The 114474-nt window shown below is 67.3% G+C and carries 99 protein-coding genes (2 of these 99 running past the window's edge); 49 read left to right on the forward strand and 50 right to left on the reverse strand.

Features of this window, described 5'->3' with window-relative positions; genetic code table 11:
• The 4 genes from AM586_RS00355 to AM586_RS00370 form a co-directional block, all read right to left on the reverse strand.
• Positions 1-4013 carry the 5' portion of a PAS domain-containing protein gene (locus AM586_RS00355; protein WP_229411307.1) on the reverse strand. The gene continues 484 nt to the left of window position 1, outside the view, so 4013 of the gene's 4497 nt are visible here — the first part of the coding sequence; the start codon lies at positions 4011-4013; the stop codon falls past the left edge of the window.
• A 78-nt stretch (positions 4014-4091) separates the two neighbouring features.
• On the reverse strand, positions 4092-5309 hold the full coding sequence (locus AM586_RS00360) for an acyl-CoA dehydrogenase family protein (RefSeq protein WP_047827070.1): 1218 nt from the start codon (positions 5307-5309) through the stop codon (positions 4092-4094).
• Positions 5310-5400: 91 nt separating this feature from the next.
• Positions 5401-6459 carry a phosphotransferase gene (locus tag AM586_RS00365; protein ID WP_047827071.1) on the reverse strand — a complete coding sequence of 353 codons (1059 nt, stop codon included), beginning with the start codon at positions 6457-6459 and terminating at the stop codon, positions 5401-5403.
• Positions 6460-6556: 97 nt separating this feature from the next.
• Complete coding sequence (locus AM586_RS00370) at positions 6557-7252, reverse strand: histidine phosphatase family protein (protein ID WP_047827072.1); 696 nt, start codon at positions 7250-7252, stop codon at positions 6557-6559.
• 229 nt (positions 7253-7481) lie between these two features.
• On the opposite strand from AM586_RS00370, the gene AM586_RS00375 reads away from it, so the two are divergent.
• Genes AM586_RS00375 through AM586_RS29150 form a run of 4 tightly spaced genes read left to right on the forward strand, consistent with a single transcriptional unit; the run spans position 7482 to position 11499 of the window.
• Positions 7482-9188: a GspE/PulE family protein gene (locus AM586_RS00375; RefSeq protein ID WP_047827073.1), complete on the forward strand. Its 1707-nt coding sequence runs from the start codon at positions 7482-7484 to the stop codon at positions 9186-9188.
• 2 nt (positions 9189-9190) lie between these two features.
• Positions 9191-10441 (forward strand): type II secretion system F family protein, encoded by a 1251-nt coding sequence (locus AM586_RS00380; RefSeq protein ID WP_047827074.1) that lies wholly within the window; start codon positions 9191-9193, stop codon positions 10439-10441.
• On the forward strand, positions 10438-10929 hold the full coding sequence (locus AM586_RS00385) for a type II secretion system protein (RefSeq protein WP_047827075.1): 492 nt from the start codon (positions 10438-10440) through the stop codon (positions 10927-10929). The genes AM586_RS00380 and AM586_RS00385 overlap by 4 nt, the downstream gene beginning before the upstream one ends.
• A gap of 33 nt (positions 10930-10962) precedes the next feature.
• A complete protein-coding gene (locus tag AM586_RS29150; protein WP_047827076.1) occupies positions 10963-11499 on the forward strand; it encodes a type II secretion system protein in 537 nt (178 codons plus the stop codon).
• Positions 11500-11553: 54 nt separating this feature from the next.
• Here AM586_RS29150 and AM586_RS00395 read toward each other — a convergent pair whose 3' ends face one another.
• The 5 genes from AM586_RS00395 to AM586_RS00415 are packed head-to-tail and all read right to left on the reverse strand — an operon-like array spanning position 11554 to position 16921.
• Positions 11554-12036 carry a hypothetical protein gene (locus AM586_RS00395; protein WP_047827077.1) on the reverse strand — a complete coding sequence of 161 codons (483 nt, stop codon included), beginning with the start codon at positions 12034-12036 and terminating at the stop codon, positions 11554-11556.
• A complete protein-coding gene (locus AM586_RS00400) occupies positions 12033-12929 on the reverse strand; it encodes a prepilin-type N-terminal cleavage/methylation domain-containing protein (protein WP_052234521.1) in 897 nt (298 codons plus the stop codon). Before AM586_RS00400 ends, AM586_RS00395 begins: the two co-directional genes overlap by 4 nt.
• Positions 12926-13417 carry a prepilin-type N-terminal cleavage/methylation domain-containing protein gene (locus AM586_RS00405; protein ID WP_060566856.1) on the reverse strand — a complete coding sequence of 164 codons (492 nt, stop codon included), beginning with the start codon at positions 13415-13417 and terminating at the stop codon, positions 12926-12928. Before AM586_RS00405 ends, AM586_RS00400 begins: the two co-directional genes overlap by 4 nt.
• Positions 13407-13889: a Tfp pilus assembly protein FimT/FimU gene (locus AM586_RS00410; RefSeq protein WP_109370398.1), complete on the reverse strand. Its 483-nt coding sequence runs from the start codon at positions 13887-13889 to the stop codon at positions 13407-13409. The genes AM586_RS00405 and AM586_RS00410 overlap by 11 nt, the downstream gene beginning before the upstream one ends.
• Entirely contained in the window at positions 13886-16921 is a 3036-nt protein-coding gene (locus tag AM586_RS00415) for a DUF6701 domain-containing protein (RefSeq protein ID WP_047827078.1), read from the reverse strand. The genes AM586_RS00410 and AM586_RS00415 overlap by 4 nt, the downstream gene beginning before the upstream one ends.
• Before the next feature lie 313 nt (positions 16922-17234).
• Between AM586_RS00415 and pilM the strand changes: the two genes are divergently transcribed.
• The 7 genes from pilM to AM586_RS00450 are packed head-to-tail and all read left to right on the forward strand — an operon-like array spanning position 17235 to position 23863.
• A complete protein-coding gene (pilM, locus tag AM586_RS00420; protein ID WP_229411308.1) occupies positions 17235-18128 on the forward strand; it encodes a type IV pilus biogenesis protein PilM in 894 nt (297 codons plus the stop codon).
• Positions 18125-18772: a PilN domain-containing protein gene (locus tag AM586_RS00425; protein ID WP_047827080.1), complete on the forward strand. Its 648-nt coding sequence runs from the start codon at positions 18125-18127 to the stop codon at positions 18770-18772. Before pilM ends, AM586_RS00425 begins: the two co-directional genes overlap by 4 nt.
• Positions 18769-19488, forward strand: coding sequence for a type II secretion system protein GspM (gene gspM / locus AM586_RS00430; protein ID WP_047827081.1), 720 nt, complete (start codon positions 18769-18771; stop codon positions 19486-19488). The genes AM586_RS00425 and gspM overlap by 4 nt, the downstream gene beginning before the upstream one ends.
• An 8-nt stretch (positions 19489-19496) precedes the next feature.
• Positions 19497-19886 (forward strand): hypothetical protein, encoded by a 390-nt coding sequence (locus tag AM586_RS00435; RefSeq protein ID WP_047827152.1) that lies wholly within the window; start codon positions 19497-19499, stop codon positions 19884-19886.
• Positions 19886-21655 carry a pilus (MSHA type) biogenesis protein MshL gene (mshL, locus tag AM586_RS00440; protein WP_229411309.1) on the forward strand — a complete coding sequence of 590 codons (1770 nt, stop codon included), beginning with the start codon at positions 19886-19888 and terminating at the stop codon, positions 21653-21655. Before AM586_RS00435 ends, mshL begins: the two co-directional genes overlap by 1 nt.
• Positions 21655-22566: an ExeA family protein gene (locus AM586_RS00445; RefSeq protein ID WP_047827083.1), complete on the forward strand. Its 912-nt coding sequence runs from the start codon at positions 21655-21657 to the stop codon at positions 22564-22566. Before mshL ends, AM586_RS00445 begins: the two co-directional genes overlap by 1 nt.
• A gap of 7 nt (positions 22567-22573) precedes the next feature.
• On the forward strand, positions 22574-23863 hold the full coding sequence (locus AM586_RS00450) for a tetratricopeptide repeat protein (protein WP_047827084.1): 1290 nt from the start codon (positions 22574-22576) through the stop codon (positions 23861-23863).
• A gap of 14 nt (positions 23864-23877) precedes the next feature.
• On the opposite strand, the gene AM586_RS00455 is transcribed toward AM586_RS00450, so the two are convergent.
• Together AM586_RS00455 and AM586_RS00460 are read right to left on the reverse strand one after the other, a co-directional pair.
• A complete protein-coding gene (locus AM586_RS00455; RefSeq protein WP_047827085.1) occupies positions 23878-25035 on the reverse strand; it encodes a pyridoxal phosphate-dependent aminotransferase in 1158 nt (385 codons plus the stop codon).
• A 2-nt stretch (positions 25036-25037) separates the two neighbouring features.
• Positions 25038-25502, reverse strand: coding sequence for a putative toxin-antitoxin system toxin component, PIN family (locus AM586_RS00460; protein WP_047827086.1), 465 nt, complete (start codon positions 25500-25502; stop codon positions 25038-25040).
• 36 nt (positions 25503-25538) lie between these two features.
• Between AM586_RS00460 and yaaA the strand changes: the two genes are divergently transcribed.
• Positions 25539-26309, forward strand: coding sequence for a peroxide stress protein YaaA (gene yaaA, locus AM586_RS00465; RefSeq protein ID WP_047827087.1), 771 nt, complete (start codon positions 25539-25541; stop codon positions 26307-26309).
• Positions 26310-26348: 39 nt separating this feature from the next.
• Here the strand turns inward: yaaA and AM586_RS00470 are convergent, their stop codons facing one another.
• Positions 26349-27188 carry an outer membrane protein assembly factor BamD gene (locus tag AM586_RS00470; protein WP_047827088.1) on the reverse strand — a complete coding sequence of 280 codons (840 nt, stop codon included), beginning with the start codon at positions 27186-27188 and terminating at the stop codon, positions 26349-26351.
• Between the two features lie 99 nt (positions 27189-27287).
• On the opposite strand from AM586_RS00470, the gene AM586_RS00475 reads away from it, so the two are divergent.
• Together AM586_RS00475 and pgeF are read left to right on the forward strand one after the other, a co-directional pair.
• Entirely contained in the window at positions 27288-28304 is a 1017-nt protein-coding gene (locus AM586_RS00475) for an RluA family pseudouridine synthase (protein ID WP_047827089.1), read from the forward strand.
• Positions 28304-29092: a peptidoglycan editing factor PgeF gene (gene pgeF, locus AM586_RS00480; RefSeq protein WP_047827090.1), complete on the forward strand. Its 789-nt coding sequence runs from the start codon at positions 28304-28306 to the stop codon at positions 29090-29092. The genes AM586_RS00475 and pgeF overlap by 1 nt, the downstream gene beginning before the upstream one ends.
• Positions 29093-29098: 6 nt before the next feature.
• Here pgeF and AM586_RS00485 read toward each other — a convergent pair whose 3' ends face one another.
• Positions 29099-29305, reverse strand: a complete 207-nt coding sequence (locus AM586_RS00485) for a hypothetical protein (protein WP_047827091.1) — start codon at positions 29303-29305, stop codon at positions 29099-29101.
• A gap of 54 nt (positions 29306-29359) precedes the next feature.
• Here AM586_RS00485 and phaC point away from each other — a divergent pair, with 54 nt between their 5' ends.
• The 5 genes from phaC (at position 29360) to AM586_RS00510 (ending at position 34957) form a co-directional block, all read left to right on the forward strand.
• Entirely contained in the window at positions 29360-31117 is a 1758-nt protein-coding gene (phaC, locus tag AM586_RS00490; RefSeq protein WP_047827153.1) for a class I poly(R)-hydroxyalkanoic acid synthase, read from the forward strand.
• Positions 31118-31311: 194 nt separating this feature from the next.
• On the forward strand, positions 31312-31869 hold the full coding sequence (gene phaR / locus AM586_RS00495) for a polyhydroxyalkanoate synthesis repressor PhaR (RefSeq protein ID WP_047827092.1): 558 nt from the start codon (positions 31312-31314) through the stop codon (positions 31867-31869).
• Between the two features lie 98 nt (positions 31870-31967).
• On the forward strand, positions 31968-33428 hold the full coding sequence (rimO, locus tag AM586_RS00500; RefSeq protein WP_082439567.1) for a 30S ribosomal protein S12 methylthiotransferase RimO: 1461 nt from the start codon (positions 31968-31970) through the stop codon (positions 33426-33428).
• 110 nt (positions 33429-33538) lie between these two features.
• A complete protein-coding gene (locus AM586_RS00505; RefSeq protein WP_047827093.1) occupies positions 33539-34705 on the forward strand; it encodes a cystathionine beta-lyase in 1167 nt (388 codons plus the stop codon).
• A 42-nt stretch (positions 34706-34747) separates the two neighbouring features.
• On the forward strand, positions 34748-34957 hold the full coding sequence (locus AM586_RS00510) for a hypothetical protein (protein WP_047827094.1): 210 nt from the start codon (positions 34748-34750) through the stop codon (positions 34955-34957).
• A gap of 39 nt (positions 34958-34996) precedes the next feature.
• Here AM586_RS00510 and AM586_RS00515 read toward each other — a convergent pair whose 3' ends face one another.
• The 6 genes from AM586_RS00515 to AM586_RS00540 are packed head-to-tail and all read right to left on the reverse strand — an operon-like array spanning position 34997 to position 41486.
• Positions 34997-35941 carry an electron transfer flavoprotein subunit alpha/FixB family protein gene (locus tag AM586_RS00515; protein WP_060566858.1) on the reverse strand — a complete coding sequence of 315 codons (945 nt, stop codon included), beginning with the start codon at positions 35939-35941 and terminating at the stop codon, positions 34997-34999.
• A gap of 13 nt (positions 35942-35954) precedes the next feature.
• Positions 35955-36704, reverse strand: a complete 750-nt coding sequence (locus AM586_RS00520; protein ID WP_060567165.1) for an electron transfer flavoprotein subunit beta/FixA family protein — start codon at positions 36702-36704, stop codon at positions 35955-35957.
• Between the two features lie 31 nt (positions 36705-36735).
• Positions 36736-37959 (reverse strand): CaiB/BaiF CoA-transferase family protein, encoded by a 1224-nt coding sequence (locus AM586_RS00525; RefSeq protein WP_060566860.1) that lies wholly within the window; start codon positions 37957-37959, stop codon positions 36736-36738.
• Positions 37960-37972: 13 nt separating this feature from the next.
• Positions 37973-39175, reverse strand: a complete 1203-nt coding sequence (locus AM586_RS00530; RefSeq protein WP_047825632.1) for a 3-oxoadipyl-CoA thiolase — start codon at positions 39173-39175, stop codon at positions 37973-37975.
• 16 nt (positions 39176-39191) lie between these two features.
• Positions 39192-40712, reverse strand: coding sequence for a 3-hydroxyacyl-CoA dehydrogenase (locus tag AM586_RS00535; RefSeq protein WP_047825631.1), 1521 nt, complete (start codon positions 40710-40712; stop codon positions 39192-39194).
• Between the two features lie 3 nt (positions 40713-40715).
• Positions 40716-41486 carry an enoyl-CoA hydratase gene (locus AM586_RS00540; protein ID WP_047825630.1) on the reverse strand — a complete coding sequence of 257 codons (771 nt, stop codon included), beginning with the start codon at positions 41484-41486 and terminating at the stop codon, positions 40716-40718.
• A 255-nt stretch (positions 41487-41741) separates the two neighbouring features.
• Between AM586_RS00540 and AM586_RS00545 the strand changes: the two genes are divergently transcribed.
• From AM586_RS00545 to AM586_RS00560, 4 genes are read left to right on the forward strand one after another with little or no spacing between them, the layout of a single operon-like run.
• Positions 41742-42563, forward strand: a complete 822-nt coding sequence (locus tag AM586_RS00545; RefSeq protein WP_082439568.1) for an IclR family transcriptional regulator — start codon at positions 41742-41744, stop codon at positions 42561-42563.
• A gap of 12 nt (positions 42564-42575) precedes the next feature.
• Positions 42576-43730 carry an acyl-CoA dehydrogenase family protein gene (locus tag AM586_RS00550; RefSeq protein ID WP_047825629.1) on the forward strand — a complete coding sequence of 385 codons (1155 nt, stop codon included), beginning with the start codon at positions 42576-42578 and terminating at the stop codon, positions 43728-43730.
• 24 nt (positions 43731-43754) lie between these two features.
• Positions 43755-45020, forward strand: a complete 1266-nt coding sequence (locus AM586_RS00555) for an MFS transporter (protein ID WP_047825628.1) — start codon at positions 43755-43757, stop codon at positions 45018-45020.
• A gap of 20 nt (positions 45021-45040) precedes the next feature.
• Entirely contained in the window at positions 45041-45694 is a 654-nt protein-coding gene (locus AM586_RS00560) for a flavin reductase family protein (protein WP_047825627.1), read from the forward strand.
• Positions 45695-45713: 19 nt separating this feature from the next.
• On the opposite strand, the gene AM586_RS00565 is transcribed toward AM586_RS00560, so the two are convergent.
• Both AM586_RS00565 and trxC read right to left on the reverse strand, forming a co-directional pair.
• Complete coding sequence (locus tag AM586_RS00565; RefSeq protein ID WP_047825626.1) at positions 45714-46076, reverse strand: membrane protein; 363 nt, start codon at positions 46074-46076, stop codon at positions 45714-45716.
• 23 nt (positions 46077-46099) lie between these two features.
• Positions 46100-46543 (reverse strand): thioredoxin TrxC, encoded by a 444-nt coding sequence (gene trxC, locus AM586_RS00570; protein ID WP_047825625.1) that lies wholly within the window; start codon positions 46541-46543, stop codon positions 46100-46102.
• Between the two features lie 104 nt (positions 46544-46647).
• On the opposite strand from trxC, the gene AM586_RS00575 reads away from it, so the two are divergent.
• The 11 genes from AM586_RS00575 (at position 46648) to AM586_RS00625 (ending at position 58187) form a co-directional block, all read left to right on the forward strand.
• Positions 46648-47430: a DUF72 domain-containing protein gene (locus AM586_RS00575; RefSeq protein ID WP_047825624.1), complete on the forward strand. Its 783-nt coding sequence runs from the start codon at positions 46648-46650 to the stop codon at positions 47428-47430.
• A 6-nt stretch (positions 47431-47436) separates the two neighbouring features.
• Positions 47437-48216 (forward strand): Mut7-C RNAse domain-containing protein, encoded by a 780-nt coding sequence (locus AM586_RS00580; protein ID WP_047825623.1) that lies wholly within the window; start codon positions 47437-47439, stop codon positions 48214-48216.
• Positions 48201-48617, forward strand: a complete 417-nt coding sequence (locus AM586_RS00585) for a hypothetical protein (protein WP_047825622.1) — start codon at positions 48201-48203, stop codon at positions 48615-48617. The genes AM586_RS00580 and AM586_RS00585 overlap by 16 nt, the downstream gene beginning before the upstream one ends.
• Positions 48618-48674: 57 nt before the next feature.
• Positions 48675-49841, forward strand: a complete 1167-nt coding sequence (locus AM586_RS00590) for a glycerate kinase (protein ID WP_047825621.1) — start codon at positions 48675-48677, stop codon at positions 49839-49841.
• Between the two features lie 693 nt (positions 49842-50534).
• A complete protein-coding gene (locus tag AM586_RS00595) occupies positions 50535-51518 on the forward strand; it encodes a GDP-mannose 4,6-dehydratase (RefSeq protein ID WP_229412944.1) in 984 nt (327 codons plus the stop codon).
• On the forward strand, positions 51511-52287 hold the full coding sequence (locus AM586_RS00600; RefSeq protein ID WP_047825619.1) for a YaiO family outer membrane beta-barrel protein: 777 nt from the start codon (positions 51511-51513) through the stop codon (positions 52285-52287). The genes AM586_RS00595 and AM586_RS00600 overlap by 8 nt, the downstream gene beginning before the upstream one ends.
• The gene (locus AM586_RS00605) at positions 52284-53324 is read left to right on the forward strand and encodes a HEAT repeat domain-containing protein (RefSeq protein ID WP_047825618.1); all 1041 of its coding nucleotides are present in this window, start codon (positions 52284-52286) and stop codon (positions 53322-53324) included. The genes AM586_RS00600 and AM586_RS00605 overlap by 4 nt, the downstream gene beginning before the upstream one ends.
• Position 53325: 1 nt before the next feature.
• Positions 53326-54747, forward strand: a complete 1422-nt coding sequence (locus AM586_RS00610; RefSeq protein ID WP_047825617.1) for a glycosyltransferase family 2 protein — start codon at positions 53326-53328, stop codon at positions 54745-54747.
• Between the two features lie 20 nt (positions 54748-54767).
• Positions 54768-55712: an NAD-dependent epimerase/dehydratase family protein gene (locus AM586_RS00615; protein ID WP_047825616.1), complete on the forward strand. Its 945-nt coding sequence runs from the start codon at positions 54768-54770 to the stop codon at positions 55710-55712.
• Complete coding sequence (locus AM586_RS00620; protein WP_047825615.1) at positions 55709-57055, forward strand: nucleotide sugar dehydrogenase; 1347 nt, start codon at positions 55709-55711, stop codon at positions 57053-57055. Before AM586_RS00615 ends, AM586_RS00620 begins: the two co-directional genes overlap by 4 nt.
• Before the next feature lie 223 nt (positions 57056-57278).
• Positions 57279-58187: a hypothetical protein gene (locus AM586_RS00625; protein ID WP_047825614.1), complete on the forward strand. Its 909-nt coding sequence runs from the start codon at positions 57279-57281 to the stop codon at positions 58185-58187.
• Positions 58188-58206: 19 nt separating this feature from the next.
• Here AM586_RS00625 and AM586_RS00630 read toward each other — a convergent pair whose 3' ends face one another.
• The 6 genes from AM586_RS00630 to AM586_RS00655 all read right to left on the reverse strand — a co-directional run bounded on the left by AM586_RS00630 (position 58207) and on the right by AM586_RS00655 (position 64749).
• Entirely contained in the window at positions 58207-58935 is a 729-nt protein-coding gene (locus AM586_RS00630) for an ABC transporter ATP-binding protein (RefSeq protein WP_047825613.1), read from the reverse strand.
• A 14-nt stretch (positions 58936-58949) separates the two neighbouring features.
• Entirely contained in the window at positions 58950-60890 is a 1941-nt protein-coding gene (locus AM586_RS00635) for a branched-chain amino acid ABC transporter ATP-binding protein/permease (protein ID WP_047825612.1), read from the reverse strand.
• Positions 60891-60893: 3 nt separating this feature from the next.
• Positions 60894-61784 carry a branched-chain amino acid ABC transporter permease gene (locus tag AM586_RS00640; RefSeq protein WP_047825611.1) on the reverse strand — a complete coding sequence of 297 codons (891 nt, stop codon included), beginning with the start codon at positions 61782-61784 and terminating at the stop codon, positions 60894-60896.
• 127 nt (positions 61785-61911) lie between these two features.
• Positions 61912-63066, reverse strand: a complete 1155-nt coding sequence (locus AM586_RS00645) for an ABC transporter substrate-binding protein (RefSeq protein WP_047825610.1) — start codon at positions 63064-63066, stop codon at positions 61912-61914.
• Positions 63067-63313: 247 nt separating this feature from the next.
• The gene (locus AM586_RS00650) at positions 63314-63721 is read right to left on the reverse strand and encodes a hypothetical protein (RefSeq protein WP_047825609.1); all 408 of its coding nucleotides are present in this window, start codon (positions 63719-63721) and stop codon (positions 63314-63316) included.
• A gap of 89 nt (positions 63722-63810) precedes the next feature.
• Positions 63811-64749: a DMT family transporter gene (locus tag AM586_RS00655; protein WP_047825608.1), complete on the reverse strand. Its 939-nt coding sequence runs from the start codon at positions 64747-64749 to the stop codon at positions 63811-63813.
• Positions 64750-64913: 164 nt separating this feature from the next.
• Here AM586_RS00655 and AM586_RS00660 point away from each other — a divergent pair, with 164 nt between their 5' ends.
• Positions 64914-65381: an Lrp/AsnC family transcriptional regulator gene (locus AM586_RS00660; protein WP_047825607.1), complete on the forward strand. Its 468-nt coding sequence runs from the start codon at positions 64914-64916 to the stop codon at positions 65379-65381.
• Positions 65382-65432: 51 nt separating this feature from the next.
• Complete coding sequence (locus AM586_RS00665) at positions 65433-68738, forward strand: PAS domain-containing protein (protein WP_052234012.1); 3306 nt, start codon at positions 65433-65435, stop codon at positions 68736-68738.
• A 3-nt stretch (positions 68739-68741) separates the two neighbouring features.
• On the opposite strand, the gene AM586_RS00670 is transcribed toward AM586_RS00665, so the two are convergent.
• The 8 genes from AM586_RS00670 to AM586_RS00705 form a co-directional block, all read right to left on the reverse strand.
• Complete coding sequence (locus tag AM586_RS00670) at positions 68742-70043, reverse strand: SGNH/GDSL hydrolase family protein (protein ID WP_047825606.1); 1302 nt, start codon at positions 70041-70043, stop codon at positions 68742-68744.
• Between the two features lie 167 nt (positions 70044-70210).
• On the reverse strand, positions 70211-71230 hold the full coding sequence (locus AM586_RS00675) for an NADP-dependent oxidoreductase (protein WP_047825605.1): 1020 nt from the start codon (positions 71228-71230) through the stop codon (positions 70211-70213).
• A 23-nt stretch (positions 71231-71253) separates the two neighbouring features.
• Positions 71254-72102, reverse strand: a complete 849-nt coding sequence (serB, locus tag AM586_RS00680; protein ID WP_047825604.1) for a phosphoserine phosphatase SerB — start codon at positions 72100-72102, stop codon at positions 71254-71256.
• Positions 72103-72109: 7 nt separating this feature from the next.
• Complete coding sequence (mfd, locus tag AM586_RS00685; protein ID WP_047825603.1) at positions 72110-75568, reverse strand: transcription-repair coupling factor; 3459 nt, start codon at positions 75566-75568, stop codon at positions 72110-72112.
• Between the two features lie 15 nt (positions 75569-75583).
• Entirely contained in the window at positions 75584-76588 is a 1005-nt protein-coding gene (locus tag AM586_RS00690) for an HDOD domain-containing protein (protein WP_047825602.1), read from the reverse strand.
• An 80-nt stretch (positions 76589-76668) separates the two neighbouring features.
• Complete coding sequence (locus AM586_RS00695) at positions 76669-76935, reverse strand: hypothetical protein (protein WP_047825601.1); 267 nt, start codon at positions 76933-76935, stop codon at positions 76669-76671.
• 96 nt (positions 76936-77031) lie between these two features.
• Positions 77032-77424 carry a hypothetical protein gene (locus tag AM586_RS27920; RefSeq protein ID WP_156328229.1) on the reverse strand — a complete coding sequence of 131 codons (393 nt, stop codon included), beginning with the start codon at positions 77422-77424 and terminating at the stop codon, positions 77032-77034.
• A 204-nt stretch (positions 77425-77628) separates the two neighbouring features.
• Complete coding sequence (locus AM586_RS00705) at positions 77629-79995, reverse strand: penicillin-binding protein 1A (RefSeq protein ID WP_047825600.1); 2367 nt, start codon at positions 79993-79995, stop codon at positions 77629-77631.
• A 194-nt stretch (positions 79996-80189) separates the two neighbouring features.
• Between AM586_RS00705 and AM586_RS00710 the strand changes: the two genes are divergently transcribed.
• Positions 80190-82445, forward strand: a complete 2256-nt coding sequence (locus AM586_RS00710) for an OPT family oligopeptide transporter (protein ID WP_047825599.1) — start codon at positions 80190-80192, stop codon at positions 82443-82445.
• 13 nt (positions 82446-82458) lie between these two features.
• Here the strand turns inward: AM586_RS00710 and AM586_RS00715 are convergent, their stop codons facing one another.
• Complete coding sequence (locus AM586_RS00715; protein ID WP_047825598.1) at positions 82459-83394, reverse strand: NAD-dependent epimerase/dehydratase family protein; 936 nt, start codon at positions 83392-83394, stop codon at positions 82459-82461.
• 136 nt (positions 83395-83530) lie between these two features.
• Here AM586_RS00715 and AM586_RS00720 point away from each other — a divergent pair, with 136 nt between their 5' ends.
• Positions 83531-84433 (forward strand): LysR substrate-binding domain-containing protein, encoded by a 903-nt coding sequence (locus AM586_RS00720; protein WP_047825597.1) that lies wholly within the window; start codon positions 83531-83533, stop codon positions 84431-84433.
• A gap of 55 nt (positions 84434-84488) precedes the next feature.
• Complete coding sequence (locus AM586_RS00725) at positions 84489-85751, forward strand: SLC13 family permease (protein WP_047825596.1); 1263 nt, start codon at positions 84489-84491, stop codon at positions 85749-85751.
• A 9-nt stretch (positions 85752-85760) separates the two neighbouring features.
• Here the strand turns inward: AM586_RS00725 and AM586_RS00730 are convergent, their stop codons facing one another.
• The 4 genes from AM586_RS00730 to AM586_RS00740 form a co-directional block, all read right to left on the reverse strand.
• Positions 85761-87014 (reverse strand): family 1 glycosylhydrolase, encoded by a 1254-nt coding sequence (locus tag AM586_RS00730; RefSeq protein WP_052234010.1) that lies wholly within the window; start codon positions 87012-87014, stop codon positions 85761-85763.
• 189 nt (positions 87015-87203) lie between these two features.
• The gene (locus AM586_RS00735) at positions 87204-87596 is read right to left on the reverse strand and encodes a hypothetical protein (protein ID WP_156328228.1); all 393 of its coding nucleotides are present in this window, start codon (positions 87594-87596) and stop codon (positions 87204-87206) included.
• A 3-nt stretch (positions 87597-87599) separates the two neighbouring features.
• Positions 87600-87737 carry a hypothetical protein gene (locus tag AM586_RS27925; protein ID WP_156328227.1) on the reverse strand — a complete coding sequence of 46 codons (138 nt, stop codon included), beginning with the start codon at positions 87735-87737 and terminating at the stop codon, positions 87600-87602.
• A gap of 87 nt (positions 87738-87824) precedes the next feature.
• On the reverse strand, positions 87825-89327 hold the full coding sequence (locus AM586_RS00740) for a peptide MFS transporter (protein WP_047825594.1): 1503 nt from the start codon (positions 89325-89327) through the stop codon (positions 87825-87827).
• Positions 89328-89568: 241 nt separating this feature from the next.
• Here AM586_RS00740 and ppnN point away from each other — a divergent pair, with 241 nt between their 5' ends.
• Entirely contained in the window at positions 89569-90939 is a 1371-nt protein-coding gene (ppnN, locus tag AM586_RS00745; RefSeq protein ID WP_047825593.1) for a nucleotide 5'-monophosphate nucleosidase PpnN, read from the forward strand.
• Positions 90940-90981: 42 nt separating this feature from the next.
• Here ppnN and lysS read toward each other — a convergent pair whose 3' ends face one another.
• The 3 genes from lysS to prfB all read right to left on the reverse strand — a co-directional run bounded on the left by lysS (position 90982) and on the right by prfB (position 94330).
• A complete protein-coding gene (gene lysS / locus AM586_RS00750) occupies positions 90982-92535 on the reverse strand; it encodes a lysine--tRNA ligase (protein ID WP_060566862.1) in 1554 nt (517 codons plus the stop codon).
• Between the two features lie 24 nt (positions 92536-92559).
• Positions 92560-93222: an HAD family phosphatase gene (locus tag AM586_RS00755; RefSeq protein ID WP_060566864.1), complete on the reverse strand. Its 663-nt coding sequence runs from the start codon at positions 93220-93222 to the stop codon at positions 92560-92562.
• Between the two features lie 3 nt (positions 93223-93225).
• A protein-coding gene (gene prfB / locus AM586_RS00760) for a peptide chain release factor 2 (protein WP_109370401.1) occupies positions 93226-94330 on the reverse strand; the annotation gives its coding sequence in 2 pieces (ribosomal slippage) (positions 93226-94248 and positions 94250-94330; 1104 coding nt in all).
• A 121-nt stretch (positions 94331-94451) separates the two neighbouring features.
• Here prfB and AM586_RS00765 point away from each other — a divergent pair.
• Entirely contained in the window at positions 94452-96458 is a 2007-nt protein-coding gene (locus AM586_RS00765; protein ID WP_373995241.1) for a bifunctional 2',3'-cyclic-nucleotide 2'-phosphodiesterase/3'-nucleotidase, read from the forward strand.
• Between the two features lie 36 nt (positions 96459-96494).
• Here the strand turns inward: AM586_RS00765 and AM586_RS00770 are convergent, their stop codons facing one another.
• The 4 genes from AM586_RS00770 to AM586_RS00785 all read right to left on the reverse strand — a co-directional run bounded on the left by AM586_RS00770 (position 96495) and on the right by AM586_RS00785 (position 98889).
• Positions 96495-97205: a GAF domain-containing protein gene (locus AM586_RS00770; RefSeq protein ID WP_229411213.1), complete on the reverse strand. Its 711-nt coding sequence runs from the start codon at positions 97203-97205 to the stop codon at positions 96495-96497.
• A gap of 199 nt (positions 97206-97404) precedes the next feature.
• Positions 97405-97737 (reverse strand): DUF2288 domain-containing protein, encoded by a 333-nt coding sequence (locus AM586_RS00775; protein ID WP_047825920.1) that lies wholly within the window; start codon positions 97735-97737, stop codon positions 97405-97407.
• 18 nt (positions 97738-97755) lie between these two features.
• Positions 97756-98442 carry an RES family NAD+ phosphorylase gene (locus AM586_RS00780; protein ID WP_047825968.1) on the reverse strand — a complete coding sequence of 229 codons (687 nt, stop codon included), beginning with the start codon at positions 98440-98442 and terminating at the stop codon, positions 97756-97758.
• Positions 98443-98451: 9 nt separating this feature from the next.
• Positions 98452-98889: an antitoxin Xre/MbcA/ParS toxin-binding domain-containing protein gene (locus tag AM586_RS00785; RefSeq protein ID WP_047825921.1), complete on the reverse strand. Its 438-nt coding sequence runs from the start codon at positions 98887-98889 to the stop codon at positions 98452-98454.
• A gap of 152 nt (positions 98890-99041) precedes the next feature.
• Here AM586_RS00785 and AM586_RS00790 point away from each other — a divergent pair, with 152 nt between their 5' ends.
• Complete coding sequence (locus tag AM586_RS00790) at positions 99042-99470, forward strand: DUF4440 domain-containing protein (RefSeq protein ID WP_229411214.1); 429 nt, start codon at positions 99042-99044, stop codon at positions 99468-99470.
• 99 nt (positions 99471-99569) lie between these two features.
• Here the strand turns inward: AM586_RS00790 and arfB are convergent, their stop codons facing one another.
• Genes arfB through AM586_RS00805 form a run of 3 tightly spaced genes read right to left on the reverse strand, consistent with a single transcriptional unit; the run spans position 99570 to position 102759 of the window.
• Complete coding sequence (gene arfB / locus AM586_RS00795; protein WP_047825923.1) at positions 99570-99968, reverse strand: alternative ribosome rescue aminoacyl-tRNA hydrolase ArfB; 399 nt, start codon at positions 99966-99968, stop codon at positions 99570-99572.
• Positions 99969-99970: 2 nt separating this feature from the next.
• The gene (recJ, locus tag AM586_RS00800) at positions 99971-101674 is read right to left on the reverse strand and encodes a single-stranded-DNA-specific exonuclease RecJ (RefSeq protein WP_109370538.1); all 1704 of its coding nucleotides are present in this window, start codon (positions 101672-101674) and stop codon (positions 99971-99973) included.
• Complete coding sequence (locus AM586_RS00805) at positions 101665-102759, reverse strand: hypothetical protein (protein ID WP_229412945.1); 1095 nt, start codon at positions 102757-102759, stop codon at positions 101665-101667. The genes recJ and AM586_RS00805 overlap by 10 nt, the downstream gene beginning before the upstream one ends.
• A gap of 124 nt (positions 102760-102883) precedes the next feature.
• Between AM586_RS00805 and AM586_RS00810 the strand changes: the two genes are divergently transcribed.
• From AM586_RS00810 to AM586_RS00840, 7 genes are all read left to right on the forward strand, one after another.
• On the forward strand, positions 102884-104149 hold the full coding sequence (locus AM586_RS00810) for a lipoprotein-releasing ABC transporter permease subunit (RefSeq protein WP_060566865.1): 1266 nt from the start codon (positions 102884-102886) through the stop codon (positions 104147-104149).
• Between the two features lie 13 nt (positions 104150-104162).
• Entirely contained in the window at positions 104163-104870 is a 708-nt protein-coding gene (gene lolD, locus AM586_RS00815) for a lipoprotein-releasing ABC transporter ATP-binding protein LolD (protein WP_229411215.1), read from the forward strand.
• A 6-nt stretch (positions 104871-104876) separates the two neighbouring features.
• Positions 104877-105686, forward strand: coding sequence for a TatD family hydrolase (locus AM586_RS00820; protein ID WP_047825926.1), 810 nt, complete (start codon positions 104877-104879; stop codon positions 105684-105686).
• A 243-nt stretch (positions 105687-105929) separates the two neighbouring features.
• On the forward strand, positions 105930-108719 hold the full coding sequence (locus tag AM586_RS00825; RefSeq protein ID WP_229411216.1) for a type VI secretion system Vgr family protein: 2790 nt from the start codon (positions 105930-105932) through the stop codon (positions 108717-108719).
• Between the two features lie 30 nt (positions 108720-108749).
• Positions 108750-110417, forward strand: coding sequence for an alpha/beta fold hydrolase (locus tag AM586_RS00830; RefSeq protein WP_047825927.1), 1668 nt, complete (start codon positions 108750-108752; stop codon positions 110415-110417).
• Positions 110418-110652: 235 nt separating this feature from the next.
• On the forward strand, positions 110653-112212 hold the full coding sequence (locus AM586_RS00835) for a T6SS immunity protein Tli4 family protein (protein ID WP_047825928.1): 1560 nt from the start codon (positions 110653-110655) through the stop codon (positions 112210-112212).
• A 30-nt stretch (positions 112213-112242) separates the two neighbouring features.
• Positions 112243-114474, forward strand: partial view of a DNA internalization-related competence protein ComEC/Rec2 gene (locus AM586_RS00840; RefSeq protein WP_047825929.1) — the 5' portion only. Its footprint extends 153 nt past the window's final position; the window shows 2232 of its 2385 coding nt (coding positions 1-2232); its start codon is at positions 112243-112245; its stop codon lies off the right edge, out of view.

Here is a 114474-nt window from a genome sequence, read left to right on the forward strand (position 1 = left end):
AGGCCGCGCACCTCGTGCACCACGCCGCCCTGCGAACGCTCGAAGCGCCGGAGCACGGTGGCGAAGCCGGCGAAACTGCCGCCGAAGCGCGGCAGGGCGGCTTTCAGGTCGATCCCTGGCAAGAAGGCCGGCAGCAGTTCCGGCGCCGGCGCTTCGCCGGCCTGTTGTTCGTGGCCGGCCTCGCCGCGTCCCGTCAGGCGGCGCAGTACGCTCACCAGCTCGTCGACGTCGATCGGCTTGGCGAGGTAGCCGTCCATGCCGGCCTGCAGCGCGCGCCGGCGGTCCGCTTCCATCGCATTCGCGGTCATCGCCAGGATCGGCAGGTCGGCGTAGCCCATCGCGCGGATCGCGCCGGTGGCCTCGAAACCGTCCATCACCGGCATCTGCAGGTCCATCAGCACGGCGTCGAAGTGGCGGGTGCCGTCGGCCAGCATGCTGACCGCGAGCTGGCCATTGCCCGCGAAGTCGACGCTGGCGCCGGCATGCACCAGCACATAGTTGGCCACTTCCTGGTTCAGCAGGTTGTCTTCGACCACCAGCACGCGCAGGCCTGCGAGGCGGCCGCCGAGCGGCGCGGCGGACGGCTGCGCGGCAGGGGCCCCGCCTTCCGACAGGGCCGCCAGCGTGTCGAGCAGCGCGCCCGGCGTGAAGGGCTTGGCGAGCACCGCATCGACGCGCAGGTCGGCCGCCAGCGTATCCAGGCGCTCGCGTTCCGGATCGGCTGCCAGCAGGGCGCAGCGCGGCATCGGGATGGCCCGGTCGGCGCGCGCGAAGGCCAGCACCGAGGCGCCGTCGAGGTCGGGCATCGCGCTGTCGATGAAGGCCAGCTCGTAGCGCCGCGCGCCGCGCAGCAGGGCCAGGGCCTCGGCGCCGGTGCCGGCGCGGTCCACCTGCCAGCCCAGGCCTTCGAGCGCGCGGGCCAGGGCCTCGCGGCTGCTGGTGTTGTCGTCGGCCACCAGCACGCTGCCGTCCGCCGCCGCGTCAGGAAGTGGCGGCGGCGCGCCGGCATCCAGCCCGAACCAGGCCGAGAAGCGGAAGCAGGCGCCTTCCCCGAGCGCGCTGTCGACGCCCAGCTCGCCGCCCATCAGGGCCACCAGGCGGCGGCTGATCGCCAGGCCCAGGCCGGTGCCGCCATACTTGCGGCTGGTCGAGCTGTCGGCCTGCGAGAAGGCTTCGAACATGCGCTGCTGCTGTTCGGGCGCGATGCCGATGCCGGTGTCGCGCACCGCAAAGGCGAGCTCGACGCGATCGTCTTCCCGGCTTTTCGTCTCGATCGACAGCACCACCTCGCCGCGCTCGGTGAACTTGATCGCGTTCCCGACCAGGTTCAGCAGCACCTGCTGCAGGCGGGTCGGATCGCCCAGCAGGCGCGCCGGCACGCCGGGCGCCACCGCGAACACCGGCTCGATCCCCTTGTGCCAGGCGCCGGCGGCGCCCAGCACGCCGACGCTGGCGAGCACGTCGTCGATGCGGAACAGGGTGTGTTCGAGCGCCAGCTGGCCGGCTTCCACCTTCGAGTAGTCGAGCACGTCGTTCAGCATCGACAGCAGCGACCGGGCCGCAATCTGCATGCGCGTCACGTAGGCCCGTTCGCGCCGCTCCAGCTTTGCTTCCTCGAGCAGGCGCGCCAGGCCGATGATGGCGTTCATCGGGGTGCGGATCTCGTGGCTCATGTTTGCCAGGAACTCGCCCTTGGCGCTGCTGGCCGCCTCGGCCGCGTGCAGGGCGTCCTCGAGGCGCGACTGGGTGCGTTTCAGTTCCGTCACGTTCGAGTGCAGCATGTAGAAGCCGCGCACCCGGCCGTCGGCGTCGAAGTCGGGGATATAGCTGCCCCAGGCCTGGATCACTTCATCGCTCCCCTTGCGCTGGAGCTGGCGCTCGAAGAACTGCGGCTCGCCGGCCAGCACGCCCTCGACATGGGGCATGACCTGGGTCATCTGGCCCTCGTCCATCAGTTCCCAGGCGGTATGGCCGATTACCGCGCTCGCCGGCCGGCCCAGCCAGTCGAGGTAGGGGCGGTTCGCGAACTGGCAGCGCAGCTCGGCGTCCCAGTAGCCGACCAGGGCCGGCAGGTGGTCGGTCACGGTGCGGATCATGCGTTCGCTCTGTTCCAGGCGCTGGCTGGCGGCACGCAGGGCGGCGTCGGTCTGCACCCGCACCGTGATGTCGCGCACGGTGCCGTGCAGGATGCCCTTGCCGCCGATGTCGACGCTGTTGAGCAGGACGTCGGCATGGAACTGGCTGCCGTCGTGGCGCATGTGGATCCATTCGAACTGGCAGGTGCCGGTGTCGATGGCGCGCCGCATGTATTCGTGCGCCAGCAGGTCGGAGCGGCGTCCGTCGGGCTGGAACTCGGGCGAAACGCTGGCCGGCGACAACTGCAGCAGTTCGTCGAGGTCGGCGCAGCCGAACAGTTTGACGGCGGCCTGGTTGGCGCTGACGAAGCCGGCGCCGAGGGCGATCAGCACATGGGCGTCGGCCGCGCCCTCGAACAGGGTGCGGAACAAGGCTTCGTTGTCGCGGTTGCGCTCTTCCTGGCGCTTGCGCTCGGTGATGTCGAGCACCACGGCATTGATGCCGACCAGTTCGTGCTCCGGGCCATGCACCGGGTAGTAGCTGCAGATCCAGTGGCGGATCGTGCCCGGTTCGGCCGGCGACTCGCCGCTGTCCTCGACTTCGATCAGCGGGCGCCCGCTGGCCAGCACGCGGCGGTAGGGCTCCTCGATCGCCACGCCGCGCTCGCCCAGCAGCTCGGGCAGGGTGCGGCCGATATGGCTGGCGGCCGGGATCGCGTTCACCGCCGCCAGGTAGTCGTTGATCATGATGATGCGCAGGCCGCGGTCGAGGAAGGCCAGGCCGACCGGCGCGCTGGCGTACACCGTCGCCAGCAGGGCGCTGGAGCGCTGCAGCTCGTTGGTGCGCTCCGCCACCAGGGCTTCCAGGCGGTGACGGTATTGCAGCAGGTCGCCTTCGACCTTGCGCAGCGCCCGCCCGACCGCGGCCGCCTCCTTGATGCGCAGCGCGGGAATCATCAGCGGCTGGCCGCGCCCGAGGGCCGCGGCCGGCTCGGTCAGGGCGCGCACGTCGCGCGCGATCGAGCCGCCGATGACCCAGGCCAGCAGCACGCTGATGCCGAGCAGGGCGCCGATGCCGGCCAGGGTCGCGCCGGGGGAGCGCCCGAGCAGGTCGCGCGCGGCATAGCGCGGGAAGGCGATCGCGACGGTCCAGCCATGCATCGGGGTGCTGGCGTAGGCGGCGTTGACGGTCTCGCCGTCGGGCCGGGCAAGGGTGATCTTGCCGCTCGGGCTGCGCAGCAGCGCCGCCCGCAGCTCGGGCGGCACCGGCGAGCCGATCCCGTGCACGCGGTCGCCGCTGCGCGCCACCAGCAGGCCGTGGTTGTCGTAGACCTGGGCGACCCAGTGTTCTGGCAGCTGCTGGCCGGCGAGCAGTTCGGCGATCCGGCGCGGGCGCTGCTCGACCGACAGCGCATACGCCACCTTGCCGTCGCGCCAGACCGGCACCGCGATCGAGATCACCCAGGGCTGCGACGGGCTGCCGCGGTGCAGGCCGGAGGTGACCACGTCGCCGCTCTGGAACACGCGCCGGACGTCGGCTTCGTTGCCGCTCGAACTCAGCGGCGCGCCCCAGGCATGCCGGGTGTCGAGCAGGTCGCCGCCGTCCTCGCCGCTGAGCACGAATGCAAAGGCGGGGAATTCCGGACGCAGCAGGCCGCGCGCGGCGGCGTGGAAGGTGGCGAGGTCGCCGGCGGCCAGGCTGGGCTGGCCGGCGAGGGCGCGCGCGGCGGTTTCGCCGTTGTCGAGGTCACGGTCGACGGCCGCCGCCAGGGCGCGCGCGATCATCTGCGCATCCTGCGACACGTGCTGGGCCTCGCGGCGCTCGGCGTCGCCCGCGAACGCGAAATAGCCGAGCAGGATCGGCAGCGCGCAGGCGAACACCAGGGTGATCAGCCGCGACCGGATCGAGGGATGGAAACCTTGTTGGAACAACAGCACTGCAAGCTCCGCTTACGCGCGGAGCCCATGCGCCGCCAGCGTGATGTTACTTGAGGCGGCGTTTCAATGCCATGCGGTTCAGGCGTGCTTCGCCAGCTCCAGCTTGGCGATGGCGTTGCGGTGCACCTCGTCGGGCCCGTCGGCCAGGCGCAGGGTGCGGTTGCCGGCCCACTGGTAGGCCAGCGGGAAGTCGTCCGACACCCCGGCCGCGCCATGCGCCTGGATCGCCCAGTCCAGCACCTGCTGGGCCACGGTCGGCGCCAGCACCTTGATCATCGCGATCTCGGACTGGGCCTGCTTGTTGCCGACCGTGTCCATCAGCCATGCGGTCTTCAGGGTCAGCAGGCGCGCGGTGTCGATGCGGATGCGGCTCTCGGCGATGCGCTCGCGCCAGACGCCCTGTTCCGATATCCTGCGGCCGAAAGCGACCCGGCTGTCGAGGCGTTTGCACATCAGTTCCAGGGCCCGCTCGGCCACGCCGATCGCGCGCATGCAATGGTGGATGCGGCCCGGGCCCAGGCGGCCCTGGGCGATCTCGAAGCCGCGGCCTTCGCCCAGCAGGATGTGCGAGGCGGGGACGCGCACGTCCTCGAACAGGATCTCGCAATGGCCGTGCGGCGCGTCGTCGTAGCCGAACACGGGCAGCGGGCGCTTGATGGTGATGCCCGGCGTGCCGGCGGGGACCAGGATCATCGACTGCTGCCGGTGGCGATCGGCGTTCGGGTCGGTCTTGCCCATCACGATGAACAGCTTGCAGCGAGGATCGCCGGCGCCGGAAATCCACCATTTGTGGCCATTGATGACATATTCGTCGCCCTGGCGTTCGATCCTTGTGGCGACGTTGGTGGCGTCGGAGGAGGCGACGTCCGGCTCCGTCATCGCGAAGGCCGAGCGGATCTCTCCCCGCAGCAGCGGCTCGAGCCAGGCGCGCTTGTGCTCTTCGGCGGCGTAGCGTTCCAGCGTCTCCATATTCCCGGTGTCGGGCGCCGAGCAGTTGAACACCTCGGGCGCCCAGGCCACGCGGCCCATGATCTCGCACAGCGGCGCATAGTCGAGGTTCGAGAGGCCCTCGGGCGCGCGTGCGGAGCGTGGCAGGAACAGGTTCCACAGGCCCTGCTGGCGCGCCAGCGGCTTCAGGCGCTCGACCAGTCCGGTCGGCACCCAGCGGTTTCCCTGCTCCCCGTTGCGGTCGACTTCCTCCTTGAACGCGCGTTCGTTCGGATAGATGTGCTCGTCCATGAAAGCGAGCAGGCGGGTCTGCAGGTCCTTGCAGCGGTCGGAATACGCAAAATCCATCGATCACTCCTTGAAGTATCGGCTTCCCGGGAAACCGTAGCGAGCATCGCAGGCCGAGCCTGCAACGCGCAGCAGGTTTATCGAGAAGCCATCAGCGTTGGGTAAACTGCCAGGCCATCTCGGCCATGGGACGGGCGGCCTTGCCGTTCTCGAGCGCCTGGGCGCTCGACGCGGTGCCGTCGACATAGCGCTTCATGATGCCCTGCATGATGCCGGCCAGGCGGAACAGGTTGTAGGCGAGGTAGAAGTCGAAATCCTCGGGCCGGATCGTGCGCCCGGTGCGGCGGCTGTAGGCGGCGATGTAGGCATCCTGGTCCGGGATGCCCAGCGCCTGCAGGTCGAGCCCGGCGATGCCGCGGAATTTGCCGGGCGGGATATGCCAGCTCAGACAGTGGTAGGAGAAATCGGCGGCAGGATGGCCGAGCGTCGACAGTTCCCAGTCCAGCACCGCAAGGATGCGCGGCTCGGTCGGGTGGAAGATCATGTTGTCGAGGCGGTAGTCGCCGTGCACGATGGCGGTCTCGTCCCCGGGCGGGATGTGCCGGGGCAGCCAGTCGATCAGCTTGTCCATCGCCTCGATCGTCTCGGTTTGCGAAGCCTGGTACTGCCTGGTCCAGCGTTCGATCTGGCGCGCGAAATAATTGCCGGGCTTGCCGTAGTCGGCCAGGCCGATGGCAGCATAGTCGATCGTGTGCAGCTGCGCGATCACGCGGTTCAGTTCGTCGTAGATGGCGGCCCGTTCCTCGCGCGTCATGCCGGGCAGGGACTGGTCCCACAACACCCGGCCCTCGACGTATTCCATCACGAAGAAGGCGCGCCCGATCACGGACTCGTCCAGGCACAGCGCGTACTGGCGCGCGACCGGGAAGCCGGCCTTGTGCAGGGCATCCATCACGCGGAACTCGCGGTCGATCGCGTGGGCCGATGGCAGCAGCTTGGCGGCCGGGCCGGGCTTGGTCCTTAAAACGTAGTGGCGACCTTGAACGGACAGCCTGAAGGTCGGGTTGGATTGCCCGCCCTTGAACTGTTCCACGGCCGGTGCGCCGCCGGGGTAGCCGTCGACATGCTGCTGCAGCCAGGCGCCCAGCGCTTCGGTGTCGAAGCGCTGGCGCTCGGATACGGGCTTGGTGCCGATCATTTCTTCGAACATCCTTTGTCTCCTCCAGGAACGTCGTTCCCGCGAAGGCGGGAACCCAGGTTTTTCTTATCAGGCAATCATAGCGCATCTGCGAACGAACGTGCTTTTTTCAGCGCGACTTGCGGTACTGTTCGAACAGCAGTTCCATGGTCGTCGCCCGCGCGCCCGGCTGCAGCGGATCGGGCGGGCTGTGGTTCACGCAGCGCACGACCCAGTCGCGTTCATCGTCGCCGACGTCGAGGGCATTGATGCATCCCGGCGCCTGCGCCAGGCCGCCCAGGAACAGGCGCTGCCCGGTGAGGGCGAGCGACAGGATCGCGCAGTTGACGCCGCCGTGCAGCACCAGCAGGACCGTATCCCAGCCTGCGTTCGCGCGCAGGCGTGCGATGGCGGGATGGACGCGGTCCATCAGTTCGCCCACCGATTCCCCGCCCAGGAAGCGCTGCCCGGCCGGCACCAGGCCTTCGAAGGCGCCGGTAAAGGCGCGCCTGAGTTCCGCTGTCGGGATCGTCGACAGGCGGCCGCCGCGGATCTCTTCCAGCTCCGGCCAGGCCTCGGGCGCGATCGCCTGGCCGGTGACGGCCAGCACCCGCGCGGCGGTCTCCACGGTGCGCGGCAGGCCGGAGACGATCACGCGGTCGAAACGCACGCCGGCGGCGGCGAAGGCATGGCCGGCGGCATCGGCCTGGGCGCGACCATCCCCGTTGAGCGCGACGGTTTCGGGCAGGCTGGGTTTGCCCGCCTCATCGAAGTAGGTGACGCTGCCATGGCGCATCAAAAAAATGCGGCGGCGACTTGTTGTCATTTCGTCTCCATATGCGTTCAAACAAACCGGGGTCAGACTCCGAAAACTGGAAATGTCCCGAAGTTTGTTGCCAAAAATCGGAGTCTGACCCCGGTTTGATGTTGGTCATCTTACACGGTGGGAGGGCTTGACGTTACCAATGGGCGACAGAATGTAATTCCGTACGTAAAGTTTTTCTGTTTCTGTCTTACAATTGAAGGACTAGTCCTACAAAAGATTAAAGGGTGTCATGGCGAGGCCAGAAAAAGTCCGGCTCGGGGAAATCCTGGTGCAACAGAAGCTGCTGTCGGAAGAGCAGCTGAATGTGGCGCTGGCGGACCAGAAGCGCACCGGGCGCAAGCTTGGCCGGGTGTTCGTCGAGAGCGGCTTCGTCACCGAAGAGCAGATTTCGGGCGCGCTGGCGCGCCAGCTCGGCATCCCTTACATCAACCTCAAGTTCTACAACATCAACCAGGACGTGGTCCGGCTGCTGCCCGAGACCCAGGCGCGCCGTTTCCGCGCGCTGGTGCTGGAAGACCGCCGCGAGACCGTGCTGGTCGGCGTCTCCGACCCGAGCGACCTGTTCGCCTACGACGAGATCGCGCGCCTGCTGAAGAAGGGCGTCGAGCTGGCGGTGGTCAACGAGACCGAGGTGCTGCAGGCGATCGACCGCATCTACCGCCGCACCGGCGAGATCACCGGCCTGGCGCGCGAACTCGAGCAGGACCTGGGCGACACCACCTCGGTCGACTTCGGCGCGCTGGCCTCCAGCTCCGGACTGGAAGAAGCGCCGGTCGTGAAGCTGCTGCAGTCCGTGTTCGACGATGCCGCCCAGGTGCGCGCCTCCGACATCCACATCGAGCCGCAGGACGGACGCCTGCAGATCCGCTTCCGCATCGACGGCGTGCTGCACCTGCAGACCGAGGCCGACATCAAGATCGCGACGCCGCTGGCGCTGCGCCTGAAGCTGATGGCCGACCTCGACATCTCCGAAAAGCGCCTGCCGCAGGACGGCCGCTTCGCGGTCAAGGTGCGCAACCAGCGCATCGACGTGCGTATCTCGACCATGCCGACCCAGTACGGCGAATCGGTGGTCATGCGTCTCCTGAACCAGGCCGGCACGAACCTGCGCCTGGACGCGATCGGCATGCATCCGCGCCTGGTGGAGCGCTTCCGCGCCATCGTCCAGCGCCCGAACGGCCTGGTGCTGGTGACGGGGCCCACGGGTTCCGGCAAGACCACCACGCTGTACAGCGCGCTGGCCGAGCTCAACTCGGTCGAGAAGAAGCTGATCACGGTCGAGGACCCGGTCGAATACCGCCTGCCCGGCATCAACCAGGTGCAGGTGAACGACAAGATCGACCTGAACTTCGCGCGCGTGCTGCGCTCCGCGCTGCGCCAGGACCCGGACATTGTGCTGGTCGGCGAGATGCGCGACCAGGAAACCGCCCAGATCGGCCTGCGCGCCGCAATGACCGGCCACCTGGTGCTGTCGACGCTGCACACCAACGACGCCGCCAGCACACCGCTGCGCCTGATGGACATGGGCGTGCCGCGCTATATGGTGGGCGGTTCGCTGCAGGCGGTGCTGGCCCAGCGCCTGGTGCGGGTGATCTGCGAGAGCTGCATCCAGCCGCATGCGGCGCCGGCGCCGGAACGCGCCTGGCTGCGCGCCGAGCTGGGCGACCGCGCCGAGAGCGTGCCGCTGTTCCACGGGCGCGGCTGCTCGCACTGCAACGGCACCGGCTACCGCGGCCGCACCGGCGTCTACGAACTGCTGGAGATGACGCGCGCCGTGCACGAGGCGATCAACCACCCTGACCCCGGCCACTTCCTGAAGGCCGCCCACGCCGAGATGCGTGGCGAGACCCTGCGCCGCAGCGCGGTGCGCCTGGCGGTCCAGGGCAAGACCACGATCGCCGAAGCGATGCGGGTCAGTAACCAGCTCGAGGATTGACCGTGCCCTTCTTTGCCTACAAGGGCCGCAACGGCAGCGGCGACCTGGTGGCCGGCGTGCTCGAAGGCCTCGATGCCGATGCGGTGGCCGACCAGCTGTTCGGCGGCGGCGTGACCCCGCTCGAGATCAATCCGACCACGCGCAAGGCGACCTCGTCGGCTTCCGGCGACGCCGGCAAGGACGGCCTGTGGCAGCGCCTGACGCACAGGAAGGTCAGCTCGCTCGACGTCCAGCTGTTCAGCCGCCAGATCTACACCCTGCTGAAGTCGGGCGTGCCCATCATGCGCGGCCTGGCCGGCCTGCAGGAGTCGGCCGTTAACAAGAGTTTCGGCGTGGTCATCCGCGACCTGCGCGAGTCGCTCGACGCGGGCCGCGAACTGTCGACCGCGATGCGCCGCCACCCCGAGTGCTTCACCCCGTTCTACCTGGCGATGGTGCGGGTCGGCGAGATGACCGGCCGCCTCGAGGAAGTCTTCCTGCGCCTGTTCGACCACCTCGAATTCGACCGCGACATGCGCGAGCGCGTGAAGACGGCGCTGCGCTATCCGAGCTTCGTGATCGTCGCGATGGTGGTGGCGATGGTCGTCGTGAACGTGTTCGTGATCCCGCAGTTCGAGAAAGTGTTCAACAGCTTCCACGCCGAGCTGCCGCTGATGACGCGGATCCTGATCGGCACCTCGCGCTTCACGGTGGCCTGGTGGCCGGCCTTCCTGGCGGGTGCGATCGGCGCCGTGGCCGGTTTCCGCACCTGGACCCGCACGGCGTCAGGCAAGTTGGCCTGGGACCGCTACAAGCTGCGCCTGCCGATCGCCGGCAAGATCGTCCACAAGGCAACCATGGCGCGCTTCGCCCGCAGCTTCGCGCTGTCGATCCGCAGCGGCGTGCCGATCGTGCAGGCCCTGACCGTGGTCTCGCAGACGGCCGACAACGCCTACCTGGCGATGCGCATCGAGCAGATGCGCGACGGCGTCGAGCGCGGCGAGAGCATCCTGCGCACCGCCACCAATGCGCAGGTGTTCACGCCCATCGTGCTGCAGATGATCGCGGTGGGCGAGGAGTCGGGCTCGCTGGACGACCTGATGGACGAGATCGCGATGATGTACGAGCGCGAAGTCGATTACGAACTGAAGACCCTGTCGAGCCAGATCGAACCGATCCTGATCACCTTCCTCGGTGTGCTGGTGCTGGTGCTGGCGCTGGGTATCTTCCTGCCGATCTGGGACCTGGGCAAGGCAGCCCTGCACAACAAATGAACACGCTATCACTGAGTCAAGAGAAAACCACGACGCGACGCGGCTTCAGCCTGCTGCACTTCGCGCTGGTGGTGCTGGTGTCGAGCATCGTCAGCACGGTGGCGCTGGACCGCTTCGAGTACTACCGCGAGCAGGCCGAGATCGCGGCGGCGCGCCAGGTGGTGGCCGCGCTGCGCGCCTCGCTGGGCGCCCGCACCACCGAACTGGCGTCGCGCGGCCGCGTCGAGGAACTGCGGAAGCTGGCCGCCGACAACCCGATCAAACTGCTGCTGTGGAAGCCGGAGAACTACCTCGGCGAATACTATGCGCCGGACCCGAAACGTATCGGCCGCGCCGGCTGGGTGTTTGACCCACACGACAAATCTCTTGTGTATTTGCCCAAAAACACGGAAAGTTTTTCTTTCAGCACATCGAAATTGCTTAAATTCAAGGTAGAATTTGTAAGCAGAAGCAACAAAAGCCTCGCCCTGAACCAAGTCAGCGGATAGGCGGTCGTTAAACCACTTTATTCGGAGAATCTGATGAACAAGAATTTCAAAGTCCAGGCGCAGGGCGGTTTCACCCTGATCGAACTGATCGTCGTGATCGTCATCCTGGGCATCCTGGCGGCGACGGCGCTGCCGAAGTTTGCCAACCTCAGCGGCGATGCACGCCTGGCGAGCGTGAACGCCGTCAAGGGCGCAATGTCGTCGTCGGCAGCCATCATCCACGGCAAGATCATGGTCAATCCGGGGCAGGTGTCGACTGCCGCGACGCCGAATACGCTGCCGGTCGAAGGCGTGAATATCGAAGTGGTCAACAATTACCCGGCCGGCACCATGGGCGGCATCGTCGCGGCAGCCGGCATTTCTGCCGACGATTACACCGCGTACAGCGCCACCGAGAATGCCGGCGCCAAGTTCAAGCCGGCAACCACCGGCACCCAGATCGCCCTGGTGCCGAACAGCCTGGTCGGCAATGCCAACGCGGCGAAGTGCTTCGTGCTCTACACCCCGGCGACGACGACGACCGCCCCGACCCTTGCGATGGGTACGGCCACTGCCAGCGACTGCGAGTAATCTCCTTCCCGGGATCGGCATTCGCCGGTCCCGTTCTTCCTTCTTCCCGCTCCCTCAGTAACAGTCCGCGCCCGCCGCGGTAAAGCATACCGTCGCCACGCGCCGCCGCTCGGTGTAGTCGGCCTGGGTGCTGCCGGAGGCGTCCGGACAGGCAGCGCCGCCGCCGTTGCAGGCGATCGCCTCGACCCGGTACAGGTTCTTCACCAGCACGCTGCCATCGGCGTTCTGTCCCTCGTTATAGGCCGTGTAGCTGCAGCTGACGCTGACCACGAAGCCGCTGTCCTTCTGGAAGTCGGTGAGGCTCGCATTCGTGCAGCCGGCCGTGTTTTTCGTGCGCAGCTGGTAAAAGCTCCATTCCAGCCCGGCGCGGGCGGCCTGGCCGGCGCGCGCCGTCAGCGCGGCGCCGGTGGCGGCATTCGCCTGCGTCACGTTCAGGCGCACGATGGCGGTTGCCATGCCGGCCATCAGCATCAGCAGGATGACGGCGGCGATGTAGGCGAAACCGGCTTGCCGGTGCCGGATACGGAATGTGGTCACGGCATGTTCTCCACTTGCGAGCCGACCGTGAGCGTGACGCTCTCGCCGTGATCGGCCAGCGTCAGCTGCAGCTGGGCGAAGCCGCTCTGCTGGGTTGCGCCCTGGCTCGGGTCGTACACGAAATTGCAGGCCTTGACCTTCCTGGCGACGATCGCGCTCTGGCCGCCGGCCACGGGGCAGGCCTGGCTGGCCTTGAAATCGTAGCGGACCACGCGGGTGAGCGTGCCGGTCCCGGTGCCGCCAGCATCGACGCCGGCGCCCGAGCACATATAGGTGACCGCCTGCAGGCTGTCCGGCACGATGGCAAAGCGCCCGCCCTCATAACCGTAGGGGAACTGCTTGGCCGTCTTGAGGGTGATGCGGGACTGGCCCAGCGGGAGATTGCCGCTGCCGGTGGCGGGCGGTGCGCCGATCGCGGCGATCTGGGCGCGGCTGGTGCCGTCGTAGACGTCGGCCGTATTCTGGTTGCCGACCACCACCCAGTCGCCCGGTTTCGGCGCTGTCGTGAAGGCGGTGAGCACGTCGAAGCTCAGGGTCGGGCCGCTCAGGTCGAGCGGCTTCGAGGGAGTCGACGGATTGGCCGGGTCCCATTGCGTATCCGGCGCCGTGCGGAAGCGGCCGCCGTCGCTGGTCGGCACCATCTCCAGGCAGGCCGGGGCCGTCCCCGACGCGGGCAGCAGGCGCAGCGAGTTCGGCACGGCGGTATGGATCTCGGTCACCATGCGGCGCAGCGCGGTATCGGCCAGGTGGGTCAGGTTGGCGCGGCGGCCGACCGCAAGATAGTTTTGCAGGGCAGGGCCGTACTGCATCGCGAAGATCGACGCGATGATGCCGGTCACCACGATGACCACGACCAGTTCGACGAGCGTGAATCCGCGATCCTTTTTCATCATGGAGGTGTGCGCCATCCGGTGAGTACGAAAGCGTCTTCGGGCCTGGCGTCCATGCTGTAGCGGACGGTGACGGTGATCTTCAGGTTCGGCGTCGCGCCGCTCAGCGTGGGCGTATCCTCGCTGACGGTCACGGACACCGTGTAGGCTTCCAGGCCGGCCACCGGATTATTCCGGACGTCGCGGATGCCGGACAGGCCGGCGCCGTAGTTCTGGAAATCGCGCACGTCGTTGAAGCTGTCGCGCACGTTGGGGGTGGTGGCTGTGTCGTCGACCTGGTAGGGCTTGAGCAGGATCTCGCCCATCAGGCTTTCCGCGATCGCCGCCTTCTGCTGCAGGATCAGGGGATCGACGCTGGCGCGGTTGCCGGTGCGGAAGGCCGCCACCAGCCCGGCCAGCGACGCGCCGATGATGACCATGGCGATGATCAGTTCGACCAGGGTCACGCCGGCGCTGCGCCGGGGCAGCCTCGGGGCGGGCTTATTCGACATAGCCGGTGCTCCCTTCGAGCGTGATGGTGCGCTGGACCACGCCTTGCGCGCTGACCTTGATGCCGGCGTTGCCGAGCAGCGTCGTACCCGCCAGGTCGGTGCTGATGTCGCCGTTCGGCTGGAAATACAGGGCGCCACTCAAGCCGCTGGCGGCGACGTCCGGGTCGGTGGTTGCGAAGTCCGCGTCCGGCGCGTTCGGCAGCGGCCTGGCGCATGGCGGCGTGCCGCTCGCCGGATTGGTGTCGGCGATGCGCAGGGTGAGCGCCTTGGCGCCGAGCATGGCGCAGACCACGCGGCGGTGCGCGCGCGCCGCGGTGTCGGCCAGGCGCAGGCCGGCGACGAGCTGGTCGCCGAAGACCTGGGCGCCGCGTTCGCCGTTGCCGATCAGGCGCGGTACGGCGATGGCGGCCATGATGCCCAGCAGGACCATGATGACGATCAGCTCGACCATCGTGAAGCCGCGCGCCCTCAATTGAACACCTCGCGCGTGTGGATGATGCGCTTCGCCTCGGGCGCGGTGGCGCCGAAGGTGGCGCGTGCGACCGGGTCGGCGCTCGCCGGAGCGACGTTCGGCACCTCGGCGCTGGGGCAGATGCCGTTCGGGCCGCGCAGGTAGGGCATGCCGGCGCCTGCGCCCTTGCTGGACGGGAGCGATGACAGGCAGGAGTTGACGGCGGCGGTGTTGCCGAGATTGATCGCCACGGTGGCGGTGCCGGTCCCGCCGGTAGGACGCAGGGTCAGGCTGCCGAGGCCTTTGTCGATGGCCAGGTAGCCGTTCGGCATGCTGTTCGCCGTCGCGACGATGGGCGTCGACAGCGGCGACTTCGCCTGGATCGCCAGCGCCGAGGCCAGGATGCGGTGCAGGCCATCGCTCTCGTCGACGTTGCGGATCCAGCTGGCGCCGGTCCAGTACTGGAAGCTGACCGGCAGGGCCAGGTCGCCGGTGGCGCTGCCGAAGCGGCTGGCGATCGCCAGGCGTCCGCTGCGCGCATTGTAGACATCCTCGGCGGTCTTGTTGTAGGTGGCGGCATTCGCCGAGCTGACGGCATTGCCGGACACCACTTCCGTCGCGCGCAGGCGCACCTGCATGGGGGCGTGCGGCGCCGAGGCAAACGTGAAGACCAGCGGCGCAGCGCTGCTGGCGGACAGGCTGGCAATCCCCTGCGCGAACGCGCTGGCCGGCAGCGGGGTGGCGGCCGCGGCCCCGGCGCCGCTCAGGGCGCCGTCCGCGGCGGCGATCGCCTTGGCGCCGGCGGCGTCCCAGGCGGCGAAGACGACCGGATTGCTGTAGCCATAGCCGCTGTCGTACAGCAGCGTGCGGTTACCGAGCGCGTTCATGGCCGTGACGCTGAGGTCGAGCGGCTCGCCGGAATAGTAGAAATTCGGCAGGCCGGCCCCGACCCGGCCTTCCTTGACCTGGAACCAGGCCGGCGTCGAGGCGATCGCGCCGCAGCCGCTGGCGGCGCTGGTCTGCACCGCCAGCGGCCGAGGTTTGGCGCCGCCGAGGTAATAGCTGCTGGCCTGCTGGACCTGGATGTTCAGCGCGCCCGCTTCCGTGTAGCTGAGCTTGCCCAGGATGCCGGTATTGATGACGCTGGTCGTGGGTGGCGGGCTCAGGCTGCCGAGCACCGAAGCCGTCAGCTTGCAGCCCTGGGTGCCCAGCGCCCCCAGGCTGAACTGCACCGTCTCGGCCGCGATGGCCGGGTCGGCGGTTTCGAGGCCGAAGTTCGGGGCCGCCAGACCGGCGGCGGTGAGCGCGGTGGCGATCACATTGAAGGGCACGCCAGCGGTCGTCGTGGCGGGAAAGCTGCTGATCTTGAAGCCGTTGGGCGCGACGATGAACTTGCCGCTGGTGCCGAAGCTCTTGCCATTGTCCGTGACCGAGGCGTCGATGCGCAGCTGGCCGACGTCGGCATAGTTCATCGACAGGGTCGCGGCGCTGCCGTTGGCGGGGAAGCTGACGTTGAAGCTGCGGGCGCTGCCGTCGCACAGTCCGGTGCTGGCGTTGTTCGCGTTCAGGGCACTGAAGCCGGCGCCGTCGCTGCTGACGGTGAGCGGCTGGCTGCCCCTGGCCGGATTGGCGTAGGCGCAGCTCAGCTGGACCGGCTGGGTCTTGCCCGGGTAGGCCGGCTTGCAGGACTTGCCGTTCGGGTCCAGCACCGACGCCGCCAGGGAAAAACCGGTGGTGACGGCCGCATACTGGTCCGGGACCGACAGGCTGAGGCCGATGCTGTTATTGAAATTCATGCCGCAGTACGCACTGCCGGCCCCGGCGCTGTCGGTGGTGTTGTCGCACTGGACGGGATTGGCGACCGCCACGCTGCTGGCGCTGACGTTCAGGATGACGTTGCCGGTGCTCGACTGGCTGACCGTGGCGTCGGTGCTGACGCCGCTCGCCCCGATGGCGAAGCTGCCGCCGCCCGGCTGCAGGGTGAGGTTCACGCCGCCCTTGTAATAGCTCGCACAGGCGGCGTCGGCGCAGGCCTTGACGGTAACCGGCTCCGGCGTGCAGGCGCTGGCGGTGCCGTCGTGAAGGATCAGGAAGTGGTCGATGGGGAAGGCCGGCGGAACGGCGGCGCAGTGCGGACCGGAAACGCTGTTGACGGGATAGCCGCTGTTGTTGGTGACGCAGTCGCACTGGCCGCTGGTGGTGCCGCCGGTGCAGTAGATGGTCTTGACCACGCGGCCGGCCCAGTTCAGTGTTGCCTTGTCGACCGTGGCGTTACCGTAAATAATTGCGTCGGCACTGTCGAGGGTCAAGTTGCCAGTGCTGACGTCGCCGTTCACGCTGACCGAATCGCCAAGGCGTAGCGAGGTCTTGGCGCTGATGTTGCCGCCCACAATGCTGTTCGAAGGGAGCAGGCTAACAGTCGGCGCGACGATGTTGCCGGACACCTTGCTGCCGGAAGCCAGGGTAAACGAGACCGTGGCATTGACGTCGCCATCGATGGTGGACGGGGAGTTGGTATTGACAGTGGCGCCGCTGACCGAACCGGTAACGGTGCAATGGGAGCCGATGGTGATGGTGCCGGACGCGTTGACGTTGCCCGTGATGCTGGTCTGCTTGCCCGTGCCGAGGGTCATCGTGGCCGCGCTGACGTTCGCCGTGATCGTCTGCGCCTGGTTCCCGACCGCGAACGTTCCGCTGCTGATCAGGTTGCCCCCCTTGATCGACAAGTTGGGAGGATTGATGTCGGCGATATTGAGGTTGCCGGTCACGTTGAGCGTGGCCGTTCCGCTCATTGCCAGGCCCTGGTTGTAGTCGAAGCTGACGCTGGTCTTGATCAGGACCGTGTAGCCGCTGGCGATCGCCATCGTGTCGGTCGAGGCCGGCAAAGGGAAGCTGCTGCACGTGTAGGTGTTCGACGACAGCGTGCAGCCATTGATATCGCCGCCATTGAAGTTGAACACGGCCGCACACGCATTCGCGCCCGCCAGGCTGGCGAACAGCAGGCAAGCCCAGACGCACAGGCGCATCAGGAAATGGTCGGCGGATCGGGTCAACTTTGGTGTAAACATTGATATGTTGAAACAGTACAGGCGCGAGTGTGCATGAGTTGGCGCGTAAGCACCAGAGCATTTTTGATAAAGCCACCAGTCGACGAATTGCCCGCCCGGCATGAGGTGTACTTACAACAGGAAATGAATAGTTCCATACCGAAAGTCCAGAATATTTTTCCGTGGTGAAAAAATGGTATCGGCTTTCTACTACAGTTGAATATAATCAAGCACTATCCCAAGGATTCGAGAGCCACTACCCATCATTGCCCGCATGCGTCTTTTTAGAAGAACAAGGAAACACGCCAACTGGCTGGCAATGGTGTTGCAACGCGACGGGATCAGTGCCGCCAGCGTGCTCCGCGGCGATGGCAAGCCGGCGGTGACCCTGGCCAGCCATTTCCCCGGCCAGGCCGATGCGGTTGCGCTCGAAAAAGCCGGCAAGGATCTGCACGCGTCGAACTATCGCTGCACCACCGTGCTGGGCGGCGGCGATTACCAGATCATGTCGGTCGAGGCGCCGAATGTGCCGCGCGATGAGGTCAGGGCGGCGATGCGCTTCCGCCTCAAGGATGTCCTCGATTTCCCGGTTGCCGAAGCGACCTTCGACGTGATCGAGATTCCCCTCGATCCGAACGCCGCCGTGCGGCCGCAGCAGAGCGTGTTCGCGGTGGCGGCGCGCAACGGCGTGATCAAGGCGCGCCAGCAGCTGTTCCAGAAAGCCAGAATCGAGCTCGGCACCATCGACATCCCCGAAATGGCCCAACGTAACATCTCGGGCATGCTGGAGGCCGACGGCCGCGGCGTGGCCATGCTGTCCTTCGGCGAGGACGGCGGCCTGCTGACCGTGAGCTGGCGCGGCGAGCTGTATCTGTCGCGCCGCATCGAGGTCACCCTTGCGCAGCTGCTCGACGGCGACGTGGAGCGCAAGCACCAGGCCTTCGACAAGATCACGCTCGAACTCCAGCGCTCGCTCGACCACTTCGAACGCCAGTTTTCCTTCATCGGCCTGGCCAAGCTGGTGCTGGCGCCGAGCGGCGCCGCCGGGCTGGAGGAATACCTGTCGGGCAACCTGTACACCCGCATCGAAACCCTCGACCTGGGCCGGCTGTTCGACCTCGCACATGTTCCCGAGCTGCTGGGCGCGGCGGCCCAGCAGCGCTTCTTCGTGGCGATCGGCGCCGCGCTGCGCGAGGAAGGGACAGTGGCATGACGCGGCAGATCAACCTGTTCAATCCGGCATTCGAGAAACAGACGACGCTGTTCTCGGCGCGCTCGATGGCGGTCTCCTGCGGCGTGCTGGTGCTCGGCCTGGCCGGCCTGGCCGGCTGGTCCCAGCTGCGGCTGGCGCAGCTGCAGGGCGAGGCCGGCGCGGATGCGCACCGGCTCGAGGTGGCGCAGAAGCGGCTGGCCGCCGTGAGCGCGGAATTCGCGCCGCGCCGCAACGACCCTGCGCTCGCCGCCCAGCTGGCCGAGGCCGAGCAAGAGCAGGCGGCGCTGCAGCACGTGTCGCAGGTGATCGAGCGCGGCGACCTGGGCAACACCCATGGCTATGCCGAATACTTCCGCGCGCTGGCGCGCCAGAGCGCCGACGGCCTGTGGCTGACGGCCGTCAGCGTCGGCGGCGCCGGACGCGAGATCGGGGTGCAGGGCAGGGCGGTCGACCCGGCCATGGTGCCGGGCTTCCTCAAGCGCCTGCGCAACGAGCCTGTCCTGCAGGGCACGGCCGTCGGCAGCCTGCAGATCGGCGAGGCGTCGGCGCTCAAACAGACCAGCGCCGACGGCAAGGAAAGCAGCGTGCCGGCGCCCTACGTCGAATTCAGCCTGCAGTCGACGCCGGCGGGAGCGAAGCCATGAAGCAGCGCCTGCTGCAGCTTGCCGCCCGCATCGATGCGCTCAGCCAGCGCGAGCGCGTGCTGGTGTTCGCCGCCGTGCTGGCGCTGCTGGCCTTCGTCGGCCAGTCCGTTCTGCTCGGCCCCGTGCAGCGCAAGCAGGACCTCCTGAAGAGCCGGATCGAACAGCAGCGCGCCAGCCTGGCCGAGACCGAAGCGGCGATCGCGCGCAAGGTCGCCGAGGCCGAAGTGGACCCGGACCAGTCGGTACGCGGCCGTTTGTCCGCGGTGCGCGCCGACACCGCGCGCATGAGCGAGCGGATGCGCGAAATGCAGAGCGGCCTGGTGCCGCCCGAGCGCATCGCGCCGCTGCTCGAAGCGATCCTGCGTGCGAACGGCCGCCTGAAGCTGGTGTCGATGCAGACCCTGCCGGTCGGCTCGCTGAACGAGCTGGGAGCGGATGCGGACAGGACGCGCGACGGCGCGGCCGCCGCGCCCGAGGCCGCCCGGCCGGCGGCCGTGCAGCCCGCCAGGCAGCCGGACCTGCTGTTCCGTCACGGCGTCGAACTGACGGTGCGCGGCAGTTACCTCGACATGGTCGATTACATGGGTGCGCTCGAAGCGCTGCCGACCCAGCTGTTCTGGGGCAAGGCCCAACTGCAGGTCGAGCAGTACCCGACCGTGCGCCTGACCCTGACCCTGTACACCCTGAGCCTGGACCCGAAATGGATGAAGCTGTGAAGACGAGCATGAAGCGGGGCTTGCCCTTGATCGCGGCGCTGATCCTGGCGGCCGGCGCGGCCAGTGCCGCCAGCCCGCTGCCGGATCCGACCCGGCCGCCGGCCGCCGCCATGCCGGCCTCCGCGCCGCTCGATGCCGCCAAACCGGAAGCGGCCCCGCAACTGCAGTCGGTGCTGCTCGGCGCCGCCGGCGTCCGTGGGCGCATCGCCGTGATCGATGGCCAGAGCGTGCGCGTGGGCGAGAATTTCCGCGGCGCGCGCGTGGTCCGCATCGCCGACAGCGAGGTCGAGCTGCAGCGCGGCCGCGCACGCCAGGTGCTGCGCCTGTATGCGCCGGAAAGCGTCGGCGGCATGACCCGTGTTTCCGCCACCGTCCCACGCCGTGGGGGAGAAGAATAATGATGCGCACCTTGAACAAGCCCTTCGCGGCCTCGCTGGCGGCGCTGCTGGCGCTGGGCGGTTGCCAGAGCCCGCCGCCCAGCACCTACGAGGCGATCCGCGCCGAAGTCGCGCGCGACGCCGCCAGGCGTCCTGCCGCGCCGGCGGTCGAGGCCGCGGTCGCCGACGCGCTGCTGCCGCCCGCCGCCAGCCTGGCCACCCAGTTGCCGAAGGCGCGCCCGGCGCTGGAGGAGCGTTTCAACGTCTCCTTCAACAATGTCCCGGCCCAGCAGTTCTTCCGTTCGATCGTCGCCGGCACCCGCTACAACATCCTGGTGCATCCGGACGTCAGCGGCACCATCACCGCCAACCTGAAGGACGTGACCCTGCAGGAGACCCTGGACGCGGTGCGCGAGATGTACGGCTACGACTACAAGATCGAGGGCACGCGCATCTCGATCAAGCCGCTGACCATGCAGACCAAGATGTTCCGCGTGAACTACCTGGTGGGCAAACGCCGCGGCGTGTCGAACCTGCGTGTCTCGTCGACCTCGGTGTCGAACGCGGTCAACAACCAGAACGGCAGCCAGAACAACCAGAACGGCCAGGGCAACCAGAACCAGAACAACCAGAACAATCCCAACGGCCAGACCCAGAACCAGATCGAGAGCACCGACGTCAGCACTACCTCGAGCAACGACTTCTGGGCCGACCTGAAGGCGGCCATCGAAGCCATCGTCGGTTCGAAGGAGGGCGGGCGCAGCATCGTGGTGAGCCCGCAGTCGGGCGTGGTCGTGATCCGCGCCATGCCGGACGAACTGCGCAACGTCGATGCCTACCTGAAGGCGACCCAGCTCGCGGTCGACCGCCAGGTGATCCTGGAAGCGAAGATCCTCGAGGTCGAGCTGAACGACAGCTTCCAGAGCGGCGTGAACTGGGCGTCCTTCGCATCTCTCAGGAGCAGCCACGACAACCGCGTCTCCGGCGGCCTGCTCGCGCCGGGCGCCACCCTGACCCCGCTGCCCTTCGGCGGCGGCCAGCCGGGCGTCATCAGCGATCCGAGCACCGGCCTGGCGGCCAGCACCGGCTTTTCGCTGTCCAACGCGGCGGGCGCGGCCGGCTCGATGTTCGGCCTTGCGGTCCAGACCAGTAACTTCGCGGCCCTGATCTCCTTCCTCGAGACCCAGGGCACCGTGCACGTGCTGTCGAGCCCGCGCGTGGCGGCGGTCAACAACCAGAAGGCGGTGCTGAAGATCGGCACCGACGAATTCTTCGTCACCGGCGTCACCACCAACACCAACTCGACCGCGGCCGGCACCACGACCACGCCGAGCGTCACCCTGCAGGCCTTCTTCTCGGGCGTGGTGCTGGACGTGACCCCGCAGATCGACGACAAGGGCAATATCCTGCTGCACGTGCACCCGTCGGTGAGCCAGGTCTCGACCGTGAACAAGTCGGTCAGCCTGGGCACGGCCGGGAACCTGAACCTGCCGCTGGCGGCATCGGCTACCTCGGAACTGGACAGCATCGTGCGCGGTTCGAACGGCCAGGTGGTGGCGATCGGCGGCCTGATGCGCCAGTCCTCGACCGCCGACAATTCGCAGGTGCCGGTCGCCGGCAGCGTGCCGGTGCTGGGCAACCTGTTCGGCGCGAAGAAGCGCGTGAACCAGAAGCGCGAGCTGGTGGTGCTGATCAAGCCGACCATCGTCGAAGGCGCCAACAACTGGAACGAAGACCTGCTCGACGCCGGCCGCCGCATCGACCAGCTCGCGCCGCGGGGGATGCGGTAATGTACACCGCCCACTTCGGCCTGCGCGAGGCGCCGTTCGGCATCACGCCTGACACCAGCTTCTTCTTCGGCAGCCCGGGTTCGCAGGAAGCCCTGAACACGCTGCTGGTGGCGGCAAGAAACGGCGAAGGCTTCATCAAGATCACCGGCGAAGTCGGCACCGGCAAGACCCTGTTGTGCCGCAAGTTCATGGCGACCCTCGGCGCGGGCTTCGTCACCGCCTATATCCCGAACCCCTACCTGGAGCCGCGCACCCTGATGCTGGCCCTGGCCGACGAGCTCGAGATCCGTCTCGACCGGGACGTCGACCAGCACCGCCTGCTGAAGTCGATCATGGACCGCCTGCTGGCATTGGCCGGCCAGGGCAAGCGCGTGCTGCTGTGCCTGGACGAGGCCCAGGCCATCCCGGTCGAGAGCCTGGAAGCGCTGCGCCTGCTGACCAACCTGGAAACGGAAAAGCGCAAGCTGCTGCAGATCGTGCTGTTCGGCCAGCCGGAACTGAACCGCAATCTCGCACTGGAATCGATCCGCCAGCTGGCCCAGCGCATCACCTTCCACTATCACCTCGGGCCGCTGAGCCGCGACGACCTCGACTTCTATGTCGCGCACCGCCTGCGCGTGGCGGGCTTCACGGGCGCGCGCCTGTTCGCCAGCGGCGCGATCGCGCGGCTGTACGCGGCCAGCGGCGGCGTGCCGCGCCTGGTCAACGTACTGGCGCACAAGGCGCTGATGCTGTGCTATGGCGAAGGCGGCCACCAGGTCACGCGCGCGCACGTGATCGCGGCCGCGAAGGACACCCTGGCAACCAGCGGCCGGCGTAAAGTCGGCCGCCGCATTCTGCCGTGGGCTGCGATCGGCGCCGTGCTGGCCGGCGCCGCCGCCAGCGTCGGCTGGGCAATCACACGATCGTGAGCCTGCGATGAGCCTGATTAACAAGATGCTCCAGGACCTGGACGCGCGCGGCACCCCCGGCGCGGAGTCCTTCCCGTCCCAGACCCGTCCGGTCGCGCGCGAGCGCGCCGGCGTGGCGGGCCGCATCGGGCTGCGCCGCATCGCGGCGGCATCGGGCGGGGCCGCGGCCGCCGTGGCGCTGAGCTGGTTCGGCTGGACGAACTATCAGCAGGCGCGTGCCGTCGCCAGGCCCGCGGCGCCGGCAGCGGCGCCGCTCAAGCCGGCCGCGATCAAGCCGGCAGCGGCGCCGGTCGTCGGCACGCTGCCCGCCATCCCGGCCACTGAAGTACCTGTGCCTGCGTCGGCGCCGGCGCCGATCGGCCAGCCCGCGGACGCCTTCGACGCGCCCGTCGCGGCACCGAAGCAGCCGGCGGCGTCCGTGCCGAAGAGCGTGGCCGGCTACGAACCCGACAGCGCAGAGGCGCGCACCGCGCGCCAGGCCATCATGGCGGAACTGCAGGCGCGAATCGGCGCCGGCATCCTCGGGCCGGCCGCGCGCCTGCGCGCAGCGAAACCCGAGACGCCGGGCGAAGCGCGGCACGCGCCGAACAGCAGGCCGAAGGCGGAAGAGGGCCGCGAGCACAGGATTGCGGCGCGCGCGGCGCCTGCTGCCGATGCCGACATGGCCGCACCCGCGTCCCGCAACAGGCGCGGCGGCGCCCAGGGCCTGCAGGAATCCGCACCGCAGCGCGCCGAGGGCGAGTACCGCCGCGCGCTTGCCAGCCTGCAGGATGGCCGCATGGAGGACACCATCGCGGCACTGGAGCAGGCCCTGAAGCTCGACCCCGCCCACGACGCCGCGCGCCAGACCCTGGTCGGCCTGCTGATCGAAGCGAAGCGCAGCGACGAGGCGATCCGCCACCTGCAGGCCGGCCTGGCCCTGGATGCGCGCCAGCCGGCCCTGGCGATGCTGCTGGCGCGCCTGCAGATCGAGCGCGGCGGCTCCGGCATCGAGACGCTCACCCGCACGCTGCCCTACGCCGGCAATGGCACGGGCAGCAGCGCCGATTACCACGCCTTCCTGGCCGGCGCCCTGCAGCGCGAGCAGCGCTACCGCGAGGCGGCCGTCGAGTACCAGGCCGCGCTGCGCGTTTCGCCCGGCAATGGCGTGTGGTGGATGGGATTGGGGATGTCGCTGCAGGCCGGCAAGCGCAACGCCGAAGCCCGCGAGGCCTTCCAGCGCGCGCATGCGAGCGGGACGCTGGCGCCGGAGCTGCAGGCCTTCGTGGAGAGCCGCCTGCAGCAGCTGGGCCGCTGAAGCGGAAGCGGCTCCTAGACCTTCGCCAGGCGCTCCAGCGCCAGCTTCAGGGTCTGGTCCTGCTTCGCAAAGCAGAAGCGAACGATCCCCGATTCCTTGCCCTGGCTGTAGAAGGCCGAGACCGGAATCGCCGCCACCTTGATCTCGCGCGTCAGCCACTGCGCGAACGCGGATTCGCCCAGGTCCGAAATCCCATCGTACTTCACGCACTGGAAGTAGGTGCCGTCCGCCGGCAGCAGGGTGAAGCGGGTGCGCGCCAGGCCTTCCCGGAACAGGTCGCGCTTCTTCTGGTAGAACGCGGGCAGGTCGAGGTAGGGCGCCGGATCCTGCATGTAGCCGGCCAGGCCGTGCTGCATCGGCGTGTTCACGGTGAACACATTGTACTGGTGGACCTTGCGGAATTCGGCCATCAAACTCGCCGGGGCCGCCACGTAGCCGACCTTCCAGCCGGTCACGTGATAGGTCTTGCCGAAGCTCGAAACGACGAAGGCGCGTTCGGCCAGCCTCGGATCGCGGCTGACCGACTCATGCCGCTGGCCGTCGTAGACCATGTGCTCGTAGACCTCGTCTGACAGGATCAGGATGTCGGTCCCTTCGACGATCCCGGCCAGCGTATCGAGGTCGGCGCGGCGCAGGATCGAACCGGTCGGGTTGTGCGGGCTGTTAATCACGATCATGCGGGTGCGCGGTCCGACCGCCGCGGCGATCTCGTCCCAGGGCACGCTGTAGCCGTGTTCGTCGACCCGCATCGAGACCGTTACCGGCACGCCGCCGGCCAGCTGCACGGCCGGCAGGTAGCTGTCGTAGGCCGGTTCGACGACGATGACTTCATCGCCCGGGTGCACCGCGCACAGGATCGCCGTGGTCAGGGCCTGGGTGGCGCCGGCGGTCACCGTGATCTCGGTAGCGGCATCGTAGGCGTGGCCGTACAGGGCCTGGATCTTGGCGGCGATGGACTCGCGCAGCTGCGCCACGCCGGACATCGGCGGATACTGGTTCAGGCCGGCGCGCATGGCCTCGTCGACCAGGCCGAGCAGGCGCGGGTCGCAGCCGAAGTCGGGGAAGCCCTGGCCGAGGTTGACCGCGCCGTGCTCGCTGGCGAGGGCGGACATGAGCGTGAATACGGTGGTGCCGACGGCCGGCAGGCGCGATTGGAGAACGGGGGTAGGCATGTTCAGTCTCGGAGGTTGGCTTCCAGTTTGACCCAGGCTTCGGGCTGCATGATCCGGAACAGCCCCTCGCGCATCGTCTTCCTGGCCAGCTTGAGCAGGGCCTTGTCCTTGGTGACGAGGATGGCGGCGCCGGCGTCGCGCGCGATTTCCAGGAATTTCTGGTCGTCGCGGTCGGTGCAGACCGGCAGGCGGATCGCGCGGCTGTCGGGCGCCACCACCCGGATCAGGGCGTCGAAGCGCGCCGCGGCATCCGGACGCGACGCCTCGTCGAGCGGCAGGTGAGGGTAGTGCAGGACGTGCAGGTATTCGTCGCGGCAGTCGGCCCGGGTCACCGCCGCGACCGCGCCGCTCTCGAGCGCGGCCAGCAGGCTGGCCCAGCGCGGGTCGCGGAACACGAACAGGTCGAGGCAAACATTGGTGTCGATGACGATGGGATTCTGCGAGGTGGGAATCAAAGCGGGTATCATGTCGGCAATTCTACCGGTTGTACCCGTTCTTTACCTATGCTGATCGTTCTCTCGCCTGCCAAGTCGCTCGACCTCGACACCCCGCCCACCACTGACCGCAGCACCACCCCGCAATTCATCGACCGCGCCGCGGAGCTGATCCGCGTGCTGAAGCCGTACTCGCCGGCCCAGGTATCCGCGCTGATGAGCATCTCGGATCCGCTGGCGGTGCTGAACGTGACCCGCTACGCCAGCTGGCACCCCGACCATGGCGACGCGCGCCAGGCCGTGATGTCCTTCGACGGCGACGTCTACACGGGCCTGGATGCGCGCAGCCTCGACGCGAAGGCGCTGGACTATGTGCAGGACCATGTGCGCATCCTGTCCGGCCTGTATGGCCTGCTGCGCCCGCTGGACCGGATGCATCCCTACCGCCTCGAGATGGGCACCAGGCTGGCGAACCCGCGCGGCAAGGACCTGTATGCCTTCTGGGGCGAGTCGGTGACGGGCGCGCTGAACGAGGCGTTGGCCGCGAACGGCGCGACGGCGCTGGTGAACCTGGCCTCGGAAGAGTACTTCAAGTCGGTCAAGCCCAAGCTGCTGACCGCGCCGGTGATCAATCCGGTGTTCGAGGACTGGAAGAACGGCAAGTACAAGATCATTTCCTTCTTCGCCAAGCGCGCCCGCGGCATGATGGCGCGTTACGCGGCCGAGCACGGCATCACGGATCCGCACGAGCTGAAGGACTTCGATGTCGATGGCTATGCGTTCGAGGAGAGCGTGTCGACCGAGCGGGCGTGGGTGTTCAGGCGGCGGGTGGAAAGCTGATCAATGAAAAACGCCTGCATCGAGCAGGCGTTTTTTTATTTACTGCACCACATCCTTCGGCGCCGGCTGCGGCCCCGACTTCGACCAGAACTTCCACCACGGCGCATCGCCGCTGCCGGTACCGCCCAGGAAGCGGCTGTTCGGGTAGTTCTTCTGGAAGATGCGCTGGGTATCGTCGCGCAGGTCGAACATGCCCAGCTTGTCGTAGCTGCGGATCATGATGAACAGCGCTTCCTCGCGCGCCGGCGAGGTGGCGAAGTTGGTCACGGCGTCCTGGGCGCGGTTCAGCGAGGCCAGGTAGGCGCCGCGGCGGTAGTAGTAGTTCGCCACGTGGACTTCATAGGAAGCCATCGCGTTGATCAGGTAGTTCATGCGCTGGATCGAGTCCGGCGCATATTTGCTGTTCGGGAACTTGTCGACCAGTTCCTTGAAGGCGGCGAAGGCTTCGCGGGTTGCCTTCGGATCGCGTTCGGTCGGGTCCTGGGCGTAGATGAAGCTCATGAAACCGATCTGGTCGTTGAAATTGATCAGGCCGCGCAGGTAATACATGTAGTCGACCTGCGGGTGATTCGGGTGCAGCTTGATGAAGCGCTCCACCGCCGCCAGCGCCTCGGCCTGGTCCTGGGCCTTGTAGTGGGCGTAAGCAATCTCCATCTGCGCCTGTGTGGCGTAGGTGCCAAACGGGTAGTTGGTTTCCAGCTTTTCGAACAGCTTGATGGCGGCTTCGTAGTGGGCGCCGTCCATTTCTTCACGCGCGTCAGCGTATAATTTCGATGCTGACACGTTCTTGCTTTCGTCGGAACCTTTCGGTAACAAACCGCAAGCTGACAAACTGAGCAGGGCAGACGTCACGACCAATACAGACAATTTTTTTTGCATGAGCTTTTTGCAAGAAAGTTTTTACCGAGATTCAACGAACGGCTGATTATAGCCGATGGGAACAACGTGATATTAAATGCTGCGCCGAATTCGGCGGAAATGCCTTTTGACCCCGATTTGGACGACGATCTGGAGACCGAGTTCGCGCCCGAACCCGGTCTGTCCCCGAGCGGGACCGACTTCTCGCCGATTACCCTGAGCCTGGACCCGTCGCACTGCGGCCAGCGCCTCGACAAGGTCGTGGCCAGCCTGGTGCCGCAGTTCTCGCGCAGCCGGCTGCAGCAGTGGTTCGAAGAGGGCCATATTACCGTCGACGGCAAGCCGGCGAAAGGCAAGGGCACGGCCTACGGCGACGAGACCGTCCTGGTTGTGCCCCAACCGGCTCCCGAAGACACGGCCTTCACGCCGGAAGCGATGGCGCTGAACATCGTCTACGAAGACGCGTCCATCCTCGTGATCAACAAGCCGGCCGGCCTGGTCGTGCACCCGGGTTCGGGCAACTGGTCCGGCACGCTGCTGAACGGCCTGCTGCACTACTGTCCGCAACTGGTCTCGGTGCCGCGCGCCGGCATCGTGCATCGCCTCGACAAGGACACCAGCGGCCTGATGGTGGTCGGCAAGACTCTGGAAGCCCAGACCGACCTCGTGCGCCAGCTGGCGGCCCGCACCGTCAAGCGCGAATACTTCGCCCTGGTATGGGGCACGCCGCGCCTGTCCGGCACCGTCGATTCGCCGATCAGCCGCCACCCGACCGAGCGCACCAAGATGGCCGTGTCGAACGCGCCGATGGCCAAGCCGGCGATCACGCACTACGAACTGCTGGCAAAGGGCGAGCTGGACCGCCGTCCGGTGAGCCTGGTGCAGTGCCGCCTCGAAACCGGCCGCACCCACCAGATCCGCGTGCACATGCAGTCGCTGGGCTACAGCCTGGTCGGCGACACGGTGTACGGCAAGACGCACCTGCTGTCCTTCTTCCACCGCCAGGCCCTGCAGGCGCGCCGCCTCGGCCTGACCCACCCTGCCACCGGCGAACACATGGAGTGGGTGGTCCCGCTGGCGCAGGACTTCGCGGAACTGCTCGAACGCGCCGGCATCGAAGAGCCGGAAGCGGCCTGATGGCCGGACTCCAGCCCGCCCAGCTGGTCCTGCCCGCCTGGCCTGACCTGCCCGCCAACGTCAAGGCGCTGGCCACCACCCGCCTCGGCGGCGTCAGTGCCGCGCCCTTCGACGACGGCAAGGGCGGCGGCGGCCTGAATCTCGGCCTGCACGTGAAGGACGACCCGGAGGCCGTGCACGCCAACCGTGCGCGCCTCCAGGCCCTGCTGCCTGGACGTCCGGCCTGGATCTCGCAGGTCCACGGCACCGGCGTGGTCGACGCCAGCCTGGTCTGGGCGGACGCGCCGGTGCAGGTGGGCGACGCCAGCACCGCGCTGCAGCCGGGCGTCGTGTGCGCCATCCTGACCGCCGATTGCCTGCCGGTGCTGTTCGCGGACATCGACGGCAAGGTGGTCGGCGCCGCCCATGCGGGCTGGCGCGGACTGGCGGCCGGCGTACTGGCGAACACCGTCGCGGCGATGCGCGCGCAGGGAGCAGGGGAGATCACGGCCTGGCTCGGGCCGGCGATCGGTCCGCAAGCCTTCGAGGTCGGGACGGACGTGCTGGAAGCGTTCCGCCGCGCGCTGCCCGAAGGCGAGGCCGAGGCAGGCTTTCGGCCTTTTCCTGGACGCGAAGGCAAATTTCTGGCCGACATGAACTGGCTGGCGCGCCGGCTGCTGGCGAACGACGGCATCACCCGCGTGCACGGCGGCGACCGCTGCACCTTCACCGAGCGCGAGCGTTTCTATTCGTATCGCCGGGACGGCGCGGGTAGCGGTCGCCAGGCCAGCTTGATTTGGCGGGTTTGAGCTCGATCAAACCGTAGGGGTGTCGCCACGTTTAGAGTGCTCAGCTTCCCGCTTGCGCGCTCGCCCGCGCCGCCATGCACCCGTCAGGTAGAAAACGAGTGATAATGGCAAGATGCCGTAAAACAGGAAAGTCATGATGCCGGCAATCACGGACGGTTCGGTTGCTGCCATCAGGGTCACGACGTACATCCATCCGATGGCGACGATCCACATGGTTTTCCTTTGCTTGCGTGTTTGACCACCCGATTCTAAACAATGGACGCCGATATGAATACGCCCGAAGCTACCGTGCAGCCTGGCGCTGCCTGGATGTCGCAGTTTTCCGATCCCTCCGTTTGGCAGTCCTTGATGAAATTCCCGGATCCGTCGGCCTTCGGAGGCGGCATGGCCCAGCAGGCGGCGCCGGTGATGCGCATGCTGGGCGATTTCGGGGCCGGCCTGCCGCAGGCCAGACTGGAAGCGCTGCGCAACGACTACCTGCAGAAGGCGATGCGCCTGTGGCAGGACCTGATGAGCGGCAAGACCCCCGACATCAAGGACCGGCGCTTCTCGGCGCCCGAGTGGACGGCGAATCCGATGTCGGCCTTCAGCGCCGCATCCTACCTGCTGAACGCCGAATTCCTGATGGCGATGGCGGAAGCCGTCGAGGCGCCGACCCGCGACAAGCACAAGATCCGCTTCGCCGTGCAGCAGATCGTCGACGCGCTGTCGCCGGCCAACTTCCTGGCGACGAATCCGGAAGCCCAGCAAAAGATGATCGAGACCAAGGGCGAGAGCCTGACCAAGGGTCTGCAGAACATGCTGGCCGACATGCAGAAGGGCCGCATCTCGCAATCCGACGAGTCGGCCTTCGAGGTCGGCCGCAACGTCGGCGTGACGCCGGGCACGGTCGTGTTCGAGAACGAACTGTTCCAGCTGATCCAGTACACCCCGACGACCCCGACCGTGCACGAGGTGCCGCTGTTGATGGTGCCGCCGTGCATCAACAAGTTCTACATCCTCGACCTGCAGCCGGAAAACTCGCTGGTCCGTTACCTGGTAGACCAGGGCAATACGGTCTTCATGATGTCCTGGCGTAATCCGGACCAGTCGATGGGCGGCAAGACCTGGGACGACTTCGTCGAGCAGGGCGCGATCCAGGCCCTGAACGTGGCCCGCGACATTTCCGGCAAGGACAAGGTGAATGTGTTCGGCTTCTGCGTCGGCGGCACCATCGCCGCCACCGCGCTGGCGGTGGAAGCGGGACGCGGCCGCCAGCCGGCGGCCAGCCTGTCGCTGTTCACGACCCTGCTCGACTTTTCCGACAATGGCGTGCTCGACGTCTTCGTCGACGAAACCCAGGTCGCGCATCGCGAGCAGGCGCTGGCGAAGGGCGGCCTGATGCCTGGACGCGACCTGGCGACGACCTTCTCCTCGCTGCGGCCGAACGACCTGGTGTGGAATTATGTCCAGCAGAACTACCTGAAAGGCAAGAATCCGCCGGCCTTCGACCTGCTGTACTGGAATGCCGACAGCACCAACCTGCCGGGGCCGATGTTCTGCTGGTACCTGCGCAACACCTATCTGGAAAACAAGCTGAAGGTGCCGGGTGCGCTGACGGTGGCCGGCGTGCCCGTCGACCTCGGCAAGATCGACTGCCCGGTCTTCCTCTACGGCTCGAAGGAAGACCATATCGTGCCGTGGGAAGCGGCGTTCGCCTCGATGAACCTGCTGAATCCGAAGAAGGCGAAGCAGAACCGCTACGTGCTGGGCGCCTCGGGCCACATCGCCGGCGTGATCAATCCGGCCTCGAAGGGCAAGCGCAGCTACTGGGTCAACCAGGCGAATGGCCGCACCCGCGCGAAGACGCCGGAAGAATGGTTCGCGGGCGCGAGCGAGGTCAAGGGCAGCTGGTGGCCGGAATGGGCAAAATTCCTGGTCGAGAATGGCGGCGAGGAAGTGGCGCCGCCGGCCCAGCCGGGCAACGAGCGCTACCGCGCGATCGAGCCGGCGCCGGGCCGCTACGTCAAGGCGCGCGCCGACTGAACACCCGGCTAATTCTTGATGGACAGGCAACTTGCTAGAAAAATACGTGAGTTGCCTGTTGAATAATTGCTGCGCCTGCGTTCGCAACGTGGTATTTTAAAGAATATCCTCTTGGAATGGAGACGCCGCGGCGCTACCAGCCTGTCCGCGGACCGCATAACAACAGCGCTGCGGCGCAATATTTGGAACCTGAGATGAGCAGTGGAAAAAAGAGTAGCGAACGCCTGATCAAGAAGTACCCGAACCGCCGGCTGTACGACACCCAGACCAGCTCCTACATCACCCTTTCCGACGTCAAGCAGCTCGTGCTGGACGCCGACGAGTTCACGGTGGTCGACGCCAAGACCAACGAAGACCTGACCCGCAGCATCCTCCTGCAGATCATCCTGGAAGAAGAGGCGCACGGCGCGCCGATGTTCTCCAGCGCAGTGTTGTCACAGATCATCCGCTACTATGGCCATGCGATGCAGGGCATGATGGGCTCCTACCTGGAAAAGAACGTCCAGGCCTTCACCGACATCCAGAACAAGTTCGTCGGCTCCGCTACCGGCGCCCTGGAGGGCAAGCCATTCTCGACCGAGATGTGGACCCAGTTCATGAACATCCAGGGTCCGATGATGCAGGGCATGATGAACAACTACATCGACCAGAGCAAGAACCTGTTCCTGCAGATGCAGGAGCAGATGCAAAGCCAGAGCAAGGCGATGTTCGGGACCTTCCCGTTCGGGGTCGTGCCGACCGACAAGAAGTAATATGTCCACAGCCGGGGGCCATTTTTGGCCCCCGGTTCTCCTGATTCCCCGCTTCCTGTACAATCGCGGATTGCCCAGAATTTTCCGTCGCAATCCACATGCCTGAACTCCGCCGTCATCCGCTTCCTGCCTCCCAAGATTCCGCTGTCGCCGTCGCCGATGCGCCGGCCCAGAACGAGGTCGTGATTCCGCCCGCCCCGGTAACGGCCGGCGCCGCGCCCAAGGTCGGCTTCGTCTCGCTCGGCTGCCCGAAGGCGCTGGTCGACTCCGAACAGATCCTGACCCAGCTGCGCGCCGAAGGTTACGAGACCGCCAATTCCTACGCCGGCGCCGACCTCGTGATCGTCAACACCTGCGGCTTCATCGACGCCGCCGTGCAGGAATCGCTGGACGCGATCGGCGAAGCGCTGGCCGAGAACGGCAAGGTCATCGTGACCGGCTGCCTCGGCGCCAAGAAGGATGCGGCGGGCGACGACATCATCACCAAGGTGCACCCGAAGGTGCTGGCCGTGACCGGTCCGCACGCCGTCACCGAAGTCATGGAGTCGGTCCACCTGCACCTGCCGAAGCCGCACGACCCCTTCATCGACCTGGTGCCGGACCACGGCGTCAAGCTGACCCCGAAGCACTACGCCTACCTGAAGATCTCGGAAGGCTGCAACCACCGCTGCAGCTTCTGCATCATTCCGTCGATGCGCGGCGACCTGGTCTCGCGCCCGATCCACGAGGTGCTGCAGGAAGCCGAGAACCTGTTCAAGGCCGGCGTGAAGGAACTGCTGGTGATTTCGCAGGACACCAGCGCCTACGGCGTGGATGTCAAGTTCCGCACCGGCTTCTGGAACGGCCGTCCGATCAAGACCCACATGACCCAGCTGGCCGAGGCCCTGGGCGAGATGGCGAAGCAGTACGGCGCCTGGGTGCGCATGCACTACGTCTACCCATATCCGCACGTCGACCAGGTGATCCCGCTGATGGGCGAAAACCTCGTGCCTTACCTCGACATCCCGCTGCAGCACGCGCACCCGGACGTCCTGAAGCGCATGAAGCGGCCGGCCAGCGGCGAGAAGAACCTCGACCGCATCCTGGCTTGGCGCAAGATGAACCCGGACCTCGTGATCCGCTCGACCTTCATCGCCGGCTTCCCCGGCGAGACCGAAGAGGAATTCGAATACCTGCTGGACTTCCTGCGCGAGGCGCAGATCGACCGCCTGGGCTGCTTCGCCTACTCGCCGGTCGAAGGCGCGACGGCGAACGAGCTGGCCGACCCGGTGCCGGAAGCCGTGCGCGAGGAACGCCGCGCGCGCGTGATGCTGCTGCAGGAAGAGATCTCGCTGAAGCGCATGCAGGCCAAGGTCGGGAAACGGATCCGCGTGCTGGTCGACGAGGTCGGACCGCGCGAAGCGATCGGTCGCTCGGCCGCGGATGCGCCGGAGATCGACGGCGTGGTCCACATCAAGCGCGCGCTCCAGCCGGGCAAGGCCAAGCCGGCGGTGGGCGAGTTCATCGAGGTGATCGTCACCAAGGCGGATGCGCACGACCTGTGGGCGACCGTGGCTTGATCGCCCGGCGTCGTTCCCGCGCAGGCGGGAACACAAGTTCGTAGAGCAGTCGAAACGCATGTAAGCGTGGGTCCCCGCCTGCGCGGGGACGACGCAAATAGGTGTAGAAGATGACAAAAAAATCCCTCCAGACCACCCTGATCCACAGCGACTACACCGCCCCCCAGGGCTTCGAGGCCTTCCCCAGCGCCATCCACCATGCCTCGACGGTCCTGTTCAAGGACGTCGCCAGCATGCGCAGCGGCGACTGGAAGGACAAGAACGCCTACACCTACGGCCTGCACGGCACCCCGACCACCTTCACGCTCGAAGCCCGCCTGGCCGAGATCGAGGGCGGCAGGCACTGCCTGCTGGCGCCCTCCGGCCTGGCCGCGATCTCGATGGTCGACCTGGCCCTGCTGAAGTCCGGCGACGACGTCCTGCTGCCGGATAACGTCTACAACCCGAACCGCGAACTGGGGCGCTGGCTGTCCGCCGACTTCGGCATCACCGCGCGCTTCTACGACCCGCTGATCGGCGCCGGCATCCGCGAGCTGATCCAGCCGAACACGAAGCTGATCTGGACCGAGGCGCCGGGATCGGTGTCGATGGAAGTGCCGGACCTGCGCGCGATCTGCGCGGCGGCGAAGGAGAAGGGCGTGCTGGTCGCGCTCGACAACACCTGGGCGGCCGGCATCGCCCTGCGCGGTTTCGAGCTCGGCGTCGACATCGTCATGCAGGCCCTGACCAAGTACCAGTCGGGCGGCTCGGACGTGCTGATGGGCGCCGTGATCACCCGCGACAAGGCCCTCAATGACCGCATCGCGCTGTCCCACATGCGCCTGGGACTCGGCGTCAGCGCCGATGACGCCTACCTGGTGATGCGTGGGCTGCCGACCATGAAGCTGCGCTTCGAGTCCCACGACGCAGCCGCACGCAGGGTCGCGGCCTGGCTGAAGCAGCGCCCGGAAATCACGAAAGTGCTGCACCCGGCATTCGAGGATTGCCCCGGCCACGAATACTTCAAGCGCGACTTCAGCGGCGCCGGCGGCCTGTTCTCGGTGCTGTTCGACGCCCGCTATACCGAGCAGCAGACCGATCGCTTTGTCGATGCCCTGAAGCTGTTCGGCATCGGCTACAGCTGGGGCGGCGCGAACAGCCTGGTGATGCCGTACCGGATCCAGGGCATGCGCCGCAACTGGCCCGACGCCGGCGTGCTGGTGCGCCTGAACATCGGCCTCGAAGACCCGGCCGACCTCATCGCCGACCTGGAGCAGGCCCTCGCAAGCCTGGGTTGACGCAGGCCGGGATCATGTTGCGGAACGGAAAGCCACCCTCGGGTGGCTTTTTTGTTTCTTGCAACGGTGTTGTCTATCGCGCGCGACGCCCTCGACCGCGTGGGCCTGGTCAAAGGCAAGGTGTTAGGCGACGACACCGGCGCCGACCTTGGGAATGTGCCGAGCGTGGCGTCGCCAGAACAGTTGACCGACCAGGATACGCCGCTTGTCGGCGTGCACAGCCAGTTCGCGTTCGACCTCATGAGCCTTTGATGATGAGCTGATCGAGGCGGCATGAAGCTCATGCCCGCCTCAGCCCAGCTCTTTCACCAGCGCCGGCACGACGTCGAACAGGTCGCCGACCAGGCCGTAGTCGGCCACCGAGAAGATCGGCGCTTCCGGATCCTTGTTGATGGCGACGATGGTCTTCGAGTCCTTCATGCCGGCCAGGTGCTGGATCGCGCCCGAGATGCCGACCGCGATGTACAGGGTCGGGGCGACGATCTTGCCGGTCTGGCCGACCTGCCAATCGTTCGGCACGTAGCCGGCGTCGACTGCCGCGCGCGAGGCGCCCATGGCGGCGCCCAGCTTGTCGGCCAGCGGCTCCAGGATCTTGAAGTTGTCGCCCGAGCCCATGCCGCGGCCGCCGGAGACGACGATCCTGGCGCCGGTCAGTTCCGGACGGTCCGACTTGGCCAGCTCGCGGCCCACGAAGCTCGACTTGCCCGAATCGGCGACGGCCGCCACGCTCTCGACCGCAGCGGAACCGCCTTCGGCAGCCGCGGCATCGAAACCGGTGCCGCGCACGGTGATGACCTTGACCTTGTCGCCCGACTGCACGGTGGCGATGGCGTTACCCGCGTAGATCGGACGCTCGAAGGTGTCCGGCGCATCGACCCTGGTGATTTCCGAGATCTGGGCCACGTCCAGCTTGGCGGCCACGCGCGGCAGCACGTTCTTGCCGAAGGCCGAAGCCGGGGCCAGGATGTGCGAGTACGGGGCGGCGACCGCCAGGATCTGCTCGGCGACGTTCTCGGCCAGGCCATCGGCGAACTGCGGCGCGTCGGCGACCAGCACTTTCGAGACGCCCGCGACCTTGGCGGCCGCTTCCGCGACGGCGCCGCAGCCGGCGCCGGCGACCAGGATGTGGACTTCGCCACCGGATACCGCACCGCATTGCGAAGCGGCGGTGACGGTGTTCAGGGTGACGGCCTTCAGCGAGGCGTTGTCGTGTTCAGCAATAACGAGTGCGACCATGATAATCCTTTAATTAGATGACTTTGGCCTCAAGGCGCAGCTTCGACACCAGGGTCGCCACGTCCGGCACGATGATGCCGGCCGAACGCTTGGCCGGTTCCGACACTTCCAGCGTCTTCAGGCGCGGGGTCACGTCCACACCCAGCTCTTCCGGCTTGATGGTCTCGAGCGGCTTCTTCTTGGCCTTCATGATGTTCGGCAGCGTCACGTAGCGCGGCTCGTTCAGGCGCAGGTCGGTGGTGACGATGGCCGGCAGGCTCAGGGCCACGGTTTCCAGGCCGCCGTCCACTTCGCGGGTCACGGTGACCTTGCCGTCTTCCAGCACGACCTTCGAGGCGAAGGTCGCCTGCGGCCAGCCCAGCAGGGCAGCCAGCATCTGGCCGGTCTGGTTCGAATCGTCGTCGATCGCCTGCTTGCCCAGGATGATCAGCTGCGGCTGCTCCTTGTCGGCCAGGGCCTTCAGTACCTTGGCCACACCCAGCGGCTCGATTTCGGCGCCGGTCTCGACCAGGATGCCGCGGTCGGCGCCGATCGCCATGCCGGTACGCAGGGTTTCCTGGGCCTGGGTCACGCCGCAGGTCACGGCCACGATCTCGGTAACCTTGCCGGCTTCCTTCAGGCGGGTGGCCTCTTCCAGCGCGATCTCATCGAACGGGTTCATCGACATTTTGACGTTGGCGATATCGACGCCGCTGCCATCTAGCTTGACGCGGACCTTGACGTTGTAGTCGACCACGCGTTTGACGGGTACCAGGACTTTCATGCTCATCTCCATTTCATGTATCTGGTCGGGTTCAGGCGATGCCCTTGTCCTTCAGCGCCGCGATCTCGGCGTCGGACAGGCCACCCAGGGTGGACAGGATGTCCTGCGTGTGCTGGCCCAGCAGCGGCGGGGCGCTCTTGTACTCGATGGGTGTCTCCGAAAACTTGATCGGGTTCGCCACCGAGGGCACCGTGCCGGCCAGCGGATGCGGCAGGTCCAGCTTCATCTTGCGATGCCTGACCTGCGGATGCTCGAAGGTCTGGGCGATGTCGTTGATCGGACCGGCCGGCACCCCGGCGGCTTCCAGCGGTGCGACCCAGTCGGTGGTGGAGCGGCCCAGCAGTACTTCCTGCAGCATCGGCACCAGGATCTCGCGGTTGCGCACCCGGTTGTTGTTGGTGGCGAAGCGCTCGTCGGTGGCCAGTTGCGGGCAGCGTGCAATCGCGCAGAACTTCGCGAACTGGCGATCATTGCCGACCGCCAGCACCATGTGACCGTCGGCGGTGCGGAACACCTGGTAGGGCACGATGTTGGCGTGCGCGTTGCCCTGCCGCTTCGGCACTTTTCCGGACACCAGGTAGTTCATGTTCATGTTGGCCATCGCAGCCACCTGCACGTCCAGCAGGGCCATGTCGATGTACTGGCCCTGGCCGGTCTGGCGCCGGTGTTCGAGCGCCGCGAGGATGGCGACGCTGGAGTACATGCCGGTCATCAGGTCGGAAAACGCGACGCCCAGCTTCTGCGGGCCGCCGCCGGGCAGGTCGTCGCGTTCGCCGGTGATGCTCATCAGGCCGCCCATGCCCTGGATGATGAAGTCGTAGCCGGCAAAGCCCGACATCGGGCCGTCCTGGCCGAAGCCGGTGACCGAGCAGTAGATCAGGCCCGGGTTCAGCGCCTTCAGGTCGTCGTAGGACAGGCCGTAGCGCGCCATGTCGCCGACCTTGTAGTTTTCGATGAAGACATCGCTTTCCATGGCCAGCTTGCGCACGATCGCCTGTCCTTCCGGCGTCGAGATGTCGAGGGTGACCGACTTCTTGCCGCGGTTGGTGGAGAGGAAGTAGGCGGACTCCCGGGTGTCCTGGCCTTCCTGGTCCTTCAGGTAGGGCGGGCCCCAGGCGCGGGTGTCGTCGCCGCTGCCGGGGCGTTCGATCTTGATCACCTCGGCGCCGAGGTCGGCCAGCATCTGGCAGGCCCAGGGGCCGGCGAGGACGCGCGTCAGGTCCAGGACGCGGATGTGTGACAGTGCTCCAGACATGCTGATCTCCCGGTCAGGTGCGTTCGATGACGACGGCCAGGCCCTGGCCGACGCCGATGCACAGGCTGATGACGGCGTAGCGGCCATTGCGGCGTTCCAGTTCGCGGGCGGCGCTCAGGGCCAGGCGGGCCCCGGATGCGCCGAGCGGGTGGCCTACGGCGATCGCGCCGCCGTTCGGATTCACACGCGGGTCGTCGAAGGCTACATCCAGCAGTTTCAGGCAGCCGAGCACCTGGGCTGCGAAGGCTTCGTTGATCTCGATGAGGTCCATGTCGGCCAGGCTCAGGCCGGCGCGCGCCAAAGCCTTCGGGATCGCGTACGCCGGGCCAAGGCCCATCACGCGCGGCTCGACGCCGACGGCGGCCCCGGCCAGGATGCGGGCCATCGGCCTGACCCCGGCCCGCTCGCCGGCCGCGCGGCTGCCGATGAGGAGTGCGGCAGCGCCGTCGTTCAGGCTGGAGGAGTTGCCGGCCGTGACCACGCCGCCTTCCTGCAGTGCCTTCAGCCTGGCCAGCGTGTCGACCGTCGATTCCGGACGCGGCTGCTCGTCCTCGGACACGAGGCGCGGCGGCGTCTTCTTCCCGGTCGGGACCTCGACCGGCATGATCTCGCCGGCGAAGAAGCCATCCGCCAGGGCGGCGGCGTAGCGTGCCTGCGAGAGGGCGGCGAAGCGGTCGCTGTCTTCCCGGCCGAGGCCGAGGTCGCGCGCCACGTTGTCCGCCGTTTCCGGCATGGTATCGCCGCCGAACTCCCGGGTGATGCGCGGGTTCGGGAAGCGCGCGCCGAGGGCGGAGTCGAACACCTTGAACTCGCGGCCGAAAGCGGATTCGCTCTTGGCCACCACGAAGGGTGCGCGGCTCATGCTCTCGACGCCGCCGGCGACATACAGCTCGCCTTCGCCGCTGCTGATGGCGCGGGCGGCGTCGAGCACCGCGGCCAGGCCGCTGGAGCAGAGGCGGTTGACGGTCTGGCCGGGAACCGTGTGCGGCAGGCCGGACAGCAGCACGGCATGGCGCGCGATGTTGCGGCTGTCCTCGCCGGCCTGGCCGGCGCAGCCGAGGATCACGTCCTCGACCTGGGCGGCGTCGAAGGACGAGTCGGCAAGCAGCTTGCGGATGACGGAGGCCACCAGGTCGTCCGGGCGGGCCGGGGCGAGGGCGCCGGCAAGGCGGCCGAAGGGCGTGCGCAGGCCGGCGTAGATGTAAGCGTCGAGCATGTTGTTCCTTGGTTGATCAGTTTTCCGGGGTGAGCAGCGATACGCCCAGCAGCGCGCGGCGCTTGAGCCACGGACTCGGGCGATAGCGGGGATCGCGATAGAAGTCGAACAGCGCGTCCAGGATGCGCAGCACGGTCGCGGCGCCGAGCGCATCGCCGAGCGCCAGCGGCCCTTTCGGGTAGCCGAGGCCAAGCGTCACCGCCTTGTCGATGTCTTCCGGGCTGGCGATGCCCTGCTGGGCGATGTCGGCGCCGATGTTGACGATGGTGGCGAGCACGCGCTGGCAGACCAGGCCGGCGCTGTCGCGGATCACGGACACCGGGGTGCCGTCGGCGGCGAACAGCGCGTGGGCGGCATCGCGGAAGGCGGCATCGGTCAGCGGCGTGGTCATCAGGGTGCGGCGGCCGGAAATGAAGAGCGGGTCGAGCGCCACCGTGCGGGCCGGATCCAGGCCCGCTGCCACGGCCAGGGTGGTCGCATCCTGGCCAAGCGGCAGCACCAGGCACAGCGAACTTTCCGCCGGCCGCTCGCCGCGGTCGCGCGCCGCGCCCAGCGCGTCCAGCAGCCGGTCGACCGCTGGCCAGGCGTGCGCATCGGCGGCACCCAGCCAGACCGGCGCGTCGCTGCGCTGCGGCACCGGAGCAGGCGCAGCGTCCTGCCGCTGGCCGTCCTGGTAAACATAGAAGCCGCGACCGCTCTTGCGGCCCAGCAGTCCGGCCGCCAGGCGCTGGCGCGCGATCGGCGAGGGCCGGAAGCGCGGTTCCTGGTAGTACTGGCCGTAGATCGATTCCATCACGGGCTGGGAGACGTCCAGGCCGGTCAGGTCCAGCAGCTCGAAGGGACCCATGCGGAAGCCCGCGGCCTCGCGCAGGATGCGGTCCAGTTCCGGATGCGCGGCGATGTTCTCGCCGAGAATGCGCAGCGATTCGGTCAGGTAGCCGCGGCCCGCATGGTTGACGATGAAGCCGGGCGTATCGCTGGCGCGCACCGGCGCATGGCCCATGCGGCGGGCGATGGCGGACAGGCGCTCGGGCACGCCGGCATCGGTCAGCGGTCCGGCGATCACCTCGACGATCTTCATCAGCGGCACGGGGCTGAAGAAGTGGAAGCCGGCGACCCGGCCCGGGGCCTGGCACACGGCGGCGATCGACGTCACCGACAGCGAGGAGGTATTGGTGGCGAGGATGCAGCCGGCGGAGACGACCGCTTCGAGCTGGCGGAACAGCGCCTGCTTGGCGTCCAGCTGTTCAACGATGGCTTCGACCACGGCGGTGCAGGATGCGAGCTCGTCGAGCGATGCGGCCGCCGACAGCCGGGCGCCGGCATCGAGCGCGTCCTGCGCGGAGATCTTGCCCTTGTCGGCCAGCTTCTGCAGGGTGGCCGCGATGGCGTCGCGGGCTTCTTCGGCAGCGCCCGGACGGGCGTCGTGCAGGATGACGGGCATGCCGCCCTGGGCGGCGATCTGGGCGATGCCCCGGCCCATCAGGCCGCAGCCGACGATGCCGATCACCTCGAGGGTCTGTTCAGTCGTGCTCATTCTTTATTGTCCGATATAGGCGGGTTTGCGTTTTTCGAAGAAGGCGCGCATGCCTTCCTTCTGGTCCTGGCTGGCGAACAGGAGGTGGAAAGCCTTCCGCTCCAGCATCAGTGCGGCCTCGAGCGAGGCATCCTGGCCCGCCAGCAGCACTTCCTTGATCTGGCTGGCGGCCAGCGGCGGCATCGCAGCGATCGTGCGCGCCAGTTCCAGCGCGCGTTCCTGCACTTTCGCATCCTCGACCACTTCACTGGCCAGGCCAGAGGCGAAGGCTTCGCGGCCCGAGATCGGTGCCCCGGTCAACAGCATCTTCATCGCCTGGAACTTGCCGATGGCGCGGGTCAGGCGCTGGGTGCCGCCGGCGCCCGGCATGATCCCGACCTTGATCTCCGGCTGGGCGAAGGAGGCGTTCTCGCCCGCCACGATGATGTCCGCATGCATGGCCAGCTCGCAGCCGCCGCCCCAGGCATAGCCGTTGACGGCGGCAATCACCGGTTTCGGGCAAGCGGCGATGGCCTGCCACAGACGCTGGACCTGGCGCAGGTGCATGTCGATCGCCGTGGCCTCGGCGATGTCGCGCAGGTCGGCGCCCGCCGCGAACACCTGGTCGCCGCCGGTCAGGACGATGCAGCGAATGGCCGGGTCCTGGCCGAGGGCGTTGAAGTGTTCGGCCAGCTGCCTGCGTACGCCCTGGTTGAGCGCATTGCGGACCTCGGGACGGTGGATCCGCAGGCAGGCAATGCCCGGTTCGGGGTGGGAAAGGATGAGCTCGTTCATCGTGGTCTCGTTTGTTGCCATCGGTCCGCACAGCGAACCGATGGTTCGAAAAAATAGGATGCGGGCCAGAATATGGAAAAATTCTCAGCTTGTAAAGCCCGGCGAGGGCGTCTTATCAGAAAAATCTATTGCACTTATGTGCGGTTCGCATAGCGGACCGCTGGTTTGAAAATGCTTGACATCACAAGAATTGATATGACAGGATGAATTAAGACATGGCGCTGGAAGCCGGCAAAACGACAAGGGACACAGGACATGAACACGGTGGATGAAGGCAAGGACATCGAACAGTTCGACGACAAGGAAGAGGGCAAGGACCGGCAGTTCGTCACGGCCCTGGCCCGCGGCCTGGAACTGCTGCGCTGCTTCGGCGCCAGCGAGCGCGAGCTGGGCCTGACCGAGCTTGCACGCCGCGCGGCGATCCCGAAACCTACCGTGGCGCGCCTGGCCGGCACCCTCGCCAAGCTCGGCTACCTGGAACACATGGAAGCCGAGGGCCGCTACCGGCTCGGCGCCGGCGTGCTGGCGCTGGGCTACAGCATGCTGGCGCGGCTCGACGTGCGCGACGTCGCCCGGCCACTGATGCGCGAACTGGCCGAGCGCGCGCAGTGTTCGGTATCGATCGCCGTGCGCGACCGGCTGTCGATGGTGTACGTCGAGTCGATCCGCAGCAGCGCCTCGATCACCGTGCAGCGCGGGATCGGCACCCGCTTGTCGCTGACCGCCAGCGCCCTCGGGCGCAGTTACCTGGTCGGATTGCCGGCGTCCGAGCGCGCCGCGCTGCTCGAGCAGCTGCGCGTGCGCGCCGGCGACGACTGGCCGCGCCAGCAGGCCGGGGTCGAACAGGCGCTGCGCGACTATGCGGAGTACGGCTTCTGCATGTCGCTCGGCGAGTGGGACAAGGATGTGTATGGCGTCGGCGTGCCGTTCCGGGCTCCGGACGGCACCATGATGGCCTTCAATTGCGGCAAGCCCGCCTTCAAGTGCAGCCGCGAATACCTGCAGCACGAGCTCGGACCGGCCCTGGCCGAGCTGGTGCGCAAGGTCGGCGGCACGATGGGACGAACTACGAACTGATTTGGAAAGAAAATGATACGCGACCAGGAAACCATGACTGTGCTGCTCGACACCCTGTCCCGCTTCGTGCGGGAGCGGCTGGTGCCGGCAGAGAATGAAGTAGCGGAGACCGACCAGATTCCGCCCGATGTCGTCGACGACATGCGCGAACTGGGCCTGTTCGGCCTTTGCATACCCGAGGAATACGGCGGGCTCGGCCTGACGATGGAAGAGGAAGTGCTGGCCGCCTTCGAGATCGCGAAGACCTCGCCGTCCTTCCGCTCCCTGGTCGGCACCAATAACGGCATCGGCTCCCAGGGCCTGATCGTCGACGGCACCGAAGAGCAGAAGCGCGCCTACCTGCCGCGCCTGGCCTCGGGCGAACTGATCGCCTCGTTCGCGCTGACCGAACCGGGTTCCGGCTCGGACGCCGCCTCGCTGCGCACGACCGCCGTCCGCGACGGCGACTTCTATGTCATCAACGGCACCAAGCGCTTCATCACGAATGCGCCCGAAGCAGGCATCTTCACGGTGATGGCGCGCACCAATCCGGAGATCAAGGGGGCGGGCGGCATCTCGGCCTTCATCGTCGAGAAGGGCACGCCGGGCATCTTCATCGGCAAGACGGACAAGAAGATGGGCCAGAAGGGCGCGCACACCGCCGACGTCATCTTCGAGAACTGCCGCGTCCCGGCCGCGAACCTGATCGGCGGCAAGGAGGGCGTGGGCTTCAAGACCGCCATGAAGGTGCTGGACAAGGGCCGCCTGCACATCGCCGCGATCTGCGTCGGCGCGGCCGAGCGCATGCTCGACGACGCGCTGCGCTATGCGGTGGAGCGCCAGCAGTTCGGCAAGCCGATCGCCGACTTCCAGCTGATCCAGGCCATGCTGGCCGACAGCAAGGCCGAGATCTACGCGGCCCGTTCGATGGTGCTGGATGCCGCGCGCCGCCGCGACAACAAGGAAGATATTTCGACCGAAGCCGCCTGCTGCAAGATGTTCGCGTCCGAGATGTGCGGCCGGGTGGCCGACCGTGCGGTGCAGATCCACGGCGGCGCCGGCTATGTGTCGGAGTACGCGATCGAGCGCTTCTACCGCGACGTGCGCCTGTTCCGCATCTACGAGGGCACGACCCAGATCCAGCAGCTCGTCATCGCGCGCAACATGATCCGCGCCGTGCAGGCATAAGCAAACAAGAAACTTGGAGGAGACATGGAAGTAGCAGCAAACCGCGCGGTCATTGCCGCGGCAAACAAAAATACATGGAAGATCGTTTTCGCCTTCGCCTTCCTGGCGCTGATGATCGACGGCGCCGACCTGATGTTCCTGTCCTATAGCCTGGGCAGCCTGACCAAGGAGTTCGGCCTGACCAAGGTGCAGGCGGGTACGCTCGGCACCGTCACCCTGGCCGGCATGGCCTTCGGCGGCATCTTCGGCGGCTGGGCCTCGGACCGTTACGGCCGGGTGCGCACGGTCGTGTGCACCATCATCCTGTTCTCGGTGGGTACCGCGCTGCTCGGCGCCACCCACAGCTTCGAACAGTTCGCCCTGTTCCGTGCGATTGCCTCGATCGGCCTGGGCGCCGTCTACGTGGTGTCGAACACCCTGATGGCCGAATACGTGCCCACCGAACGCCGCACCACGGTGCTCGGCAGCCTGCAGGCCGGCTGGTCGGTCGGCTATGTGGTGGCGACCCTGCTGGCCGGCTGGATCCTGCCCACCTATGGCTGGCGCTGGCTTTTCTACATCGCCATCATTCCCGTGATCCTGGCCGTGCTGATGCAGCGCGTGGTGCCGGAACCGGCCGCCTGGGTCGCCTCGCGCCAGAAACTGGCCGCCGACAAGGCCGCCGGCGTGCGCAGTGCCGGCAAGAAGACCGGCGCCATGAAGCTGATCTTCTCCAACCCCGCCCACCGCCGCATGTTCATGCTATGGTCGCTGGCCGCCGGCTTCCTGCAGTTCGGCTACTACGGCGTCAACAACTGGATGCCGACCTATCTGGAAAAAGAGCTGCACATGAACTTCAAGGCGATGACCGGCTATATGGTCGGCACCTACGTCGCCATGATCCTCGGGAAGATCGTCGCCGGCTGGCTGGCCGACCGCTTCGGCCGCCGCGCCATCTTCGCCTTCGGCGCGCTCGGCACCGCCGTGTTCCTGCCGCTGATCGTGTTCTACCATACGCCGGACAACATCGTCTATCTGCTCACGACCTTCGGTTTCCTGTACGGGATCCCGTACGGCGTGAACGCGACCTACATGACCGAGAGCTTCGAGACCACGATCCGCGGCTCGGCCGTCGGCGGCGCCTACAACGTCGGCCGCGTCGGCGCGGCGATCGCACCGGCCTGCATCGGCTATCTCGCGACCAACGGCTCGATCGGCCTCGGCTTCCTGGTGATGGGCGTGGCCTACTTCCTGTGCGGGATCGTGCCGGCCCTGTTCATCAAGGAAAAGCTCTACGACCCGCAGCAGTAATCACCAACCGATAATTCATCATGACCATTTCGCTTTCCGCCGCCGACTTCCAGCCGACCGAGATGTACTTCCTGTTGCGCGACTCCGTCGTGCCGCGCCCCATCGCCTGGGTGTCGACGGTGTCGGCCGAGGGGGCGTCCAACATCGCGCCATTCAGCTTCTTCAACGTGATGTCGCCGTCGCCGCCGATGCTGGGCTTCAGCTGCGGCCCGCGCGGCGACAACCACGCCGGCGAATGGATCCCGAAAGACACCTACGCGAACATCGTGGCCACCCGCGAGTTCGTGGTCAACATCGTGCCCGAACACCTGATGGACGAGATGGTGAAGACCGCGGCCGATCTCGCGCCCGGCGACAGCGAATTCCGCTACGCCGGGCTGGCGGAGGCGCCGAGCAGCATCGTCAGGCCGCCGCGCGTGGCCCGCGCGCCGGTCGCCTACGAGTGCCGGCTGCACGACATCCTCGACATGGGGGCCAACAAGTGGATCATGGGGAGCGTGCAGCACGTACATATCGACGAGGCGGTGTACACCGGCCGCAAGGGCGAGCAGGACCACCGCATCGATCTGCTGGAACAGATGGGGACACGGCCCGTCGGACGCCTGGGCCGCGCCAATTACGTGCGCCTGCGCGAGGTGGAGGCCCGCCTGCGCAGGGACGGACCGAACAACTGAGCGCGTCCGCGGCCGGCGATCAGACCGGCATCGCCCGGTTGTTGTTCAGGTCGAGGAAGCCGCGGATGATGCGATAGGCCATCCAGATCCAGGCCAGGCCGCCGACCACCCAGGCCAGCGGGATCCCGATGATGGTGATGGTGAGGATGACTGCCACCGCCATCCACACCACGTACCACCAGAACGATCGGATCATCCAGGTGTGGTGCGAATACACCATGGTCCCGGCGGTGTCGGGGCGCCGGATGTAATTGACGATCAGGACCAGGAAGTTCAACAGCCCGAGCGAAAAGAAGAAAGTGGCCGCGTGGGCGATGTACAGGATGCGGGCGAACTGCTTCGCATCCTCGATGCCGCGTTCATAGACGAGTTCCTGGGACATGCCGTTCTCCTTGGATGAGTTGCTTAATTGGCGCGGGCGCGCGATTGGACCCACGAAACGATACTGCCGGCATCCATGGCGCCGGCCTGGCGCGCGATTTCCTGGCCACCCTGGAACAGGGCGATGGTCGGGATGCTGCGGATGCCGAACAGCCCGGCGATATCCTGCGACGCCTCGGTGTCCAGCTTGAGCAGGCGCACCTGCGGCTCGAGGCGGCCGGCGGCCTGCGCATAGGCCGGCGCCATCATGCGGCAGGGACCGCACCAGGCGGCCCAGAAATCGACCAGCACCGGGATGTCGTTGCGGCTGATGTGGCGGCTGAAGCGCGCGCTGTCGACGTCCAGCGGCTTGCCTTCGAAGAGCTCGCGCGTGCATTTGCCGCAGACGGGTTTGTCCGCGAGACGTTCGCCGGCGACGCGGTTGACGGCGTCGCAGTGGGGACAGACGATGTGCAGGGAATCGGCCATGGCTTGCTCCGGTAAATAGGGATTGTTCATATTGTAAGGCACTCGGCCTGGTGGGCGGGCGCGCCCGTGCGACGCGCACCGCGCTCCCGGCATAGAATCTGCCCATGAGCGAAAGCAAGCCAGCCCCCATCCCCGCCGGCGGCGCGCGCCTGATCGGCTGCGCCGGCTGGAGCCTGCACAAGGACGTGGCCGCCGACTTCCCGGAAGAAGGCAGCCACCTCGAACGCTACGCGGCCGTGTTCCCGGCCGTCGAGATCAATTCTTCCTTCTACCGCCCGCACCAGCCGCAGACCTATGCGCGCTGGGCCGCCAGCGTGCCGGGCGATTTCCGCTTTTCGGTCAAGCTGCCGAAAGCGATTTCGCATGAGGCGCGCCTGCGCGACGCCGACGACTTGCTCGACCGTTTCGCCGGCGAGGTGAACCACCTCGGCGCAAAGCTCGGCTGTGTGCTGGTGCAGCTGCCGCCCAAGGGCGTGTTCGACGAAGACGCGGTGCGCGACTTCCTGCCGCGCCTGCGGCAGCGCGTCGGCTGCATGCTGGCGCTGGAAGGACGCCACCCGAGCTGGTTCTCGGCGGCCGCCACCGAGGTCCTGCGCGAGCATGGCGTGACGCGCGTGATCGCCGATCCGCCGGCCGGCCAGCCCGGCCCGCACGTGCCGACCACGGCCGCCAGCTACATCCGCCTGCACGGCACGCCCAAGGTGTATTACTCGAACTACCCGCCGGAATTCCTGCGCGAGGTCGAGCGGCGCATCGAGGCCCTGGGCGCGGGCGGCGCCGACTGCTGGTGCATCTTCGATAACACGGCGGCCTTCGCCGCGGTGCCGAATGCGCTCGAGGTGCTGCGTGCGCTGCAAGCCGCGCCGCAGCCGGCCGCCCCGGCCTGAGCCGCCATGGTGTGCGCCACCTTCCGCTTCTACGGCGAGCTGAACGACTTCCTGCCGCGCGAGCGCCGCGGCCGCGAGCTCAGGACGCCGTGCGCGCGCATGGCCACCACCAAGCACATGATCGAGGCGCTCGGCGTGCCGCACACCGAGGTCGAGCTGGTGCTGGTGAACGGCGAAGGCGCCGGCCTCGACCTGCTGCTGGAAGAGGGCGACCGGGTCGCGGTCTACCCGCGCTTCACCCGCTTCGACGTGAGCGCGCTGGCGCCCGCGCCCACGCTGCCGCCCGGCCGCCTGCGCTTCGTCGCCGACGCCCACCTCGGCGGGCTGGCGCGGCTCTTGCGAATGGCCGGGTTCGACACCATCTACGACAACAGCCTGCGCGACGACCAGGTCGAGGCGCTGGCGGTCGAGGAAGACCGCATCGTGCTGACGCGCGATCGCGAACTCCTCAAGCGCCGCAGCATCGACTACGGCTGCTACGTGCGCGCCCTGAAGGCCCAGGCCCAGCTGCGCGAAGTGTTCGAGCGGCTGGGGCTGGCCGGGCGTGCGCGCCCGTTCACGCGCTGCCTGCACGACAATGCGCCGCTGCGCGACGTACCCAAGGCCGTGGTGCTGGACCGGCTGCCGCCGCGGGTCGCCGCGACCCAGGAAGAATTCAGTACCTGCGCGCTTTGCGGGCGGGTTTACTGGAAGGGCTCGCACTGGCAGCGCATGAGCCAGGTGCTTCGTGATGTACACTATGACGATCCTTTGCCGGACAGCGTGAGAGCATGTTGCAACAGGTAAGCTTCCCCCTTCGCACCGAATGTCCGCCAGGCGCCTGCGTCTGCGAGCGCGAGCGCCTGCTGGGCGAGCCCGATGCCGACCTGCGCCCCCTGCGCCTGACGCGCATGGAGGAGCAGAAGCTGATCGAGCGCATCGAGAGCATCGCCAGCTATGAGGAACTGACGCGCATCCAGGACCGGATCCGCGCCAACCTCGGCGTCGAACTGAAGATCGCGCCCGGCCCGAACGAAGTACGCACCCTGCGCGGCATCGTGATCCTGCTGGAAGACCGCCCCGGCCTGTGCAAGAAGGTGAGGCAATCCATCCCGGCCGCGGTGCGCAAGGTGCTCGACCGGCATCCGGAGATTACCTGGAGGATTCTCGATGCCCACGACCTGTTCGGGATCGGTGGCGGGGGTTAGCGGGCATGGATCGGCGCCTGAACCGCGAGGATCGAGTCGATATTCTTGGGAGAGTGGATGAAAGTCGTAATCGCGCCGGATTCGTTCAAGGAAAGCCTGTCGGCACTGCAGGTGGCCGAGGCCATCGAGGCCGGCGTTCGTGAGGTGTTCCCCGATGCGCACATCGTCAAGCTGCCGGTCGCCGACGGCGGCGAAGGCACCGTGCAGGCGATGATCGACGCCACCGGCGGACGCCGCGTCGAACTGCGCGTCACTGGGCCGCTCGGCGAGCCGGCGGCCGCCTTCTACGGCCTGGCTGCGGCGCCGGACGGCGGCGGCCAGGGGCCGATGGCCGTGATCGAGATGGCCGCCGCCAGCGGCCTCGAAATGGTGCCGCCCGAGCGCCGCAACCCCTTGAGCGCGACCAGCCGCGGCACCGGCGAGCTGATCCTGCACGCGCTGGACGCCGGCGTGCGCCGCTTCGTGCTCGGCGTCGGCGGCAGCGCCACCAACGACGGCGGCGCCGGCATGTTGCAGGCCCTCGGCGTGCGCCTGCTGGACGAGGCCGGCCAGGAACTGGCAGCGGGCGGCGCGGCGCTGGCGCGCCTGCGCCGCATCGACGTATCGCAGCTCGACCCGCGCGTGAAGGACAGCGAGTTCAATATCGCCTGCGACGTCAGCAACCCGCTGGTCGGGCCGAACGGCGCCTCCGCCATCTTCGGGCCGCAGAAGGGCGCGACACCCGACATGGTCGCGCAACTCGACGCCTGCCTGGCGCACTACGGCCGGCTGATCGCGCGCGACCTGGGACAGGACGTGGCCGACATGCCGGGCGCCGGCGCCGGCGGCGGCATCGCGGCGGCGATGGTGGTGTTCCTGGGCGGACGCCTGCGGCCGGGCATCGAGATCATCGCGGAAGCGGTCGGGCTGGACCAGGCCGTGCGGGATGCCGACCTCGTGATCACGGGAGAAGGGCGGATCGACGGCCAGAGCGTCAACGGCAAGACCCCGGTCGGGGTCGCCCGCGTCGCCAAGCGCCACGGCAAGCCGGTCATCGCCATCGGCGGCGGCCTGGCGGTCGATGCCGGGGCGGTGTACGCGCACGGCATCGACGCGGTGTTCGCCGCGGTATGCCGGCCGTGCACGGTCGCCGAAGCGCTGGCGCAGGCGCACGAGAACCTGCGTTCGGCCGCCCGCAACATGGCGCAGGCGCTGAGGCTGGGGGCCGCACTCGGCGCCCGCTGACCTGCAGGGCCTGGCGACGCCGGGTCCTGCTCGCTCGCGTCCTGCTCGCTCGCGTCCTGCACCGGGCATCGCCAGCCTGCTCCCGCGTCCCACTTCGCTCCACCTCCCTTCACCTCCCTTCATCTCCTTCCATCTCCCAGACCCGGGCCCTTTGTTCCGTATGCTCCGGTGAACGTTCAGTAGCTTTTTTTGCAGTTGCAAATCCACATTATTGTTAAATGTGCTTTTCATAAAGATACGGTATCGCCGTGCTCGCTTAGCTTTCCTCGAGTTAATTCATTTAAATCTCCCTCGGGAAGCATCCTTATTATCCGGCTTTTTAAAAAGGAGAAAGATTTTGCATTTCCTGCCGAGTGAATAAAAGGCGAGACAAACAGTCGTCGACGCCGTGTAAATATGGGTTGATATTCGAGATCGCTTGTGTAGAATCGTATCCACCAACTACCAAACAACAGGGATGTAGCCGTATAACACGGATGGTATCCATTCCCTTGTAATACAGACGCCAAAGCCGCGCAGACGGCAATATGGCGCGCTCCTGGGAATGGCCAATCCGTGCCGATTGCGGCATGACGAATATTTCTTCTTCACGCAGCACTGTTAATTCTTTTTTTATTCCAGAAAACGACATGGCATTCGTCCAGGTACATGGACGGTGAGGGATTCTGTTCGCTTGGCGATGCGCATTTACCTATGAAAGAGCCAAACATGAGTACATATCTGATCACGGGCGGTGCCGGCTTCATCGGCTCCCATCTGGCCGAATCGTTGCTGGCCGACGGGCATAAAGTGATTGTCCTGGACGATTTGTCGACCGGCTCCGCCGATAATATTGAGCATTATCGCCATGATCCGAACTACGAATTGGTAATCGATACGATCATGAATGCCGATTTGATGTCCGAGTTAATGGATCGCTGTGATTACGTATTCCATATGGCCGCAGTGGTCGGTGTGCGAAGGGTATTGGAGAGTCCGATCCGGACGATCCAGAGCATTGTCCAGGGCACCGATATCGTGCTGGAACTGGCAGCCAAAAAAGATAAAACCGTATTCATCGCATCGACTTCCGAAATCTACGGCAAGTCGACCGCGCTGCCATTCAGCGAAGAAGGGGATGTCGTGCTTGGCGGTACCTGCAGGGGCCGCTGGTCCTACGCCTGCGCCAAGGCGATCGACGAATTCCTGGCGCTTGCCTATCACCGCGAATGCAATCTGAAAGTCGTGGTCGGCCGGCACTTCAATACCGTCGGGCCACGCCAGTCGGCGCGCTACGGCATGGTGCTGCCGCAGTTCATTTCCCAGGCGGTCGCCGGCGAGCCGGTGACGGTCTACGGCGACGGCCGGCAGCAGCGCTGCTTCTGCCACGTGAACGACGTGGTCTGGGCCATCAAGCGCCTGATCGTCAATCCGCAGAGCTACGGCAAGGTGTTCAACATCGGTTCGCGCGAGGAGATCTCGATCCTCGACCTGGCCCTGCTGGTCAAGGAGCGGACGCACAGCGATTCGGAAATCGTGTTCGTGCCCTACGACGCCGCCTACGACGACAATTTCGAGGACATGCGCCGGCGCATCCCCGATCTCCACCGCCTGCACGACCTGGTCGGCGAGAAGCCGCTGGTGCCGCTCAGGCAGATCATCGACCAGATGGCCGAGCACCACCTGTCCCATGCCTGACCATGTTCGCGCGCGCCGCCTGCTGGCCTGGGCGGCATGCCTGTGTGCGCTCGCGGATGCGGCCGCGCAGGAGAAGGCGCCGTATTCGGTCGACATCGGCGCCGATTATTCCCGCCTGCACTGGCCGGCGCACGATCCCGACTGGTGGACCGCAAGGGCGCAGCTGAACGCGCCGCGCGGGGACGGCGGCTGGTGGACCGCCGTCGAAAGCCAGCGCCGCGACCGCAGCACCGAGACCGAACTGGGCGCCGGCCTGTACGGACGCGCCGGCAGCTGGGTCTGGTCGGGCCAGGCCACGGTCTCGCCGGGCGCCGACTTCCTGGCGCGCTATTCGCTGCAGCCGCGGCTGGGCTGGCGCTTCGGCAACAACGTGCTCGAGGGCGGATTCATCTACAAGTCCTTCGCGGCATCGCACCTGCGCCTGGGAACGCTGGGCCTGACGAGCTACGTGGGCGACAGCGAATTCGAGATCCGGCTGACGAACGGCCACTCGGAGCCGCTGCACCGGCGCGTACAGGTGGCGACCCTGCGGGCCGCGATCGACCACGGCGGACGCTGGACCTATGGAGCCTCGGTCAGCGCCGGGCGCGGACTCTACGACATCCTGAATATTCCCGGGGTGGACGGCAACCGCGGCTGGAGCGCCGATGTGAATGCCAGATACCGGATCGACGCCACGACCAGTCTGCGGATCGGGGTCGGGCTCGGCCACGAACAGCCGGATTTCCGCGAACGGCGGATCGGCATCTCGCTCAGGAAATCATTTTGACCATCTTCACGATCTGCCTGCTGGCGCTGCTGCTGGCGCTGTCGGCCTGGCTCCTGCTCGCCGGCTGGGTCCTGTTCGACCGGCTGCGCTACGAGCGCCTGCTGGCCCGACTGGTCCGCTCTGCGGGCGCCGCTGGCTTGCCCGGCGAGCCATCCGCGCGCCTGCCGCGCGGCGCCAGCCGCGGCGCGCTGCACCGGCTGCTGCTCGATCCCGACATGCCGGCCGCGCTGCGCGACCATATTGCGCAAGGCCTGCTGGCGGCGGACGGCTTGCCGAAACTGCTGCGCGACGCCGGCGCGGGCGGCGGCGGGCGCCGCCGATGGCGCCGGATCGCGGCATGGGAAGTGCTGCGCCGCACCGGCTATGGCGGCCTGCACGGGATCCTGGGGGCCGCGCTCGCGCAGGGCGACCCGGCCGTGCAGCTGGCCGCCGTCGGCATGCTGGGCGCCCTGGCCGACCAGCGCGCGGCGGCGATGCTGGTCGAGGCCCTGCGCGAGGGCCGCGGCGCCGCCCACTGCATCGTCATGCAGCTGGACCGCTTCGAGAGCGAAGCCGTGGTTGGCTTGCTGACGCCCCTGCTCGACGACGAGCGCGCCGTGCTGCGGGTGCATGCGATCGCGGTGCTGGGCCGCCACCGGCTGCCCGGGATGGACCAGCGGCTCGGCGCCTTTGGCGGCGACGCCAACCCGGCCGTACGCAAGGCGGTGGCGCAGGCGATGGGGGATCTCGGCGGGCCGCACGCCCTGATCGTCGCGTCGGAGCTGTTGCGCGACCGGCAGGGCTATGTGAGGGCGCACGCGGTGCGCGCCCTGCACAATATTTCGCTGACGCGTCCGATCCGGCTGGATTACCTGCTGGCGCCCTTGCAGTCCGACGACGACTGGTGGGTGCGGCTGGCGGTGCGCGACGCCATGCTGCGCGCGCTGGATGGCCCATCGGGCAAGGCCCCGCAGCTCGGCGCGGGCGTGGAATGGGGGCAGGACGGCGCCGGCGACGGCCGCGCCGTGCCCGAAGTGGCCGGCGGCGGCAGGAGCTGACATGGAAACGATCGACTCGCAGATCTCGGAATTCGCCCACGGCGCGCTGGCGCTCGGCGTGGGCTATACCGCGGTGTTCTTCCTGCTGGTGGCCGGCATGCTGGCGCTGTCGTCGGCGCGGCACCGCGCTGGCGCACTGCAGCGGCGCACCGCGGACCTCGGCCTGATGGCGAAGTCGCCGTTCTCGCTGCCGGTCAGCGTGGTGGTCTCGGCCTACAACGAGGAGGCGATGATCCTGGCCTCGGTCCGTTCGCTGCTGGGGCAGACCTATTCGGAGTTCGAGGTCATCGTGGTCGACGACGGCTCGACCGACAGCACGCTGGAACTGCTGATGCAGGCCTACTCGCTGAAGCCGGACACCACGCGCTTCCCGCACGTCCTGCCGCACAAGGCGCTGCAGCGGGTCTATCTCAGCACGGTCGACACGCGCCTGATCGTGGTGTCCAAGGAGAACGGCGGCAACAAGGCCGACGCCATGAACTGCGGCGCCAACCTGACGCGCTATCCCTACCTGGTGTCGGTGGACGGCGACACCGTCTATTATCCGGACGCGCTGCTGCAGACGATGGCGCCGGTGAACCAGGACCCGGAACACATCGTCGGCATCACCAGCTTCTTCGGCAACAGCCGGGTGCCCGAAGCGCCGTCGCACGACGCCAGCGGCAAGCGCACCGTCGACATCCACCTGCTGAGCAACTTCCAGCACCTGGATCTGATGCGTTCCTTCATCGGCGCGCGCCTGGCCTGGACCCGCCTCAACTGCATGATGTGCAACCCGGGCGGCTTCGCGATCTGGCGGCGCGCCGAATTCATGGCGGTCGGCGGCTTTTCGAACAGCTTCAGCTGCGAGGACATCGAACTCACCTTCCGCATGCACGAGTGGTGCCGGCGCCGCGGCCAGCCCTACCGCCTGGTGTCCTTGCCCGGCATCGTGGCCTGCACCGAAGGTCCGGAGCGGGCGGACAGCCTGATCCGCCAACGGGCGCGCTGGCAGAAGGTGGTGCTGGAAGTGGTCTGGCATTACCGCCGCATGCTGCTGCGGCCCCGCTACGGCACGGTCGGCATGCTGGCCTTTCCCTACTTCCTCCTGTACGAAGCGATCGCGCCCACGGTGCAGCTGCTGTCGCTGCTGTCCCTGGTGCTGGCGGCCTGGCTCGGCATCATCGAATGGCCGGCCTACCTGTGCATGCTGGGGGCGGTGGCCTTCTGCGGCGCGCTCGCCGCCGCCGGCAGCGTAGCCCTGCACGACCAGAGCTACCGCGATTACCGCTTCGCGCACCTGGCCCGGCTGCTGCTGATAGGTCCGCTCGACCTGTTCTATTTCCGGCCGCTGATCATGATCGCCGGCGTGCGCGGCACCTGGCAGTTCCTGAAGGGCGACCGCGGCTGGGACAAATTCGAGCGCAACGTACGCGCTGCCTGAAGGACCTAAAGGAGAATGGCATGCATGTCCTGATTACCGGAGGGGCGGGCTTCATCGGCTCGCATACGGCCGAGAGGCTGCTGGAAGTCGGCGCCCGGGTCCGCGTCCTCGACAACTTGTCCAGCGGCAAGCTGGAGAATCTGCCGCCCGACGCGCCCAACCTGGCGTTCGTGCGCGGCGACGTGCGCGACGCGCTGGCGGTCGACGCCGCGCTGGAGGGGATCTCGCACGTTCTGCACCTCGCGGCCCAGGTCTCGGTCGCGGCCTCGGTCGAGGACCCGGTCGGCTCGGGCGCGACCAATGTCGGCGGCTTCCTGCAGGTGCTGGACAGCGCGCGCCGGCGCGGGGTACGGCGCTTCGTGTACGCCTCCAGTTCGGCGGTCTACGGACCGGTCGAAGGTGGGATGGCCTTCGAAGCCACGCCGGCGAACCCGATGTCGCCGTACGGGCTGGAAAAGAAGATCGACGACCTGTATGCGGGCCTGTACGGGCAGCTGTACGGCGTCTCCTGCGCCGGCCTGCGCTACTTCAACGTGTTCGGTCCGCGCCAGGACGCCTCCTCGCCGTATTCGGGCGTGATCAGCCTGTTCATGCGCTCGCTGCGCAGCGGCGAGCCGCTCGGCATCTACGGCGACGGCCGGCAGACCCGCGATTTCATCAACGTACGCGATGTCGCGCGGGCCAATGCCAGGGCCCTCGACGCGTCCTTCGAGGGCGTCTGCAACGTCTGCACCGGTATCCGCACCAGCCTGCTGGACCTGACCCGTATCCTCGGTGAGGTCAGTGGGCGGCCGGTGACCGTCCGCGCACTGGGCGAACGCGCGGGCGACATCCGCCATTCGTGCGGCGACAACACGCGTCTCCGCACGGAACTGGGCATTTCCACTTTCACCAGCATCGAGACCGGCTTGCGCCGGCTGTGGAACGAGACTGGTACCTACACCAAAGCCAAGGAGCCATCATGAGAGAACAGGAAGCACTTCCCAGCGGTGAGCGCATCAGCTTGTGCGAGCGGCTCGTCGACCGGATCGAAACCCGCGAGGCCGTCATCGGCATCGTCGGCCTCGGTTATGTGGGAACGCCCCTGGCGCTGCGCTATACCGAAGCAGGCTTCAGGGTCATCGGCTTCGACAAGGATCCGGACAAGATCCAAGCCCTGAACATGGGCAACAGCTACATCGAGCACATCAGTGCGGCGGCAATCGCCAGCGCGCGCGCGCGCGGGCTCGAAGCGACCACCGACATGGCGCGGGCGGCGGAAGCGGACTGCCTGATCATCTGCGTGCCGACGCCGCTGAACGCGTCGCGCGAACCGGACCTCAGCTACGTGATCGAGACCGTGGAAGCGCTGGTGCCGCACCTGCGCGAGGGCCAGATCCTGTCGCTGGAAAGCACCACCTACCCGGGCACGACGGCGGAAGAACTGAAGCCGCGCGTGGAGGGCAGGGGGCTGTCGATCGGCCAGGATTTCTTCCTGGTGTTTTCGCCCGAACGCGAGGATCCGGGCAATGCGCACTTCAGCACCCGCGACATCCCGAAGGTGTGCGGCGGCGACACGCCGGCCTGCCAGCGCGCCGGGATGGCGCTGTACGGCGCCGCGGTGGACAACGTGGTGCCGGTCAGCTCGACCCGCTCGGCGGAACTCACCAAGCTGCTGGAGAACATCTACCGTTCGGTGAACATCGGCCTGATCAACGAGATGAAGATGATCGCGGACAGCATGGACATCGACATCCACGAGGTCATCCGCGCCGCCGCCACCAAGCCCTTCGGCTTCACCGTGCACTACCCCGGTCCGGGGCTGGGCGGACACTGCATTCCGATCGACCCCTTCTACCTGACTTGGAAGGCGCGGCAGTACGGCGTCGCGACCCGCTTCATCGAACTGGCCGGCGAGATCAACGACCACATGCCGCGCTGGGTGATCGACAAGGTGGCGACGGCCCTGAACCGGGAAGGCAGGCCGATCAAGGATGCGCGCATCCTGATCCTCGGCCTGTCTTACAAGAAAGACGTGGACGACCTGCGCGAATCGCCATCGATAAAGATCATGAACATGCTCAGCGACCGCGGCGCGACGGTGGCGTATTCGGATCCGCATATCCCGTCCTACACGGGCCGCGGCAAGCACGCGCAAGCGCTCGAGAGCGTCGCGCTGACCGCGGAATCGATCGCGTCCTTCGACGTGCTGGTGCTGGCGACCAACCATGCGGACTTCGACTACCAGCTCATCCTCGACAATGCCCGGCTGATTGTCGATACGCGAGGGGTGTACAGCAGGACGCATGCGAATGTCGTGATGTCCTGAAGAATTCCGACGAATGTCCTGAAAGAAACGGCCGCCCCGGCGAAGTACGCCGGGGCGGCCGTTTTCTTGCCAAGTTCGGTATGTCTGAGGGAACAATTGGTTTTCTTTGCAATGTTTTCTTCAACGTTCCGTATGTCTGAAGGAACTATTTCCTGATTTCACATTTGTTTCCGCGCGTCATTCGGTTATGCTGGCTTTCCTTAGCACAACTAGTGGTCATGACATGCGGATTACCAAGATTTTCTCCTCGCTGGCAGTCGCCGGCCTGATCGGTTTCACTGCCTTCGGTTCGGCCAACGCCGCTACCACCACGGACGTCCTTGCGGCAACCAATACCCGCGCCATGTGGTCCTGGTACGACACTGACGTCGCCACCGTGACCAAGCAGAACACCATGCTCGACTTCGCCGTCGCACGCAAGGTGAACCGCATCTACCTGCAAAGCGAGACCCTGCTCGGCAAGCCGGCGCTGCTGGCCGCCTTCCTGGACCGCGCCGCGGCGCGCGGCATCAAGGTCGAGCTGCTGTTCGGCGCGGCCAACTGGGTGCTCCCGGTCAACCACGCTTACGTGGTCAACCTGGTCAAGCGCACCAATACCTTCGTCGCAAGCCTGAAGGGCGCACGCCCGGTCGGCATGCACTTCGATATCGAGCCGCATGGCCTGCCGGCCTGGAACACCGATCCGGTGACCCTGGGTAACCAGCTGGTCGACCTGTACGGCAAGCTGATGGCGGCCAAGGCGCCCGGCCTGACCGTCAACGCCGACATCGCGATGGGCTACGAATACGTCTCGCTGACGCGCAGCGGCGTCACCAAGACCATGTCGCAGTGGATGGTCGACGCCACCGACAGCACGACCCTGATGGACTACCGCGACTACGGCCTCGGCGTGGACAGCATCGAATCGCACGGCATGCACCCGATCTCCTACGCCCTGTCGCGCGGCAAGCACAGCACGCTGGGCGTGGAAACCACCTGCAACCAGGAGCTGGAAAAGATCACCTTCTGCGAAGAAGGCCGCGCTCGCATGGAAACCGAGCTGTCCATGGTCCGTTCCTACTTTCAGGGCAACGCCGGCTTCGGCGGCTTCGCGATCCACGACTACGCGAACTACCGCAAGCTCGCCAACTGAAGCGAGGCGCGGGGCCAGCTCAGTGCGAGTGGCCTCCGCCCAGATAGGCGGCCACCACCTTGGGATCGGTCTTCAGGCTGGCCGCCGGACCGTGCACCGCGATGCTGCCATTCTCGAGCACATAGCCATAGTCGGCCACGTTCAGGGCCGCCTGGGCGAACTGCTCGACCAGCAGCATCGTGACGCCCTCGGTCTTCAGGCGCGCGATGATGCGGAAGACTTCGTCGACCAGGATCGGCGCCAGGCCCATCGACGGTTCGTCGAGCAGCACCACTTCCGGGTTCAGCATCACCGCGCGCGCCATCGCCAGCATCTGTTGCTCGCCGCCGGACAGGGTGCCGGCCAGCTGGGTGCGGCGTTCCTTCAGGCGCGGGAACAGTTCCAGCGCGCGTTCGAGATCGTGCTGGATATCTCCTTTTGGGCGCGCCCGCGTGAAGCGCGGGAAGGCGCCCAGCAGCAGGTTGTCGGTCACGCTCATGGTGGCGAATACGCGTCGTCCCTCGGGCGAGTGGGCCAGCCCCGCGCGCGCGATGCGGTGCGAGTCGAGACCCGTGATGTCGCGGCCGTCGAGCTGGACGCTGCCGCTCTTCGGCTTGATCATGCCCGAGATGGCGCGCATGGTGGTGGTCTTGCCGGCGCCGTTGCTGCCGATGAGGGTGACCAGTTTGCCCTTCGGGACTTCCAGCGAGATCCCGTGCAGGACCTCGACCTTGCCGTAGGCGGCGTGCAGGTTCTGGATCGTTAGCATGCTTCCTCCACCTTTCAATGAGCCGCTTGCGGCGTCGCGTCGCTGGCGCCGCCCAGGTAGGCGTCGATCACCTTCGGATCCGACTGCACGCTGGCCGGGTTGCCCTCGGAGATCTTCTGGCCGAAGTCCAGCACCGTGACGGTGTCGCAGATCGACATCACGACGTCCATGTGGTGCTCGATCAGCACGATGGTGATGCCGTGGTCGCGGATCTTGCGGATGATCGCCATCAGCTCGCGGATGTCGGGCGCGGTCAGGCCGGCGGCCGGCTCGTCCAGCAACAGCAGGCGCGGGTCGAGCGCCAGCGCGCGGCCGATCTCGAGGAGGCGCTGCTTGCCGTAGGGGAGGTTGCGCGCTTCTTCCATCGCCAGGTCGGCCAGGCCGATGAATTCCAGGATCGCCGCCGCACGCTCGCGCGCCGCCGCTTCCTCGCGCTTGTAGCGCGGGGTGTGCAGCATGGCGTCGAACACGGTCGAGCGGAAGCTGTGGTGCAGGCCGACCAGCACGTTCTCGGTGGCGGTCATCTCGCCGAACAGCTGCACGTTCTGGAAGGTGCGGGCGATGCCCCCCAGCGCGATCTGCGAAGGCGTGCGGCCGGCGATGGCGTGGCCGGCGAACACGACGCCGCCGGCGGTCGGCTTGTAGATGCCGGTCAGGACGTTCATCATCGTGCTCTTGCCCGAGCCGTTCGGTCCGATCAGGCCGTGCACCGTACCGCGCGCCACGCTCAGGTCGACCAGGTTCAGCGCCTTCAGGCCGCCGAACTGCATCAGCACCTGTTCCACGCGCAGCAGTTCGCCGCCGGCGTCGGCTTGCGCGCGCATGCCGGCGAACGGGTCGGCCTGGCCGGCCCGCGCCGCCGCCACATGCAGGCGTCCGCGCCCGAACATGCTCTTGAAGAAGCCGACGATGCCGTCCTGCAGGTAGTACACGACGAACAGGGTCATCAGGCCGAAGATGCTCAGGCGCCAGTCGACCATGTTCTGCAGCTTGAAGGAGACCAGCGCCATCGCCAGCGTGCCGACCACCGGCACCGCGACCTTGGCCAGGGTGCTGCGGCCGCGCGCCAGCGCGAAGCCGGCGCCCAGCACCGCCAGCACGGCGGCGGCGACGGCGATCTTGCGGAACAGGTCGATGTCCGACAGGAGGCTGGGCAGCATCACGACGATCGCCGCGCCGATCAGCGAACCGAGGCGGCTCTTGCGCCCGCCCATGATCACCGCCAGCAGGAACAGGATGGTCAGCTCGAAGTTGTAGGTGTTGGGCGAGATGTACTGCTCCGAGTAGGCGTACAGGCCGCCCGCCAGGCCGGCGAAGCCGGCGCTGATCACGAAGGCGTACACCTTGTAGCGGTACACCGAGACGCCCATGCAGTCGGAGGCGATCGGGCTGTCGCGCAGGGCCTCGAAGGCGCGCCCGATGTGGGAGCGCAGCAGGCGGTGCACCAGCAGCAGCGACAGGAACATCAGGGCCGCCACCATGTAGTAGTACTGGACCTCGTTCAGCTCGAGGCCGGCCAGCTTCGGCTTGGTCAGCATGATCCCCATCGGACCGTCGGTGAGGAAGGTCATCTCGTTGATCAGGATCTGCACGATGGTGCCGAAGGCCAGCGTCACCATGGCCAGGTAGGGGCCGGTCACGCGCAGCGCCGGCAGCGCCAGGACCACGCCGAACAGGGCCGAGCCGAGCACGCTGGCCGGCAGCGTCAGGTACCAGGGCATGCCCAGCTTCAGCACCAGCACGCCGGTGATGTAGGAACCGATCCCGAACAGGCCGGCGTGGCCCAGCGAGACCTGGCCGGTATAGCCGACCACGATGTCCAGGCCGTACAGCAGGATGGCGTAGATCAGGATGGTCTCGGCCAGGTGCACGTAGTAGGGATTCGTGAACAGCAGCGGATAGGCCGCGACCAGGATGATGCCGAGGGCGACGGCGCTTGCAGTCTTTTTATTCATGCCTTATACCTTCTTGATCGCGGCCTTGCCGAACAGGCCGGACGGCTTCACCGCCAGCACCAGCAGCAGCAGCACCAGGCCCGGGACTTCCTTGTAGCCGGTCGACAGGTAGAAGCCGGTGGCGGTTTCGGCGATGCCGAGGATGATGCCGCCGACGATCGCGCCCATGCCCGAGGTCAGGCCGCCGATGATCGCCACCGCGAAGGCCTTCAGGCCGAGCGAGGCGCCCATGGTGGCGGAGGTCAGCGTGAGCGGCGCGATCAGGGCGCCGGCGAAGGCCGCGGTGGCCGACGACAGCGCGTACGAGAAGGTGATCACCATGCGCGTGTTGATGCCCATGAGGCCGGCGGCGTCGCGGTCGTTCGAGGTGGCGACCACCGCCTTGCCGTAGATCGACTTGCGGTTGAAGATCTCGACCGCCAGCATGATGGCCAGCGCGCCGATGATCACCAGTACCTGCATCGGCTGGACGTTCGCGCCCATCACCGTGAAGGGTTCGGACGACAGCGGGGAGGGGAAGGGCAGCACGTCCTTGCCCCAGATGTTCTCGGCCACGTTCTTGAAGATGATGGCCAGTGCGATGGTGGACATGATCCAGCCGAATTCGGACTTGATGCGGATCGCCGGGCGCACCCCGATCCACTCGACGAACATGCCCTGCAGCGCGCCGAACACGACCACGATGGGGATCATCGCCCAGTAGCCGAGATAGGGGCCGCCGTGGATGGTCCCGACCAGCGAGAGGCCGACCAGCGCGCCCAGCATCAGGGCCTCGCCCTGGCCGAAGTTCAGGGTGCCGGAGGTGGCGAAAGTGAGTTGATACCCGAAGGCGATGACGGCATAGATCATGCCGAGCGCGATGCCGGAAAAGACCAGCTGCAGAAGGATTTCCATTGTTTACCCTGTTTGACGTGCGCATGCCGTCGCTCCCGCGCAGGCGGGAGCCCAAGTTTGTCGGCGTGACGACAACCCATGCAAAACCTGGACCCCCGCCTTCGCGGGGGCGACGGTCGATCGAACTTTACTTCGCGTGTACCACGCGACCGTCCTTGACTTCGCCGAACTTGGTGTTGTCGAAGTTGATGGCCTCGTGGTCGGTCTTGCTGTAGGGCTTGTTGTAGGTCGTGACGACGCCTTCGACCGGGGTCTTCAGGTTCTCGAGGGCGGCGGCGATCTTCGGACCTTCGGTGCTGCCGGCCTGCTGGATCGCGGCGGCCAGCAGGTAGACCGAGTCGTAGCCCTGGGCGGCCGACACCGCCGACGGCATGCGGCCGCCCGGCGGGTTGTAGGCTTTCACGTAGGCGTCGATGAAGGCCTTGCGCTTCGGCGTGTCCGGATCCTGGATGAAGGTCTGCGGCATGCGTGCGCCGTCGCCGTTCTTGCCGGCGTTGTCGACGAAGTTGGCCATCGCCAGGGTCCAGCTGCCGATGATCGGCACCTTCCAGCCCAGCTTCTGCATGCCGTTGGCGATCTGCGCCAGTTCGGGACCGATGCCGTAGGTGAGCACCACGTCGGCGCCGGCCTGCTTGGCGCGCAGCAGCTGCGCGGTCATGTCGACGTCGCCGATGTTGTACTTCTCGACCACCGCCGGCTTCAGGTTCTTCTTGGCGAGCACCTTCTCGAGGTCTTCGCGGCCGAGCTGGCCGTAGTTGGTCGAGTCGGCCAGGATCGCCGGTTTCTTGAAGCCGCGGCGGGTGACTTCGTCGCCGATCATCGCCGACTGGATGGTGTCGTTGGCCGAATTGCGGAAGATGTAGTTTTCCGGCTGGCTGGCGAACTGCTTGGTGACGATCGAACCGGTGGCGACGTTGTTCATGACCGGGATCTTCGCCTGCTGGTAGAAGCGCTGCGAGGCCAGGGCCACACCGGTGTTGATGTAGCCGACCGTGGCGACCACGTGCTCCTTGTTGATCAGTTCCTGCGCCACCTGCACGCCGCGCTCGTTCTTGGCTTCGTCGTCGCGCTCGACCAGTTCGATCTTGCGGCCCAGCACGCCACCCTTGGCGTTGATCTCACTCGCGGCGAGGCGCACGCCGTCGCGCATCGACACGCCCATCGGCGCCGAACCGCCGGTGAACGGACCGGACACGCCGATCTTGATCGGATCGGCCGCCATGGCGGTCATCGAAAAACCCAGTGCTACTCCTGCAACCAATGCCTTCAGTTTGAAATCCATTGCTGTCTCCGTAGTTGATTTTTTCCAGCACGCTGGGACGCCGAGATCGACGCCGGGTCCATCGTCGGGCCATTCTAGGATAGCAATTGGGCAACAGCAAACGATTCATGTGACGCATTGCAACATGCGTCATTCATGCAAATGCGTAAGAAAAACGTAAGGAAGAGGGTGTATGAGGGCAAAAAAAGAGGCCACGCCGTAGCGTGACCTCCCCATTTTAGTGCATTTGCGCTGCTTGTCGAGTGGATCAGCGATGCCCGCGCCAGCCGTGGCCGCCGTGCCGGTAGCCGCCGCCGCTCCAGTGGTTCCAGCTGAAGCCGAGGCCGATCGTCACCGGCGGATACCAGAACGGATCGTAGACCGGCGCCGGTGCGTAGATCGGGGCCGGTGCATAGACCGGCGCCGGCGCATACACGGGCTGGGCCGGGGCCGGGCTGTAGGTCACGACATCCGAGGTCGTGACACGGCCGGCCTGACCCGAGGCCGCAGCCTGGGCCGCGGTGCCGTTCGGGACCGGCGTGACCGAAACGACCTGCCAGCCGTTCGCGTCCGGCGCCTGTGCATAGGCACGGCTGCCGTAGTTGGCGGGACCCGGATACTGGGTCGCGCAGCCGCTCAGGGCGGCAACTGCAAGAATAATGGCGAGTTTTTTCATGGCGGTTCTCCTCACCTGCATATCATATCGATTCCGGCGGCGGCCGGCTCGGCATTTACAGGCTGTTACACCTGTTCACTTTCCGAAACTCAGGCGAGGCGGCGCCGGCTGGACAGCGCCACGGCCACCAGGATCATGCCGAAACCGGTCACGTGGTACAGGTGCGGCGCCTCGCCCAGCAGGGGCCAGGCCGCCAGCGTCGCGAAGAGCGGGATCAGGTACACCGCCATGCTGGCGCGCGCCGGGCCGGCCACCGCCACCAGGCGGTCGAAGCAGAAATAGGCGCCCAGGCTGGGAACGACGGCGAGGAAGGCGAGCGCCAGGTACAGGCGGCCGTCGCCGAAGTTCGGCACGTCGCCGCTGAGGGCTTCGACCGCCGCGAACGGCGCCAGCACCAGCGCGCCGCCGCCGATCAGGGCGGCCAGCTTGACCGTGCCCGGCAGGGGCGGCAGCGGCACGCGCTTGTTGAACACCGTGTACAGCGACCAGCCGATCGCCGCCAGCACCACCCACAGGTCGCCGCGGCCGAATTCCAGCTGGCCGAGCGCGGCGAGCTTCCCCTTCGACAGCACCACCAGCACGCCGGCGATGGCGACCGACAGGCCCGCGGCCTGGCGGCGGCCCAGCGGCGCCTTCCATACCAGGCGCTCGACCAGGGTGACCAGGGCCGGGCAGGCGGCCAGGATGATGGCGACGTTGGCGGCGCCGGTGTGGCGCGCGCCGATGTATTGCGGTGCAACAGCCATGCCCATGCCGAGCGTGGCCAGCAGCAGGATGCGAGGCCAGCTGGCGAGCAGTGTGCCGCGCAGCGCCCACATGCGCGGACCCACCGAGGGCATCAGGATCATGAAGGCCAGGGCCCAGCGGCCGAAGGCGAGGAATACGGGGGGAATCGCCGCGCCCTGCGCCCAGCGTGCGACCACAAGGTTGGCGGCGAACAGCGCGGGGGTCACCAGCATGAGGGGCAATTCGGCATTGAAGGCGGCGCCCTGGACGCCAAGTCCACCGCGGGATACTGCTTCCGACACAACAAGACTCCTGAAGAAAACGCCCGGAAATCATACTGCAGCGCACAAAAAATGTGCTTCTGTTCCGTCCGCCAAAATGCCGGTATATGGAAGATTCTTTTGTGGTTCGGCTAAAATGCGAAAGAACTATCTTTCACTTTGCCCGTATTGACAAGGAAACACATATGAAGGACGGCCAGCTCGACGATATCGACCGCCACATCCTGCGCACCCTGAGCCGCGACGGCCGCATCAGCAACCAGAAACTGGCCGACACCGTCAACCTGTCGCCGACGCCCTGCTGGCACCGCGTCAAGGCGCTCGAAGACGCCGGTTTCATCACCGGCTACGCGGCGGTGTTCGACCAGCGCCGCATGGGCGTGCCGGACACCGTGATCATCGAAGTCACGGTCGACCGCCACGACGACGAGATCCTGCAGGCCTTCTCGGCCGCCCTGGCCGAGCTGCCGGAAGTGATCGAAGCCTACCTGCTGTCGGGCGAGTACGATTACCTGATCAAGGTGGCGGTGGCCGGCACCGAGGGTTACGAGAGCTTCCTGCGCCAGAAGCTGTACAAGCTGCCCGGCGTGCGCCACACCCGGTCGACCTTTGCGCTGCGCTGCCTGAAGCGCTCGCCTTCCGTGAATCCTTGAGGCCGCACGGCAACAAATCGCAGCCCAACAGGGAATCGGTAGAATGAGCGCATGCCGCTCTCCGACGACGACCACCGGCGCCTGTTCGACGCCTCGCCGAATCCCTACCTCGTCCTCGACCGCCAGCTGAACATCGTGTCCGCCAACCAGGCCTACCTGGCGTCGACGCAGCGCGAGCTCGACGACATCGTGGGGCGCTGGATCTGGGATGCCTTTCCCACCGATCCCGAAACCCAGCGCCAGCAGATGGCCTCCTTCGAACGCGTGCTGTGCAGCGGCCGGCCGGACACCATGGCGCTGCTGCGCTACGACATTCCACGCCCGGCGGCCCGCGGCGGCGGCTTCGAGACGCGCTACTGGACCATCACCCACGTCCCCGTGCCCGGCGCCGACGGCGAAGTCGAGCTGGTGCTGCAGCATCCGATCGACGTCACCGAGATCGAAGGCATGGGCCACGGCGTGCCCGAATCGCCGGACCCGCCGTCGGCGGCGCTGGCGGCCGGGCAGAGCGGCCTGATCGACCGGGCGCGCCAGGTGGGCCAGGCCAACCTGCACCTGCAGGCCGACCTCGACCGCCTGACAGCCCTGTTCCAGAAGGCGCCCGGCTTCATGGCCGTGCTGCGCGGCCCGCGTCACGTCTGCGAGTTCGCCAACGAGGCCCTGCACGCGCTGCTGGGGCGCCGCGACTACCTCGGCAAGCCGCTGCCGGATGCGCTGCCCGAGCTGGCCGCGCAAGGCGTGTTCGAACGCCTGGACCGGGTCTACGCCAGCGGCCTGGAGTTCGTCGGCTACGGACTGCCGGTGCTGCTGCGGCGCCCCGGCGCGCAAGAGCCCGAACGGCGCTTCATCAACCTGATCTACCAGCCGATCGTCGAGAAGGGCGCGGTCGCCGGCATCTTCGTCGAAGGCTCCGACGTCACCGAGCAGCACCTGGCGCGCGCCCTGGTCGAGGAACAGGTGGAGGAACTGCGGCGCGCAGAGCGCAGGCTCGGCTTCCAGCTCGAGCTGGCCGACCGCCTGCGGCCGCTGGCGTCGAGCGTCGAGGTGATCGAGGCCGCCAGCGCGCTGCTCGGGCAGCACCTGCGGCTGGCGCGGGTGGTGTTCGCGGAAGTCGATCCCGATTCGATGGCGGTGACGATCCGGCGCGACTGGTGCCGGCGCGGCATGGCCAGCGTGGCCGGCATCGAGACCACGCTGGACGACTTCGGGCCCGGCATGGCCGACGAGCTGCGCGACAACCGCAACGTGCTGGTCTGCGATACGCGCAGCGACCCGCGCACCGCCGGCCATGCCGCGGCCTACGAAGCGGTGGGCGTGCGCGCCCACCTGAGCATTCCGCTGACCAAGGGCGGCAGGATGCGCGGGGTGCTGAGCCTGCACGACTCGGCGCCGCGCGACTGGCCGCTGGACGAATTGCGGATGGCCCAGGATATGGCGGAACGGACCTGGGCCGCGGTCGAGGCGGCGGGCGCCCAGGCCGAGCTGCGCGCCGAGCGCGACCAGTCGCAGTACATCTTCGACACCATGAACGAAGGCTTCGCCCTGATCGATCGCGACTGGACCATCGTGCGCATGAACGCATCCGGGCTGCAGCTGGTCCAGCATACCGCGGACGAGGTGATCGGGCAGAATCACTGGAAGGTGTTCCCGGAGGCCGCCGGCACGGCCGTGGAAAGGATCTGCCGCACCGTCAAGGCCGGCGGCAGCGCCGACAGCGTCGAATACCCCTATCCCTTGCCCGAAGGTGGGATGCGCTGGATGGAAGTCAGGGTGTTCCCGGCCCTGCACGGCGGGCTGGCGACCTTTTTCCGCGACGTGACCCTGCGGCGCAACGCCCAGGACGCCTTGCGCCGCACCGCCGAGAACCTGCGCTTCACCCTCGACGCCGCCCGCCTCGGCGACTGGGACCTGGACCTGCGCACCGGCGAGTCGCGCTGCTCGCTGCGCCACGACGAGTGCTTCGGCTACCGCGAACCGGTGCCGGCCTGGAGTCCGGCGGCCTTCTTCGCGCACCTTCATCCGGACGACCGCGCGCGCGTCGAGCGCGAGTTCCGCGAGGCCATGGGAGCGGACCGGATCTGGCGCACCGAGACCCGCGTGATCTGGCCGGACGGCAGCGTGCACTGGCTGGCCGTGCAGGGTACGGTCTACGTCGAGAACGGCGAGCCGCAGCGCATGGCCGGCATCGTGTTCGATATCAGCGAGCGCAAGAACGCCGAAGAGCAGCTGCGCCTCGAGGCCCACCGCAAGGACGAATTCCTGGCAATGCTGGCGCACGAGCTGCGCAATCCGCTGGCGCCGATCGGCGCCGCCGCCGACCTGCTGGTGATGGGCGGCCTGGAGCCGGCCCGGATGCGCCGCACCAGCGCCATCATCACGCGCCAGGTCGGCCACATGACCAGCCTGATCGACGACCTGCTGGACGTCTCGCGCGTGACGCGCGGGCTGGTGACGCTGGAGAAGGAACCGGTGGACGTGAAGGCGGCCGTGGCCGACGCGGTGGAGCAGGTGCGGCCGTTGATCGAGGCGCGCCGCCACCGGCTCGAAGTCCACCTGGCGCCCGAGCACGCGCTGGTCGAGGGCGACCGCAAGCGCCTGGTGCAGGTGCTGGCCAACCTGCTCGGCAACGCCGCCAAGTACACCCCCGAGGGCGGCCGCATCGTGCTGGAGACGGAAGCGGAGTCGGTGCCGGCTTCCGGACGCGTGGTCCTGTGCGTGAGCGACAACGGGATCGGCATGACGGCCGAGGTGCAGCGCGCCGCCTTCGATTTGTTCACCCAGGCCGAGCGCACGCCGGACCGTTCGCAGGGCGGGCTGGGCATCGGCCTGGCCCTCGTGAAGAGCCTGGCCGAGCTGCACGGCGGCACGGTGCACGCCCACAGCGACGGACCGGGCAAGGGCAGCCGCTTCACGGTCCGCCTGCCGCGCATGCCGGAGCGGCGCAGCGGATCGCCCGCCGGGCGGACCGCGCTGGCCGTGCGCGAGGCGCTGCCGGCGCCCGAGCGCAAGCGCCTGGTGCTGGTGGTGGACGACAACGTCGACGCCGCCCAGCTGCTGGCGATGGTGCTGGAAAACCTCGGCTGCCAGGTGCTCGTCGAGCACGACCCGCACCGCGCGCTGGAACTCGCCGCGGCGCGCAGGCCCGAGGTCTGCATCCTCGACATCGGCCTGCCCGACATGGACGGCAACGAGCTGGCGCGGCGCCTTCGGGCCCAGCCGGCGACCCGGGATGCGCTGCTGATCGCCGTGACGGGCTACGGCCGCCCGCAGGACCGCGAGCAGGCGCTGGCGGCCGGCTTCGACCACCACCTGGTCAAGCCGGTCGACGTGCATCGCCTGCTGGAACTCCTCGCCTGAGCGCTAGCCTGCGGTAAACAGGCTCAGCGGTACCGCCTGCGCGATCGCCGCGTAGCCGGCGTCGTTCGGATGCAGGTGGTCACCGCTGTCGTAGGCCGGCCGCAGGCGCGTCGGGCGGGCCGGGTCGCGCAGGGCGAGGTCGGTATCGACCACCGCATCGTAGACGCCGCTGCCGCGCATCCAGTCGTTGAAACGCTTGCGCACCGATTCGCGCGCCGTGTTGTAGTAGGACAGGCCCTCGAAGGGCGTGAGGGTCGCGCCGATCGCCAGCAGGCCCGCGGCATGCGCGCGCGCCACCAGCTGCTGGTGGCCGGCGACCAGGTTCTCGACCGGGATCGGACGCGCGGCGGCGCTGAACAGGATGTCATTGATCCCGATGAGTACGAACAGCCAGCGCGCGCCGGCGGTCGCCAGCACGTCGCGGTCGAAGCGCTCGAGGGCGCGCCGGCCGGACAGCGGGGTGGTCGCGAATTCCGTCAGCAGGCAGTTGCCGGCGATGCCGCGGTTGGCCACGCCGATGTTCCCGGCCGTGCCGAGCTCCAGCTGCAGGCGGCGCGCCAATGCGTCCGGCCAGCGCCGGTTGGCGTTCTCGGTACTGGCCTGGCCGTCGGTGAGCGAGTCGCCGAGCGCGACCACGGCGGCGGACGCCGACAGGCCGGAATAGGCGCCGCTGACCTCGACCCCGGTGAGGAAGGGCCAGCTCGGGATGGTGCGCTGGACCGGAAAAACGCCGTTGGCGCTGCGGTCGCCCGCGGTCGAGACATAGCTGGTCTGGCGCGCCAGGCTGTGCAGCGTGGTCACGCGCGCGGCGCCCGGCAGGTAGAGGCTGACGGCGAGGTCGGCGAAGGGCGGCAGGTTGAAGCTGGCCGGATCCGACAGCACGGCGGCGCCCGCCGCAATCGTCACCGCGGCGCGCCCGCCGAACAGCAGCTGGCGGTCGGTGCCGGCCACGGTGCCGGAGGCGCCGGCGCGCAGGGCGATGCGGGCCGCGCCGATGCTCAATGGCGCGCTGCCCATCTCGTTCGAAATGCGGATGCGCGCCCGGCTGCCGCCGACGCTGGCGTGCACGATCAGGCGCAGCGTCTGGCTCGACAGGCTCATCGCCGAGCCGGACAGCGGCGGGCCGGCCGGGGCCGCGCCCCAGGTGGCGACCCAGCGCTCGGCGGCCTGCGCGAGCGACCCCGCCGAGGGCAGGGCGAGCGCGGCGGCGAGCGCCGGACCGCCGAGGAGGAAGTCCCGCCGCGGCAGGCTGGCGGGGGCATCCGGACGGGCAAGCCCCTTGCGGGGAAGTCGAGTCGCATTCATGGTCGGCTCCTGAGAATCGATGAGCGGTGGTCCGTGCATCGATTCTATGCGGGCCGGATGAATGAGCGACGCTGGGCGTAGAGGGTGGTTTGCGGCAGCTCTAGGATCGTGCGATTAAAGCGAGCTGTTCCACAACCTTGCGGTTCGAGCGGAGGTGTTACCCGGCCTCATACGCGCACCAGCAGCTTGCCCAGGTTTCGCCCATCGAACAGGCTGGCCAGTGCCGCCGGCAACTGCTCGAAACCGTCGACGATGGTCTCCTGCGAGACGATCTCGCCGCGCTTGACCCAGGGCGAGACCACCTCGAGCATTTCGCCCATCCGCGCGGTGAAGTCGCGCGCCAGGATGCCCTGGATGGTCGCGCGCTTGAAGAGCATGTGCTGCAGGAAGCGCGGCGCCAGGTCCGGCGTGTCGAGGCCGCCGTCGTATTGCGCGATGGCGCCGCAAATGACGATGCGGGCGCGGAGCTTGATCAGCGGGATGACGGCGTCGGTCACCATGCCGCCGACATTGTCGAAATAGATGTCGACGCCGCCGGTAAGCGCCTCGATCGCGGCGCGCAAGCTCTCCGCCGTCGTATGCGCGCGGTAGTCGACCGCGGCGTCGAGGCCCAGGGTGTCGGTGAGAAATGCGCATTTCGCGGGACCGCCGGCGATACCGACGACGCGGCAGCCGGCTCGCTTGCCGAATTGCGCGACCAGGGAGCCGACCGCGCCGGCGGCGCCGGAGACCACCAGCGTGTCGCCCGGCCGTGGCTTGCCGGCCTCCATCAGCCCGAACCAGGCGGTGCGGCCCGGCATCCCGAGCACGCCCAGCGCCGACGTCACCGGAGCCGTCTCGGGATCCAGCCTGGTCAGTTCGCTTTGGTGGCACTTGGCGTACAGCTGCCAGCCGCTGTAGGTCGACACCCAGTCGCCTTCCGCGAAGCCGGCGGCGTTCGAAGCGACGACCTGGCCGACCACGCCGGCACGCTGGACGATGCCGAGCGGATGCGGAAGGTCGTAGGTGTTGCGCTCCGCCTGCTGGATGCGCATGTACGGGTCCACGCTGATATAGCGGGCACGCACCAGCACCTCGTTGATCGCCAGCTCGTCGCTTATTTCGCTTTCATTCAGGACGTAATGTTCGTTGCCGACGCGGCCGTCCGGCCGCTTGGCGTAGATCCATTGGCGGTTTTGATGAATCATGGGAATTTTCCGAAAAATTTAGATTACTGCAGGATGGCCAGCAAGCCATCCAGCCCGGTGAAATTCAGCGCGACATCGGCCTGCGCCCGCACCACCGGCTTGGCGCGGAAGGCCAGCGACAGCCCGGCGATGCCCATCATCCTGAGGTCGTTGGCGCCGTCGCCCATCACGATGGCCTGGCGCGGCTCGATGTCCATTCCGGCGCACACGCGCTGCACGGTGCGCATCTTTTCCTCGGCATCGACGATGCCGCCGACCACGCGCCCGGTCAGCACGCCGCCTTCCGCTTCCAGCACGTTGGCGTGCACATGGTCGAGCTTCAGGCGGGTCTTGAGGCGCTCGGTGAAGAAGGTGAAGCCGCCCGACACCAGCAGGGTCTTCAGGCCGGCCGCCTGCACCGTTTCCAGCATCGCCTCGCCGCCCGGCGAGATGCGCAGGCGCTCTTCGTAGACGCGCTCCAGGGCGTCGACCGGCAGGCCCTCCAGCAGGGCCACGCGGCGCTTCAGGCTTTCCGAGAAATCCAGCTCGCCGCGCATCGCGGCTTCGGTGATCGCCGACACCTGCGGCTTCAGGCCCTGCATGTCGGCGATCTCGTCGATGCACTCGATGGTGATCAGGGTCGAGTCCATGTCCATCGCCACCAGCCTGAAATCGGCCAGGGTCCGGTCGGCGTCGATGAAGGTGGCGTCGACGCCGGCCGCGTGGGCGGCGGCGTCCACCTGCGCCCTCAGCGCCGGCGTGAATGCGAAGCCGTCGCAGCGCAGCGCGTGCGCGTGGATGGGGGTGGTCGATTGCGGGTTCGCCAGCGCAGCGATGTGCGCGAGCGCGGCCTGGCCGGCCGCCGGGCTCTGGAGTATCAGTTTCGTGGACATGGCGGGATTACGCTAATAGTTGTTTGATGGTTTGCTTGACCTGGTTCACGCGTGCCGGCAGGTCCGGCATCGCGGCCGTGATGCGCAGCTTGTCCTGGCCGGCCAGCTTGATGTGGCGGTTCTTCTGGATCAGCGTGATGATCCTGATCGGGTCGATCGGCGGCTTCTCCATGAACTGCAGGCTGGCGCTCTCCGCATGTGCATCGATCTTGACGATGCCGACCTGTTTCGCGGTGATGCGCAGGCGGTGGGTCTCGATCAGGGCCTTCACCGCGTCCGGCAGCTTGCCGAAACGGTCGATCAGCTCTTCCTGCATGTCGTCGATGCGGTCCTGGGTCTCGCAGTTCGCCAGGCGCTTGTAGATCGACAGGCGTTCGTGGACGTCGCCGCAGAAGTCGGCCGGCAGCAGGGCCGGCACGTGCAGGTTGATCTCGGTGGTCGAGGACAGCGGCGCGGCCAGGTCCGGCTCGCGGCCGGCCTTCAGCGCCTTCACCGCCTCGTTCAGCATGTCGGAGTAGAGCTGGAACCCGATCTCCAGCATTTCGCCGGACTGGTTCTCGCCCAGCACCTCGCCGGCGCCGCGGATCTCGAGGTCGTGCATGGCCAGGTAGAAGCCGCTGCCCAGCTCTTCCATCGCCTGGATCGCGTCGAGGCGGCGCTGCGCCTGCTTGGTCATGTTCAGGGCGTCGTTCACCAGCAGGTAGGCATAGGCCTGGTGGTGCGAACGGCCGACCCGGCCGCGCAGCTGGTGCAGCTGGGCCAAGCCGAATTTATCGGCGCGGTGCATGATGATGGTGTTCGCGGTCGGCACGTCGATGCCGGTCTCGATGATGGTCGTGCACAGCAGGATGTTGAAGCGCTGCGCCACGAAATCGCGCATTACCGACTCCAGCTCGCGCTCGTGCATCTGGCCGTGGGCCACGCCGATGCGCGCCTCCGGCAGCAGTTCGCGCAGCATGGCCAGGCGGTTCTCGATGGTCTCGACCTCGTTGTGCAGGAAGTAGACCTGGCCGCCGCGCTTCAGTTCGCGCAGCACCGCCTCGCGGATGATCGAACCGTCCTCGGAACGCACGAAGGTCTTGATCGCCAGGCGCTTCTGCGGCGCGGTGGCGATCACGGAGAAGTCGCGCAGGCCCTCCAGCGCCATGCCCAGGGTACGCGGGATCGGCGTCGCCGTCAGGGTCAGCACGTCCACCTCGGCGCGCAGGGCCTTCAGCGCCTCTTTCTGGCGCACGCCGAAGCGGTGCTCCTCGTCGATAATCACTAGTCCCAGGCGCGTGAACTTCACGTCCGGCGACAGCAGCTTATGGGTGCCGATCACGATGTCGACGGTGCCGTCGGCCATGCCCTTGATCGCGTTGTTGATCTCCTTGCCGGTGCGGAAGCGGGACAGCTCGGCGATCTTGACCGGCCAGTCGGCGAAGCGGTTGGCGAAGGTCTGCGCGTGCTGCTCGGCCAGCAGGGTGGTCGGGGCCAGGATCGCCACCTGCTTGCCGCCCATGACGGCGATGAAGGCGGCGCGCAGCGCGACCTCGGTCTTGCCGAAACCGACGTCGCCGCACACCAGGCGGTCCATCGGGCGGCCCGAGGTCATGTCCTTGATGACGTTGGCGATCGCCTCGGCCTGGTCCGGCGTCTCGTCGAAGCCGAAGCTCTGGGCGAAGTTCTCGTAGTCGAGGCTCGAATACTCGAAGCTGTGGCCCTGGCGCGCGGCGCGGCGGGCGTACAGGTTCAGCAGCTCGGCGGCGGTGTCGCGCACCTGTTCGGCGGCTTTTTTCTTGGCCTTGTCCCACTGGCCGGAGCCGAGCGTGTGCAGCGGTGCGTCTTCCGGCGAGGCCCCGGAGTAGCGCGAGATCACATGCAGCTGCGACACCGGCACATACAGCTTGGTCTCCTTGGCGTATTCCAGGTGCAGGAACTCGGTATCGCCTTCGCCCAGGTCCATGCTGATCAGGCCCATGTAGCGGCCGATGCCGTGATTGATGTGCACGACCGGGTCGCCGATCTTCAGCTCCGACAGGTCGCGCACCATCGACTCGACCTGCGAGCTGGCTTCCTGCTTCTTCTTGCCGGCGCGGCGGCCGGTGCCGGCATACAGCTCGGTCTCGGTGATGAAGACCAGGCGGCCGCTCGCGGCTTCCAGCAACTCGAAGCCCGCCTGCAGCGGGGCGACGCCCAGCGTTATCCTGGCGCCGCTCGCGCGCAGGCCTTCGAAGCCCTCGATCGGGGCCAGGTCCAGCTTGTATTCGTTGAAGTACTGCTGCAGGGTCTCGCGGCGGCCGTTCGACTCCGCGCAGATCATCACCCGCAGGTCGTCGCCCTGGGTCACCCGCATCAGGTAAGAGCGCAGGTTGGCCAGCGGGTCCTCGAGGCGGCGGTTGACGGCGATGTCGGGGACCGGCGCCGACAGTTCGGAGGCCGCCGTGCCCGCGTCGCGGGCGATGACCCAGCGACCGTGCGGCTTGGCGCAGACGAAGAAATCCTCGGCGCCGAGGAAGATCTCCTTCGGCTCCAGGATCGGACGCTCGCGGTCGGCCTTCAGGAATTTGTAGCGCGATTCGGTGTCGGCCCAGAAGCGCTGGATCGCGGCTTCGATGTCGCCGACCAGGGCCAGCGGCGATTCGTGCGGCAGGTAGTCGAACAGGGTCGCGGTCTCGTCGAAGAACAGCGGCAGGTAGTATTCGATGCCGGCCGAGGCGATGCCGCTGCCGATGTCCTTGTAGACGGGCGAGCGGCTCGGATCGCCCTCGAAGCGTTCGCGCCAGCGGCCGCGGAAGGCGGTGCGGGCCGCCTCGTCCATCGGGAATTCGCGGCCCGGCAGCAGGCGCACTTCCTTGACCGGGTACAGCGAGCGCTGGGTGTCGGCGTCGAAGGTGCGGATGGTCTCGATCTCGTCGCCGAACAGGTCGAGGCGGTAGGGCAGCGCGGAGCCCATCGGGAACAGGTCGATCAGGCCGCCGCGCACCGAGTACTCGCCGGGCGACATGACCTGGGTCACGTGGCTGTAGCCGGCCAGGGTCAGCTGGGCCTTCAGCTTCGCCTCGTCGAGGTTTTCGCCCTGGCGGAAGAAGAAGGTATAGGCCGCCAGGAAGGAAGGCGGAGCCAGGCGCACCAGCGCGGTGGTGGCCGGCACAACCAGCACGTCGCACTGGCCGTTGCGGATCTCGTGCAGGGTCGCCAGGCGTTCCGATACCAGGTCCTGGTGCGGCGAGAACGCGTCGTAGGGCAGGGTTTCCCAGTCGGGCAGCAGGTGGCAGGCCAGTTTGCCGTCCGCAAACCAGGGAATCTCGTCGAGCAGGCGCTGGCCGTCGCTGGCGTTCGCCACGATCACGGTCAGCATCTGTTTGTTCGCCTTCAGCTCGAGCGCGGCGCGCGCCAGCGCGTAGGCGTCGGAGGAGCCGTGGAGCTGCGGCAGGGCAAAACGTTGTCCGGGTTTGGGGAGGTGTTTTTTCAGGTCGAAAGGCATGGGGAGAATTATATGTCAGCTCATGCGCTCAGCCGGCGCAAGCCGTTCGAACGCGCGCGCGGCCTCGGCGCCCAGGCCTGCCAGCGCCGGATCGTCGTGCGCCAGCATGCCCGCGTCCAGCAACAGGCGCAGCACCGCGACCCGTTCCGCGGCGCCCAGCGCACGCGCCAGCGGCTGGGCGGCCGAGGGCCCGTCGCCCTGCGCGCCCAGGATCGCCGCGGCGATCGGCGGCGGCAACTCCCACTGCAGGGCAATGCGCGCCGACAGCGTGCGCGTGCGCGCCAGCAGGGCGGCGACGAAAGCCGGATCCTGGGGCAGGGCGTCGGCCTCCAGCACGCCGTCGAACAGGCGCAGCGCGACGATCACGCCGAGATCGTCCATCAGGCCCGCAAGGTAGGCTTCGAAGGGATCGGCGTTCAGGCCCGGCGCGAGCAGGCTGGCGGCCAGCGCGCATTGTTCGGTATGGCTCCAGATGCGCGGCGCGGCCTGCCGCGCATGGCGGCCGCCCTGCATGCCGATCAGCGGCCGGAAGGCGGCGCGGGCCAGCAGCATGCGCAGGCCGTTCCGGCCCAGCACCAGCAGCGCGGCGTCGATGGTGCGCACCTGGCTGGAGGAGCGGTAGAAGGGGCTGTTGGCTTCGCGGATCAGTTCCGCCACCAGGGCCGGGTCACGCGCCACCTGGCGCGCCAGGTCGGCGCTCGAGGCCGCTTCGTCGCGCAGGCTGCGCAGCAGTTGGGGAATGACTTCGGGGACGCGCGGGACCAGTCCGGCGGCGTCATGTGGATTGTCGATCAGGCGATCGAGTTCGTCCAGGACCAGCTGGGCATGCGCCCTGGCCGGCGCCGTGGGGGTGGCGGCGGCGCCGGCGGTGAGCCAGCGCCAGAAATCGGGGCCGGTTCCGGGCGCCTGCGTTGCGGCAGGCTCCGCGATGGACGCCGCCGGGACGGCTTCGGGCGCGGCCGACGCCGCGGGCGCCACGGCCTCGCCGCCGCCGAACAGCCGCGCAATCCAGTTTCTCATCGCCGAGCGCCCCTTTCATTCTCCAGGCGCCATTCTACCCGAGGGGCAGCCGCGAACCGGACCGGCGGCAGGTTTTGCGCTTACTGGCCGTTGGTGGTGGCCGGGCGCGGCGGCGTCGTGTCGTCGATCGCGCCGCTGCTGGCGCCGTTGCCGATGCCGCCGCCCGGCTGGCCGGTGCCGTTGGCATTCGAGTTGCCCTTGGCCGCCGCCGAGCCGGAGGCGGTCGTCGTGCCCATCGAGGAGCTGCCGGTCGCGCTGTCGCTGGAAGAGGAGGGGTTGGTCGAGCTGCAGGCGGCCAGGCTGCAGGCCAGCATGGCGCCGAAAAGTACGCTGTAGGTCGTCTTCATAGTTGATTCCTTATAGTAAACAATGGAAAGCGGCAAGCGGGCGCTGATGCCGGCCTGCCGCACATCGAAACGGTTCGAATCTTGCAAGGCTGCGGATCAGCGGGTGCCGGTGCCGGAGGTGCCGGTGGTCGTGGTGCCGGTGCCCGAGCTACCCGAGCTGCCGCTGCCGGTGGTGCCGGTGCCGGAGGTGCCCGAGCCCGAGGTGCCACTGCCGGTGCCCCAGTCGCCGCTGCCCGAGGTGCCGGTGGTGCCGCTGCTGCCCGAGCTGGAAGTGCCCGAGGCGCCATTGCCCGAGGTGCCCATGGTGCCCGAGCCGGAGGTGCCGGTCGCGCTGCTGCCGCTCGAGCCGCCTTCCATCGTGCCGCTCGAGGTCGCGCTCGAGGACGAGCCGCCGCTCATGTCGCCGCGCGACGAGCTGCCGGTCGAGCTGCAGGCTGCGAGGCTCATGGCCATCAGCGCAGCGACCAGAACGCCTTGATATGTTTTCATGATTCCCTCCTTATGTGGTGGATGACGTCATCATGGGGTTGGGCTCGGGTATCCAAAATAGGATGAGTACGTCCTGCTGCGTAGGACAAGGACGACGATCTTCTTCCAATTTTTCGCTAAAAGAAGTGCATTTGTCGCTATGTGTTCGGAAAAAGAAAAGGCCCCGCACATGGCGGGGCCTCTTTGGATCCTGGGCGGGCTGCCTCAGAACAGGCTGTTCTGGAGCTGGTTCGCCTGCTGTTGCTGCTGCTGGGGCGGCGGCGCGTTCGGGTCCGGCGGCGCGTTCGGATCGGCGGCCGGCTGCTGGTCGAGATCGATGCCGGTGAAGGTCGGGCTCTCGGCAAACTCGGTGTAGACCCAGTCGTCGTTCTCGCGCACCAGGCCTTCCGGCTGCGCACGTTCTTCCGGCGGACGCTTGGCCAGGGCCACGCGCATGTAGTCGATCCAGATCGGCAGGGCCAGGGTCGCGCCGAACTCGCGGCCGCCCAGCGACTTCGGATCGTCGTAGCCCATCCAGGCCACCGCCACCACATTCCCGCCGTAGCCCGAGAACCAGCCGTCGACCGCGTCGCTGGTGGTGCCGGTCTTGCCGGCGATATCGGTGCGGCCCAGGGCCTTGGCGGCGGCGGCGCCGGTGCCGTAGCGGGTCACGTCGCGCAGCATGCTGTCGGTGACGAAGGCATTGCGAGGGTCGAGCACGCGCTGCTCTTCCTGCGGCGCGGTGGGCGCCTTCGTTTCGGCGATCAGCTTGCCGTCGGCATCCTCGACCCGTGCGATCAGGTAGGGCTGGATCCGGTAGCCGCCGTTCGCGAACATGGCGTAGGCGCCGGCCATCTGCAGCGGCGTGACGGCGCCGGTACCGAGCGCCATCGTGTAGTTGGCCGGCTGGCGCGCGGCGTCGAAGCCGAACTTGCCGATGAAGTCATGCGCATAGGGCACGGAGATGGCGCGCAGCAGGCGCACCGAGACCACGTTCTTCGATTCCGCCAGCGCGCGGCGCATGGTGATCGGGCCGTCCCACTTGAAGTCGTCGTTCTGCGGCGACCAGGTCTTGCCGGCGTCCTCGCCCGGCATGTCGAGCGGAGCGTCGAGGATCCGGGTGGCCGGCGAATAGCCTTTCTCCAGCGAGGCCGAGTAGATGAAGGGCTTGAAGCCGGAACCCGGCTGGCGCCAGGCCTGGGTCACGTGGTTGAACTTCTGCAGGTTGAAGTCGAAGCCGCCGACCAGCGCGTGATAGGCCCCGGTGTTGCTGTCGATCGCGACGAAGGCCGCCGCCACCTGCGGCACCTGGGTGATGGCCCAGCCGCCCTTGGCGTCCTGCGCCACGCGGATGATCGCGCCGCGGGAAATGCGGCGCTCGTCCTTGGCGTTCGAGGCCAGCGCGCCCGCCGCGAACTTCAGGCCGGCGCCGCTGACGGTGACGTCGTCGCCGTCGACGGTCTCGACCCGCACCGATTTCGGCGAGGCCGACAGCACGACTGCCGGGATCAGGCCGTCGCTCGACGGGCGCTTGCCGAGCGCCTCGGCGATCGCATCCTCGCGGTCCTGCGGATCGTCCGGCAGCTCGATGCGGCCTTCCGGACCGCGGTAGCCGTGGCGCTGGTCATAGGCCAGCACGTTGCGGCGCACCGAGTTGTAGGCGGCTTCCTGCTCGGCCTTCAGGATCGTCGTGTAGACCCGGATGCCCTTGGTGTAGGCTTCGTCCTTGAACTGGTTGTAGACCGCCTGGCGCGCCGCTTCGGCCACGTACTCGGCGTGGGTGTCGAATTCCTGGCCGCGGGTGTTCACGCGCAGCGGCTCGTTCAGGGCTTTCTGGTACTGGTCTTCGCTGATGTAGGCCAGCTCGCGCATGCGCTTCAGCACCGCGTGCTGGCGCTCGCGCGCGCGCTTCGGATTCGCCACCGGATTGTGGCGCGAGGGGTTCTGCGGCAGGCCGGCCAGCATCGCCATCTCGGCCACGCTGAGCTTGTCGAGCGGCTTGTTGAAATAGGTGCGCGCGGCGCTGGAGAAGCCATAGGCGCGCTGGCCGAGGTAGATCTGGTTCATGTACAGCTCGAGGATTTCGTCCTTCGACAGGGCGGCCTCGATCTTGTAGGCCAGCGCGATCTCGTTGACCTTGCGCGTCAGGTGCTTTTCGCGCGACAGGAAGAAATTACGCGCGACCTGCATCGTGATGGTCGAGCCGCCGCCGGCGCCGAAGCCGTGGCGCAGGTTCGAATAGACGGCGCCGAGGCCGCGCTGGAAGTCGATCGCGCCGTGCTCGTAGAAGCGCGCGTCCTCGATCGCCAGCAGCGACTTCTTCATCAGGTCGGGGATCTTCTGGATCGGGACGAAGTCGCGGTGTTCCTCGCCGAACTCGCCGATCAGGACCTTGTCGGCCGTGTAGATGCGCAGCGGGATCTTGGGCCGGTAGTCGGTGACGGCGTCCAGCGCGGGGACGTTCGGCAGGACGCGGAACACGACATAGCCGACCACGCCGGCGACGCACAGCAGGATGAAGGCCAGGGCCAGGATGATAAAACCCTTGAGCGGGCTGATGCGGCGAGGGGTTTGCGGACTGGTAGTTGCCAAAACTTGAACTCTCTGATGACGGTCAGATGACCGGAAGGTCGCCGTGCCGACAGGGCGTAAACACGGTCTACCCCAAAATTATAATCCGCTTTTCTTCCACTACGGCATGTGCCATAGTTCCAGTTTAAGGGACCGCTAAGTGGGCCCTGCCGTCCAGCAACACGATACCCGCGCTTATTTGTATTAGGAACCACATGCCGTACGACCCGAATCCGCCCACCGTCAAGCCGTATATCCCGGCCTCCGCGCAACTGCCCGAGTTCACCCTGCGCGCCCTGATCATGGGGACGGTGCTCGGCATGGTCTTCGGCGCTTCCTCGCTCTACCTGGTGCTGAAGGTCGGCCTGACGGTCAGCGCCTCGATCCCGGTGGCGGTGATCGCGATCACCCTGTTCGGCATGGCGAAGAAGGCCGGCGGCCGCGAATCGACCATCCTCGAGAACTCGATCACCCAGACCGCCGGCTCGGCCGGCGAATCGCTGGCCTTCGGCCTGGGCGTGACCATGCCCGCCATCATGATCCTCGGCTTCGACCTCGAGATCTCGCGCGTCATGCTGGTCGGTATCCTCGGCGGCCTGCTGGGCATCCTGATGATGATCCCGATGCGCCGCACCATGATCGTCGACCAGCACCGCGAACTGAAATACCCGGAAGGCACCGCCTGCGCCGAGGTGCTGAAGGCGGCCGCCACGCCGTCCTCGCGCGAAGCGGCCGGCGAAATCCGCGCAGAAGGCTCGGACGAGGCCAGGGCCGCCCGCCAGCGCGCCTTCATCATCTTCGGCGGTTTCGGCCTCGGCCTGCTGTACAAGGTGCTGAACATCTCGCTCAAGCTGTGGAAGGATACCGTCAACTTCGTGTTCGGCGCGCCGCTGAAGGCCGGCTCGATCGGCGCCGAGATCTCGCCCGAGCTGCTGGGCGTGGGCTACATCATCGGCCCGCGCATCGCGATGACGATGGCGGCCGGCGGCGTGCTGTCCTATCTGCTGCTGATCCCGATGATCAAGTTCTTCGGCGAGCTCCTGAGCGTGCCGCTGGCGCCGGCCACGACGCTGATCAAGGACATGGGCCCGGACGACATCCGCAGCGCCTACGTGCTCTACATCGGCGCCGGCGCGGTCGCGGCCGGCGGCCTGATCAGCCTGGTGCGCTCGCTGCCGACCATCTGGAACGGATTGAAGGGCGGCCTGGCGGGCATCAAGTCGGGTTCGACCGGCGATGCGTCGCTGCGCACCGACCAGGACATCCCGCTGAAGTGGGTGCTGATCGGCTGCCTGGGCATCATCGCCGTGATCACCTTCGCCACGCCGCTGCACATGAACCTGCTGGGCGCGCTGCTGATCCTGGTGTTCGGTTTCCTGTTCTCGACCGTGTCCTCGCGCCTGACCGGCGAAGTCGGCTCGTCCTCGAACCCGATCTCCGGCATGGCCGTCGCCACGCTGCTGTTCACCTGCCTGATCTTCCTGGTGATGGGCTGGACCGGCGGGCGCTACTACGTGACCGCGCTGTCGGTCGGCGCCATCGTCTGCATCGCCGCCAGCAATGCCGGCACCACCTCGCAAGACCTGAAGACCGGCTTCCTGGTCGGCTCGACCCCGCGCCTGCAGCAGTATGCGATCCTGGCCGGCGCCTTCGCCTCGGCGCTGGTGCTGGGCCCGATCCTGCTGAAGCTGAACGACGCGGGCACCGTGTACGTGCCGGCCGCCCAGGTGGCGCCGCACGTCACCACCGACGCCTCGAAGCTGACCCAGAGCGCGCAGCTGCAGGGGCCGCAGGCCTCAAGTGACCACGCCACCTACAAAGTCTGGCAGAAGCCCGACACCGCGGGCGGCCCGGCCGGCAAGTACCTGGTGCGCGAGGACGGCTCGCTGGCCTACCTGGTCGACCCGGGCATCAACGGCCAGTTCCATACCCGTCCGGACGGCTCCGAAGTCAAGAAATACGACGCGCCCAAGGCCGTCCTGATGTCCTACATCATCAAGGGCATCCTCGACCAGCAGCTGCCCTGGACCCTGGTGCTGTTCGGCGTGATGATCGCCGTGGTGCTGGAAATGGCCGGGATCCAGTCGCTGGCGTTCTCGGTGGGCGTCTACCTGCCGCTGGTATCGACGCTGCCGATCGCGATCGGCGGCCTGGTTCGCTGGATGGTCGACCGCCGCAACAACACGCTGCCGCAGTACGCCGGCCTGAACGAAGAGGAATTGCAGGCCGCGGGCGACCGCAGCTCGGGCACGCTGCTGGCGTCCGGCTACATCGCCGGCGGCGCGCTGGCCGGCATCATCATCGCCATCACGGCGGGCGTGCTGACCGACTTCGACAACACGATGAACAAGTGGGCCGAAGCGGCGAACCCCTTCTTCGCGGGCGCGAGCGCGGATGCGCTGTCGATCCTGCCGTATGCGGCGCTGGTCGTGCTGCTGTACTGGATCGGGCGGGAGAAGGCGGCGAAATGATTGCCGGGCCGGGTTAGACGAAGGCCAGGTCGTGCTGGCGAATGGTGTGATCCAGCCACTCGTCCGTATGTCCGAAGCGGTAGCCCAGCGCCTTCGCGCGCGAGGTATCCAGCACCATCTTCCCGGGCATGTCGAATGGCGACAGCTGTCCCGGCTGCGCCGCCGGCGCCACGCGCCGCATGCGCACCGGTGACTCCAGCGCCTCGCCGACGCGCTGGTACAGCCGGGCGGCGGACAGCGCGCCGTCGCAGGCCGCATTCACCGGCCCGACGAAGTCCTGCATCCCGGTCCAGAACAGGAAGTCGGCCGCGGCATGCGCGGTCATGAAGGACACGTCCGCATCCTCGTTCGAATACTGCAGCGTCGCGCCGGCGCGCGCCAGCTCGACGTAGTGGGCCAGGCGCGCCGTGAAGTCTTCCGGTCCGCCCAGCACGTGGGCCAGGCGCGGCGTCACCAGCGGCAGCGAGCCGTCGCGCACCAGGTAGGCCTCGGCCTGCACCTTGCCCGCCACATAGCATTCGACCGCGCGGCGCGGGTCGTGCCAGGGATAGGCGGTGTCGATCGCCTGGGCGTCGACCGCAAGGTCGCCCTCGGCCAGCGCGGCGCCCGTCGGCCGGGCCTCGAAGCCGAGCACGCGATAGGCGTCGATGGTCGAGGTCATCACATAGCGCCCGACCTGGCCGGCGAAGGTGCGCACGGCGATCGCCGCGTCGAGCGGGCTGTAGCACATCTGGTCGTAGACGATATCGAAAGGACCGGCCTTGGCCAGGCCGCGCATCGCCAGTTCGTTGCGGCGGTCGGTGCGGATGCGCTGGATGCGGTCGCCGAAAGGATCGGGGGCATAGCCGCGGGTGGCGATGGTGAGGCGGTGGCCGGCGCGCAGGAGCCGCTGTACGAGCAGCCTGCCGATGAAACGGGTACCGCCGATCACCAGGATGTTCTTGGACATGGTTTTCCTTACGCTGCGCGCCAGAAGGGCTGGCGGTGTCGTGGTGAATCCGCTATATTTTGTATGCAGTGCAGCAATTGTTCAAACAAGAAAAAAACGGTGCGATGAATAAGAAAAACTTACGCATGGCGGTCCGATGAAACCTCTGCGCAGCCTCTCCGGGCTGATCGATTTCGAATGCGCCGCACGCTGGGGCAGTTTCAAGCTGGCGGCCCAGGAGCTGCACAAGACCCCGGCCGCGGTCAGCATGCAGGTCAAGCAGCTCGAAGAGGCGGTCGGCTTTCCGCTGTTCGTACGGCATCCGCGCCATATCGCCCTGACGGCGAAAGGCCAGGAGCTGGCGATCGCGGTCGGACGCACGCTCGGCGACCTGCGCGCGAAGGTTGCTGCCCTGCAGCGCGGCGACGAGGAAGCGATCCTGCGCATCTCGACCACGTACTCCTTCGCGATCAAGTGGCTGGTGCCGCGCATGCCGCGCTTTACCAAGCTGCATCCCGAACTCGACATCCGCATCGACTCGAACGACACCCCGGTCGACATGCTGGACGACGGCGTCGACGTCGCCATCCGCTTCGGCCCGGTCAAGGACGGCGACCCGGCCCTGCTGTTCCGCGAGCGCCTGGTGCCGGTCTACAGCCCCGAGCTCCTGGCCGGGAGCGAGGGCGAACTGCTGCTCGCCGACCTGGCGCGCTTCCCGCTGCTGTGCGAGCGCACGCCGGAGGCCTGGCTGCAGCTCCTGAACGAAAACCGCGCGCTGAAGGGCAAATATGACTTTTCGCGCACCTTCAGCCACTGGGGCGTGCTGGCCCAGGCCGCGGTGGCCGGGCAGGGCGTCGGCCTGGTGCCCTACGGGATCGCGTTCGAGGACATCGCCTCGGGCGCGCTGCGGGTGCTGCACTGCCGCAGCGCGCCATACGGGAGCGGCTACCGCTTCCTGGTGAATCCGCACAAGGAGGCGATGGCCAAGGTGCAGCAGTTCCGCGCCTGGATCGTCGCCGAGATGGAGGCGATGCGCAGGACGCTGGACGGGGACGCCTGAGGCGCGTCCTTGCGGATTTGCAGGTAGAATACGCAGCCGTCTTTCCAGGCTCCCGATGTTGCAACTTGCCCTTTCTCCGGCCGTGATCTGGCCTGTCGCCGCGCTCTCGACCGCCGGCATACTCGCGCGCCCGTTCAAGGTGGCGGAAGCCTGGTGGGCGGTGCTGGGCGCCGCCCTGCTGCTGCTGATGGGGCAACTCACGCTGGCCGAGGTCGGCCACGCGGTCGGGCAGGGCACGGACGTCTACCTGTTCCTGATCGGCATGATGCTGGTCGCCGAACTGGCGCGCGCGACCGGCTTGTTCGACTGGGTCGCGGCGCTGGCGGTGCGGCGCGCGAAGGGCTCGTCGGCCCGGCTGTTCTGCATCGTCTACCTGGTCGGCATCGTGGTGACGACCTTCATGTCGAACGACGCCACCGTGGTGGTGCTGACGCCCGCGGTGCTGGCGGCGGCCAGGGCGGCCAGGCTGGAGCGGCCGCTGCCCCACCTGTTCGCCTGCGCCCTGATCGCCAACGCGGCGAGCTTCGTCCTGCCGGTCTCGAATCCGGCCAACCTGGTCGTGTTCGCCGGACGGATGCCGACCCTGCTGGAATGGTTCAGGCTGTTCCTGCTGCCGTCGGCGATCGCGATCGCGGTCACCTTCGCCGCGCTGTACTGGAACCAGCGCGCCGACCTGAAACAGGCGATCGACACCGACACGCCGGCGCCGCCCTTGACGGCCGATGCGAAGATCGTCGCCGCCGGCATTGCGCTGATGGGCGCGGCGCTGTTGACGGCGTCCTTCCAGGGCGTCGACCTCGGCTGGCCGACCTGCGCCGTCGGCGTGGCGGTGTTTGCCGTGGTGGCCTGGCGCGCGCGCGCGCTGGCGCTCTGCGCGGCGCGCGACCTGTCGTGGTCGGTGCTGCCGCTGGTCGCAGGCCTGTTCGTGCTGGTCGAGGCCCTGTCGAAGATCGGCGTCGCCGGTGACCTGGCGATGCTGCTGAAGCAGCTGCACGCCGCGGCGCCGCAGTGGAGCGTGTGGGCGGCCGGCACGACGACTGCCCTGGTCGCGAACGTGGCGAACAACCTCCCCGCCGGCCTGCTGGCCGGCGCCACCATGGCCAGCAGCCAGCCGCCGGCGAACGTGGTGGCCGCGACCCTGATCGGCATCGACCTCGGCCCGAACCTGTCGATCACCGGTTCGCTGGCGACGGTCCTGTGGCTGACGGTGCTGCGGCGGGAAGGGATCGAGGTCGGCTTCTTCCAGTTCCTGAAGGTGGGGCTGGTCGCGATGCCGGTGGCGCTGGTGCTGTGCCTGCTGGCCGTGCTGGCGGCCTGAGGGAAGGCGTCAGCACCAGTTCTTGTCCGGCTGCATATTCAGCCGGTGCGCCGCATCGATCACGTCCTGCAGCTCCACCGGATCGCTGTACGGGTCCTCGTCCAGTTCGGTAACCCGGTTCAGCTCCTTCTGCCAGCGCCGCAGTTCGTCGACATACGGCCGGTCCGGCACCCGCTTCAGGTCGCCGTCGTCCTGCTCGACCAGGTCGCAGATGCCGTTGTGCAGCCATGCGCCCGTATGCCAGTCCGGCATGTCGACCGCCGGGAACAGGCAGATCCCCTGCAGGTCCATGCCGCGGTGCACCGCCGCCAGCGATTCGCACATCACATCGTGGAGCCAGTCGGCGCGGCCACCGCCCATGCCGCTGGTCTCGCCGATGATCATCGGCCGGCGATAGCGTTCCCACACCGTCTGCAACATGTCGCACAGCGGTGCGATACGGTCGTCGCCGGGCGCCAGCGGGGCGTGCGGCCCATGCTCGCGGTATTCCATCTGCCCGAAGGAGTAATTGTTGGCGCCGACGATGTCCAGGATCTCGGGCGAGCCGCCGAATTCCGGATGCTCGCGCCCGCAGATGATGTCCCAGGCCATGAAGGTATCGACCTCGGTCTCGTGGCGTGCGGCTTCGACCTGGTCGGGACGGTCGCGCGGCGCCACCACCCGCACCAGCGGGTCGATGTGGATCATGCGCGCTTCCGGATCGACCTCGCGGATCGCCTTCACGCCGGCGATCGCGGCCTTGCACAGCGCCAGCCGCAGGCGCATCCGGTCTTCCCGGCTGCAGCGGTAGGGGGCGGCCCAGCCCCATTCGCCGGCGCAGAAGGAGAAGAAGGTAATCTCGTTGATCGGCGTGAAGAAGTGTGGGCCATGGACCTTCGGGATCACATACGCGGCGGCGGCGCGGCAGTAGCGCGCGAAGCGGTCCACGAAGGCGTCGGAGAAGGGATCGAGCCCGTCCGGATAACCGTAATGGCAGAGGTCCCAGATGGGGACGATTTTTGACGCGTTCATGGCGTCGATGAACGGGTCGACGCTTGAGAAGTCGTAGTTGCCGTCCCGGTCCACGGTCGGCCAGGGGATGCCTTCGCGGGCGACGGCGATGCCGAGCGTGTTCAGGATGCGGTAATCCTCGGCGGCATGGCGGTCGTGCTGGGTTTCCGCGATCAGGTTGCGCCGGATGCCGGGCCGCTCACCCCACAGGAAATTCGAGCACTCGAAACCGGACAGAAAGAATGTGGGGAAAATCCCTGGGCGCTTCGCCATGCGTTTCTCCTTTTCGGGCTTGCCAGTCGAGGCCGTAGCATGCCACGAGTGGGCGATCGCGGTCGAAATGAAGCGTGCGTCAGTTGCCTGGCGGCAGCTCAGGGCGCGGCGATTGTCCAGAGGCGGACCGGCTAAGCCGCAGTTGTTATTGAGGCAAGGAAAAATGGAGATGCATGCGCGAAGGCGCGCTCATACGATCAGGGAAGGACTGGCGTTGACGTGATAAGGCGCGTCCATCAACTCGACGGTGTCCGGAACGGCCTGGCTGTTCGCGCAGCAGTCGATCTCGACATAGGCCAGGTTGCCGGCCTGGTCCGCGAACAGGACGATCTCGATGGTTTTATCCTCGTCGGCCGTCCTGAAATCCGCTTCGAAGACCGACCCGTAGCCGCCGGGCGCGGCGATCGGCGGCGGCTTGGCGCCGGCGCGCGTGCGCAGCTTGAAGCTGTTGCACCCGCAGTCGCAGAACTCGACGAAGTTGGAGGCTTCGAACTGCGCCCGCAGCGTCCGCGGTGCAGGGAAGGGGCAGCGCGTCAGGATGAATTCCACCCAGTAGCGCGCCCGCTCTAGACCGTTCGCCATGGGTCAGGCGCGGCAACCGCGTGGCGCCGCGATCATCCCCGATGCGGCCAGGACATTGGCCCTGCCGTTCCACCTGGCCTTGCAGGTATCGCGGTGCCTGGCGTTCGGTATGTTCATGTTCCCGGTCTCGATCGTGCTCATGAGGAAGACGCCCCATCGCGCTCCCTTGGAGATCATAAACAAAAACGGCGGCCCGCGGGCCGCCGTTTTTCAGCGAAGCGAGCAGACTTACTTCACGCCGTGCATCAGCTTCTGGATCAGCGGTGCGATCAGGAACAGCAGTACGCCCGAACCGATCAGGGCGTAGAAGCCGAAGGTGTAGCCGCCCAGCGCCGATTCCACGGTCATGCCTTTTTCGCCGGAGACGAAGCTGGCGAAGATGCCGGACAGGTTGTTGCCGATGCCGGTCGACAGGAACCAGCCGCCCATGCCCAGGCCGACCAGGCGGGTCGGGGCCAGCTTGGTGACCATCGACAGGCCGATCGGCGACAGGCACAGCTCACCGACCGACTGGATCACGTAGACCATGAACAGGGTCCAGAACGGGATCTTGCTGTCGGCGCCGACCAGGTGCTGCAGCGAGAACATCAGCAGCAGGAAGGCCAGGCCGTTGAAGATCAGGCCGAGGCCGAACTTGCGCGGGATCGACGGATTGGCGCGGCCCAGTGCGACCCAGATGGCCGCCACGATCGGCGCGCAGACGATGATCGCGATCGAGTTCACCGACTGGAACCAGCCGGTCGGGAAGATCCAGCCGCCGAAGTCGCGGCGCACGATGTTATCGGCCAGGAAGGTGAAGGAGCTGCCGGCCTGCTCGAAGAAGCACCAGAACATCACGTTGAAGAAGAAGATCAGCAGCATGGCGATGGTCTTGTCGCGTGCGACCTTGCCGTTGCGGATGCCTTCGACCATCAGCATGATCGCCAGCACGATGAACAGCACCGACAGGATGCCCTGGATGGTGTCGGCGCCGAGCTTGAGCAGGAAGTAGACGACCGGGATCACGACCAGCGAGCCGATCACCACGCCGGCCAGGCGCGCAGGGCTGGCCAGCTCGCCGACCGGCGCGCCGATGCCCTTCAGGCCCTTGCGGCCGAACTGGAACCAGACCAGCGACAGCAGCATGCCGATGCCGGCGGCGAAGAACACGACCTTGTAGGCCGGCACGCCGGTGCTGCCGGCCATGCTCTGGGCCAGCCAGCCGGTCACGATCGGGGCGAAGAAGGCGCCGGTATTGATGCCCATGTAGAAGATGGTGAAGCCGGAATCGCGGCGCTGGTCATGGATGCCGTACAGCTGGCCGACCATGGTCGAGATGTTCGGCTTGAACATGCCGTTGCCGACGATGATGGTGGCCAGGCCCAGCTTGAACACGTTCGGATCGGGCACCGTGATGGCGAACAGGCCGGCCGCCATGAAGGCCGCGCCGACCAGGATCGAACGCTGGTAGCCGATCACGCGGTCGGCGATGTAGCCGCCGAAGACCGCGCCGGCATACACCAGCGCCAGGTAGGAACCGTAGGTCAGGTTGGCGTCGGCCTGGCCGACGCCGCTGCCGCCGTAGAACTGGGCGACGATGTAGAGCACCAGGGCCCAACGGATGCCGTAGAAAGCAAAGCGTTCCCAGAATTCGGTCATGAACAGCATCCACAGCGGCGCCGGGTGCCCCATGATCTGCTTGAATTCCGGGATCGTCTTTGGTTCGACGGTAGAAGTAGCTGCACCGCTCATGCGGTTCCTCCCCAAATACGTTTTATAAGAATAGGAATGGTTGGACCACATGCCTGCATTGTGTACGGGCGCAAATCCAATAGCGTCGCATTTTAGTGGAAATTCTGCTCGTTAAGGCAACTTTTTCCAGCTCAACAGTATTGACGTCGAAAGCCTGTGCAAGCGTGGGAGCAAACTGGGGTAACTTGTCGTATATTGGCGTTAAGCTACATGGAAACACCGAAAAGAAAGGGAGTGGAATATGACGAACGACGTTGTCGATACATTGATTTCCCCGGAAGGGCGTCTCGAAGTGCTGTCCAAGGCGGAGGTGGCGAAACTGCTCGACACCAGCCAGGGCGGCCTGTATCAAGTCTTCCGCAAATGCGCGCTGGCGGTGCTGAACTCCGGCAGTTCGATCGACGACGGCAAGGAGCTGCTCGAACGCTACAAGGACTTCGACATCAGGATCATCCAGCGCGAACGCGGCATCAAGCTCGACATCCGCAGTGCGCCGGCCCACGCCTTCGTGGACGGCAAAATGATCAAGGGTATCCACGAGCACCTGTTCTCGGTGCTGCGCGATATCGTGTATGTGAACTTCGAGGTGACGGACAACCCGCGCTTCGACCTGAACCGGCCGGAAGGCATCACCGACGCCGTGTTCCACATCCTGCGCAACGCCAACGTGATCCAGCCGCAGCGCAATCCGAACCTGGTGGTGTGCTGGGGCGGCCACTCGATCAACCGCGTCGAATACAACTACTCGAAGCATGTCGGCTACCAGCTTGGCCTGCGCGAACTGGATATCTGCACCGGCTGCGGCCCGGGCGCGATGAAGGGCCCGATGAAGGGCGCCACCATCGGCCACGCCAAGCAGCGCCTGCAGGGCGGCCGCTATCTGGGCATCTCGGAGCCGGGCATCATCGCCGCCGAAAGCCCGAACCCGATCGTGAACGACCTCGTCATCATGCCGGACATCGAGAAGCGCCTGGAGGCTTTCGTGCGCACCGGCCATGGCATCGTGGTGTTCCCGGGCGGCGCCGGCACCGCCGAGGAGATCCTGTACATCCTCGGCATCCTGCTGCACCCGGATAACGCCGAGATGCCGTTCCCGCTGGTGTTCACCGGGCCGTCGACGGCCAGGGAATACTTCGAGCAGATCGACCAGTTCATCGGCCTGACCCTGGGCGAGCGCGCGCAGAAGCGCTACAAGATCATCGTCGACGATCCGGAAGCGGTGGCGCAGGAAATGCACACCGGGATCCGCCAGGTGCGTGAATTCCGCAAGTCGCGCAGCGACGCCTACTACTTCAACTGGGGCCTGCGGATCGACCCGGAATTCCAGCATCCGTTCCGCCCGACCCACGAGAACATGCGCAGCCTGTCGCTGCACAAGAACCAGGAAACGCACCTGCTGGCCGCCAACCTGCGGCGCGCCTTCTCGGGCGTGGTGGCCGGGAACGTGAAGGAGGACGGCATCCGCGCGATCGAGAAGTACGGCAAGTTCGAGATCCATGGCGAGGACGACATCATGGCGCCGATGGACAAGCTGCTGCAGTCTTTCGTGGAGCAGAGCCGGATGAAGTTGCCGGGCAAGGAATACATTCCCTGCTACCGGGTAGTCAGGTAAGGCTGTCGGGTGGGCACCCCGTGCCCACCCGACAGGACGCGATCAGTCTTCCTTGCGCAGGTGCGGGAACAGCAGCACGTCGCGGATGTTCGGCGAGTCCGTCAGGATCATGATCAGGCGGTCGATGCCGATGCCGCAGCCGCCGGTCGGGGGCAGGCCGTATTCCAGCGCGCGGATGTAGTCGGCGTCGTAGAACATCGCCTCTTCATCGCCGGCGTCCTTGGCGGCCACCTGGGCCTGGAAGCGGGCCGCCTGGTCTTCCGGATCGTTCAGCTCCGAGAAGCCGTTGGCGATCTCGCGGCCCACCATGAACAGCTCGAAGCGCTCGGTGATGCCGGGGCGGGTGTCGGAAGCGCGCGCCAGCGGCGAGACTTCGACCGGGTAGTCGATGATGAAGGTCGGCTCCCACAGCTGGGCTTCGGCGGTCTCTTCGAACAGCGCCAGCTGCAGCGCGCCGAGGCCCGAAATGATGTGCGGCTTGACGCCGAACTTCTCCAGCAGTTCCTTCTTCAGGAAGTCGGCGTCGTTCAGCTGCTCGCTGGTGTAGTGCGGCGCGTACTTGTTGATCGCTTCGACAATCGTGAGCCTGTGGAACGGCTTGCCCAGGTCCAGCGGGCGGCCGCCGTAGGTGACGTCGGCGGTGCCGTGGGCGTCGATCGCGGCCTGGCGGATCACGGCCTCGGTGTAGTCCATCAGCCACTTGTAGTCGGTGTAGGCGGCGTAGAACTCCATCATCGTGAATTCCGGATTGTGGCGGATCGAGACGCCCTCGTTGCGGAAGTTGCGGTTGATTTCGAACACGCGCTCGAAGCCGCCGACCACCAGGCGCTTCAGGTACAGTTCCGGCGCGATACGCAGGTACATCTGCATGTCGAGCGCATTGTGGTGGGTGATGAAAGGCTTGGCCGCGGCGCCGCCCGGGATCGGGTGCAGCATCGGGGTCTCGACTTCCATGAACTGGTTGTCCTGCATGAAGCGGCGGATCGACGCGATCGCGGCGGTACGTGCCTTGAAGGTGCGGCGCGTCTCCTCGTTCATGATCAGGTCGACGTAGCGCTGGCGGTACTTGGTCTCCTGGTCGGCCAGGCCGTGGAACTTGTCCGGCAGCGGGCGCAGGGCTTTCGCCAGCAGGCGCAGCTTGGTCACCTTGACGGTCAGCTCGTCGACCTTGGTCTTGAACAGCGTGCCTTCCACGCCCAGGATGTCGCCCAGGTCGTAGTGGCGGAAGGCTTCCATGGCATCGATGCCGGTGTTGTCCAGGGTGACGTAGATCTGGATGCGGCCGTCGGCGCGCAGGCCCGAGGCATCCTGCAGGGTCGCGAAGGCCGCCTTCTTGCCGGCTTCGCGGCGCAGCATCATGCGGCCGGCCAGCACCACCTGCTGCGGCTCGGCTTCGAGCTGCTCGCGGGTCCAGCCGCCGTAGGTCTCGGCCAGGTCGGCGGTCTTGTGCTGCGGGACGAAGTCGTTCGGGAAGGCCACGCCTTTTTCACGGATCGCGGCCAGCTTCTGGCGGCGTTCGGCGATGATCTTGTTGTCGTCGGCCTGCAGGGGCGATTGCTGTTCCTGGCCGGTTTGTTCTTGGTTTTCGGTGCTCATATCAGGTAGGTATCTAGTAATGGTTCACAGGCGCGCCAGCAGGGCGTCGAGGTCCAGTTCGTCGTAGTCGCCGACGATGGCGACCACGTTGTCGAATTCCGCGAACGCCTCGGCGGGCAGGGTGGAGGTGATCACCACCGCGCGCATGCCGGCGCGGCGGGCCGCTTCCACGCCCAGCGGCGCGTCTTCGAACACGATGCAATCGGCGGGTTCGGCGTCCAGTTGCGCGGCCGCCTTCAGGAACACGTCCGGATGCGGCTTGCCCTGCTTGACGTCGGCCGCGCCGACCACGGCCGCGAAGTGGCGGCGCAGGTCGAGCTCGTCGAGCGTGAACACGATGTTCTTCGGCGGCGCCGAGGTCGCCACGGCAAGCGCCACGCCGCGCTCGTCGGCGCGCGTCACGAAGGCGTCGAAACCCCGGATCGCGGCGCGGTGCGGACCGTACATCTCGCGGTACAGCGCATCCTTCTCGGCGGCCAGCTCGGCGATCTCGGCGTCGGTGACGTCCTCGCCGAGGCGTGCACGCAGGATCTCGCGGCCCTGGGCGCCCGCGGTCTCGCGGAAGAAGGCTTCGGCCTCGTATTCCTTGCCGCGGCGCGCGAAGAACTCGAGCCAGGACCTGGTGTGGAAGGCCATGTTGTCGACGATGGTGCCGTCCATGTCGAAGATGAAGGCGGGCTTGGTCATCGCTTACACGCCCTGCTTCAGCGAAGCCGAGATGAAGTCGTCGAGGTCGCCGTCCAGCACGTTCTTGGTGTTGCCGGTCTCGAAGCCGGTACGCAGGTCCTTGATGCGGGACTGGTCGAGCACGTAGGAACGGATCTGGTGGCCCCAGCCGACGTCGGTCTTCGAGTCTTCCAGCTTCTGCTGCTCGGCCATGCGCTTGCGCAGTTCGAGTTCGAACAGCTTGGCGCGCAGCATGTCGAAGGCCTCGGCCTTGTTGCGGTGCTGCGAGCGGTCGTTCTGGCACTGCACCACGATGCCCGACGGGGCGTGCGTCAGGCGCACCGCGGAGTCGGTCTTGTTGATGTGCTGGCCGCCGGCGCCGGATGCGCGGTAGGTATCGATGCGCACGTCCGCCGGGTTGATCTCGATTTCGAAGGACTCGTCGACTTCCGGATACACGAACAGCGAGGTGAACGAGGTATGGCGGCCGTTGGCAGAGTCGAACGGCGACTTGCGCACCAGGCGGTGCACGCCGGTCTCGGTGCGCAGGTGGCCGTAGGCGTATTCGCCCTCGACCTTGATGGTGGCGGTCTTGATGCCCGCGACCTCGCCCTCGGAGATTTCCATCACCTCGGCCTTGAAGCCCTTGCGCTCGCAATAGCGCAGGTACTGGCGCAGCAGCATCGAGGCCCAGTCCTGGGCTTCGGTGCCGCCGGCGCCGGCCTGGATGTCGATGAAGCAGTTCGCATGGTCCATCGGATTGCTGAACATGCGGCGGAATTCCATCGTCTCGATGACCTTCCTGATCTCTTCGGCATCGGCTTCGACGGACTGGATGGTGTCGTCATCGCCTTCTTCGCGTCCCATCTCGAACAGGTCGCGCGAGTCGTCGATGTCGGCTTTGGCTTTTTCCAGCGTCAGGACGACGCCTTCGAGCGCCTTCTTTTCCTTGCCGAGTTCCAGGGCCCGCTTCTGGTCGTTCCAGACGGTCGGGTCTTCCAGCTCCTGGTTGACCTGTTCTAGTTTCTCTGACTTGCGATCGAAGTCAAAGATACCTCCGAAGTTCGGCTTCACGGCTGCTCAGGTCGTTCAGCAGGGCGGAAAGGGCATTGATGCGTTCAGCTTCCATGGTCGGTAATGGTATTTTAGTAGGTTGAATCGAACCGGAGATTATACCGCAGCCGGCGCGCCGGGCAGGGTTTGGCATGGTTTCCTTGCCCCTCGGCAGGCGGCTGCCGTATCATCGCCCCATGAAATCCCGCCAACACCGCCCCGCCTGCCTCGTCCTTTCCGTCTTCATCGCCGCCGCTCCCGCCTTCGCCGCGCAGCCGAAAGCCGGCGCCAGCGCCGAGCTGGCGGTGCTGGAAACCACCGACCTGCACTCGGCGGTGGTCGGCTACGACTACTTCAAGCTGGCCGACGACCCCTCGATGGGGCTGGATCGCACCGCGTCGCTGATCGCGCAGGCGCGCCGCGACTTCCCGAACACGCTGCTGTTCGATAACGGCGACACCATCCAGGGCAATGCGCTGGGCGACTACCAGGCCACGGTCGATCCGCTGCCCTGCGGCCAGCTGCTCGGCATCTACAAGGCGATGCGCAAGATCGGCTACGACGGCATCGGCATCGGCAACCACGATTTCAATTTCGGGCTTGCCTACCTGGCCCAGGTGACCGGCCAGCGCCTCGACGTGGCGGGCGTGCAGAAGAAGCAATGCGCCGGCCCGGGCTTCCCGGTGGTGCTGGCCAACGTCTACAGCACCAGGACGCACAAGCCGCTGTTCGAGCCCTACCGCATCCTCAGCAAGCGCATCAGGGCCGTCGATGCGCATGGCCGGCCCTTCGAGGCGAGCGTCAGGGTCGGCATCATCGGCTTCACGCCGCCGGCCATCCTGAACTGGGACCGCCGCTGGCTGGAAGGGAAGATCTATACCGAAGGCCTGGTCGAGACCGCGAAACGCTACCTGCCCGAGATGCGCGCAAAAGGCGCCGACCTCGTCGTGGCGATCTCGCACGGCGGCCTGGACGCCAGTCCCTATGCGCCGACGATGGAGAACGGTAACTACTATCTGGCCCAGGTGCCGGGTATCGACGCGCTGCTGCTCGGCCATTCGCACCAGGCCTTCCCGAATCCGTCCAGCACCGTCGCGCAATTCAACCTGCCGCAGGTCGACAAGGCCAGGGGCAGGGTATTCGGCGTGCCGACCGTGATGGCCAACCTGTGGGGCAAGAACCTCGGCGTGGTGCGCCTGCAGCTGCGCTACGACGGCAAGCGCTGGCATGCGGACCGCGACGCCGCCATCGTCGAGAACCGCACGACCCAGCAGCCGGACAAGCAGTACGTGGCCGCCGATCCGGCCGTGATGGACCTGGTGCGCAGCGAGCACGAAGCCACGATCCGCTACGTGAAGACCCCGATCGGCAGCGCGGACTTCCGCATGTCGACCTATTTCGCCGACCTTGGCGACGTCTCGGCGATCCAGGTCGTCAACCAGGCCCAGGCCGCGTATGTGCAGCAGTACGTGGCCGCCAACCTGCCGCAGTACGCGAAGCTGCCGGTGCTGTCGGTGTCGGCGCCGTTCAAGAGCGGCTCGGCCGGCGTGGCCGACTATACCGACGTCGCGGCCGGCGACCTGGCGCTCAACAATGCGGCCGACCTCTACCTGTATCCGAACGCGCTGGCGGTGGTGAAGATCGACGGCGCCGGCCTGAAAGCATGGCTGGAGAAGGCGGCGACGCGCTTCAACACCATCGACCCGGACCGGACCGCGCCGCAGGAACTGGTCAACACGGGCTTCGCCGGCTATAACTTCGACAGTGTGACCTCGCCGGAGATCGGCTACGAGATCGACCTGACCCAGCCGCCGGGCCAGCGCATCAGGAAGCTGCAACTGCGCGGCGCGCCGCTCGAGCCGGGCCAGGAATTCCTGGTCGCGACGAACAACTACCGCGCCAGCGGCGGCGGCAACTTCCCCGGCCTGGACGGCAGCAGGACCGTGTTCACGTCGCCGGACGCCAGCCGCGACGTGCTGATCGGGTACATCAAGGAGCGCAAGCGCCTGAACCACGCGGCCGACGGCGCCCAGCGCAGCTGGCGCTTCACGAAAGTGCAGACGAAGGGGCCGGTGGTGTTCCACTCGGCGCCGGGCAAGCTGGCGCTGGCGCGCGCGGCGGGGCTGGAAAATGTGACGCAGGTGGCTGCGGACGACGGGCAGGGGAAGGGGTTTGCCTTGTACGCGGTGGATCTGGCGAAGTAAGGCCCCGCGCTCTTGCGCGGGGACGACGGGATACGCTTAGAAGCGGATCGGCCGGCTGGCCTGGATTTCGCTCGACGCGATCTCCGCCAGGTCGAGCAGACCCTGGACCTCGGCGGCGCGCAGGCGGCGCGGTTCGCGGTCGATCACGCACAGGGTGCCGAGCGGGTGGCCGGAACGGTCGCGCAGCGGGACGCCGGCGTAGAAGCGGATGTGCGGATCCTGCAGCACCAGCGGATTGTCGCGGAAGCGTTCGTCGCCGAGGGCGTCCTCGACCACGAACAGCTCGTCCTGCATCACTGCATGCGAGCAGAAGGCCCAGTCGCGCGGGGTTTCGCGCGGCTCCAGGCCGACCCTGGCCTTGAACCACTGGCGGGTCGAGGTCAGCAGCGAGATCAGTGCGATCGGAGAGCCGGTCACCATGCTGGCCAGGCGGACGATGCGGTCGAAGCGCGCCTCCTCGTCGGTATCGACCAGGCCGCTGGCGCCGACGGCAGCCAGGCGTGCGCGTTCGTCGGCCGGGGCCGGATAGGCCGGGTCCGACGCGGGCAGGAATTCCTTGTCGTTGCTGGCCGCAGGACGCAGTTGGGCGTTATCGTCCTTACCCTGCAGCAGGCCCTGGACCAGGCTCAGGCGGGTACGGCGGTGCCCGCCCGGCGTTTTCCAGGATTCGATCGCGCCGCTTTCCATCCAGATCTGCACGGTGCTGGTGGCAACGCCCAACAGGCGTGCGACCTCGCTCGTGGTCATGACCGGATCGTCTGTTTTTATATTGCTCTGCATAAACTTCCTCTTGTCCCGTCAGTATAGCGGATAACTTTGCACAAATCTTTTCTTCTTCATGCGTCAAGTCCGCGCACTGTTGCTGTATTGTAATACTTTGTGCGGACAAGCGTAAGCATGATGACTGTGGCGCAGAGACGAAGATGCGAGCGCGCGTCTGGATCGACTAGTGCAGGGTTTCCTTCGAGGCCGCCTTGTCCGGCTGGACCAGCACGAAGGGATTCACGACCGAGGCCCACAAACGGGCGTCGCTGGCCTGCCACTCGAGGGCCTGGGCGTCCGACACCTTCGCGAGCTTGCCTTCGTTCATCCAGCCTGCGATCGCTTCCTTGTCGTCGTGGGCAATGCGCAGGGCCACCTCGACCAGGTCGAGTTCGAGGCTGACGAAAATCACGGCGCCGTGGGCGAAATGGCGCTCCAGCTCGGACCAGTTGATGCGGGCGGTCTCGCGGTTGATCTTGTCGTGCAGTTCGGTGTCTTTCAATGGATCGGTTTTCATGTTCATGCTGTCAAATCGTCAGATGGCGTCGACGGTGGGCGTCGGCGAGCCCGCCCATGTTAACCGATACGCCTGGCCCTTGCGGACATTCCCGACCAGCGCGGGGCGGAAGCAGGCCAGGTTGTTGCCGTCCGGTCGGCGTACGCTGGGGTAGATGATGCCCATCGAGCCCGCGTCCAGCAGTTCGGCCGCCAGGCGCTGCGAGGCGATGTAGCTGTCGGGGTCGAGGCAGGCGGTCCACGCGTCATTGCCGCGCAAATCGTGGAAGCTGGCGGTGAAGTCGGCCAGCAGCGCCTGGTAGCTGACGCTGTCGTCGAAGCAGCCGATTTCCTGGTACTCGACGGTCTTGTGGAAGCTGACCTCGGCCAGCGCGGTCTCGAGTTCGAAGGCGCAGTACCAGGCGCCGCGCTCGGCGTCGTTGAAGCGGCTGCCTTCCGGGCGCGCATAGGTGTAGGCGGCATTGATCATGCGGAAATTCGGTACGCCGAACACCAGTTCGTCCATGCCGATGCCGGGCAGCAGGCCGGACTCGCCGCGCAGGCGGTCATTGGTGGCGTTGTCGAGGTCGAACAGGTCGCGCAGCACGGCATCGTTTTCCGCCAGCGGCGCCAGCACCGAGTCTTCGGCATCGGCGAAGCGGGACGGAATCAGGCGCACGGTGTCGAACTGGCGCAGCGCCGTCAGCCGGGGCTGCACCCTGGCCATGGCTTTCACTCACAGCCCTCCGCGGCGGGCGTCGAGCAGGCGGCGCACGGTCTGCATGGCGAGCAGGCCGCCGGCCAGCATGAAGGCGAGCGGCGAGCGGCCATTGAAGACCGGGTTGCTGTTCGGCAGATGCACCCATTCGTCGGCCAGCTTGTCGCCGTACAGGATGTGCAAGGCCTTGTAGATGCCGAGCAGGTAGGAGATGCGCGTGATGCGGTCGACTTCCAGTACCCGGTCCGGGTTCTTCTTCCACTCGTAGAAGGCGGACGAGGAAACCCCGCCGAGCAGCTCGCGCGCATCGTCGTCGCGCACCTGCCAGGCGCCGGCGAGCTGGAAGAAGCCCAGCAGCGCCGAGCGCGACAGGCGTTCGCGCTCGGCCCTGTCGTTCAGGTCGACCAGCACGGCAGGCTCGAAACGGCTTTTGGGGTAGGCGTAGGCGAGACTCATAGGAATACTCCGGTTATGGACTGTTTATACTCCGCTTCCGGACTCGCTGCAAGTATCTTGTGCAAACGGTATTGCCGTGACAAAATTTTAAGCTCAACACGGGAGGACGCATGCGTCTGCTGTCGATTGGGGTTTTGTGCATCAGTATGTTCATGCTGGCCTTCGCCAGCGCGGCGCGGCCCACGAATGCCGAGCTGAAGAAGCAGGTGGCCGCGGTCGAGCGCGCCTTTGCGGCGACCATGAAGGCGCGCGACCATGCCGCCTTCACCGGCTTCCTGTCCGATGAGGCGGTGTTCTTTTCCGGCCCCGGCAGCGTCCTGCGCGGACGCGAGGCGGTGGCGGATGCGTGGCGTAAATACTACGACGGCGCGCAGGCCCCATTCTCGTGGGAGCCGGAAGAGGTCGAGGTCGTCGAGTCCGGCACCCTGGCCTACAGCGGCGGCCCGGTCTACGACGCCGCCGGCCGCCGCATCGGCCGTTTCAATTCGATCTGGCGCCTGGAAGCGCCGGGCAGGTGGCGTATCGTCTTCGACCGCGGCGAGCAGCCCTGCAATTGCAAGCCCAACATCGACACACCCTGACCCAAACAAAACCGGGGTCAGACTCCGGTTTTTGGCAAAAAACTTTGGGAAATTGCCAGAATCGGGAGTCTGACCCCGGTTTGATGGTGCGTAAGCCTGTTAATCGTTGACCTTGCCCCGCAGCGCCTTGATCTGCCCGCTGCGGCTCTTGGCGTCCAGGCGTCGCCGCTGCGAGCCGCGGGTCGGTCTGGTCGGCCGGCGCACCAGCGGCACCACGGCCGCCTTGTCGATCAGTTCCTGCAGACGCCGCAGCGCGTCTTCCTTGTTGGCTTCCAGGCTGCGCGACTGCTGGGCCTTCAGCACGATCACGCCATCCTCGGTGATGCGGCTGTCGCGCATGGCCAGCAGGCGCTCCTTGATCGCGGCCGGCAGCGAGGAGGCCGCGATGTCGAAGCGCGCGTGCACGGCGCAGGAGACCTTGTTGACGTTCTGCCCGCCCGGTCCCTGGGCGCGGATCGCGCTGAACTCGACTTCCTGCGGATCGATCATGGCGGGCATGGTCAGGCCGGTTCGGCGTGTTCGACCAGCAGCTGGACCTTGGTCACGCCGTTGTACTCGTTGGCGTCGAGCCGGAAGGCCACGCGGGCGCGCTCGCCGAGGGCGGCGGTATTGCCGAACCAGATGGCGTCGTAGCGCCGGCCGTTCCGCTCCAGCAGCAGCTTCAGGTGCTTTTCCTTCAGGATGCGCTGGCTGACCACACGGAACTCGTCGCAGAACACCGGCGGCGCGAAACCCTGGCCCCAGACCTGGCCGTCCAGCAGCTCGATGAACTGCACCGTATAGAAATCGTCTTCCAGCGGACCGTCGGTCTCGACCACGCGCTCGAGCTGGGCCTCGCTCAGCCAGGCGCGGCCGACCGCTTCGAAGGCCTCGCGGAAGGTGTCGAAGTGTTCGAGCCGGAGCGACAGGCCGGCCGCCATCGCGTGGCCGCCGAACTTGTCGATCAGGCCGGGCACGCGCTTGGACACCAGGTCGAGCGCGTCGCGCAGGTGGAAGCCCGGGATCGAACGCCCCGAACCCTTGATCCAGCCCTCGCCGCTCGGGGCGAAGGTGATGGTCGGCCGGTAGAACTTCTCTTTCAGGCGCGAGGCGACGATGCCGATCACGCCCTGGTGCCAGCCGTCGTCGAACACGGCGATGGTGCTGGCGTCCGCCGGGCTGAAGTCGTCCAGGTGCAGCAGGGCGGTGTCCTGCATCTCGGCTTCGATCTCGCGCCGCTTCAGGTTGATCTCGTTGAGCTGCTGGGCGATCTCCCAGGCGCGGCCTTCGTCGTCGGTGACCAGGCACTCGATCCCGAGCGACATGTCTTTCAGGCGGCCGGCGGCGTTCAGGCGCGGGCCCAGCGCGAAGCCGAGGTCGAAGGGCGAGGCGCAGCGCGCTTCGCGGCCCGATACCCGGAACAGCGCGGCGATCCCGGCATGCATGCGGCCCGCGCGCATGCGCTTCAGGCCCTGGGCGACGAGGATGCGGTTGTTGGTGTCGAGCTTGACGACGTCGGCCACGGTGCCGAGCGCCACCAGGTCGAGCAGCGAATCCAGCTTCGGCTGCGAGGCGGCGTCGAACACGCCGCGCTTGCGCAGTTCGGCGCGCAGGGCCAGCAGCACGTAGAATACGACCCCGACCCCGGCCAGGTGCTTGCTGGGGAAGCCGCATTCGGGCTGGTTCGGGTTCACGATCACGCGCGCGTCCGGCAGGGCGTCGCCCGGCAGGTGGTGGTCGGTCACCACCACTTCGATGCCGCGCGCGCGGGCCGCCTCGACCCCGTCGATGCTGGCGATGCCGTTGTCGACCGTGATGATGATGTCGGGCGACTTTTCACGCGCGGTCAGCTCGACGATTTCCGGGGTCAGGCCGTAGCCGTATTCGAAACGGTTCGGCACGATGTAGTCGACCCGCGCGCCCATCGCGCGCAGGCCGCGCAGGGCGGTCGCGCAGGCGGTGGCGCCGTCGCAGTCGTAGTCGGCGACGATCGTCATCTTCTTGCCGGCCGCGATCGCGTCGGCCAGGTAGCCTGCCGCGGCGTCGATCTGCATCAGGGCGGCGGGCGGAAGCAGGGCCTGCAGTTCGCTGGCCAGCTCGCGCGGGTCGGTCAGGCCGCGCGCGGCGTACACGCGGGCCAGTACCGGGTGGATCCCGCCCTGGGCGAGCTGCTCGGATTGGCGGCCGGGGCAGGGACGGATGGCAATACGGGTTTTCACTTCAATGCTTCCAAAGTCGGACGGCGCCAGAACTTGCGCTGGGCCATCGGGGTCGTCGTGGTGTCGAGATGGGCGTCGCGGTGGCTCAGCACCAGGCGCAGCGACTTGATGCGGCCCGCCTTCAGGGCCGCGAGCAGGGGCGCGAACAGGACCTGCTCGAGGGCGTGCATTTCCTGCAGCCAGGCGTGCCAGTCTGCCGCGAGGGCGGCGGCAGTCACATTCCCGCAGACCAGCAGGCGGCCGTTCGCCGCGGCGCCGGCCGCAAGCAGCTTGTCGGCGATGCCGGACAGGCCGTCGAGGCGCTGGTCGGCCAGCGCCGTCAGCCAGCCCGGCGTGGCGTAGGTGCTGAGCGCCGGCGCCGGCCCCAGCTTGCCGGCGGCGCGCGCCACCAGCTTCTGCGCATGCTCGGCGGCGACGCTGGCGGCGCCCCATGGCCAGATCGCGTTGACCGGCGCCTGGCCGCGGCTTTCGCGCGCGGCGTTCACCGGATGGGTGTACCAGCTCACCTGGACCTCGTTCTGCAGCTTGCGGAAGGCGCGCGCCTGGGGGCCGGTCGGGACCCAGTCGGTCAGGTTCATGCCGATCGCGGCATCGGGGCTGGCGGTGTGGATGCCGTCCCAGTCGTCGGCGCGCAGGAACCAGGTGTCCGGGGCGCCGTACAGCAGCGCATGGCCGGCCTCCTCGCAGCAGGCGCGGGCGCTGTCGAACAGCTGCCGGCCTTCGTCCTCGCGCAGGTCGAGCTGGCGCGGGTCGCCCATCATCAGGTGGCTGTGGGCGATCTGGATGTGCGCCGGGTTGACGACGAACCAGGTGCCGTCGCCGGGATCGAGGCCGTAGCCGCGCATGCAGCTGGCGGCCAGGCCGGGCGCCACGCCGTTCGCCAGCCCGAGCGTGCGGGCGATCCACAGCTCGTGCGGCAGCACGCGCGCGGTCGGCGCCAGCGGATGCCGCGCCGCGCTCGATGTCCGCGACAACAGCGCCGCCAGCGCCGGCGCCTCGAGGGCGCGGATCAGGTCGGAGGCGAATTCGGGAGCGGGAAGGGCGAACGGCAGGACGAGCGAAATATGGGCCATGCCCGTATTGTAGGCCAAATGGCGGCTCCAGGAGAACCGCTGCTTCCGCACTGGCAATTTGAATGTCAATCGTGACAACCCCTCACATTGATGAGCGTTGTATGGCACACTGCGGGCCTAAGCAGCATTTACCCCGGAGCCCATGAGCATCATCCACAAATTGCCGTACGAATGGCTGGTCGGCCTGCGCTACACGCGTGCCGGCAAGCGCAGCAGCCGCAACAGTTTTATCTCCTTCATCTCGCTGATTTCGCTGTCCGGTATCGCGCTCGGGGTGGCGGCGCTGATCGTCGTGCTGTCTGTCATGAACGGCTTCCAGAAGGAGGTGACGGACCGGATGCTGTCGGTGCTGGCCCACGTCGAGGTGTTCGACGCCAGCGGCTCGATGCCGAACTGGCGCCAGGCCGAGCAGGAAGCCTTCCGCAACCCGGCCGTGCGCGGCGCCGCGCCCTTCGTCGAGACCCAGGGCCTGCTGGTGCGCGACGACGTCATGAAGCCCGCGGTCATCCGCGGCATCCTGCCGGAGGAAGAACACAAGGTCTCGGACGTCGGCCGCCAGGTGCGCCAGGGCAGCCTGCAGAACCTGCGCCCGGGCGAGTTCAACATCGTGCTCGGCTACGTGCTGGCGCGCTCGCTCGGGGTCGGCATCGGCGACAAGGTCACCATGATGCTGGCCCAGGCCCAGACCACCCCGGCCGGCATGGTGCCGCGCACCCGCAGCTTCAACGTGGTCGGCATCTTCGAGGCCGGCCATTACGAATTCGATTCGAGCATGGCCTTCGTCCACCTGCAGGACGCCGAGCGCATGGAGCGCCTCGACGCGCCAGGCGGACTGCGGCTGCGCATCGCCGACATGCACCAGGCGCCGCTGGTGGCGGCCGAGCTGAAGAAATCGATGTCGGGCGACCTGGTGGTGCGCGACTGGTCCAAGCTGAACGCCAACTGGTTTGCCGCCGTCCAGACCGAAAAGCGGATGATGTTCATCATCCTGACCCTGATCATCGCCGTGGCCGCGTTCAACCTGGTGTCGTCGCTGGTGATGACGGTGACCGACAAGCAGCCCGACATCGCGATCCTGCGCACCCTGGGGTCCTCGCCGCGCTCGATCATGAAGATCTTCATGATCCAGGGCGCCGTGGTAGGCATCCTCGGCACGCTGGCGGGCGTCGGCCTGGGCGTGCTGGTGGCCCTGAACATCGACGTGATCGTGCCTTTCATCGAGCACCTGTTCGGGATCCAGTTCCTGTCGAAGGATATTTACCTGATCAGCGAAATCCCGTCGGATATGCGCTGGCCGGACGTTTTCAAGATCGGCGGCGTGTCCGTGCTGCTGGCATTTGCGGCGACGCTCTACCCGAGCTGGTCGGCCTCGCGCGTGAAACCCGCGGAAGCCCTCCGGTATGAATGACATGCAGACTACCATGACGAATACCATGAACACGACGGCGCTGGCGCCGGTCCTGTCCTGCCGCGGCGTCGGCAAGACCTTCCGCGAAGGCGACTACGCGGTGCAGGTGCTGGACAATATCGATTTTTCCATCAGCCGCGGCGAACGCGTGGCCATCGTCGGCGCTTCCGGTTCCGGCAAGTCGACCCTGCTGCACATCCTCGGCGGCCTCGACACCCCGAGCGGCGGCGCCGTGGTCCTGCAGGGCGAGGATTTCGCCGCGCTGTCGGAAAGCCGGCGCGGCGAGCTGCGCAACGCGTCGCTCGGCTTCGTCTACCAGTTCCATCACCTGCTGCCGGAATTCTCGGCGCTGGACAACGTCGCCATGCCGCTGATGATCCGGCGCATGAAGCGCGAGGACGCGGTGGCGCGCGCCGAGGCCATGCTGGCGCGCGTCGGCCTGGCCAAGCGCGCCATCCACCGTCCCGGCGAACTGTCGGGCGGCGAGCGTCAGCGCGTGGCCCTCGCGCGCGCGCTGGTGACGGAGCCGGCCTGCGTGCTGGCCGACGAACCGACCGGCAACCTCGACCACACCACTGCCGAGACCATCTTCGACCTGATGCTGGAGCTGTCGCGCACCCTCGGTACCGCCTTCGTGATCGTCACCCACGATCCGGAACTGGCGCGCCGCTGCGACCGCGTGCTGCGCCTGACCGAGCACGGACTGCAGCCGGAGAACTGAAGGGCCATGTGGATCGACACCCACTGCCACCTCGACGCCCACGAATTCGGCGCGCTGCCGGACTCGCTGGCGGTGGCCGCGCGCGCGGGCCAGGGCGGGGTGTCGATGATCGTGATCCCGGCCGTCGCGAGCGGCAACTTCGGCGTGGTCAGGGAGCTCGCGCACGCGGCGCCGAATGCCTGCTATGCGCTCGGCATCCACCCCATCTACGTGCCCCGGGCGCAGGAAGCAGACCTGGCGCTGCTGCGCCGCCTGGCCACGGAGGCGATGATCGACCCGCGCTTCGTCGGCATCGGCGAGATCGGGCTGGACTTCTTCATCCCGATGCTGTGCGAGCCGGCCATGCGCGACAAGCAGGAGCATTTTCTCCGCGAGCAGCTGCGCATCGCGCGTGACCTCGGGCTGCCGGTGCTGACCCACGTGCGCCGCTCGCAGGACCAGGTATTGAAACACGTACGGCAGATCCGGCCGGCGGGCGGCATCGCGCACGCCTTCAACGGCAGCTTCCAGCAGGCCAGCAACTTCATCGACCTGGGCTTTCGCCTCGGCTTCGGCGGCGCCATGACCTTTACCCGCGCGCTGCAGATCCGGCGCCTGGCGCTGGAGCTGCCGCTCGACGCCATCGTGCTGGAAACCGATGCGCCGGACATCGCCCCGAGCTGGCTCCATCCGGGCCGCAACAGCCCCGAAGAGCTGCCGGCGATCGGCCGCATGCTGGCCGAGCTGCGCGGCATGCCGGAAGAGGCGGTCCGCGCCGCCACCGGACAAAGCGCGTTGGCCGCGATCCCGCGCCTGAAAAACCTGCTCGCATCTTGAACCCCGTCTAATGCCGCACGCATGCGGCCACCCGGCGCGCATGGTGTCGCCGCGCGCGCCTGGCGGGAGCGCGGGGTGCGCCCCGGGCCCCGATGCGCTCCGGATCCAGGCGCACGCGACCATTCTCGCCGGCTGAAGTTCCGCCTTGATGCGCCCTAAACCCTATGATTCTCGGCAACGGATTGCCGGACCAGGCGTGGAAGAATGGGTGCTCCTGCCGCAGTGCGGCATGCCTGAGGAGACATGGTGGAGAGCGCGAGCGAGTTCCTGCGGGGCCTGCAGATCGAACAGTCCCTGAGCACGGCCCATCGGCCCCTGCGCCTGCGCCTCGCGCACGCCGGCCAGCTCGCCGACAACATCCTGCTGCCCCAGCGGGTGGTCGGCAGCGAAGCGGTCTGCGGCGGCATCGAGTACCGCATCGCCTGCCTGGCCGGCAGTCCGCACCTGCCGCTCAAGGAACTGATCGCGCTGCCGGCCGAGCTCCAGTTCGTCACCGACCGCGGCCAGGTGCGCAGCGTGTGCGGCCTGGTGACCGAGGCGCGCGCCGGCGATTCCGACGGCGCCCTGACGGCCTACGAGCTGGTGCTGCGGGACGTGTTCGCGGTCATGGAAAAGCGCAGCAACAGCCGCGTGTTCCGCGACCAGAACGAAATCGGCATCGTGCAGCTGCTGTGCGACGAGTGGCGCCATTCCAGCACCGTGCTGGCGAACGCCTTCGAACTCGAGATCGACCCGCTGCTCGACCCACGCCAGTACCCGCCGCGCGAGCAGACCATGCAGTACAACGAATCCGACGCGGCCTTCCTGCGCCGCCTGCTGAAGCGGCGCGGCATCGCCTGGGTATTCCGGCCGGGGCGCAGCCGCAACAGCGCGGTCGACCCGGCGCACGACAGTACCCCGGCGCACACGCTGCTGCTGTTCGGCGACGCCGGCAGCCTGCCGCGCAACGCCGCCGGCAGCGTGCGCTACCACCGCGACGGCGTCGCGGGGGGCCGCGACACCGTCACCTCCTGGACCGCGGCGCGGCGCCTGCAGCCGGGCGTGACCACCCGTCACAGCTGGGACTACAAGAACCCGGGCGGCCCGCAATTCATGACCGCGAGCAGCCGCAGCATGGCCGACCAGGGCCCGAGCGGCAACCAGCTCGCCGCCACCCTCGACGACTACCTGATCGAGATGCCGCATGCCGGCAACGACGTCGAAGACCACTGGCGCCTGGGCCATGTGCGAATGAGCCGCCACGAATTCGAATCGAAGTGCTTCCACGGCGAGGGCAGCGTGCGTGACTTCTGCCCCGGCCAGTATTTTGCGCTCGAAGACCATCCCGAGATCGACACCCATCCCGCCCCGGAACGCGAGTTCGTGATCACCGAACTGCGCGTGGTGGCCGACAACAACCTGCCGCGCGACCTGGCGGCGCCGGTGTCGAAACTGCTGGGCGTGGACGGCGTGGGGCCGACGCCGGACGCCGGCGGGCGGGTGCGGGTCGCCTTCACGGCGGTACGGCGCGGCATCGCCATCGTGCCTGCCTTCGATCCGCGCACCGACCTGCCGCACCCGCAGCTGCAGAGCGCGATCGTGGTCGGCCCGGCCAACGAGGACGTGCATTGCGACGCCCTGGGCCGGGTCAAGATCCGCTTCCCCGGCATGCGCGCCGCCGACCACGAACATGCGCACGGCGCCGGCGCCTCCGGCAGCCCGGCCGATTCGGCCTGGGTGCGGGTGGCCTTGAACTGGGCCGGCAACGGCAGCGGCAGCCAGCACCAGTCCGGCGCGCTGGGCCTGCCGCGCGTCGGCACCGAGGTGCTGGTGGCCTTCCTGGGCGGCGACCCGGACCGCCCCATCATCCTGGCCCAGCTGTACAACCAGCGCGCCAACCCGCCGGCCTTCAAGGGCGCGGGCAGCCTGCCCGGCAACCGCTACCTGTCCGGCACCCGCACCCGCGAGATCGGCGGCGGCCGCGGCAACCAGCTGCGCTTCGACGATACGCGCGGCCAGATCAGCGCCCAGCTGGGCAGCGACCACGGCGCCTCGGAACTCAACCTGGGTTACCTGACCGAGCCGCGCGACCATGGCGCCGGCCGCCCGCGCGGCGAGGGCGCCGAGCTGCGCAGCGAGCTGTCGGTGGCGGTGCGCGGCGCCCAGGGCGTGCTGATCAGCGCGGAACCGGGCGAGGGCGGCGCCGGCAGCCTGCTCGGACGCGGCCAGCTGGTCGGCCTGGCCGACGTCATGCAGGGCATCCTCGACGAAGTCGGCAAGCTGGCGGCCGTGCACAATGAAGACGAGCCCTCGCAGCAGCGCCTGGCCGCCCTGGTGGACAAGCTGAAACGCTGGCACGAGGGCGGCAACGTGGCGGACGGCGCCGAAGGCGGCGCGCCCATCGTCGCCGCCAGCGCCCCGGCCGGCGCGATCGTCGCCAGCAGCGACAACCTGGCGCTGGGCGCCGCCAGCAAGATCGACGTGGTCAGCGCCGGCGACGCCGAGATCTCGACCGGCCGCAACATCTTCCTGCGTGCGGCGCGCGGCCTCAGCATGTTCGCCCACGAGCTGGGCATGAAGCTCGGCGCCGGACGCGGCGACATCGTGCTGCAGACCCACCTCGGCAACATCCAGATCAAGTCCTCCGGCCGCATCAGCCTGATCGCCGCCGAGCGCATCGAACTCGAAGCGCCGGCGGTGAAGATCATCGCCCCCGGCGCCACCACCGACTGGGCCGACGGCAAGATCACCCACCAGAGCAGCAGCCAGCAGATCCACAAGGGTTCCGACTTCATGTACTTCGGCCCCGGCGGCGCCAGCCCGAAGGACGTGCGCATGCCGAGCTCGCACCTGCACACCGACGAGTACGTGGTGCTGCGCCACCTGCAGACCGGTGCCCCGATCCCGAACCAGCGCTACCGCGCCACTTTCGAGGACGGCCGCACGATCACCGGACGCACCGACGACCAGGGCCGGACCTCGCTGCTGATCGGCGAAATGATCGGCGGCGTCGACATGGCCTACCTGCCGGAAGAAGACGATCCGGCCGCCTGAGCCGGACGATACCCATAACAAGGAGTACGCATGCCTGATCCGACCCGCCCATTGCCGAACCTCGTGCCCCAGCCGGACGGCAGCTGGACCGGCCGCACGGTGCTGACGCCGACGGCGCTCAAGACCCGTGGACTGTTCACGATGCCGCCGTCGAAGGTGGTGCCGGTGATCGTGGTGCCGGGGATCATGGGGAGCAATCTGCGGGCCACGAAGGATCCGGGCAGGCCGCAGAACATGGCGCTCAGGCGCGCCGAAGCGGCCTGGCGGCCGCCGAACGGCAGCGCCGAGGGCATCCTGGCTTATTACACCTGGAAGGCTCGCGATGCATCGGCCAGGCAAAAGATTTTTGATGGCGAAGCGCTCGAAGTGGATGACCAGGGCGACATCCACCTTCCGGTCGACGCGCGCAATTACGGCACGACCGAAGGGGAGGTGCGCAAACGCCATTGGGGCGAAGTGCATTGGGAGTCGTATGGCAGGCTGATGCACGCACTGGAAATCGGGCTGAACCATACATTCGAGATGGATGCGCTGGATAAGGTACGGGTCGTATGTCGCCACTGGAGGCAGGTCATGGCCTGCGATCCCGCCCGATGGGGTGTGCGCAGCGTGGAAAAGATCACGGAAAAAGAGTTGGAGAAGCACGCCGGCTACTATTTCCCGGTGTACGCCTGCGGCTATAACTGGCTGGCGTCCTGCGAAGATTCGGCCAGGCGCCTGCGCGCGCGCATCGAAAGCATCATCGCATTCTGGACCGGGCGTAAGCGCGAGTGCAAACAGGTCATCCTCGTGACGCATTCGATGGGCGGCCTCGTCGCGCGCGCCTGCGCAAAGCAAATCCCCGATCAAATCCTCGGTGTGATCCATGGCGTCATGCCGGCATTCGGCGCGCCCGCCTGTTATCGCCGCATCGCTTGTGGAACCGAAGGATGGAGTCCCAGCAATGGCCCTGCCGCTAACCTTGAAGCTGGCGTGCTCGCGGATATCCTCGGCGCGCGTCCGGAATTGACGATGCCGGTCATGGCGACAGCGCCGGGTCCGCTGCAACTCTTGCCGAACCATCTGTATCCGCGGCCATGGCTGCATGTATGCCTGTTTAGCCGCGTGAATAATAAAGACGTTCCGCGCGATGTGGTGCATATGCCGAGCGGAAATCCATACGATCTTTATCGTGATACCGAATCGTGGTACAGGCTGATCGATCCGGGTTTGGCTGACCCGGCCGGCAAATATAAGGGCGAATTTGGCGTCAAGGAGAGAATTCGCAAAGCACTGAACAGCGCTGAGCGGTTTCATCGTGAATTGCTCGATACTTATTACCATCCGAGAACCTATGCCTTTTACGGGGCCGATCCGGCGTACCTGGCGTTTGGCGCGGTGCGTTGGGTTGCACGGGATCCGGCGAATGGCGCGGTGTTCACCGAAGCGAACCTGCGCAAGGCGGTGTTCACAAGTTATCGGGAAACGGTGGGGCGACGGGTCAAGGTCGAGGGCAAGACGTCATTGGAGTTCGTACCGGCTCGCCAGGATGCGAGTGGCGATGGCACGGTGCCGCAGCAGTCCGGCGCCGGGCCACAAGGGAAGATTAAACAATTATTCGAGATTCGCGGATTAGACCACCAAAAAACCTTCAATGATGAAGCAGTCCTGCTGCTGACCCAGCACCTCGTCGCAAAGTTGGTACAGGAGTTGCCATGACATCGGCATGTGGCCGTGAATGGCGTCAAGCTGTCGTGCTGCCAGCAAGCATTGTCTGTGCTGGCAGGCCGGGCGGCCATCCTCTCATCGTCAAGCCATTGCAGAATTTGCTATGACGCCAATGAGGAAATGCGGGTGGCGAGAACTCATTGTTCTCTTGGCAGCCCTTGCCTGCGCGGGAAGTTGGGCAGCCAGCCAGGTCCGGAGTATGAGGGACAGATCCGAGGTGGCAAAAATGACGGAGAACATGAAAACCGTATGCGTCGGCCGCTACCTGGTCGATGTGCCCGGTGAGGCGGAAGTCGGTTTTTCGGGCAGCATGCTGGACGGATTCGATATCGTCACCAGGGAAGAGGACGAAGCTGCATTCCGTCAGCGGATTGCAGGCCGGGAGGCCGAGATCAGGTCGCAGGCAGCCGATGGCGGCATGGAATCGGCGCGCGACCTGCATGTCCCGGGCCTGGTTGGACGAAGCCTGGTGTATGGACGCAGCCGCGGCTATCTGATGGAAGGGGAACGTCGGGTTTACCTCGAGTCGGTATCGGTCGAGGTGCACGCGCACATCCGGGGCCTCAGTCTTTCGCTGACGGCGAAGTCGACCGCGGAGTCCAGTGCAAGGGAAGCCGAAGCACTGCTCGCCCGTCTACAGGTCCGCAAGGACGACGAAATTCCAAGCGTTCCAGGATTTTGCGTGCCGCGGGCAGTGTTCGTGGACCCGCTTCCCGCGCATACCAACGAGCACATCGTCATGCATCTCGGGCTGCCCGAGCATCCCGATCTCAGCCTTACTCTCGCGAGCCTTGCAGGAACGCGGCCCGGCCCGAGCCTGCTTGCCCGCATCGCCGACGTGGACGCGTCCACCAGCGCGGATATCCTGTCACGCATGTCGAAGCTGCGTGAAGGGAAGCGCAACATCAACGGGGTCGACGGCGAAGAAGTGCTGCTGCGGGCGCGCGAGTTCAACTTCACGACAAGCTACGGGTTCAACTGGGAGGCGCGTGGCGCGACCGATGATCCGGTGCAGCCACTGCTTTCGCTGGAACTGCGGACAGGGATCAGTGAACGTGCGGGTGGCAAGCCTGTCGACACCAGTCTCCACGAAGACGCCTTGCTGGCACTGTGGAACAGCATCGCGTCGAGCATTCGTTTGCGTAAGAACGGTCCGCCGCCGCCGGGATCCGGTCCGCTACCGGAACCGGAGAGCCCGCAACCGGGTGCAATGGCCAGGGCCGGCGACGTCTGTCCCCAGTCCGGCTGGTGGCGCTGCGCCGAGGGCGGTGACGGTGTGGACGTGCACGGCGGCCAGGTGCAGTACCTCCGTCAGGGAGAGCGCATGCCGCAGGCACTCCTGCTGCCGCGCCAGTCACTGTGGCAAAAGCTCAAGCGGATCCAGCCCAGCGTGGAAAGTACGCAGCCGACCGCCTGGACCCTGGTGGACAAGCGCTTGCGCCCACGCACCCCGGCGGCGGTCGCCCTGGCGCCTGCCGGGGCGTCGACCGGCAGCGCGTCGATTGCCGATGCCACGGCGCCGCCGGCTGCTCCCGGAACCCGTGCCCGTACCGGCGAAGCCTGTCCTGCCAGCGGCTGGTGGCGCTGCGAGGAATCGAACGCGCTCGACGGCACGCGCTGGTTCGCGCGCGGGGCTTTGCTGCCGGCCGCCACCTTCCAGGTGCCGGCCGGCGTCTTTGCGAAGTCTGCCGGACCGGAGCTGATCCGGCGCCGCAGCGGCTGGCAGTTGATGCGCCACGCCGACGCAGCGGCGTTGCGCCTCGACGGGCCGCCCGCCCTGGTCTGAGCTGCCGGCAAGGGACCCTGACCCGACACCATGCGCAGCGCCATCCTTGGCTTCACGGCCGGCGTGCTGGCGCTGCAATCCTCCGCCGCCTTGCCGTCCGCCGCCCTCATGCTCGCCTGCGCGGCCGGCGCCGTGCCGTGCATCCTTCTCGCCCGCTACGCCGAACGGACCCGGGGCACGGCATGCCTCGCCGCCTGCGCCGGCGTCTTGCTCGGCTACGCCTGGGCAGCATGGCTGGCCCACCAGGCCCTCGCGCCGGCACTGGGCGCCGCCGACGAAGGCCGCGACCTGAGCGTTGTCGGCGTGATCGACAGCCTTCCTTACCGCTTCGAGCAGGGCCTGCGCTTCAACCTGCTGGTCGAACGCAGCGACACGCCCGGCGCCACGGTCCCGCCGCGGATCGCGCTGTCCTGGTACGCCGACCGGCGCGGCGAGGCGGGCCTGCCCGAGCGCTTGATGCCCGGCGAACGCTGGCGCCTGACGGTGCGCCTGCAGCGCCCGCACGGCAACGCCAATCCCGGCGGCTTCGACTACGAGGCCTGGCTGCTGGAGCAGGGTGTGCGCGCCACCGGCTACGTGCGCCCGGCGCCGGGCAACGCGAAGCTGGATCCGTTCGTGCCGCGTTTCGGCACATTCGTCGAACGCAGCCGCGCCGTGCTGCGCGAGCGCATCCTGCGCGCGCTCGACGGGCGGCAGTACGCGGGCGTGATCGTCGCGCTGGTGATCGGCGACCAGCGCGGCATCGACCAGTCGGACTGGCAGGTCTTCAACCGCACCGGCATCGGCCACCTGATCTCGATCTCGGGCCTGCATATCACGATGGTCGCCGGGCTCGCCGCGCTGGGGGTGTCGAGCCTGTGGCGGCGTTCCTTCTTCACCGGCCTCCAATTGCCGCTGCGACTGCCCGCGCAGAAGGTGGCGGCGCTGGCCGGGGCGCTGGCCGCGCTGCTGTACGTGCTGCTGGCCGGCTTCGGCGTGCCGGCCCAGCGCACGCTCTACATGCTGGCGGTGATCGCGCTGGCGCTGTGGCTGGGCCGGCTCTCGAGCGTGTCGCACGTGCTGTGCGCGGCGCTCGGCGCGGTGCTGTTGCTCGATCCGTGGGCCGTGCTGTGGCCGGGCTTCTGGCTGTCCTTCGGCGCGGTGGCGGTCATCCTGTTCGGCGGCCACGGCAGGATCGCCGCGCGCGCGCCGGGCTGGCGCGAGAAGCTGCGCGCGGCCGGCCGCACCCAGTGGTCGGTGACGCTGGGGCTGGTGCCGCTGTCGATGCTGCTTTTCGGCCAGGTGTCGCTGGTCAGCCCGCTGGCGAATGCGGTCGCGATCCCGCTGGTGAGCTTCGTGGTGACGCCGCTGGCGCTGCTGGGCAGCCTCTTGCCGGAACCCCTGTGCGGCTGGCTGCTGCTGCCGGCGCATGCCGTCGTCGCCGGGCTGGCGGGCGCCCTCGGCTGGCTGGCCGCGCTGCCGGCCGCGGTATGGCGCGCGCCCGCGCCGCAAGCCTGGCTGTTCCTGCTGGCGCTGGGCGGCACGCTGTGGATGCTGATGCCGCGCGGCTGGCCGCATCGCTGGGCCGGCGCCACGGCTTGGCTGCCCTTGCTGTTGCAGGTGCCGGCGTATCCCGAGCATGGCGCCTTCCGCGTCACCGCCTTCGACGTCGGCCAGGGCATGGCGCTGCTGGTCGAAACCGCCGGCCACCGCCTGCTCTACGACACCGGCCCCGGCTACGCACCGGGCGCCGACGCCGGCAGCCGGGTGCTGCTGCCTTACCTGCGCATGCGCGGCATCGGCGCGCTCGACGGCATGGTCGTCAGCCACGGCGACACCGACCACACCGGCGGCGCGCTGGCGCTGCTGGCCGAGCAGCGAATCGGCTGGGTGGCGTCCTCGCTGGATGCCGGCCATCCGATCGCGCGCGCGGCGCGGCGCCACCTGCATTGCGCGGCCGGCCAGCGGTGGGAATGGGATGGCGTGCGCTTCGAGATGCTGCATCCGGCCGCGTCGGTCTACGCCGATGCCGGTCCGAAGGCGAACGCGCGCAGCTGCACGCTGCGGATCGGGAACGGGCGCACGGCGATCCTGCTGGCAGGCGACATCGAAGCGGCCCAGGAAGCGGCGCTGGTGAGGACGGCCCCGGAAAGCCTGCGCGCCGACGTGCTGCTGGCCCCGCACCACGGCAGCGGCACCTCGTCGACCGAGGCCTTCCTGCAGGCGGTGCACCCGGCCGTCGGCGTGTTCCAGGTCGGCTACCGCAACCGTTACAAGCATCCG

It is taken from the genome of Massilia sp. WG5, from assembly GCF_001412595.2.
Taxonomy (GTDB): Bacteria; Pseudomonadota; Gammaproteobacteria; order Burkholderiales; family Burkholderiaceae_D; genus Telluria.

Excerpts from the sequence above, each read along its gene's own strand:
- AM586_RS00590 (WP_047825621.1), top strand. The coding sequence starts at position 48,675 with ATGAAAGTCGTAATCGCGCCGGATTCGTTCAAGGAAAGCCTGTCGGCA.
- AM586_RS00650 (WP_047825609.1), bottom strand. The coding sequence starts at position 63,721 with ATGAAAAAACTCGCCATTATTCTTGCAGTTGCCGCCCTGAGCGGCTGC.
- mfd (WP_047825603.1), bottom strand. The coding sequence starts at position 75,568 with ATGCCTTTCGACCTGAAAAAACACCTCCCCAAACCCGGACAACGTTTT.
- AM586_RS00610 (WP_047825617.1), top strand. The coding sequence starts at position 53,326 with ATGGAAACGATCGACTCGCAGATCTCGGAATTCGCCCACGGCGCGCTG.
- AM586_RS00515 (WP_060566858.1), bottom strand. The coding sequence starts at position 35,941 with ATGGTCGCACTCGTTATTGCTGAACACGACAACGCCTCGCTGAAGGCC.
- AM586_RS00540 (WP_047825630.1), bottom strand. The coding sequence starts at position 41,486 with ATGAACGAGCTCATCCTTTCCCACCCCGAACCGGGCATTGCCTGCCTG.
- AM586_RS27920 (WP_156328229.1), bottom strand. The coding sequence starts at position 77,424 with ATGAAAACATATCAAGGCGTTCTGGTCGCTGCGCTGATGGCCATGAGC.
- AM586_RS00535 (WP_047825631.1), bottom strand. The coding sequence starts at position 40,712 with ATGAGCACGACTGAACAGACCCTCGAGGTGATCGGCATCGTCGGCTGC.
- ppnN (WP_047825593.1), top strand. The coding sequence starts at position 89,569 with ATGACGAACGACGTTGTCGATACATTGATTTCCCCGGAAGGGCGTCTC.
- arfB (WP_047825923.1), bottom strand. The coding sequence starts at position 99,968 with ATGCCCGCCATGATCGATCCGCAGGAAGTCGAGTTCAGCGCGATCCGC.
- AM586_RS00790 (WP_229411214.1), top strand. The coding sequence starts at position 99,042 with ATGCTGGCCTTCGCCAGCGCGGCGCGGCCCACGAATGCCGAGCTGAAG.
- AM586_RS00720 (WP_047825597.1), top strand. The coding sequence starts at position 83,531 with ATGAAACCTCTGCGCAGCCTCTCCGGGCTGATCGATTTCGAATGCGCC.
- AM586_RS00580 (WP_047825623.1), top strand. The coding sequence starts at position 47,437 with ATGGTGTGCGCCACCTTCCGCTTCTACGGCGAGCTGAACGACTTCCTG.
- AM586_RS00645 (WP_047825610.1), bottom strand. The coding sequence starts at position 63,066 with ATGGATTTCAAACTGAAGGCATTGGTTGCAGGAGTAGCACTGGGTTTT.
- AM586_RS00520 (WP_060567165.1), bottom strand. The coding sequence starts at position 36,704 with ATGAAAGTCCTGGTACCCGTCAAACGCGTGGTCGACTACAACGTCAAG.
- AM586_RS00730 (WP_052234010.1), bottom strand. The coding sequence starts at position 87,014 with ATGGCGAAGCGCCCAGGGATTTTCCCCACATTCTTTCTGTCCGGTTTC.
- AM586_RS00505 (WP_047827093.1), top strand. The coding sequence starts at position 33,539 with ATGACAAAAAAATCCCTCCAGACCACCCTGATCCACAGCGACTACACC.
- AM586_RS00835 (WP_047825928.1), top strand. The coding sequence starts at position 110,653 with ATGACGGAGAACATGAAAACCGTATGCGTCGGCCGCTACCTGGTCGAT.
- AM586_RS00725 (WP_047825596.1), top strand. The coding sequence starts at position 84,489 with ATGTTGCAACTTGCCCTTTCTCCGGCCGTGATCTGGCCTGTCGCCGCG.
- AM586_RS00780 (WP_047825968.1), bottom strand. The coding sequence starts at position 98,442 with ATGGCCAGGGTGCAGCCCCGGCTGACGGCGCTGCGCCAGTTCGACACC.
- rimO (WP_082439567.1), top strand. The coding sequence starts at position 31,968 with ATGCCTGAACTCCGCCGTCATCCGCTTCCTGCCTCCCAAGATTCCGCT.
- AM586_RS00635 (WP_047825612.1), bottom strand. The coding sequence starts at position 60,890 with ATGAATAAAAAGACTGCAAGCGCCGTCGCCCTCGGCATCATCCTGGTC.
- AM586_RS00560 (WP_047825627.1), top strand. The coding sequence starts at position 45,041 with ATGACCATTTCGCTTTCCGCCGCCGACTTCCAGCCGACCGAGATGTAC.
- AM586_RS00820 (WP_047825926.1), top strand. The coding sequence starts at position 104,877 with ATGTGGATCGACACCCACTGCCACCTCGACGCCCACGAATTCGGCGCG.
- AM586_RS00375 (WP_047827073.1), top strand. The coding sequence starts at position 7,482 with ATGGCGAGGCCAGAAAAAGTCCGGCTCGGGGAAATCCTGGTGCAACAG.
- AM586_RS00575 (WP_047825624.1), top strand. The coding sequence starts at position 46,648 with ATGAGCGAAAGCAAGCCAGCCCCCATCCCCGCCGGCGGCGCGCGCCTG.
- AM586_RS00545 (WP_082439568.1), top strand. The coding sequence starts at position 41,742 with ATGAACACGGTGGATGAAGGCAAGGACATCGAACAGTTCGACGACAAG.
- AM586_RS00435 (WP_047827152.1), top strand. The coding sequence starts at position 19,497 with ATGAAGCGGGGCTTGCCCTTGATCGCGGCGCTGATCCTGGCGGCCGGC.
- AM586_RS00710 (WP_047825599.1), top strand. The coding sequence starts at position 80,190 with ATGCCGTACGACCCGAATCCGCCCACCGTCAAGCCGTATATCCCGGCC.
- gspM (WP_047827081.1), top strand. The coding sequence starts at position 18,769 with ATGAAGCAGCGCCTGCTGCAGCTTGCCGCCCGCATCGATGCGCTCAGC.
- AM586_RS00425 (WP_047827080.1), top strand. The coding sequence starts at position 18,125 with ATGACGCGGCAGATCAACCTGTTCAATCCGGCATTCGAGAAACAGACG.
- lolD (WP_229411215.1), top strand. The coding sequence starts at position 104,163 with ATGACGAATACCATGAACACGACGGCGCTGGCGCCGGTCCTGTCCTGC.
- AM586_RS00565 (WP_047825626.1), bottom strand. The coding sequence starts at position 46,076 with ATGTCCCAGGAACTCGTCTATGAACGCGGCATCGAGGATGCGAAGCAG.
- AM586_RS00670 (WP_047825606.1), bottom strand. The coding sequence starts at position 70,043 with ATGAATGCGACTCGACTTCCCCGCAAGGGGCTTGCCCGTCCGGATGCC.
- AM586_RS00765 (WP_373995241.1), top strand. The coding sequence starts at position 94,452 with ATGAAATCCCGCCAACACCGCCCCGCCTGCCTCGTCCTTTCCGTCTTC.
- AM586_RS00665 (WP_052234012.1), top strand. The coding sequence starts at position 65,433 with ATGCCGCTCTCCGACGACGACCACCGGCGCCTGTTCGACGCCTCGCCG.
- AM586_RS00775 (WP_047825920.1), bottom strand. The coding sequence starts at position 97,737 with ATGAAAACCGATCCATTGAAAGACACCGAACTGCACGACAAGATCAAC.
- AM586_RS00585 (WP_047825622.1), top strand. The coding sequence starts at position 48,201 with ATGTTGCAACAGGTAAGCTTCCCCCTTCGCACCGAATGTCCGCCAGGC.
- AM586_RS00455 (WP_047827085.1), bottom strand. The coding sequence starts at position 25,035 with ATGCCTACCCCCGTTCTCCAATCGCGCCTGCCGGCCGTCGGCACCACC.
- AM586_RS00600 (WP_047825619.1), top strand. The coding sequence starts at position 51,511 with ATGCCTGACCATGTTCGCGCGCGCCGCCTGCTGGCCTGGGCGGCATGC.
- AM586_RS29150 (WP_047827076.1), top strand. The coding sequence starts at position 10,963 with ATGAACAAGAATTTCAAAGTCCAGGCGCAGGGCGGTTTCACCCTGATC.
- phaC (WP_047827153.1), top strand. The coding sequence starts at position 29,360 with ATGAATACGCCCGAAGCTACCGTGCAGCCTGGCGCTGCCTGGATGTCG.
- yaaA (WP_047827087.1), top strand. The coding sequence starts at position 25,539 with ATGCTGATCGTTCTCTCGCCTGCCAAGTCGCTCGACCTCGACACCCCG.
- AM586_RS00740 (WP_047825594.1), bottom strand. The coding sequence starts at position 89,327 with ATGAGCGGTGCAGCTACTTCTACCGTCGAACCAAAGACGATCCCGGAA.
- AM586_RS00690 (WP_047825602.1), bottom strand. The coding sequence starts at position 76,588 with ATGAGAAACTGGATTGCGCGGCTGTTCGGCGGCGGCGAGGCCGTGGCG.
- AM586_RS00825 (WP_229411216.1), top strand. The coding sequence starts at position 105,930 with ATGGTGGAGAGCGCGAGCGAGTTCCTGCGGGGCCTGCAGATCGAACAG.
- AM586_RS00615 (WP_047825616.1), top strand. The coding sequence starts at position 54,768 with ATGCATGTCCTGATTACCGGAGGGGCGGGCTTCATCGGCTCGCATACG.
- AM586_RS00810 (WP_060566865.1), top strand. The coding sequence starts at position 102,884 with ATGAGCATCATCCACAAATTGCCGTACGAATGGCTGGTCGGCCTGCGC.
- AM586_RS00675 (WP_047825605.1), bottom strand. The coding sequence starts at position 71,230 with ATGATTCATCAAAACCGCCAATGGATCTACGCCAAGCGGCCGGACGGC.
- AM586_RS00735 (WP_156328228.1), bottom strand. The coding sequence starts at position 87,596 with ATGGCGAACGGTCTAGAGCGGGCGCGCTACTGGGTGGAATTCATCCTG.
- AM586_RS00485 (WP_047827091.1), bottom strand. The coding sequence starts at position 29,305 with ATGTGGATCGTCGCCATCGGATGGATGTACGTCGTGACCCTGATGGCA.
- AM586_RS00360 (WP_047827070.1), bottom strand. The coding sequence starts at position 5,309 with ATGGATTTTGCGTATTCCGACCGCTGCAAGGACCTGCAGACCCGCCTG.
- lysS (WP_060566862.1), bottom strand. The coding sequence starts at position 92,535 with ATGAGCACCGAAAACCAAGAACAAACCGGCCAGGAACAGCAATCGCCC.
- phaR (WP_047827092.1), top strand. The coding sequence starts at position 31,312 with ATGAGCAGTGGAAAAAAGAGTAGCGAACGCCTGATCAAGAAGTACCCG.
- pgeF (WP_047827090.1), top strand. The coding sequence starts at position 28,304 with ATGGCCGGACTCCAGCCCGCCCAGCTGGTCCTGCCCGCCTGGCCTGAC.
- AM586_RS00715 (WP_047825598.1), bottom strand. The coding sequence starts at position 83,394 with ATGTCCAAGAACATCCTGGTGATCGGCGGTACCCGTTTCATCGGCAGG.
- pilM (WP_229411308.1), top strand. The coding sequence starts at position 17,235 with ATGGTGTTGCAACGCGACGGGATCAGTGCCGCCAGCGTGCTCCGCGGC.
- mshL (WP_229411309.1), top strand. The coding sequence starts at position 19,886 with ATGATGCGCACCTTGAACAAGCCCTTCGCGGCCTCGCTGGCGGCGCTG.
- AM586_RS00630 (WP_047825613.1), bottom strand. The coding sequence starts at position 58,935 with ATGCTAACGATCCAGAACCTGCACGCCGCCTACGGCAAGGTCGAGGTC.
- AM586_RS00555 (WP_047825628.1), top strand. The coding sequence starts at position 43,755 with ATGGAAGTAGCAGCAAACCGCGCGGTCATTGCCGCGGCAAACAAAAAT.
- serB (WP_047825604.1), bottom strand. The coding sequence starts at position 72,102 with ATGTCCACGAAACTGATACTCCAGAGCCCGGCGGCCGGCCAGGCCGCG.
- AM586_RS00525 (WP_060566860.1), bottom strand. The coding sequence starts at position 37,959 with ATGTCTGGAGCACTGTCACACATCCGCGTCCTGGACCTGACGCGCGTC.
- AM586_RS00400 (WP_052234521.1), bottom strand. The coding sequence starts at position 12,929 with ATGATGAAAAAGGATCGCGGATTCACGCTCGTCGAACTGGTCGTGGTC.
- AM586_RS00625 (WP_047825614.1), top strand. The coding sequence starts at position 57,279 with ATGCGGATTACCAAGATTTTCTCCTCGCTGGCAGTCGCCGGCCTGATC.
- AM586_RS00755 (WP_060566864.1), bottom strand. The coding sequence starts at position 93,222 with ATGACCAAGCCCGCCTTCATCTTCGACATGGACGGCACCATCGTCGAC.
- AM586_RS00550 (WP_047825629.1), top strand. The coding sequence starts at position 42,576 with ATGATACGCGACCAGGAAACCATGACTGTGCTGCTCGACACCCTGTCC.
- AM586_RS00770 (WP_229411213.1), bottom strand. The coding sequence starts at position 97,205 with ATGACCACGAGCGAGGTCGCACGCCTGTTGGGCGTTGCCACCAGCACC.
- AM586_RS00385 (WP_047827075.1), top strand. The coding sequence starts at position 10,438 with ATGAACACGCTATCACTGAGTCAAGAGAAAACCACGACGCGACGCGGC.
- AM586_RS00470 (WP_047827088.1), bottom strand. The coding sequence starts at position 27,188 with ATGCAAAAAAAATTGTCTGTATTGGTCGTGACGTCTGCCCTGCTCAGT.
- AM586_RS00405 (WP_060566856.1), bottom strand. The coding sequence starts at position 13,417 with ATGTCGAATAAGCCCGCCCCGAGGCTGCCCCGGCGCAGCGCCGGCGTG.
- AM586_RS00460 (WP_047827086.1), bottom strand. The coding sequence starts at position 25,502 with ATGATACCCGCTTTGATTCCCACCTCGCAGAATCCCATCGTCATCGAC.
- AM586_RS00595 (WP_229412944.1), top strand. The coding sequence starts at position 50,535 with ATGAAAGAGCCAAACATGAGTACATATCTGATCACGGGCGGTGCCGGC.
- AM586_RS00620 (WP_047825615.1), top strand. The coding sequence starts at position 55,709 with ATGAGAGAACAGGAAGCACTTCCCAGCGGTGAGCGCATCAGCTTGTGC.
- AM586_RS00450 (WP_047827084.1), top strand. The coding sequence starts at position 22,574 with ATGAGCCTGATTAACAAGATGCTCCAGGACCTGGACGCGCGCGGCACC.
- AM586_RS27925 (WP_156328227.1), bottom strand. The coding sequence starts at position 87,737 with ATGAGCACGATCGAGACCGGGAACATGAACATACCGAACGCCAGGCAC.
- AM586_RS00660 (WP_047825607.1), top strand. The coding sequence starts at position 64,914 with ATGAAGGACGGCCAGCTCGACGATATCGACCGCCACATCCTGCGCACC.
- AM586_RS00695 (WP_047825601.1), bottom strand. The coding sequence starts at position 76,935 with ATGAAGACGACCTACAGCGTACTTTTCGGCGCCATGCTGGCCTGCAGC.
- AM586_RS00370 (WP_047827072.1), bottom strand. The coding sequence starts at position 7,252 with ATGACAACAAGTCGCCGCCGCATTTTTTTGATGCGCCATGGCAGCGTC.
- AM586_RS00530 (WP_047825632.1), bottom strand. The coding sequence starts at position 39,175 with ATGCTCGACGCTTACATCTACGCCGGCCTGCGCACGCCCTTCGGCCGC.
- AM586_RS00475 (WP_047827089.1), top strand. The coding sequence starts at position 27,288 with ATGCCTTTTGACCCCGATTTGGACGACGATCTGGAGACCGAGTTCGCG.
- AM586_RS00785 (WP_047825921.1), bottom strand. The coding sequence starts at position 98,889 with ATGAGTCTCGCCTACGCCTACCCCAAAAGCCGTTTCGAGCCTGCCGTG.
- AM586_RS00365 (WP_047827071.1), bottom strand. The coding sequence starts at position 6,459 with ATGTTCGAAGAAATGATCGGCACCAAGCCCGTATCCGAGCGCCAGCGC.
- AM586_RS00640 (WP_047825611.1), bottom strand. The coding sequence starts at position 61,784 with ATGGAAATCCTTCTGCAGCTGGTCTTTTCCGGCATCGCGCTCGGCATG.
- AM586_RS00445 (WP_047827083.1), top strand. The coding sequence starts at position 21,655 with ATGTACACCGCCCACTTCGGCCTGCGCGAGGCGCCGTTCGGCATCACG.
- trxC (WP_047825625.1), bottom strand. The coding sequence starts at position 46,543 with ATGGCCGATTCCCTGCACATCGTCTGTCCCCACTGCGACGCCGTCAAC.
- AM586_RS00830 (WP_047825927.1), top strand. The coding sequence starts at position 108,750 with ATGCCTGATCCGACCCGCCCATTGCCGAACCTCGTGCCCCAGCCGGAC.